Source organism: Pseudorhodobacter sp. (genome assembly GCF_034675685.1).
Classification (GTDB): domain Bacteria; phylum Pseudomonadota; class Alphaproteobacteria; order Rhodobacterales; family Rhodobacteraceae; genus Pseudorhodobacter.
Genome location: NZ_JAUCDA010000004.1, coordinates 1 through 115,044 on the forward strand (window position 1 = coordinate 1; position 115,044 = coordinate 115,044).

Here is a 115,044-nt window from a genome sequence, read left to right on the forward strand (position 1 = left end):
TCCTAAGACCTTCCTCTACGAGGCCTCGAATGCGGTCACTGATTGCCGCTGATGTGTTTGGTTCTTGGCTCATGGTTGAGAGTTATACACGCAAAGTAAGATAGATAAATCTGATTTGGACAAGTAAGACAAAAGTATCTTGACATATCAAGATTTAAGTGTCTTATTGATGCAATGGAAAATGCACCTTATCAGCACCTTATAAAACTTTCAGACGCGCTTGCTGCGCACATGAACTTGAGCCATTGGCGGTGTTAATTGCCACTGAGAATTGACCCGGCAACTGCCAAAATTGTCACTGAGAACTGACCCATGTGCAACCTTGCCCCAGCTTAAACCAGTTGGGGGCATATGGAGTGATCGAGATGGGATTTTTGAAGGTTATCAGGACATGGGCGCTGCGAGACAAGATGCCCATTCGCGAGATTGCGCGGCGCACGGGCATTTCGCGTAACACAATCAAGAAGTATTTGCGGGAGGGGATTGTTGAGCCTGCGTTTCAGACGCCGGATCGTGCGAGCAAGCTGGATCCGTATGCCAGTCAGCTGACAGGATGGCTGGTTTCGGATCAGCGCAAATCACGCAAAGAGCGCCGGACGGCGAAGCTGATGCATGCCGATTTGGTGAAGCTGGGATATGAGGGTTCCTATGAGCGAGTTGCGGCCTTCATTCGGGAATGGAAAGGCGAACGGCAGCGGGCGCATCATACGACGGATCGGGGAACTTTCGTGCCGCTGGTGTTCGCTCCGGGCGAGGCATTCCAGTTCGATTGGAGCGAGGACTGGGCCTATGTTGGCGGCGAGCGCATCAAGCTGCAGGTTGCCCACATCAAGCTGTCTCACAGCCGCGCCTTCCTTGTGCGAGCGTATCTTCTGCAGACGCATGACCCTCTCGTGACATTTCCTGCAGAAATGCACTGCCGGGCAATGGATGCTGTTCGACGCGCATTGGCATGGCTTCCGCTTCTTCGAGGGCATCCCGCGCCGCGGCATCTATGACAGTGAGGCTTGACCGCCATGGGTCCGAGGTCAGGCCGAACGAAGACCGCCGTCGACAAGGTCGGCATTGGCAAGAAGCGCGATGTGAATGCGCGGTTCACGGCGATGACCAGCCATTATGTCTTCGATCCCGAGTTCTGCAATCCGGCCGCAGGATGGGGCAAGCCATTGGTGCGCCATTGGTTCAAGCCCAATGGCGGCGGGCAAGTCGAGAAGAATGTGCGCGATGCTCGTCACCGCATGTGGCAGCTGATGCCGGCCTTTCCTGATCTGGATGCGCTGAACATCTGGTTAGAAGATCGCTGCAAACTGCTGTGGACTGAGACGGCCCATGGCAGGTTGCCTGGAAGCATCGCCGATGTGTGGGAAGCTGAGAAGCCTGCGCTGATGCCGCTCCCCACAATGTTTGATGGCTTTGTCGAGGAAAGAAAGCGCGTCTCGCCGACCCGCTGCCCGGCAGCGCATGCTTGCATGCGCGAGAGGGGGCTTGATCAACTTTGATCGCACCCGTTATTCTGTGCCCGCCAGTTTTGCGAACCGCCCCGTCAGCCTGCGCATTTACCCTGAGCGGTTGATGGTTGTGGCCGAGGGGCATGTAGTCTGCACGCATGAGCGGATTATTGATAGATCCCACCGTCAGCCGGGGCGCGTGATCTATGACTGGCACCACTATCTGGCGGTAGTGCAGCGCAAGCCCGGGGCGCTGCGCAATGGTGCCCCCTTCGTGGAAATGCCCGAACCTTTCCGCGTATTACAGGCAAAGATGCTGCGCCAACCCGGCGGGGACCGCGAAATGGTCGATATCTTGTCACTTGTCTTGCACCATGATGAGCAGGCGGTGCTCTGTGCCGTGGAAATGGCGCTCGAAGCAGGTGTGCCGACCAAAACCCATGTGCTGAACCTGCTCCACAGGCTGCTGGATGGCAAGCTGACCGACCAGCCGGATGTGAACCCTCCAGCCGCCTTGTCGCTGAGCAAGGAGCCTGAGGCCAACGTCGCGCGCTATGATGGGCTGCGCACCCAGAAAGGAACCCGTCATGCGTCATGATCCCGCGGGTGCTGCGCTGATCATCATGTTACGCAGCCTGAAGATGCCAGGCATGGCGCAGGCCGTGCAGGATCTGCATGAGCAAGGCTCGCCTGCATTTGAAGCTGCCATGCCGATCCTGTCGCAGCTGCTCAAGGCCGAAATGGCCGAGCGCGAAGTGCGCTCGATCGCGTATCACATGAAGGCCGCCCGCTTCCCGGCATACAAGGACTTGTCCGCCTTCGACTTCGCGGCCAGTGAAATGCGTGAAGCTCTGGTCCGCCAACTTCATCGATGTGAATTCCTGGATGCCGCAGAGAATGTGGTGTTGATCGGCGGCCCTGGCACAGGGAAATCCCATGTTGCGACGGCGCTCGGCATTCAGGCAATCGAGTATCACCGTAAGCGCGTGCGCTTCTTCTCAACGGTCGAATTGGTCAACGCCCTGGAGCAGGAAAAGGCACAGGGCAAGGCCGGGAAGATCGCCGAGGCGCTGGTGAAAACCGACTTGGTGGTCCTTGATGAGCTGGGATACCTGCCATTCAGCGCCTCTGGCGGTGCCTTGCTCTTCCATCTGCTGAGCAAACTCTACGAGCGCACCAGCGTCATAATCACCACCAACTTGAGCTTCGCCGAGTGGGCCACGGTCTTCGGGGACGCCAAAATGACGACGGCACTGCTCGATCGCCTAACTCATCGCTGCCATATTTTGGAGACCGGAAACGACAGCTATCGCTTCAAGGCCAGCTCCGAGACAGCGAAAAGAAAACGGAAGGAGACAGCAGCATTGACGCCAACATAAAACGCAGAACATAACAACTAGGTGGGTCAGATCTCGGTGAAAATGCCGGGTCAATTCTCAGTGGCAATTAACAGCTGGGTTCCTGACGATGCTATTGGCCCGTTCCAACTTGTGCGCGGTGCCATGATTAACCTGGGAGAAGGTGTGCTTGCCTTCCAAATCGAGTTTTCTGTTCCCGATCAGCTGAGGATTATCCCATGAACAGCTTGCCAACCGCCGGTGGCCGCTATGCCCGCGACCCCAAGACCGGGGCATTGACGCAGCTGCCCGAAGACGATGCAGCGCCAACCCTCACCGCGCCCGACACTGACGCGGATGATGCCCCGACCCCCTTAACGACACCCCTCAAGAAAGGAGGCAAGTGATGCCCCGTCTTTTCCGTAAACTTGCCGTTCTGAGCAAGATTGAGACTGGGTACGGCGTTGCAGCCGTGCCAACCGGCGCTGAGGCGATCATCGGCAAAAACGTCAGTTATATGCCTTTGGAAGCGACTGAGGTCAGCCGAGATCTGATTCTGCCGCATCTGGGCAATCAGGGCATCATTCTGACCGGCAAACATGCCAAACTGGAAATGGATGTGGAACTGGCGGGCGCAGGCGCGGCAGGGACGACCCCAAAATATGCCTCGCTACTGCGGGCTTGCGGTTTTGCCGAAACCACTGTCGCTGCGACCTCGGTGACCTATTCCATTGTCGAAGATGCCGTCAGCAGTGCCACGATCTATTTTGAGATCGACGGTGTGCGGCACGTGATGATTGGGAGTCGTGGCACCCTGACGATGACTCTGGCCCCTCTGGCGATCCCGACCTATCGGTTCTCGATGACCGGGCTGTTGGGCACGATCACAGATCAGGTGGTGCCGGCCGTCACCCTGGCTGGTTGGCAAAAGCCGCTGGAGCCGTCATCGGCCAACACGACTATGGTGTTGCATAGCTGGGCGTCGATTGCCGAGCAGTTGACCGTCACCCTTGGTAATACCGTGACGCCGCGCTTCCTGATCGGATCTGAAAGCGTGATTATTTCGGATCGCAAGGTCACCGGGGCGGCGGTTGTTGAAGCTACATCGCTGGCCACAATCAATTGGTTCGACCGCGCTATCAACAGCACGCGCGGCGCGCTCAGTCTGATCCATGGCAAGACGGCGGGCAACATCGTTGAAATTGCGGCCCCGGCCATTGAGATCGGCAAGCCCAGCCAGGGCCAGAAAGACGGCATCCTCAATTACAGCCTGCCGCTCTCGTTCTGCCCGACCACGGCACTGGACGAGCTTGTCATCATCATCCGTTAAAGGGCCTTTAAAATGCAGTTCAAGCTTTCAAAATCTTACCGTTACTGGTGGCCGGTTACGGTGCGGCTGCCAGATCCTGACAAGGCCGGCGCAATCATCGAGCAACAGTTTGATGCACAGTTTGCGCCACTGCCGCGCGAAGACATGCTGGCAGCGCAAGAGGCGTCGGCCAAGCTGACCACCCTGCGCGCTCTGACCGATCATGAGGCGGCACAGGTCGCGCGGATTGTCAAAAGCTGGCGCGGTATCGTCGATGATGCTGGCAATGATGTGCCCTTCACCCCGGAGCTTCTGCAGGCAGCGCTGCAACAGCCTTGGTTCAACAAGGCGATCAATGAGGCGTTGACCAAATCCATGAACGGCGAAGAGGCTCGAGTGGGAAACTAACCGCTGCCGCGCGGGCTTGGGCGCTCGCGCGGATCGGACGGGCTGATAGCCGCCAGCCGGTTGAGGTTGATACTGAACTGGCCGCGCAATTTGCCCGAATGGGTGTGGCGCTCGAAGTAGATGCCATCGCGTATCCCGAGGCATTTGAGGTCATGGCCCAGAATGTCGATGCCGTCAGGATTTGGCTTGCTGTTGAAACGCAATGGCGGGTGGCGGTGGGCATGGGCGGCATCGCGTGGTTGGGCCTGGATTATAACGCCGTCGACGTGGTGCTGAGGCGGGTTGGGTTGACGGTCGAGCGGGCAAATGAGGTCTTTGGCGACCTGATGGTGATGGAAGCCGCAGCCGTGGCGGCGTTTGGAGAGGCAAAACAGTGACAGCTTCAAGCCTAAATATTGCTTTGGTGCTGCGTGCAGATGTTGGCGCGGCAAAGGCTGGCCTCACGGATGTGACATCGGGTCTGAAGCAGTTGTCGTCTGAGGCTGTTGCCGCTGGGGCCGGAACGGCAAAACAGGCGGCCGAGTTGGAGCGGATGGCCTCGGCCGACCGCAAAAGCCATGGCGGCCCAGGATGGTCTAATCGTCGCTGAAAAGCGCGCGATTGAAACCAGAACGCGCGCCATGATTGGGCCGCTGGCCGACCCTTCCGGTGGCGATACCCAAATGCGCTCGGCCTTTACCGCCACCCAAACGGCGGCAGGGTCTCTGCAACGGGCCATTAATGGTCTGTCGGTGTCAATTGGTGGCTAGGCCAGCGGATATGGTTTCTGCCGCACAATCCGCGCAAATCTGGCAGGCGTCTCTGGATGACGTGCGCGCCAGCTTCAACCCGCTCTTTGCTGCATCGCGTCAATATGAGCAGCAGTTGGCCCGAATTTCCACTGCCGAAGAAATGGGCGCGATCAATGCACGTGAAGCAGCAGCGGCGCGCGTTGCGGCAGCAGGCAGTTTGGCCCCGGCTGCGTCTGGGCTGGGTGGTAAAGGCCGGTCGGCTGTTGGTAATAATTTCTACTCAGCCAATATTGCGGCACAGGGCTTTGACATCGGTGTGACCTCGGCGATGGGGATGAACCCTTTGACCATCGGCTTGCAGCAAGGCTCGCAGCTTGTTGGGGTCATGCAGCAAATGGGCGGCGGTGCAACTCGGCTATTAAGGCCATCGGCACGGGCCTTTTGTCGATCATAAGCCCGGCAAGCCTTGCCACGATTGCGTTGGTGACATTGGGCGCGGCGGGTATCCAGTGGTTGATGGGTTTGAAAAAGGAAACCAAGAGCTTTGGCGATAATGTCGATGACCTCACGGCAACGCTCGGCCGGATGAAGACCAATCTGGATTTGGTGCAGAACATTCGGCTGGGCGATGCGTTTGGCAGCCTAACTGCCGATGTAAAAGGCCTCGCCCAAGGCATGCTGGAACTGGACCGTGCGTCTGAGCTGAAGCAGTTGAATGGTGTCATCGATAGTTTTCTGAACAAGGAAGTCAAAGAAAGCTGGGGGCAACAGTTTGGCAGGTGGCATTTGCTGTTGGTGTGGTGACACCGATCCCCGGAAGACCATAGATATCTCGTGAAAACAACCCGAAGCTGGCAAAAGAGCAAACTACAACAAGCTCGGGGCAGCCAACAGCGCTGACGATGATTTTTCACACGCATCGACGAGCTGAAAAAACTGTCTGACAGTGGCGATGACATCGAAGGTGTGACCGCAAAAATATTGGCGAACTGCAAAACGCAATGTCAGGCGGCGGCTCCGTCAATGGCATGAAGGATGAGCTGACGCGCTGCTGCTCGAGATCTTGGCGAAAACTGCCATTGAAAGCGCAAAGGTCGAGGCTGCGTGGAACGGCTCGGCCAAAGACAAAGTATTAACCCGCCAAACTGACCAGATGGTGCTGGCCTATAAGCAACAGGCCGAGCTGGCAGCGACCGAAACGCAGTTTGGCAAAGCCAGTCTGCAAGTTGATCAGTTGCGCAACGTGCAGGCGCGCGAGATGCTGGATGTGCGTCTGGCTGAACAGGGCATATTGGCAGGGAGTGCGAACTGGCACCGCATCATGGCTGCTTTGGCTGCGCAAGAACTTGCGACAGCCACGCAAATTGGCGACGAAAAGCGCCGTCAAGTTGATGCTGTCGCCCTTGGATATCGTCAGGAAGCTGCGCTCTCGGCCGCCGGTCGGCAGTTTGGCCAAGACAGTTTCCAGGTTGAACGTATCCGCGCCCGCCAAGCCAAAGAGGCGCTGGATCTTCGGCTTGAGGAAATGGGGGTCATCAAAGGCAGTGTCGGATGGCAAAAGGCGCATAACGCTTTGCTGGACCAGCAATTGCAGCGTGAGTTGGATATCGTCGCGGCCAAAAAAGAGGCCGTCCGTGATCAGCTGGACCGACTGAACGGTATTCGCCGCGAGATTGCTCTGATCGGGGCCAGCAATGCTGAACAGGCTCGAGCCAATGCTCTGGCCGAAGCAGATATCGAGATCCGCAAGCGCAAATTAACCGGGCTTGAGGCCGTTCTGGAACGGATCCGCGCGATTGCCCGTGCCAATGCGGAAACTGAGCGTGATCGGCAAAAGGCGCTGGCCGATATTGCGAACCAATCGGCTGGCGATGGTTATGATGCCCAAATTGCAGCAGAGCCAAACCCGATCTTGCGGGCAACGCTTGCGGCGGAAAAGGAATATGCCCGCCAGATTGCTGATGGGGCCGATGCGTCAGTTGCAGCCGCCTCGGCTGAACGGGTCCGCGCCCGTGCGATGCAAGAGTTGACCCAGTCGCAGCAAGACTATTTGCGCGATCAGGCCACGCGGTTGCAGCAAATGCAACTGGAACTGGCCCTGATCGGCCAAACCGCTGCGGTTCGCGCACGGGTTCTGGCGCTGGTGCAGGCTGAACGCGACATCCAGCGGTTGGGGGCCACCGGTGATATCGCCCAAACAATGCGCCGCAATGCCGTCTTGGAAGCGGAGGGCACCCAATTCATTGAACGGCAGGCCGATGCCTGGAAACGGGTGCAGTCAGCGGGCGAAAGCGCCATCGACAGCGTTTTGGATAAGCTGAAGGCGGGCGATGTGGGCGGGGCGATTGCCGACCTCATCGGCGAGATCGAAAAAGGCTTCTTTGATCTTGCTGTGCGTAACCCCCTGAAGAATGCATTGTTTGGTGGCAATCTGGGCACATTGGATGATTTGGGTGGTCTGTCAGGAATATTTGATCGGCTGACAGGCAAGAAGGGCGTGGATGAGGCCGCGCTTGTGTCAACGGCCACGGCGGCTGTGCAGTCGATGGCTGTGAATGCCGCCAACGTGACGATCGGTGGTATTGGCCTGCAATCATTCCTGAGCCAGGGCGGGGCTGCAGGCGGCGCAGCCGGGTTTGGGGCTGGTAGTCTTGGCGGGTCAACGGGTGTGCAATCCCAGGTCTGGAGTTTCTTTGCGGGCAAGGGACTGAAGCCACACCAGATTGCCGGGATCATGGGGAACGTATCGGCGGAGAGCGCCTTCAACCCTTTGGCGCGGGGCGATCCTCGCAACGGCTCCCCGACATCCTTTGGTCTGTTCCAGCATCATGGAGTGCGCGCCGAGGGGCTGCTGGGGGCAGTAGGCGGAGAGGCTGGCCTTGGCAATATCGGGGCACAGCTGGAACATGTGTGGAAGGAGCTGCTGAGCAGCGAAAACGGTGTGCTGAAAAAGCTGCTGGCCTCGACCGATGTGCAGCAATCAACGTCAGCGTTCGCAGGTTTCGAGCGCCCGCAAGGGTGGACGGCCGCGAATCCTGAAGCTGCCCATAATTTCACCGGCCGGATGAGCGCGGCGAATGCCGCCCTTGCGCAGTTTGGCAATACCGCAACCACTGCGACCACCGATTTGGGCACCTTGGGCGAGGGTATGGGCGGCTTCGGCAAAGCCTTGAGCAGTGGGTTGCAAGGCCTTGCGTCTGGCGGCACGCAAGGTGGTCTGTCAGGGTTTTTTGGCACGATTGCAGGCAGCATTGCAAAGACTATGGGATTGCCGGGGTTCTCGTCTGGTGGGGAGACAGGTGGCTCATCACCTGATGAGGTGCGCGGCTTTGTCCATGGCAAGGAATTTGTGTTTGATGCCGCCGCAACCGCGCGGATTGGGGTTGCCAATCTGGAAAACCTGCGGCGCGGCACCGTAAAGGGCTATGCCTCTGGCGGCTATGTCGGGGCGGATCAAATCCTGACGTCGAACACCCCCAGCTTTCAGGCGGCGAACCAAAGTGCCGCACCAGCAACTGTGTCGATGTCTTTCGCAATCAACGACTATTCGGGCCAGAAGGTTGAGGCCACCCAAGGCACCGATGGCCGGGGGCAGCCGCAGATCACAATGACGATCGGGCAGCAGGCGGCGGCTGCGGTGTCGCAGCGCGGCAATCCGTTGCGCAGGGCCATGCAATCGGAATTTTCGCTGAGCCCTGCCGTGAGGCAGCGCGGATGATTATGGAGTGGCCCACATCTCTGCCTCGACCAGAGCGCCAGACATGGCAGCGGACCCTGCAAGACGGTCGGCGCAAAACTCAAGGCGATGCGGGACCGGCGCGCTATAGCCTTAGGCTGAGCCGTGTGGCGCAGCTGGTCACGATGTCACTGCTGTTAAATCGCGATTTAAGAGCGGTTTTTGATCGTTTTTACGATGAGGATTGCGCGGGGGGCAGCCGATTGTTTTGGATGCCAGACCCGACCACCGATGGCTGGCCGTTGTTGGGCAGTGATGGTGTGCCGCTGTTGGCTGTGGATGGCCAGCCTCTGCTGTTGTCCAAGCTCTGGCTGTGTTCCTGGGGCGATACCCCGCCGAGCGAAACGCTGGTCGGCATTGAGTGCCGAAAAACCTTTAATCTGCAAGTGATGCCATGAGACGACTGTCCCTGAATGCCCGTCAGGCCATCGATGCGGTCGGCACAGACACGCTGTTTGTTGTCTTGTTGGAAATCACCCACCCGGATTTGGAGGATGGCCCAATCCGGCTATCGACCGACAATGCCGAACGGATCTCTATCGACCCGCTAATCTATGGCACGCGGTCAGACTGGCGTGGCGCTGACCCCCAAACCCAGCCGTTCCTGTGGATACTTGCTTCGGCGCTGTTGCCGTCCGACCAAGAGGATACACCGGCGGCCGCGCAAATTGTGGTCGAAAATCTGGATAGCGAAATGGTCAGTCTGCTGCGCAGCTTTCGCACGCCAGCAACAGTGAACATGGCCGTGGTGCTGGCCGAGACGCCCGACTTGGTTGAGGCCGAATATCTCGATTTGCAGCTGCTGAGTGCGGATATTTCTGACGCAGAGATTCTGCTCTCGATCAGCCGTGATGAGATTGAGCTGGAGCCATTTCCACCGGGCCGCATGACGCGCGACCGCTTTCCGGGGCTGCACCTATGAACGCTTGGGCCAACGCTTTCGTCGGCATTCCCTACGCCGCCTTCGGGCGGGACCGTTACGGCGCGGATTGCTGGGGGTTGGCCTGCATCGTTTACCGCGAGGCGCGCGATACCCTGCTGCCCGACTACCTTGGCTATGGCAGCGTCGAAGAACATGCCGAGATTGATGCTTTGATTTCGGGGGCCGAAGGCTCGCCGCTGTGGCAACCCCGGAGCGGCCCGGCACAGGCCTTTGACATTGCGGTGTTCCGGCGCGGGCGGCTCTCAACCCATCTGGGCATCGTGATCCGGCCCGGCGTGATGTTGCACATGGTCGATGAGGACCGCGCCAAGATTGAGGCCTATAGCACTGGGCGATGGGGCAATCGTCTGGTGGGGCATTTCCATTGGCAGGGGGTGACCCCATGACTGGATTGGTCCCGGTTCTCGCCGCGCCACATTTCGACCCCGGTCAGCGTCGGATCACGCTGGCGTTCCCCGAAGGTCTGACACTTGCCGAAATGGTCCAGGCGGCCTTGCCGTGCCAGCCTGCATCCGAGCTGTCACGGGTTCGGGTGGCGCTGGTCACACCGCATGGCACGCAGGTGATTTTGCCAGAGCTGTGGGCGCGGGTGCGGCCTAAGGCAGGCGTGCATGTGGTCATTCGCTTGGTGGCCGGGAAAAGCGCGCTCAAATCGATATTGTCGATTGTCGTGGCGGTGGCCGCGATTGCCACGGGCACTTGGTTCGCAGGTTCGCTGCTGGGTTTGACTGTCGGTGCGCCGGGCTATGCGCTGGCCTTCGCCGCGGCATCACTGGCGGTCACGGCGCTTGGCCAGTTGCTGATCAATGCGCTTATCCCGCCGATCAAACCCGAAGACCGCAATGCCGCCAACCGCTATGCGATCAGCGGTTTGCGCAACCGGCTGGAGCCGAATGGCGCTGTGCCGATGTTGATGGGCAGCTTGCGCTATGCGCCACCCTATGCCGCGCTGCCCTATACCGAGATCGTGGGCGATTTTCAGTATATCCGCGCGCTGTTCTGTTTTGGTGAAGGCCGCGTGCGGCTGGAGGATATCCGCATCGGCGAGACGTCGATCAGCGAATACACCAATGTCGAAATCGAGACCCGCGAAGGCATTGATGCCGACGCACCAATCAGCCTTTATCCCCGCCAGATTGCCGAGGAAACGGTTGGGGTGGCGCTGACCAGACCCTTGCCGCGTGATGAATTGGGCGAGGTCATTTCGGGGGCCGCTACCATTGATACGCCGATTGTTCGGACCACTGGAGCTGATGCCAAAGGCGCATCCATCATCCTGGCATTCCCATCCGGGATGATCCGCTTTGATAAGGAGGGCAGATCGCATGCGGAAGGTATCACAATTCGGGTGGAATACCGTTTGGTTGATGCCGAAGACTGGGTGCTTTTGACCCATTTGGATATCGTCGCTAAAAAGCTTGAAACTTTCTACCGCCAACACAGCTGGGAGTTTCCGACCCGCTCGCGTTGGCAGGTGCGCCTGACGCTGTTGAATGATGAAACGACCGACAACACCATTCAGCGCAATGTCAGTTGGGCGGCGTTACAAACGCTGCGGCCAGAATATCCGCTGGCCTATCCACGGCCCTTGTCACTGGTGGCTGTCAGGATCAAGGCGACGCATCAGCTGTCAGGCGCACTCGATAACATCAGCGTGCTGGGAACGCGGGTGTGCCTCGACTATGATCATGTCACGGGTCTTTGGTTGGAGCGCGCCACCTCAAACCCTGCGGCTCTCTTTCGCCACGCCCTGCAAGCGCCCTGCAACCCCAAGGCGGTCAGCGATGCGGGGCTTGATCTTGCCCTTCTGGAAGATTGGCATGATTTCTGCCGAACTCTGGGCTTAAGCTTCAACAAGGTGTTTGACGAGACCGGCACCTCACTGCGCGATGTTCTGACACAGATCGCGGCGGTCGGCCGGGCAACGCCGCGCCATGACGGCACGCGCTGGGGTGTGACCATTGACCGGGCGCAAGAGCTGATCATCGATCATCTGGACGCGCAAAACAGTTCCGGTTTTCGGACCACGCGCAGCTATATCGAGCATCCACATGCGTTTCGCGTGAAGTTCAGCGACCAGACCAATGATTTCAAAGACGCCGAGCGCGTGGTGCGTTGGCCGGGTTATTCGGGCGACATCACCGTGACAGAGGCGCTGGACCTGCCGGGTATCACCGACCCAGATATAATCTGGCGCGAGGCGCGCCGCCGCCAATATGAGGCGATCTATCGCTCTGACAGCTATCAGGTCAGCCAGATCGGGCCGGTGCGGGTTGCCACGCGCGGCGACAAGGTCGTGCTGAACCACTATGTCCTCGACAACGTGCAGGCCTCGGCGCGGGTGCGCGATGTGATCGGCGCGCTGATCGAACTGGATCAGCCGGTCGAGATGATCGAAGGCCAGGCCTATGCCTTGCGGTTTCGGGTTTTTGACACCGGTTCGACCGAGCCAGACACCATCGGCACATCAATCGTCAGAACTGTGACACCCTCTGCCGGGGAAACCCAGATCCTGACACTGACCGGAACTGGACCAATGCCTCAGGCCGGTAATGTAGTGCTGTTTGGTCGTGCCTCGGCTGAAAGCCTACCGTTGATCGTGCGCGGGGTAGAGCGGGCGCAAGAGAATGACGAAATCCTGCATCTGGTCGATGAAGCCTCCATTATCGATGAGCAGCTCACCGCCGATATCATTCCTGGCTGGACCGGGCGCGCGGGTGCAGAACTGGATGACGTCATCAGCGCGCCGGACGCACCGCGGTTCGTTTCTATCACCAGCGGATTTGGCGGCACTGGTAGCGCAGACCAGATTGATTATCAGCTCGCAGCAGCGCCGGGCAGTATTGTAACTGCAAGCTTTGAAGTGGCACACCAAATGGTCGGAGCGGGCGTCTTTACCACGCTTACTCTGCCTGCGGCCAATGGCGGCGGGTCGATCATGGACTATGCCAGTGGCGACCAGGTGGTAATCCGGGCACGGGCGATCTCAGCTGCGGGTGTAAACAGCGCGTGGACCGATGATATTACACTCACAGTTGGCGCGGGCGATGCAGGTATTCCTACGGCTCTCGATACTGACGCGATCAGCGTGACGACTTTGCTGGGCGGTGCGCTCATCCAACTGGCGACAGGGGCCGATGCATCCACCACGAAGGTGCAGATCTACCGCTCGACCTCTGCCAGCCTTAACCGCGAAACCGATGCTGTTGGTGAGCCATACGCTGTGGGCCTGATGCAGAGCTATAGCTTTGCCCTCGGCGATACCACCAGATCAAACCTCTTGGTCGACAGTGGCTTTGACAATCCGGCCTCATGGACCCTCGATCCGGGTTGGGCAGTTGCAGCAAGCAAAGCCACCCACACGCCGGGCACGGCGGATGATGTCGGGCAAGCTCTTGTCGCGCAGGTCGGCAAATTCTACCGTATCGGCTTTAGTTCAGCCGATATGACCGCTGGCACCCTGACGCCTTATCTTCTTGGCGGATCGGATCGGCCCGGCTCTGCGGTCACCTCCGCCGGGCATCACAGCCAGCGCATTCAGGCAGTCAGTGGAAATGCAACCGTCGCAGTGCGCGCAAGCTCTGCCTATGATGGCACGCTCGACGGACTGATAGCCTATCTGGAAACCGAAGGCTGCCTAAGCCAGGGCACCCATTACGTTTGGCTGGAGCCGATGAACGATAATCTAATGCCAGGACCAATCTCCGGCCCGTTCACCATCATGATCATCTAAGCGCATGATCCGCACCGATATGCGGATAGCGCATAGCTCAAACGGAAGGCGAGATAGGCAAAATCCGCATAAGCATTTGATAAGTATATCGTTTATGGGGAAACTGCAGCATACTTCATTAAAATCGGTCCTTTTCGACACCATGGGCGCGGTGTTTCGGTTGAAAACTACCCGTAAGCCATTGATTTATTGTAGGTATGAAGTAGATCAGAAAAGCTTCGCCGCAGTTCATTCCTAGCGCCTGCCGAGCGCAACGATCAAAGATGCCGAAACGGCGATAATCGCCTTGTATTGCTGGGTTAAACGCACATTCAGGGCGAGAGTTTATCTGTCGGGTCAGCCGGCCAAATCTGACATCCGGAAATTATTGGCCCCTTTTTATTGGTAAATCGGTTCGGAGCAAAAATGTCTCGTCTATCCATCAGGCCATTAAGACAATCCACTTAATTCCCTTATTTCGTTGGCAAAAGACAGATGATGTCAGCTCACGACAGGTAACGACGCCTTAGCCCCGGATATACCCCCTTTGGCCCCCAGTTTGCGTCGCGTTACACCAAGTAATGCCCTGCACCTCATGCGGGCGTTTTGCTGAATAGTTGATTCACTGCGCCCTCATGCTAAAGCCGCTATGGCAGCCCCAAGCAGCAGTCGCACGACTTGCGCTGCCTGCTGTAACTGCCTGTAAACATTCGGGAAATTGGTCGGAGCGAGAGGATTCGAACCTCCGACCCCCTGCTCCCGAAGCAGGTGCGCTACCAGGCTGCGCTACGCTCCGGCCGATAGGCGGGGAAGTAAACCCATCGCTTTGGATTTGCAAGAGGACAAAACCGCCTTATCCGAAAAAAGTCCAAGGCTTATTTCGTATCTTTCTCGCGCCTTAGCATCAAACTGATACGGGGCAGGGTGCCGGTTTCGTGGCGGGTGTGTGATTCCAGAACTGGGCTGTTTTTGGAGACCTTGCCGCCGCTTTCACGCAATACGATGTAAAGCCCGCTGGCCATGATGACGCTTGCGCCGATCAGTGTCAGGCTGTCAGGTGTTTCGTTGAAAATCAGAAAGCCAAAAATCGCGGCCCAAATCATCTGACTATATTGCATCGGCGCAACGATCACCGCCTCGGCGGATCTGTAGGCGCTGATGATGAACAGGCTGGCAACCAGACCAAAGGCTGCGATGATGGCGACCATGCCCAAATGCTCTATCGGCATGGGTTTGTAGACAAAGGGCAAAGCCGCCCCAAGAACCAGGAAATTGGCCAGCATCGGAAACAGCAGCAACACAACCGAGCGTTCGTCATGCCCGATCTTGCGAACAATGACCGAGGCAAGCGATGAGCATACCGCCGCCATCAACGCGGCAGCATGGCCGAGGCCAAGCTCGGCCCCGGTAGGGCGCAGCACGATCATGACACCGGCAAGGCCGACAATAATGGCAAGGCCGCGGCGAATACCGACTTTTTCGCCAAGGATCGGAATGGCAAGCAAGGTGATCAGCAACGGGGCCGCAAACAAGATGGCATAGGTTTGGGCAAGCGGCAGCACCGAAAAGGCATAAAATGCCGAAACTCCGGTAATCAGCGCCGAAACCGTGCGCAGCATTGTCCACCACAGGTGACGTGGCCGCAGATTTCCGTCATTGCGGTCACCGATCAACATCATCGCCACCAAGGGAAAGCTGAAAATGACCGAGAAAAAGATGATCTGGATGGGCGAGTATTGCGCGCCCAGAAACTTTACAAACACATCATGGGTAGAATAGATCGCAAAGGCGATAAGCGCCATGATTGCGCCGCGCACGTTGGGTGTGATAATCGGCATCTTCACTCTCGATACGATTTGGCTGTCTCTGCTATTGCGCCTGTTAGCGCTAATGCGCAAGCTCGCCAGACGGCATCGCAGCTATTTGCGGCCTGAGCAACCTCTTCCTTGCCTGTGGTGCCAGATTGGCTGCCCCCATGCAAGAGCACCAAGGCGATACTATGGAACCCGTGACGTTGCCCTATCTGCCTGCCAAGCCATTTCTTGGCCTTTTGTCCGGTTTTATCGGCGTTGTCATTTTTGGCGCGACATTGCCGGTGACGCGGGTGGCGCTGACGGGGTTTGATCCTGCCTTTATTACTTTTGCGCGTGCGTTTCTGGCCGGGATTGCTGCGGCTGCGGTGTTGCTGGTTGCGCGCAAACGCTTTCCGCGCAAGGATTTGCGGGCTCTGGCCCTGATCGGGGCAACGCTTGTCTTTGGGTTTCCGGGCTTTGCAAATGTGGCAATGCAGACAGTTCCAGCAGCGCATGGGGGCATTGTGTTGGGGGTGTTACCCCTTCTGACGGCTGTATTCGCGGCGCTGGTCGGGGGCGAAAGGCCGGGCTTGGCGTTTTGGGTCTGGGCGGTGGTGGGGGCGCTGCTGGTGCTGGCCTTTACCCTGCGCGGCGGCGGGTTTGTGCCGGGGATAGGCCATGTCTGGCTGGGCTGTGCGGCTGTCGTGTCGGCGTTTGGCTATGTGGTTTCGGGCAAGCTGTCGCGCAAGCTGCCGGGCTGGGAGGTGATTGCCTGGGCGCTGGTGCTATGCTTGCCGCTGACGGGGCTGGGCAGTTGGCTGACGCTGCAAGTCGGGATGCCCAGACCACCCGAGGCCGCGCTGTTGGCGCTGGCCTATCTGGCCTTTGGGTCAATGTTTGCCGGGTTTTTCTTTTGGAATGCGGGAATGGCAATGGGTGGCATAGCGCGCGTGGGGCAAGTGCAACTGTTGCAAACCTTTGTAACGCTGGGGTTTTCTGCGCTGTTGTTGGGCGAGGTCGTGACCCCCGTGATGTTTGCGTTCGCTTCGGCCGTGGCGCTGGCTGTCTGGTTCGGGCGCAAGGCGCGGGTGGCGTAAAGGCGTAACCGCCCCCTACTGCCACCCGTCCTGGGTTTGCACGCGTCCCAGATCAGAAAGCGTACAAACCGCTGTCAACACATGCCGCGATTATCAAAGCGACGCGTCGAGTGCCGCCAGTATCGCATCACCCATCTGGGTGGTGCTGATTGGGGTGCCGCCGTCCTTGCCCATCAGATCGGCGGTGCGGGCACCATCGGCCAGCACCTTTTCCACAGCCTTTTCAACCCGTGTCGCCTCACCCCCCATATCAAAGGAATAGCGCAGCGCCATCGCAAAGGACAGGATGCAGGCAATCGGGTTCGCCTTGCCGGTACCCGCAATGTCGGGCGCAGAGCCGTGAACCGGTTCATACATGGCCTTTGGGCGGCCGTTTGCCTGCGGCGCCCCAAGGCTGGCCGAGGGCAGCATACCAAGCGAGCCGGTCAGCATTGCGGCGCAATCGGACAGCAGGTCACCGAACAGGTTGTCAGTGACGATCACGTCAAACTGTTTTGGCCAGCGCACAAGCTGCATCGCGCCATTATCAGCGTACATATGCGACAGTTCTACCTCGGGGTATTCGTTGTCATGCACCCATTGCACCTCTTCGCGCCACAAGATGCCGGATTCCATCACATTGGCCTTTTCCATCGAGCAGACCTTGTTGCCCCTGCGCTTGGCCAGCTCAAAGGCCGACCGCGCCACGCGGCGGATTTCATCCGTCGTATAACGCTGGGTGTTGATGCCAACGCGCCCGCCTTCATTGTCGGGGAAAATGCCGCGCGGTTCGCCGAAATAGACGCCCGAGGTCAGTTCGCGCACGATCATGATGTCCAGACCGGCGACGATTTCTTTTTTCAGGCTGGAAAAATCGGCCAGCGCATCAAAGCACTGTGCAGGGCGCAGGTTGGAAAACAGGTCCATTTCCTTGCGCAGGCGCAGCAGGCCCCGCTCTGGCTTCAGGCTGAAATCAAGGGTGTCGTATTGCGGGCCGCCCACGGCCCCCAGCAAAACGGCGTCCACCGCCAAAGCGCGGGCCATTGTGTCATCATGCAGCGGTGTGCCGTGTTTGTCATAGGCGCAGCCGCCGACCAGATCTTCGGACACATCAAAGGTGACGCCGCGTTTGGTGCCAAACCAGGCGATGATTTTCTTGACCTCGGTCATGACTTCGGGGCCGATGCCGTCACCGGCGAGGATAAGAAGGGAAGGATTGGCCAAGGAACGCTCCTGCACTCTGAGGAAAAAAAGGATTGGGGTTGGCGTATCGCTTTGGCTCGCCTTGGTCAAGACAACGGCTTCAGGGCGGGGTCTGGGGCAGGGCGGGGGCTCAAGGCAGTGCGATATCCACCCAGACCGGGCGGTGGCGCGATGCACGGGCCAGCGTTTCGGCGTTTGGGTCTGACGGGTCCGGCCAAAACACGCCGGCACCAATCACGCGAAGCTTGGCCGAGGGAAGCACGAAATCCACGCGCAACCCGCCAAAATCATAAAGCGCGGTATCCAATGCGGGATCGCCCTTTTGGCCGGGCTCGGCGCGCGTATGGGTTCCTTTTGGTGCGGGGTCTTGCAGGCGCGGATCGGATAAAATCGCGGTAATGGCACCGTTGCGGCCATCGCCATCAACCGGGTCAAGATTGGCGTCACCCAGCAGGATAAACGGGGCAGGGGGGGCAGGCATTGGCAAAGTGCCATCCAGCAGCGCCAGCCAAAAGGCGGCCTCGTCATGGTTTCGCCTGCCGTTGCGATCTTCTGGCCCGTCAAATACGGGCGGTGTGGCGTGCCAGATCAGCAAGTGCAGCGGCGTGGTATCGGGCAGGATGATCGGCAGGTCCCAATGCGCGGTGCTTGACAGGCGTTGGATCGGCTTCACATCAGCGTCGATACTGTCGCCGATCAGGTTTCCGGGCAGGTCTTGCCACAAGAAATCGCTGAAATCACGAAACCCGCCTGTGTCAATGGGCAGGCGCGACAGCACCGCCAAACCGCCCTGACCCGAATAATTGCCAAAGCCCTGCGCATCGCCCGCCCCGCCAAGCCGGCCATCGCCGTCCAGATCAAGTCCGGTTGGCATGCCGCTATTGGGGCGCTTTGCAAAACGGTGCGGATAGGGCGCGCCTGCTTTTTCCAACAGGTCTGCAAGGGCAGACAGGGCAACAAGATCATAGTCGAAATCAAAATCCGTCAGCACCAGCACATCGGCATTCAGCTTGGCCAGCACTGTAGCCACAGCCGCGATCTGTGTGTCCTTGTCTGAAAGGATGTCACGCAGCAACAGCCCCGGCCCCTTGCGGCTTAAATCGGGGTTATAGGTGGCGACCCGTATCATTCCAGAGGTCTGCGCATAGCTTGCAGGCGCCAGAAGCAAAAAAACGGCAAGGGCCAGCCGTGCGATCACGCCGGAATATACCCCGGTATGGCTTGTTCGGAATTGCGCACGCGTTTGTTGCGGATCATGCCTGCGATCCGCGTCATGGCGATGCCGCGCATGAACAAGGATGCGGGCAAAAAGGCCCAAATCGCCATGAGCCAGACCAGCGTTGGCGGGTAGCGCAAATCAATCGCGCCCAGCCCCATACCGCCCATTTTGACAATGGCGGGTATCAAGAACGGCAGCAAAAACCCCAAGGCAAGGTTGAAACGTGCGTCCCGCTCAAGCCGGGCAACCACATCGCCGCCAACGGTTGGATCAAAAGTGGGCAGGTTGGTCCAGACGTTGAAGGCGCCGTTTTTGGAAGGCCAGTCATAAATTCGCAGGGTCAGCGCAAAGATGGCCAGGGCAATCACTGAGGTCAGATAGGCAACGCCCGCAGCCGAGCGCACAGCAAGCACATGGGCGGGGGGGCTGTTTTCGGCCAAGGTAAGGGTTACAAGCCGAATGGGAGAATAGGGAAAGTCCAATGCCTGGCCAATCAAGATGCCCAACGCCTCAAACAAGCGCGCAAGCGTTGATGGGTCGGCGTGGCCACGCGCCATGACCGACAAGAAGAAAACGATGCACAGCAGCATCAAATAGCGTGTCCGGTTATAGGGGCGGGCATCCCGAAATTCGATCAGGCCGGGGTAGGTTGCATTATATTCCACAAAGGTCAAAACGCCCGCAAACAGGGCAACAAGCGCCACCATTTGCTTGCCATCCTCGGTGACGCCCGGCAACAAGACCGATGGCGTGGCGACAAGGACCATAACCAAGAAAGCACGCATAAGCGCACCTGCGAATCGTGAAAGCACTGCTGCTCTACCTTCATGCGAGGCAGGTACGATACGGCGCCGCACCTTTATCCCCGATATTTCCCGCCAATTGTGGCGGACTGCCTTAATCTTGCCCAAATTGTGCCTTCTTTCGGATTTCCTAGCAACCATTGCATTGAGGAAACCAAAAGTTTGTGGCGGAATAGCGGAAAAACTGTCGCTAGATTGCATCAAATTGTGGCTAAAAAAAGGGCCGCCCGATGGGCAGCCCCAGATGTTGTGTATGGCTCGGGCCTAGACCCAAGGGTGCAGGGTGGCTGCCTTTGCCTCATAAGCGTCGATGTTGGCTGCTCTTTCCATTGTCAGACCGATATCGTCCAAACCGTTCATCATGCAGTGCTTTTTGAATGCGTCCACCTCAAACGGAAAGCTTTGTCCGTCCGAGGCGGTGACGGTCTGGTTTTCCAGATCCACCGTGATACGGGCGTTTTCGCCGCGCCGGGCGTCTTCCATCAGGATGTTGACCACATCTTCAGGCATCACAATCGGCAAGATGCCGTTCTTGAAGCAGTTGTTGTAGAAAATGTCGGCAAAACTGGTCGCGATGACCGAACGGATGCCGAAATCCAGCAGTGCCCAAGGCGCATGTTCACGCGACGATCCGCAGCCAAAGTTCTCGCCTGCGATGATGATCTCGGCCTTGCGGTAAGCGGGTTGGTTCAGCACGAAATCAGGGATTTCTTGCCCGTCCTGCGTGAACCGCATTTCATCAAACAGGTTCGCGCCAAGGCCCGACCGCTTGATGGTTTTCAGGAATTGCTTGGGAATGATCATATCAGTGTCGATATTGACCAATGGCATCGGGGCCGCAATCCCAGTGAGTTTGTTGAATTTTTCCATTGTCCCAGCCCCTTACGCGTTCTCGGTCGCAAATGTGCGAATATCGGTCAAATGCCCTGTCACCGCCGCGGCGGCAGCCATTGCGGGCGACAACAGATGCGTGCGGCCACCGCGGCCCTGACGCCCCTCAAAGTTGCGGTTGGAGGTTGCGGCGCAACGCTCGCCCGGCGCCAATTGGTCGGGGTTCATCGCCAAGCACATCGAACAGCCGGCCAGACGCCATTCAAAGCCCGCGTCGATGAAAATCTGGGCCAAGCCCTCTTCCTCGGCTTGCGCGCGCACAAGACCCGAGCCGGGAACCACCATCGCGCGCATCCCGTCCTTGATCTTTTTGCCCTTCAGCACGGCGGCAGCGGCGCGCAAATCTTCAATCCGGCCATTGGTGCAGGACCCGATGAACACCGTATCAATCTGAATATCGGTCAGCTTCATGCCCGGTGTCAGGCCCATATAGTCCAGGCTGCGCTGCGCCGCCTCAACCTTGCCGCCTTTGAAATCAGAGGCCGCAGGCACGGTTGCGGTGATCGGCAACACATCTTCAGGCGAGGTGCCCCAGGTTACCAAAGGCGCGATATCTTCGCCTTTTAGGGTGATAACCTTGTCGAAATGTGCGCCTTCATCGGTAAACAGCGTTTTCCAATAAGTCAGGGCTGCTTCCCATGCCGCCCCTTTCGGCGCATGCGGGCGGCCCATGCAATAGGCAAAGGTTTTTTCGTCCGGCGCAATCAGGCCCGCGCGCGCGCCGCCCTCGATTGCCATGTTGCACACGGTCATCCGGCCTTCCATCGAAAGCTCACGAATGGCCTGACCGCAATATTCAATCACATAGCCAGTGCCGCCAGCGGTGCCGGTTTCACCGATCACGGCCATGGTAATATCTTTGGCGGTCACACCGGGGCGCAAGCTGCCGGTGATTTCCACCTTCATGTTCTTGCCCTTGCGCTGGATCAGCGTTTGCGTGGCCAGAACATGCTCTACCTCAGACGTGCCGATGCCGTGGGCCAATGACCCAAAGGCACCGTGGGTGGCGGTATGGCTGTCACCGCAGACAACGGTCATGCCGGGCAAGGTCCAGCCCTGTTCGGGGCCAACGATATGCACGATACCTTGGCGCACATCTGACACCGGATAGTAGTGCAGGCCAAATTCCCTGGCGTTCTTGTCCAGCGCCTCGACCTGAATACGGCTGTCTTCGGTCATGGTTTTGGCATTGGCGCGGTCAAGCGTGGTGGGCACGTTATGGTCAGGCACGGCGATGGTCTTTTCCGGCGCGCGCACAGTGCGGCCTGCCATGCGCAGGCCTTCAAACGCCTGCGGGCTGGTGACTTCATGCACCAGATGGCGGTCAATATACAGCAGGCAGGTGCCGTCTTCGGCTTGGTGGACGACATGGGCGTCCCAGATTTTATCGTACAGGGTTTGAGCGTTCATGGCTCTGATCTCTCATATAACGGGAAGGATAGGGGGGCGGGGCCGCGCAAAGCCAGTGCCTTGGGGGCGGCAGGCATTGTCTGCGGTCAAAGCCGCGCAAGCGCAGATCTGCACTGGGCGAAAAACCGCCAAGGCAAACGCGCGCGATCATCAATGTCAAAAAACCGTATCATGCCTGCTGTCATACGCTTTTCCAAGCGGCGGGGCAATAAGGTTGGTAATGCCGCAGGGCTGCCGTTAAAGTGAGGATTCAGGAAAAAATCAGGAATGGATATTGCCCGCGCATGGACCCTATTGACCAGATCAACCCCGAAATCCTTAACGCGACCCAAGGGCTGCTTGCACAGGCAGAAACCTTTATCCGCTCGCTTCTGGTGCCGTGGCGATTGTACCAGTTGGCCGGGATCCTCGCGCTTTTGGGGGCTACGTGGCTGCTGCGCGGGGTTGTATCACGGCGGTTGACGGCCTGGGCGCGGGCGCAAGAAGGCCTGCCGAAATGGCAATTGCGCATGATCGTGATTTTGGACCGTAATCTGACGCTGATGCTGTTCACCCTGTTCAGTTGGATCACTTTCTGGGTCATGCGCCAGGTCACCTGGCCATCGCGCAGCCAGTTGATCGAGGTGGCGGCAAGTATCGGCCTGGCCTTGCTGACGGTCAGCTTTGCGGGGCGTTTGATCGGCAATCGCTTTATCTCGCGCATCGTGACTTTGGGGGCAGGGATTTGGGTGGTCGCCCTTATTCTGGGCTTTGATGCCGGGGTTTTGTCGTTTCTGGACAGCCTTGCCGTTACCTTTGGCAATTTCCGGCTTTCGGCGCTGACGGTCATCAAAGCGCTGATCGTGACCGGCCTTTTGGTGGCAGGCGCGCGGCTGATGACACGCGCGGCGACAACGCGGATCAAGAAGAACCCCGATATCAGCCCCTCGATGCAGGTTTTGGCGATCAAGGCGGTCCAACTGTTCTTGTTTGGCGGGGCGATCTTTATCGGGTTGAAGGCGGTCGGGTTTGATTTGACCGGCCTTGCGGTATTGTCGGGGGCGATTGGTGTCGGCCTTGGTTTTGGCTTGCAAAAGGTGGTGTCAAATCTGGTATCCGGCATCATCATCTTGCTGGATAAATCCATCAAGCCCGGCGATGTCATCAGCCTTGGTGAGACGTTTGGCTGGATAGAACGGCTTGGCGCGCGCTATGTTTCGGTGGTTACGCGCGATGGCAAGGAATACCTTATCCCGAATGAGGATCTGATTACCGGCCAGGTGGTCAACTGGTCACATTCAAACGATTTTGTTCGGCTTGATCTGTTTTTTGGCACCGCTTACGATGATGACCCGCATCTGGTGCGCAAACTGGCGGTCGAAGCTGCCGGGCGGGTGACCCGCGTGCTGAATGATCGCCCCTCGGTTTGCCATATCATCGGCTTTGGCGATAGTTCCGTTGATTATATTCTGCGCTTCTGGATCAAGGATCCGACCGATGGGCTGACCAATATCAAGGGCAATGTCTATCTGGCGCTTTGGGATATTTTCAAGGAAAACAACATCTCTATCCCTTTCCCGCAGCGTGAGGTAAAGCTGCTTGCCCCTAGCCCGCAAGAGATGGGCAAGGCCGCAGCGTTTGACCAAGGGCAGGGTTGATTGGCGCAAATTGTCAGTATCGTGCGAACTTGCCTTGGGCAATCTCACGCTCGCGGCGTTCCAGATCATACAGGCTTACCGATTGGTTCAGGTAATCCCGCTCCATTTCCTGCCGACTGACAGGACGGGGGAAAATGCGTTTGAAAATTGACATGCCATGCTCCGCTTCAAGTCTTCTTTGTTGTTACATGTGGGACGAGGCGGGAAAGGAGTAGAGGCAAATTCGGGACCCCGCCTTGTGTGGCTTGCATGGTATGGCGCGGATGGCAGGCCCCAAAGCGGTACGCGAAAGACGTGAGACATATACCCCGAGAGCGCGTGGCGCGGCAGGGTATTGGCGTTTCAGGTTTTTTGCCGGAACGCCTTGGCGCGTGGCGTCGAAGGCCGTTCATGTTCCCGCCCCATCCAGAACAGGATTTCCGAATCGCCTTGCATCGGCCAGCCCAAAAAAGGCATTTCATACCGGGCTTTTGCGCCGATGTGGGCCAAGGCTTGTTCAAAACGTCCCTCCGAGAGGTGAAACTTGACGTTGATCAGGGCTGATGGCTTGCGCCTGCTGGCTGGCTGTGATTGAGGTTTGCGCCGCAGAGTGATACCTTTGGTTATATCGAATGTGGTATTTCTGTGTGGCATCCTGTCTTCAACACCCAGCGCCGGGGGGGTTGGCGTGATATTTCAAGGCTGGCGCGTGATATTCTGGAGGACAATGTCCTGTCTCATTCTGATCCTGCAACCGGCCTGCCGGTTGGGCCTAGGGCACCGCGTATGACGGCCCAGGCATCTGCTGAAAACCACCCCGCCCCGCAAGAGCTTTTGGCCCGCGTCATCGCCTCGCTAGAGGATGACAAGGCTGAAGAAATCGTAGAGATTGATCTGCGGGGCCGCTCTGACATGGCCGATTACATGGTTATCGCCTCGGGCCGCTCGGCGCGTCAGGTTGCGTCCATCGCCGAAAAACTTGCCGACCGGATGAAGCTTGAATTTGGTCTTGTCTGCAAGATGGAAGGCAAAGACACCGGCGATTGGGTGCTGATTGATACGGGCGATGTCATCATCCACGTCTTTCGCCCCGAAGTGCGCGAGTTTTATGACCTTGAAAAAATGTGGCAACCGGGTGGCCATATGGGCATAGGCGTACGCGAGGAAGATTGATGCGCGTGCATCTGTGCGCTGTGGGGCGGCTGCGTGCCGGTCCGGAGCGTGATTTGATTGATGATTATATAACCCGCTTCAACCGGACGGGCCGGGCCTTGGGGCTTGGCCCTTTTGCCGAATGCGAAGTCGAAGATCGCAAGGGCGGTGGGATGGAGGCAGAAGCCACCCTTCTTGCCCGCGCGGTGCCGTCGGGTGCGGTCAGCGTGGTGTTGGATGAACGTGGCCGCACGCTCAGCAGTCCGGGATTTGCCGATCAACTGGCGAAATGGCGCGATGTGGGGCGGCAGGATGTGGCTTTTTGCATTGGCGGGGCCGATGGTCTGGCCCCCGGCTTTCGCAACAGTGCCGATTTTGCGCTGTCCTTTGGTGCGATGGTCTGGCCGCATATGCTGGTGCGGGTGATGCTGGCCGAACAGTTGTATCGCGCGGCGTCGATTTTGGCGGGCAGCCCTTACCACAGGGAGTAGCGCTTGGCCCAATCGCCGCAGGTATTTTTGCCAAGATGAAATCGTAAGGGGCTGCGTGGTTGCTCTGGGCGGGCGCTGGGCGTAAAACCAAGCCAATATCCGTAAAAAGGGCCATGCCATGACTGTTCCGAAACCCGTTGTCTTGTGCATTCTTGATGGCTGGGGGCTGAACCCGGACAGCAGCGCCAACGCACCAGTTTTGGCGAATACGCCAAATTTTGACCGGCTGATGGCAACTTGCCCGCATGCGACCCTTATCACGCATGGCCTCGATGTCGGCCTGCCCCGGGGCCAGATGGGCAACTCTGAGGTGGGGCATACCAATATTGGTGCCGGTCGGGTGGTGGCGATGGATCTTGGCGCGATAGATCTGGCGATTGAGGAGGGGCGTTTTGGCCAGAACCCTCAGCTTTTGGCATTTATTGCCCGGCTCAAGGCGTCGGGCGGGGTGGCGCATCTGATGGGGGTCATCTCGGATGGGGGGGTGCATGGGCATGTGTCGCATGTGATTGCGGCGGCCAATGCGGTGGCGGCCGCGGGTGTGCCGGTGGTTATTCATGCGATCACCGACGGGCGCGACGTGGCCCCAAGTTCCGCCCCGGACCACATGGCGCGGCTGCTGGCAGGGCTTGCGCCGGGTATCCGCATCGGCACCGTGATCGGGCGCTATTGGGCGATGGACCGTGACAATCGCTGGGACCGTGTGGGCCGCGCCTTTGACGCGATGGTGGCTGCCAAAGGCGAGGCCGCCGCCGATCCGCAAGCCGCGATTGCCGCCGCCTATGCGCGGGGCGAGACGGATGAATTTATCGCGCCGAGCGTGATGGCAGGCTATGCCGGCGCAAAGGCTGGCGATGGTTTTTACTGTCTGAACTTTCGGGCTGACCGGGCGCGTGAGATTCTGGCCTCACTTGGCGATCCGTCTTTTGACGGGTTTGATGCCTCGGCCCGCCCGAAATGGGAGGCGATGCTTGGCATGGTCGATTATTCGGCGCGGCATGACGATTACATGATCACCGCTTATCCCAAGCCGGTTTTGCACAACACACTTGGCGAATGGGTATCAAAACAAGGTCGCACCCAGTTTCGTCTGGCCGAAACTGAAAAATACCCGCATGTGACGTTTTTTCTGAACGGCGGGGCCGAGGCTGCCAGCCCTGGCGAAGACCGTGCCATGCCAAAATCTCCGAATGTCGCGACCTATGATCTGCAGCCGGAAATGTCAGAGCCAGAGGTGGCATACGCATTGGTTGGCGCGATTGAGCATGGCTATGATCTGATCGTTGTGAATTTTGCCAACCCCGACATGGTTGGGCATACGGGCAATCTGCAAGCCGCGATAAAGGCCTGTGAGGCGGTGGACGACGGCCTTGGGCGCGCCCTTGCGGCGCTGGAAAAGGTGGGGGGCGCGATGATCGTGACCGCCGATCATGGCAATTGTGAAACCATGGTGGACCCGGAAACAGGCGGGCCGCATACGGCCCACACGACCAATCTTGTACCCGTTATCTTGTATGGTGGCCCTTTGGGGGCAAACCTGCGGGCTGGGCGGCTGTGTGATCTTGCACCGACGGTGTTGCAACTGATGGGCCTTGCGCAACCAGATGAGATGACCGGGAAAACCTTGATTACATGATCCGTTCCGCCGCCCTTTCAGTGCTGCTTGGCTTTGCGGGTATGGCGCAGGCGCAAACCGTGGCCGAACAGGCGGTACAGGCTGCCCAGTCGCTTGCCGCTGCGGTCACCGCGATGGAAGATGCAAAGACCGCGCGCGATCAGGTGTCTGCCCTGACCGCAACCATTCAGGCCTATGAGCAAGGTTTAAGCGCGCTGCGCGATGGCTTGCGGCAAGCAAAGGTCCGCGAAGCCGCGTTGCTGATGCAGTTTGACGCCGAACGCAACCGTGTCGGGCAATTGCTGGGCGTGCTGGGGCAGCTTGAGGCAACGCCGGGACCGCTGTTGTTGCTGCACCCTTCGGGACCGTTGGGCACTGCGCGATCGGGGATGATCCTGTCAGAAGTGACGCCTGCCCTGCAAGCTGAAGTTGCGCGCTTGCAGGCAGAGCTGACAGAGTTGCGCGACTTGCGGACCTTGCAGGTTGCAGCCGGCGGAATTCTGGAAAACGGGCTGAGTGTTGCCCAGACGGCCCGCACCACCCTTAGCCAGGCGATATCCGACCGCACGACCCTGCCGCGCCGCTTTACCGAAGACCCCAACGCCTTGCGCAGCCTTTTGGAAAGTGCCGATACTTTGGGTGCTTTTGCCGACGGGTTGGACCTGGATCTGAGCGACGGCGATGCGATGCGCAGTTTCGCCTCGGCTGAAGGCAAGCTGGCCCTGCCAACGCTTGGCAGCCTTTTGCTGCGTGCCAATGAGGCCGATGCCGCAGGGGCCCGCCGCCCCGGCATCACGCTGTCAACCCGCGCCCGCGCCTTGGTCACAGCGCCCTGGGCCGGGACGATTCGTTATCGTGGCCCGCTGCTCGACTACGGAAATGTGATTATCCTTGAGCCGGGCGGAGGCTATCTTATGGTACTTGCCGGGCTTGAAACCGTTTATGGTGAGGTTGGCGAGGTGGTGGGAATCGGTGCGCCACTGGGGCTTATGGGCGGCGGTGACCAAGACAACAGCAAAGAGTTTCTGGCAAATGCCGTCGATGTGGCTGGTATTCGCGAAACAGAAACGCTTTATATCGAGATCAGAAAAGGCACCGAGCCGGTGGATCCGGCCCCATGGTTCGCCGCAACAAAGGATTGAGACAGGCAATGAAGAAATTCGCTATGGCTGCTTTGGGTGGCACGGTTGCAGGTATATTGCTGACAACGCAGATCGCGGGCCCATTGCTTGCCCAAGAGCCAAAGAAATCGGCGACCGTCTATGAACAGCTTGATTTGTTTGGCGATATCTTTGAACGTATTCGCGGCCAATATGTCGAGGAAGTAGACACCAACAAGCTGATCGAGGCGGCCATCAACGGCATGCTGACCTCGCTTGACCCACATTCCAGTTATCTTGCCCCCAAGGATTTTGACGATATGCGCGTGCAGACGCGCGGCGAATTTGGGGGTCTTGGCATCGAGGTGACGCAAGAAGAGGGCTTTATCAAAGTCGTCTCGCCGATGGATGACACGCCGGCAGCAGCGGCAGGCATCGAGGCGGGCGATTTCATTACCCATGTGAACGGCGAGTCTGTTCTGGGCCTGACGCTGGATGCAGCGGTTGAAATGATGCGCGGGCCGGTCGGCTCTGAAATCATCATTACCGTGGTGCGTGAAGGGACGGCAGAGCCGTTTGATGTGTCGATCATCCGCGATACGATCAAATTGACGGCGGTACGGGCGCGCACTGTTGGCAACACCATCGTACTGCGCATGACAACTTTCAACGACCAGACCTATCCGGGGATGGAGGCAGGTTTGAAGGAAACCGCAGAGGAACTGGGCGGCTGGGAAAATGTAAAAGGCGTCGTTCTTGATCTGCGCAACAATCCGGGTGGCTTGCTGAATCAGGCAATACAGGTTTCGGATGGGTTCCTTGAAAAGGGCGAAATCGTTTCAACCCGAGGGCGCGAGGCCAGCGATGGCGAACGCTTCAACGCCACGCCCGGCGATCTGACCGGCGGCAAGCCTGTCGTTGTGCTGATCAATGGCGGGTCTGCCTCGGCGTCGGAAATTGTGGCAGGCGCCTTGCAAGACCACCGCCGTGCGATTGTTGTAGGGACAAAGAGTTTTGGCAAAGGCTCGGTGCAAACCATCATCCCGCTCCGGGGCGAAGGCGCCATGCGTCTGACCACCGCACGCTATTACACGCCCTCGGGCCGCTCTATCCAGGCGTTGGGTGTGGCCCCTGACATCATTGTGCAACAGCCCCCCCGCAAACCGCTTGAGGAAGAAAAAGAGCCTGCAAGTGCCGTGAAAGCCCGGACAGAAGCGTCTTTGCGCGGGGCTTTGGATAATGACTCGATGACCGAGGATGAGCGCAAGCTGCTGGAAGAAGATCGCGCCCGCGAGGAAGACACTGCCAAGCTGCGCGAAGAAGATTATCAACTGGCCTATGCGGTTGATATCCTTAAAGGGTTGTCGGCAATCGCGGTAAAGCCTTGACCTGAACTATAGTGGGGGGGGGGCGTCCCCCCCCCCCGCCATGCAGCGCCGATTTCAAGACCTGCCGCCAATTTCAAGAGCCGATTTCAAGAAGTGACCAGCGCATGACACAGCCAGCCTCTCTTCCTTACCGCCCCTGTGTTGGTGTGATGTTGATCAATGCCGCTGGCCAGATTTTTGCCGGGCAAAGGCTGGATGCGCCCGATGGCGTCGCCGCGTGGCAGATGCCGCAAGGCGGTATTGATAACGGCGAAAAAAAACCGGGCAGCGGCGCTGCGCGAGCTGTGGGAAGAAACCGGAGTCACGGCCGACCTGGTGGAGTTCATCGCCAAGACCGACGATTGGGTAACCTATGATCTGCCGCCCGACTTGCTGGGGAAGGTCTGGGGCGGCAAGTACCGGGGGCAGCGACAAAAATGGTTCCTCTACCGCTTTTTGGGCCGCGACGATCAGATCAACATCACCAGCGATCACCCCGAGTTTTCCCAATGGTGCTGGATCGGTGCTGATGAGATGATCAGCTCTATCGTGCCGTTCAAGCGCGCGGTTTACACGCAGGTGGTCGCCGCGTTTCGCAAGTATCTGGCCTAACCGTCTGTTCGAATCTGGGTTTGCATGGCGCAACACCTGACGCATCAAGGCAGGTTGTGGCACCAGCAAGCCCGCTTAGGGCATCACTTCGAACCTGTCCACATCGACCATCCCGTGATCGGTGATTTTAAGATGCGGGATCACGGGCAAACACAAAAAGGCGAGTTGCAAAAAAGGCTCTTCCAGCGTTACCCCAAGGCCATGTGCTGCCGCCCGCAAGTGAACCAGACTTTCACGGACAGTTTCGAACGGCTCAAGGCTCATCAATCCCGCGACGGGCAGCGCCAGTTCGGCTAGAATCTTGCCGCCTTCGACCACCACGAAGCCACCTTCAATCTGCCCCAATCGGGTGACGGCCAGCGCCATGTCGTCATAATTTGCCCCCACCACGGCGATATTGTGATGGTCATGGCAAACGGTCGAGGCGATGGCCCCGCGTTGCAATCCAAAGCCTTTGACAAAACCGGTGGCGCGGTTGCCGTTCTTGCCATGCCGTTCGATCACCGCGATTTTCACAAGGTCGCGCGCGATATCGGGGGCCTTGTCGCCGTCTTTTGGGGCAATATCACAGGTAAGGTGCTCGGTAATGATTTTTCCGGGGATAATTCCGATCACGGGCGTTTCCACCCGGTTGCCGCTGGTACGAAAATCCTTTGCTGCGATTGCCGGGGCATTGACCGAATGCCGCGCCACGGGGGGGATGATTTTGCGCGCGGCAAAGGCCGCGTCGTTTACCTGTACCCCCCCTGCAAACACCATCGAGGCCTTGCAGTTTTCCAGACTGTCAATCACCACAATATCGGCGCGCTTGCCTGGGGCGATCAGCCCGCGATCCTTGAGCCCGAAGGCCTCGGCAGCGGAAAGGCTGGCGGCGCGGTACACGGCCAGTGGCGGTGCCCCCAGCGCAATCGCGGTGCGGATCATGTAATCCAAATGCCCATGTTCCCCAATATCAAGCGGGTTCCGATCATCAGTGCAAAACGCGATGTAGGGGCTGTGACGTTCGGTGATCAGGCTGGCCAGAGCATGCAAATCCTTGGAGACAGAGCCTTCGCGGATCAAAAGCCGCATGCCTTTGCGCAGCTTTTCCAGCCCTTCCTCGGCGGTTGTTGCCTCGTGTTCGGTCCGAATACCTGCCGCAATATAGCCGTTCAGGGCCTTACCGCCCAGCAAAGGGCAATGGCCATCAATATGGCGCCCCTTAAACCCTTCCAGCTTTGCCATAACGCCGGGATCTTGCATCAACACGCCGGGAAAATTCATGAACTCTGCAAGGCCAAGGCTGCGGGGGTGGTCCTTGAAAGGCAAGATGTCTGCCGCTGCAAGCACGGCCCCGGCTGTTTCCATATGGGTTGAAGGCACGCAAGACGAAAGCTGCACCCGTATATCCATCAGGGTAAGCAAGGATGCTTCAAGGAAATAGCCAAGCCCCGTCAAGCCGCAGACATTTGCTATCTCATGCGGGTCGCAAATCACGGTTGTCACGCCCAAGGGGGTAACGCAGCGGTCAAATTCAAAGGGGGTCACAAGGCTGCTTTCAATATGCAGATGGGTATCAATAAACCCCGGCACAAGGATTTGTCCTGTGACATCAATTACCTGCCTGGCCTCATAGTCTTCAAACACGCCGACAATCGTATCGCCGCAGAGCGCGACATCGGTTTGCAGCAAATTGCCGGTGATCAGGTCAAGCACCCGGCCGCCCCGCAACACAAGATCAGCAGGTTCGGCACCCTGGCCTTGCGAAATCCGGGCGCTGAGGGGGGCAGCAAGCTGAGCGAAGGGCATCGAACATATCCTTTTCTTGACCATATCAAGCGGCGCGTGGCAAAATCGTGAAAGCGGGCGCTTCTATTGGTGGTGTCTGGTTTTGATATGGCCGCAATATCAGCCAATCGAAAGCCTTTGCTGGCAAAGTCCAGCAACCGCGGGCCGCTGTCAAACCCTTTTGAAACGCTACAGAGCTTTAGAGAAACGCCAGCCCTGCCAATGAGGGGGCAAGCCATGCAGAAGGCCATCGCCCTTGCATTGGTTGCAAAACGGTGGTCCACATCAAGATACCCAAGCCAAAGGCCGAACTCAATGCGCCCCATGCGCGGCATCTTTTACAAGCTTTGTTCAGTTGTGACCTTTATTGTCATGGCCGCACTGATCAAATCCACCGCAGACCAGGTGCCACCGGGGCAAGCTGTTTTCTTTCGGTCGCTGTTCGCAATGCCGGTTATTTTTGTCTGGCTGGCATGGCGGCGCGAATTGCGCACCGGGCTGCATGTCACGGCCCCGATCGGGCATTTTTGGCGTGGGGTGGTCGGCACGCTGGCAATGGGGTTCGGGTTTGCCGGGTTGGGGTATTTACCCTTGCCCGAGGTGACGGCGATTGGTTATGCCGCGCCAATATTGACGGTGGTTTTTGCCGCGATGTTTCTGGGTGAGGATGTGCGGCTGTTTCGGATATCGGCCGTTGTGCTTGGGCTGATCGGGGTTTTGGTCGTTCTTGGCCCACGCCTGACGGTGATGCCTGGAGAGGGCGATGAGGCTGCAGCGCTTGGCGCGATTTTGGTGCTTGCCGGCGCCGCCTGTGCTGCGCTTGCACAGGTTTTCGTTCGCAAGCTTGTCTTGCGGGAAAAAACCACCGCCATTGTCTTTTACTTTTCCTTGACCGCGACGGTGTTATCGCTGGCGACACTGCCCTTTGGCTGGGTTGTTCCTACGCCGAAAGATGCGACTTTTCTGGTGCTGGCTGGCCTGTTGGGTGGGGTGGGGCAGGTTTTCCTGACCTCAAGCTACCGTGAGGCGGATGCCTCGGTCGTCGCCCCGTTCGACTATGCATCCATGCTGTTCGCGCTGGCCATCGGCTATTGGATCTTTGACGAGGTGCCGACGTTCACCATGCTGGCAGGGGCCTCTATTGTGGTAACTGCGGGTGTGCTGATTATCTGGCGCGAACGTAAGCTGGGGTTGGAGCGCGCCAGACAACGCAGGGCGATGACACCGCAGGGGTGACCATAGTGTTTCGACTTTGGCCTGAAACCCAGCCCATTACATACCGCGTTGAACGCTTTGATTTCAGGCAGCGATAGCTGCGCAGGGTGCAAGCCGAAACACTTCAGGCGTAAGCCAAGCACGATAAAATGCAGAAAACGGGTTTGAAAGGCCTTCGCTCCTATCCTGAGCGGGGGCAAACCCGTGCCTTGATTTAGGGCGGCGGCTGAATCTGCAAACTGTGAAGATGGTTACTGATTGGAAAGGAATTGCGCTTAGGGTCGCTCTTGTGGGGCAGAATGCGCCTCTTGGATACGAGAAACCTATGCCAGAATGGCTTTATATCCTTCGGACCGGCCTTGGCCTGATGTGCGCAATGGCGGCTGTGCCGGGGGTGGTGCGGGCTGCGCCTGTCGTGCTTTGTGAGGAGGCAGCGCAATTCGCCGCCGAACAAACGGGCGTACCGCTGTCCATCTTGCAGGCCGTGACACTTGCCGAAACGGGGCAAACCAAGTTTGACAGGAATAAATTCGCGCCATGGCCGTGGGCTGTGCAATCCGGTGCGAAAGGCAACTGGTTTCCTGATTCGCGTTCTGCCATTGCCTTTACCCGGCAACTGACTGCGCAAGGTATAAGCAATATTGATATTGGGTGTTTTCAACTCAATCTGCGCTGGCACGCCGAAGCCTTTGAAAACCTTGAAGATATGTTTTCCCCCAAGAATAACGCACTTTATGCCGCCGCTTTCTTGCAACGTCTGTATCAGCAAACAGGCGATTGGCGTGCTGCAGTCGGGCGCTATCACTCGCGCGATGATGAGCGGGCAGAATCCTATCTGCAAAGGCTTGAGACGATTTTTGAGACTTACCTTGCAGATTCACCACCCGGCCCGGCGCAAATGCGATCCGCAGCCTTGCCACAAGCCGTATCTGCGCCGCAGAAATTCGGATTGGTATTTGCCCGTGGGCCTTTGTTGCAATCGCCCATTCATCCCCGGCCGATCATTGGAGGTTCACCTTGAGACGTTTGACCCTGAGCACGATCTTCCAGCCCACAATCTTGCTGGCCCTCGCGCTTATGGCGGTCATTGTGATGATGGTGTTGCCGGTCCCCGCCTGGATGCTCGATATCGGGCTGGCCGTGTCTTTCGCGCTTGCCATCCTGATGTTCACAGTCACGCTCTTTATTCAGCGCCCTTTGGAGTTTTCTGCGTTTCCCACGATTCTCCTGGCGTCTTTGATGCTTCGGCTTGCGCTTAACGTTTCGTCGACCAAACTTATCATTGGTCAGGGACACACCGGAACCGGGGCGGCTGGCAAGGTTATTGAAGGCTTTGCAAATTTTGTCATGAGCGGTTCGGTTTTGCTGGGCGTCGTGGTTTTCTGCGTTTTGCTGATTGTGAATTTTGTTGTCATCACTAAAGGCGCGGGCCGCATGGCCGAGGTTGGCGCGCGTTTTGCGCTTGATGGGATGCCAGGCAAGCAATTGGCGATTGACAGCGACATGTCGGCTGGCGCGATTGACCACGCAGAAGCAAAATCGCGTCGTGAAACGGAATTGGCAGAAACGAATTTCTTTGGCTCGCTGGACGGTGCGTCAAAATTTGTCAAAGGCGATGCCGTTGCAGGCCTGCTGATAACGCTTTTGAATATTGTCATGGGGTTGATCATCGGCACGGTGATTCATGGCATGCCCCTTGGGCAAGCTTTTGAAACATATGCTATTTTGACTGTCGGTGATGGATTGGTCAGCCAGATCCCCGCGGTTATCATCTCTATCGCCGCCGCTCTTCTTTTGGCGCGGGGGGGGCAGACCGGCGCTGCCGATGTGTCGTTCTTTGCGCAACTGGGGCGCTATCCGGGGGCATTGGCAACCGTTGCCTTCCTGATGGCGCTTTTTGCCCTGGTTCCGGGGCTTCCCTTTATCCCGTTCATTCTGGGGGCGATCGTTTTGGGGGGGGCAGCCTATTGGGTCTCGGGTGAGGCGGCAAAACCCAAATCAGAGGCGCTGGAAGGCGCGGCGCCGGTGGCCGAGCGTCGCCTTGGTGATGTCCTTGATTTTGATGATATTCATATAGAGTTTGCGCCCGATCTTGTCGCGATGGTCTTGGATCCCGCAACCGGGCTTGATACCCGCATAGCCAATATGCGCAATCATATCGCCAGCACCTTTGGTCTGATTTTGCCCGAAATTCGGTTGACCGATGAAGCCGCTTTGCCAGCAGGAACCTATCGCATTCGTCTGCAGGGGGTTGAGCAGGTGCGGGATCGGTTGCTGCCTGACCGGGTCCTGGCTTTGTTGTCGGATGGCTTGCCCGCGCCGGAAGGCATGGATGTGCGCGAACCTGTCTATGGCGCCCCGGCGCGGTGGATACCGCCTGATGCGCAGGAAGAGGCCTCGATTCGAGGGTTTACAGTGGTTTCCCCGACAGAGGTGCTGGCAACCCATTTGCTTGAGGTCTTGAAAAACAACCTCTCCCGCCTGTTGTCTTTGCGTGGGTTGCGACGATTGCTGGATGAATTCACCAATCTGTCCGACCCGGTGCGCGCCGAGGCAAATAAACGCCTGCTGGATGAGCTTGTTCCCGACAAGGTTCCGGTTGATCTGCTTTTGGCTGTACTTCGTCTGCTCTTGGAGGAGCGGGTCTCGATCCGCAACCTTCCGCTTATCCTTGAAAGCATTGCCGAGGCGCGCGGAATGGGGGCGCCCGAGGTGATTTGTGAACATGTCCGTCAACGGCTTGGCTTTCAGCTTGTCGCTGGTTTGCGTCGTGACGATGGCACGATCCCGCTGTTACAGCTTGCGCCCGAATGGGAAAAAACATTTGCAACCTACCAGATCGAAGGAGAAAAAGGACAAAGAGATGTCGCCCTTCCGCCCGATCAGTTCAGCAGGCTGGCCAATAACATGGCAGAAAAGTTGAACAAAGCGGCTGAAAGCGGTCTGCAACCTGCAATTGTCACCTCCACGCTCCGCCGCCGTTTTCTGCGTACAGTCCTGGGCACGCGGGGCCTGACAACACCTGTCCTTTCCTATGAGGAGATCGGGCTTGAGGCGCGCCCGGCAATGCTGGGGCAGATACCCGCATGATCCCCCTTATCGACATGCTCACGGATGCCACAAACCTTGCTCAGGGCTGGCTTTGGGCGGCTTTTCTGGTGTTTTTGCGTGTGGGGGCGGCAATGGCGCTTTTGCCCGCTTTTGGAGAGCACTCTGTGCCACAGCGCATTCGTCTGGCCCTTGGCGTCTGTTACACACTGGTGATATTGCCTGCTGTGCTTGACCGCACGCCCCCCCCCCCAAGGCACGCTTCCGTTTGCGACCGAGGTTATTGCCGGGCTGGTGATCGGTATTGGGCTTCGGCTGTTCGTATTTGCGCTACAGATTGCGGGCACTTTGGCTGCGCAATCAACCTCGCTTTCGCAACTCTTTGGGGGGCAGGGCAACGAGCCTCAGCCCACAATGTCACATATTTTCGTTATGGCGGGCCTGGCTTTGGCGGTTATGGCGGGTCTGCATGTTCGTATCGCGGAACTTTTCATCTATTCTTATGATGTCATGCCGTTCGGTGCCTTTCCGCGTGGCGCTGATGTTGCGAATTGGGGGGTTTTTCGCATCAGCGCGGCGTTTTCCCTGGCTTTTTCGATGGCAGCCCCCTTTATTGCGGCCGCATTGATTTACAATATCGCACTTGGTGTGATCAATCGCGCGATGCCGCAATTGATGGTGATTTTTGTTGGTGCGCCGGCCCTTACACTTGGCGGCCTGGTTTTGCTTGCGGTTGCCTCGCCCCTGCTTCTTCGCCTTTGGCTCAACACCTTGAACGCGTATATTGACAACCCATTCGCAGGTGTGCCGTGAGCGATGACCAAAACGCATCCGAGAAAGAGCATGACGCCTCGCAGAAAAAGCTTGATGATGCGCGTGAGAAAGGGGAAATCCCACGATCAAATGATCTTATCACCGCCGGCAGTTATGCGGGGTTCGTCTTGGCTGGCTTCGCCTTCGGAGGGGGCGCGCTGATAAATGCCGGAGAGACTGCAAGCGTTTTATTGGGCCAGGCAGATCAGTTATCCGGCGTATTGACGAAAGGGGCTGGTGGCAGTGTCATTGGCATTTTGAACGGGGTGGTCGGATCTCTTGCCGTATTTTTTCTGGTTCCATTTGTGGTTGCGACGCTGATGATAATCGTCCAGCGGGCACTGATTTTCACACCGTCCAAGCTCGCACCGAAACTGGACAGGATTTCTCCGATATCGGGCGCCAAGAATAAATTCGGACGAAAGGGGTTGTTCGAATTTTTCAAGAACTTTGTAAAACTCTTGGTTATTTCTGCGCTGCTTTTTTGGTTCTTGATCTATCAAGCCAATGATTTCTTGCAGATGATTTACCTGTCGCCGGCGCTTTCAACCGCGATGCTGCTTGAGAAGGTCATCCGCTTTCTGACAATCGTGACGGCGATTACGCTTTTGATCGGTGGCATTGATTATTTCTGGCAGCGTGCTGAACATTTTCGTTCCAACAGAATGTCTCGCAAGGAAGTGACGGATGAGCAAAGAAATGCCGAGGGCGACCCACATTTGAAAGCAAAGCGGCGACAGAAAGGGCAAGAGATCGCGACAAACCGGATGCTTTCCCATGTCGGGAAAGCCGATGTTGTAATCGTCAACCCAACGCATTTCGCCGTGGCGCTTCAATGGGATAAATCTTCGGGGCGTGCGCCGGTCTGTGTTGCGAAGGGGGTTGATGAAATTGCGGCCCGAATCCGGGAAAGGGCGGCAGAGGCCGGGGTTCCCCTACACTCTGATCCGCCCACCGCACGCATGCTTTATTCGCATCTTGATGTGGGCCAGGAAGTTCACCCCGATCACTATCGCGCCGTTGCGGCCGCCATTCGCTTTTCGGAAGCGATGCGCAAGAAAATGCAGGGGCAGCCAAGGAGAAATCCGTGAAAAACAAGAAAGCCCTTGATCGCCTGTCAGCCCTTTCTGACCTGATTTTGGACAATAAGCTGGCAAAGCTGCAAGCCTGCGCGTTGCAACGGAATGCAAGCCTTCAGCGATTGCAGGATCTGGCCGCCAAAGACGGGGATCAGCTTGGCCCGATCGCGCTGGCAACAGCGGCGTTGCGATACGAGGCTTGGGCTGATGCGCGGCGGTCAGAAATCAACCTTGCCCTTGCGCGCCAAACTGCAGCTTGGATGGAAGCACGCAAGAGCGCTGAAATTGCCTTGGGCCGCGCCGAGGTTTTGAGCCGGCTTAAGAAAAACCGCCCCGGCCGCAGTTGAGCAAGATATTGCACCAAGCAAAACCGCCCAGGCAATGCGGGTTCTTCAAGCCGTGGCACACACCGCGTTGAAATCTTTGATTTCAGACAGTGATATCGGTGTTGGATTCAAGGCGAAAGACTTTGGTCTTGAACCATGGCACCGCAGGCAGGTGAAGATGAGCCGGCACAGGTTGAAAGTCAGGGAGCTGACGTTTCAACCCATCATTGCCAAGCCCCCCCGAGGTTACAGCCGTACCACCATCTTGCCAAAGTTGCGCCCTTCCAACAGGTCGTAAAGGGCAGAGGGGGCATTTTCCAAGCCGTCGATTACCTGTTCCGTGTAGTGAATTTTGCCCTGGCCCAGCCACATGGCCATGTCACGGGTAAATTCGGCGTAGAGACTGCGGGGAAAGCTGTCAAAGATGATGAAGCCTTGCATTTTTACCTTCATCCGCAAAATGGTGCCCATGATCACAGGCCCCATATCCGGCCCTTCGGGAAGGCCTGGCAGGTTGTACCATGATACCATGCCGCAGACGGGTATCCGGGCAAAAGGGTTAAGCAAGGGCAGCACGGCATAAAGCACCTTGCCGCCGACATTCTCGAAATAGACGTCGATGCCTTGGGGGCAGGCGGCCTTTAAGTGCTCGGCAAAATCCGGCGCCTTGTGATCAATACAGATGTCAAATCCCAGTACATCAACCACATGCGCACATTTTTCGGCCCCACCGGCGATGCCCACCACACGGCAGCCCTTGAGCTTGGCAATCTGCCCCACTGTCGCCCCGACCGGGCCAGAGGCCGCCGCGACGACCACAGTTTCCCCCGGCTTTGGTTCGCCAATCTGCAATAACCCCGCATAGGCTGTATAGCCCGGCATACCCATGATCCCAAGCGACCAGGACGGGTTGGCAGGCGCAGGACCAAGGTTAAGCACCTCGGCCCCGTCAGAAAGCGCGTAATCTTGCCAGCCGCTGCCCGCCAAGACGAAATCACCGGGGGCAAAGGCATCAAGGTTCGAGATCATCACCTCGGCCACCACTTGCCCGCTCATCACCCCGCTAATCGCAACGGGTGTCGCATAGGATTTCGCGTCATTCATCCGCCCGCGCATATAGGGATCAAGCGACAGATAGACCGAGCGCAGCAGCATTTGCCCCGGCCCCGGTGAGGGTATCGCGGCTTCCTCCAGGCGCAGGGTATCGGCATCGGGGGCCCCTTTGGGGCGCTGCGCAAGAACGATCCGGCGGTTGATCTGTGCGGATTGGGGCATGGTCTGGGGCATGGCATTTCCTTTGCTTACCGCGCCAGTGTAACGGCTTTGGGGCCAAGGATACAGGGGGGGTGGCATGCCGTGTTGGCCGGACAGAAAGAAAGTGATTCAGCTTTCTGATTTTTCACGCTAACCTTGCCCAAAGATAGGAGGGGGATCTATGAACCTTGGTGAAGTGAACACGCGCGGCCTGGTGCTTTTGGGGTGTGGCAAAATGGGGTCTGCCATGCTGCAAGGCTGGTTGGTGCAGGGGGTCAAGGCGGGGTCGGTCTGGGTCAACGACCCCTTTCCGAGCGATTGGTTGCAGGCTACGGGCGTGCATTTGAACGAAAGCCTGCCCCCAGACCCGGCGATTGTGCTGATTGCGGTAAAGCCGCAGATGATGGCGCAGGCGCTGCCATCGCTAACGGCGCTTGGCAATGGAACCACGCTGTTTGTGTCGGTCGCTGCGGGCACCACGATTGCCTATTACGAAAAGGTTCTGGGGGCGCAAACCCCGATTATCCGCGCCATGCCCAACACCCCCGCCGCCGTCTCGCGCGGGATCACCGCGATGTGCGGCAATGCACAGGCAAGCGAGGGCCACATGGCTTTGGCAGAGGCGCTGCTGCGTGCGGTGGGGCAGGTGGTGCGGCTGGAAGGTGAGCATCAGATAGATGCGGTCACCGGGCTTTCCGGCTCTGGTCCTGCCTATGTTTTCCATATGATCGAGGCAATGGCGCAAGCGGGTGAGGCCGTGGGGCTGGCGCCGGATCTGGCAATGCAGCTTGCACGGGCCACGGTGTGCGGGGCGGGTGAATTGGCGCATCAGGCCGAAGAAAGTGCGGCGCAGTTGCGTATCAACGTCACCTCTCCGGCAGGCACGACGGCGGCGGGGCTTGCCGTTTTGATGGCGGAATTGCCTGATCTGATGGCCCGCACCGTGGCGGCCGCCACCAATCGCGGCAAGGAATTGGGCGAATGATCAGCTATGAGGCGTTTGCCGCGGTCGATATCCGCGTTGGCACCGTCACCCGCGCCGAGCCCTATCCCGAAGCGCGCAAACCTGCGATCAAGCTGTGGGTCGATTTTGGCGCCGAGATTGGCGAGAAGCGCTCATCAGCCCAGATCACCGCGCATTACACCGCCGACAGTTTGATTGGCCGACAAGTGCTGGCGGTGGTGAATTTTCCACCCCGCCAGATTGGCAAAGTGATGTCCGAGGTTCTGGTGCTTGGCGTGCCGGATGCCGCGGGCGAGGTTGTGTTGATCGGCCCCGGCCATGATGTGCCGAATGGAGGAAAACTGTTTTGAAACCCGAAGTCTTCATCACCCGCCCGATGCCCGGCAAAGTCATTGCCGAGGCGATCCGCCATTTCTCGCTGACCATCCGCGAAGATACCACGCCCTTGACGCAGCAGGCCTGTATTGACAGCCTGCATCAATATGATGCGATTTTGCCGACCTTGGGCGACCCGTTCAGCGCCGGGGTCTTTGCCGAAAACCACGCCCCGCGCTGCCGTCTTCTGGCGAATTTCGGGGTGGGCTATAACCATATTGATGTTGCTGCCGCCAAAGCTGCGGGCGTTATCGTTAGCAATACGCCGGGTGCTGTGACGGATGCGACTGCCGATATTGCGCTGACGCTGATGCTGATGACTGCCCGGCGTGTGGGTGAAGGTGAACGCATGCTGCGGGCCGGCGAATGGGGCGGTTGGCATCCAACCCAGTTGCTGGGCACGCATATGTCCGGCAAAAGCCTTGGCATCATCGGCATGGGGCGTATCGGCAAAGCCATCGCCAAACGGGCGCATTACGGCTTTGGCATGGAGGTGCGTTTCTTTAACCGCAATCCCGTGGCCAATCCCGGTTTGCCATCCGAGCAGGTCGAGATGGCCAAGGCACTGGCCGCAGATTTCGTGGTTATCGCGGTTCCCGGTGGCCCTGCCACGCACCACCTGATTGATGCCGAAGCCCTGGCGCAGATGCGCCCCCATGCGTTTTTGATCAATATCGCACGCGGGGATATCGTCGAGGAACAAGCCCTGATCGACGCCCTGCAAAATGAGATCATCGCAGGGGCCGGGCTTGATGTCTATGAACATGAACCCAATGTGGCCCCCGCCCTGATGTTGATGGAAAACGTGACCCTCCTGCCGCATCTTGGCACAGCGGCGACCGAGGTGCGCGAAGCCATGGGCCTGATGGCCGTTGAAAACCTTGTCGCCTTTTTTGACGGCAAGCCCTTACCCAACCTCGTCTGATCCGTGGCTTTCTGTTCGGCACAAATATCCTCGCCGAAGGCTCTTGCTGTGGCGCTGCGCCAGCGTATCAAGGCTTGGTGCCAAGGCCGCCCTTGGGGGCTCGATGCCCCCAAGGGCGGCTCCTCCGTGCCATGATCCTCTCGTGGGGGCGCAACTATGTCTTTGTACATATCCCCAAAACCGGCGGTACGGCGTTGGCGTTGGCGCTGGAGGCGCGGGCACTGAAAGATGATATCCTGATCGGTGACACGCCCAAGGCGCGGGCGCGCAAGGGGCGGGTGAAAGGGCTTTCGGCTGCGGGGCGGCTGTGGAAACATGCCAGGCTTTGCGATATTGACGGGCTGGTGACCACGGATGAACTAGCCCAAATGTTCACGCTGACGCTGGTGCGCAACCCGTGGGACCGGGCTGTCAGCTATTACCATTGGCTACGCAGCCAAAGCTTCGCCCATCCGGCAGTGGCGCTGTCGAGGCATTTGAGTTTCAGCGAGTTCCTCAACCATCCGCAAACCCAGGCCGGCTTTCGCGATTGGCCGGCCAGCGCCTATATGCGCGATGCTGTGGGAAGGGAAACCTGTTCGCTTTATCTGCGGCTGGAGCATCTGAACCAGGATATCGCCCCTTTTGAAGCGCATCTGGGCTTTCAAGTGACGCCCTTGTCGCGTGCCAATGCGTCCAACCGCAAAACTGATTGGCGTGGGTATTATTCTGACGCGGACGCCGGCCTTTTGGCCGTGCTTTGCGCCGAAGATATTGCGCGGTTTGGCTATGGTTTCGATGACTTTGGAAAGGGCGGCACCCGATAAGGTGCCGCCCCGATTTTTCTACGAAAAATCCGCCTGGAGCCGATTTTTCGCCTTGGCCACACTCAGGCCGCCTGTTTTTTTGGCGCAAAGCGGCTGTAAAAGCCGTCGCCTTTGGCAGCCATGTCGCGCAACAAGGTTGGCGCTTTGAAACGGTCACCAAATTCCGCGGTCAGCCGGTCACAAATCTCGACCGCACGCGCGGCGCCGATCATATCCAGCCATGACAGCGGCCCGCCCGACCAGGGCGCAAAGCCCCAGCCCAGAATTGCGCCAACATCACCTTCGCGGATGTCCATCAACACGCCATCTTCCAGCGCCCGTACCGCCTCCAGCACTTGGGCCATCAGCAGGCGGTGCTGCACCTCGGTCAGCTCTGGCTGGGTCCCGGCTACCGGATAGGCAGCTTCCAACCCATCCCACAGCCCCAGACGCTTGCCCTTTTCGTCATAGCTGTAAAAGCCTGCGCCAGCCTTTTTACCCAAACGCCCCTGATCGGCCATGGCAAACAGCACCGTATCAACCGCCCCATCCGGATAGGCATCGCCCATCGCCAACCGTGTCGCCTTGGCAATCTTCACGCCAAGATCAATCGAGGTTTCATCGACCAGTTGCAACGGCCCCAATGGCATGCCGACCAGCTTGGCGGCATTTTCTATCAACACCGGCTCTACCCCTTCGGCAAGCATCCGGATGCCTTCGTTGATATAGGGAATGATGCAGCGGTTGGCATAAAAGAAGCGGGCATCATTGACCACAATCGGGGTCTTGCGAATTTGGCGCACAAAATCAAGCGCTTTTGCAACCGCCCGATCGCCTGTGGCCTTGCCACGAATGATCTCGACCAGCAGCATCTTGTCTACAGGGCTGAAGAAGTGGATGCCGATGAATTGGTCTGGCCGGGCGCTGGCCTTTGCCAGATCGGTGATCGGCAAGGTAGAGGTGTTGGTCGCAAAGATGCAATCCGGCCCCACAACCGCCTCGACTTTCCGGGTCACTTCGGCCTTGATCTCCATATCTTCGAACACCGCTTCCACGATCAGATCACAGCCCGCAAGGGCGGCGTAATCGGTGGTGGCGGTGATGCGGCCCAGAACCTCGGCTTTTTTCTGCTCGGTCACCTTCTTGCGGCTGATACCCTTGTCAAGGATGGCTTCGGAATAGGATTTTCCGTGATCCGCGGCCTCTTGTTTGGCGTCAATCAGTACCACCTCAATCCCGGCATTGGCTGATACATAGGCAATGCCCGCCCCCATCATGCCCGCGCCGATGATGCCCAGTTTCTTCACGGTCTGATCTGGTTGCGCCGGGCGTACAGCGCCCTTTTCAAGCGCCTCTTTGTTGATGAACAGGCTGCGGATCATCGCGCTGGAAGACGGATTCATCAGAACCGAAGTAAACCAGCGCGCTTCAATTTTCAGCGCGGTATCAAAGGGCACCAATGCCCCTTCATAGACAGCCGACAGCAAAGCCTTGGCCGCAGGGTAAACCCCCATCGTCTTGGCATGCACCATTGCAGAGGCACCGACAAAAGTCATGAAGCCGGCCGGATGATAGGGGGCCCCGCCGGGCATCTTGTAGCCCTTGGCATCCCATGGCTTCACCAGATCGGCGTCTTTCGCACCCAAGACCCATTCCTTGGCACGGGCCAGCAATTCGTCGGGGGCGACCACCTCATCAATCAGCCCGGCGGCTTTGGCGGATTTCGGATCCGACAGCTTGCCTTCCAGCAAGAAGGGGGCCGCCATCATCGCGCCCATCTTGCGCACAAGGCGGGTCGTGCCACCCGCGCCGGGGAAAATACCGACCATGATTTCGGGCAGGCCAATCTTGGCCTTTGGATTGTCAGCGGCGATGATACGGTGACAGGACAGCGGAATTTCCAGACCGATCCCAAGCGCGGTGCCGGGCAATGCCGCGACAATCGGCTTGCCGCCTTTCAGGGTTTTGGGGTCCATTCCGGCGCGTTCAATCTTGCGCAAAATGGCGTGCATGTTCATCACGCCGTCAAAAATGCCCTTTGCTCCGCCATCCTCGCGCATTTTGGCGATGACATTCAGGTCCATCCCGCCGGCGAAATCCTTTTTCGCCGATGTGATGATGATGCCTTTGACCGCCGTGTCGGCCAACGCCGTGTCAATCAGGCTGTCAAGCAAGGCAAAGCCTGCCAGCGACATCACGTTCATGGATTTGTCAGCCACATTCCAGGTGATTGTGGCGACCCCATCGGCGTCTGTTTTCAGTTCAAAATCAGTCATTTGGTTGGTTCCTCCGGGAATTTGACATGCCAGCGGTGAGTGTTTCAATGCAAAAAGCGGCCATGGTGTTACACCCGCTCAATAATCGTGGCGGCCCCCATGCCGGACGCGATGCACAGCGTGGCAAGACCGACCTGCTTGTCCTGGCGCTCCAGCTCATCCAGCAGGGTGCCGATGATGATGGCCCCTGTGGCGCCCAGCGGGTGGCCCATCGCGATAGAACCGCCGTTGACGTTGACCAAAGCCGGGTCCACGTTGAACGCCTGCTGAAACCGCAACACGACCGAGGCAAAGGCCTCATTCACCTCGAACAGGTCAATGTCGCTGATGGTCATACCATGATCGGCCAGAATTTTTTGCGTGACAGGAACCGGGCCGGTCAGCATGATTGTCGGGTCGGTGCCGATTTTCGCTGTTGCGCGGATGCGGGCGCGGGGCTTCAGGCCGTAACGCTCGCCAAATTCCTTGTTGCCGATCAGCACCGCGGCGGCACCGTCCACGATACCGCTGGAATTTCCGGCGTGGTGGATGTGGTTGATCTGCGCCAAATGTGGGTATTTCATCATGGCGATTTTATCGAAACCGGGCATCACCTCGCCCATATCCTTGAACGCGGGCCTTAGCGCCCCAAGGCTTTGCATATCGGTGCCGGGGCGCAGATATTCATCGCGGTCCAGAATGGTCAGGCCGTTCTGATCCTTGATTTCAATCACCGAATTGGCAAAGCGATTTCCGGCCCAGGCAGCGGCGGCGCGCCTTTGGCTTTCAACCGCCAAGGCATCGGCCATTTCACGGGTAAACCCGTATTCGGTGGCGATGATATCGGCTGAAATGCCTTGCGGAACGAAATAGGTTTTCATCGCAAGGCTTGGGTCAACCGCAATGGCCGCCCCATCTGACCCCATCGCCACGCGGCCCATCATTTCGACGCCACCGGCGATATAGCCCATGCCTGCGCCGCCGCGTATCTGGTTGGCGGCAAGGTTCACCGCCTCCATCCCGCTGGCACAAAAGCGGTTGATCGCAAGGCCGGGGATGCTTTCATCAAGGTCCGAGGCAAGAACGGCAGAGCGGGCAAGGCAGCCGCCCTGTTCGCCCACTTGGGTCACGTTGCCCCAGATCACATCTTCAACCGCGTGGCCTTCCAGGCCATTGCGCGCCTTTACCGCGTTCAGCACTTTTGCTGACAGCGCAACCGAGGTCAGTTCATGCAAGCTGCCATCGGGGCGGCCTTTGCCGCGCGGCGAGCGGATGGCGTCATAGATATAAGCTTCGGTCATTTGTGTTTCTCCGGGTCTTTAGAGGTTGGAAGGTTGCCGCAAGCGGCGTTCGGGGGGGCAACGGACGCAGGCACGGGCCAAATGGACGTGGCGGGGCCGGGGGGGGGGGGCGCCGTGCCAAGACCGGGCATTTTCAGGCCCGATCCGACGGGTTGCCGGGCATCATGTCATAGGGCGCTTTCCAGCCGGGCAGGGCTGCGATCTGATCCAGCCAGCGGTTGATATGGGGCCAATCGGCGCGATCAAAGCCAAAGGGCTCGGGGTAAAACAGATATCCACAGCAGGATAAATCGGCGATGCTGACCTGATCGCCCACGATCCAATCGGATTTCGCAAGGTGGTCGTTCAATATGGTGTACGAGGCCTTCAGCCGCGCCTGATTGAACGCAATCACCGCCTCGGGGCGCTTTTCCGGTGGCAGAAAATTCATCAGATACCGCGTCGTTCCGGCCAGGCCCGACAGCTTGTGATTGTCCCAGAACAACCAGCGCAAAACCTCGCGCCGCTCGGCCGCAGACCGCCCACCCAGCTTGCCGGTTTTGGAACTGATATAGTCAAGGATAACGCCCGATTGGGTCAGGGTCGTATCGCCATCGACCAAGACGGGCACCTCGCCCATGGCGTTCATCTCGCGGAAGGCGGGGCTGCGCAACTCACCGTTGAAGAAATCCACAAAGACGGGGTCCCAATCCATTTCGGCAAAGGTCAGGGCCAGGGCTGCCTTGTAGGCATTGCCGCTTTCGCCAAAGCAATAAAGTTTCGCGGTCATCAGATCGGTCTCCTTTTTATGGGCCGGGCGGGGGGGCAGGCCCCCGCGCCGGCTGGTTCTTGAACCAGTGGCGCATGAGCCGTCGCCCCCGTGAAGTATGTGAGCCAAGACGAGCAAGGGTTTGTTAACCATGCTTATCCAGCGGTGCAGTTGCGGTATTGGCCAAGGGGCCAATGACCGCCCAGGGTGAAGTCGCCCCGGTCTTGATGTGAAACTCTCACATGGGATACGGTCTTATTTCTTTCGCGCCTCCAGTTCCGAATTGAACAGCCGCAAACGATGCGTCAGGGTGTCTTGGTCGATCACGGAGCTGAAGTTCTCAAACAGAAACGACAGCGCCTCGCCTTCATCCAGGCCGGCCTCGGCCGCGAACCGTTTAAGGCGGCGATAGCCATCTTCGGTCATCGCTACAGGAAAACGGCGGGTCAGGCGAAAGCGTTTTGGCATGGCATACTCCGCAATCAACAGGGGTAGGGGGTGGGTGTGTTGGCCCAGCTTACCTCAGAACGCCTCTGCCGCCAGTGCCATTACAGGCGCGGCCCCGCTTTCGATACGGGCCAAGTGCAAGCCTGTCGCAGGCAGTTGCCGGGCCATATAATAGCGGCCCGTAGCGATTTTGGCGGCAAGAAACGCCGTGTCACCAGTTCCGGCATCCTGCGCCGCAAAGGCGGCTTTTGCCATCCGTGCCCACATGAAGCCCAAGCAGACATGCCCCATCAAATGCATGAAATCGTAAGAGCCGGACAGCGCATTGTTCGGGTTTTTCATGCCATTTTGCATGAAATACATCGCGGCGGCCTGCAGGTCCTTGGACCCAGCCTTCAGCGCGTCGGTGAACGGCTTCATCCGCTCATCATCCTGATTTTCCTTGATGAAACCTTTTATCATCTCAAAGAAAGCCATCACATGCTTGCCGCCATCCTGCGCCAGTTTGCGGCCCACAAGGTCAAGCGATTGGATGCCGTTTGCGCCCTCATAAATCTGGGCAATGCGGGCATCGCGGACAAACTGGCTCATGCCGTTTTCTTCGATATAGCCGTGGCCACCCCAGACCTGTTGTGCCTGCACCGCCATTTCAAACCCTTTGTCGGTTTGAAAGCCCTTGATCACCGGCGTCAGCAGCGAAATCAGCCCTTCGGCCTCGGCGTCGCCCATCCGGACAGAGCGGTCGATCAGATGCGCGCCCCAATAGGTAAAGGCGCGTGCACCTTCGACAAAGCTTTTCTGATCCATCAGGCTGCGGCGAATATCGGGGTGTACGATCAGCGGGTCGGCGGGGCCGTCGGGGTTTTCAGCGCCGGTCACGGCGCGGCCCTGAAGCCGCTCGCGGGCATAGAGCACCGCATTTTGATAGGCGGCCTCGGCCACGGCATAGCCTTGCAGGCCCACGCCCAGACGCGCCTCGTTCATCATGGTGAACATGGCTTTCATGCCCTTGTGCAGATCGCCCAACAGCCAGCCCTTGGCACCATCATAGTTCATCACGCAGGTCGAATTGGCGTGGATGCCCATCTTGTGCTCGATCGAGCCGACGGTGACGCCGTTGCGGTCCCCGAGTGAGCCATCGTCATTGACCAAAAACTTTGGCACGATGAACAGCGACACGCCCTTGATGCCATCCGGCCCACCCGCAGCCTTGGCCAGAACCAGATGGATGATGTTCTCGGCCAGATCATGTTCACCCGCCGAGATGAAAATCTTTTGACCGGTGATCGCGTAAGAGCCATCGTCTTGCGGGTCGGCCTTGGTGCGCATCAAGCCCAGATCGGTGCCGCAATGCGGTTCGGTCAGGTTCATTGTGCCGGTCCACTCGCATGATACCATTTTGGGCAGATATTTGGTCTTTTGTGCATCCGTGCCGTGGGTATGGATTGCCGAATAGGCACCATGGGTCAGGCCCTGGTACATGTTGAACGCCATATTGGCGGATACAAAAATCTCACCCACTGCCGAACCCATGATATAGGGCAGGCCCTGGCCACCATATTTGGGGTCGCAATCAAGGGCGGTCCAGCCGCCCTCTTTCATCGCAGCGAAGGCCTTGTCAAAGCCCTTTGGTGTGCGCACTGCGCCGTTTTCCAGTACGCAGCCTTCCTGATCGCCGGTTGCATTCAGCGGGGCCAGCACATCGCGCGCGACTTTGCCCGCCTCTTCCAGAACCGCGCTGGTGAAATCAGCTTCCAGATCTTCATAACCCGGCACGCCGGTTTCAGTTACTTTCAGCACGTCTTGCAACAAGAACTGAATATCTTTGACGGGGGCATTATAGATGGGCATTGGAGTCTCCCTAAATCTGGTCTGGCTAAGTTTGGCGGGGTGCGGCCGGTTCAGGCTGCGGATTTGTTAAGGGGGTCGAATTGGGGTTCGGGCGCCTGTGTGGGCATGGTGGAATAGGCTTGAAACATCTTTGCGCCATCCGCCAATTCACTTTTCAGCTCGGCAATCGCCTCGATCAGTTCATCACGCTGCTGTTCCATTTGCGCCAAGCGGTCCTGGGCCAGGGAATAGGTGCGGAGGTATTGCGTCTGCTCTGATCCTTCGAGGTCGTACATATCCAGCAACTGCCGGATATCTTCGAGGCTGAAGCCAAAGCGCTTGCCACGCAAGATCAGCTTTAGCCGCGCGCGATCCCGGCGGGTGAACAGGCGTTTGGTCCCTTCACGCTTCGGAAATATCAGTTCTTTCGCCTCATAAAAGCGAAGGGTGCGCGGGGTCACGTCAAACGCGTCACACATTTCACGGATCGTCAAAAGGTCATCATTCGTCATCACATGTCTCACAGGTTACCAAGGCAGGAGTTTGCTTTCCTCTAGGTCACATGGGGTCGGTGATCTGTGCTTACCAGAGTAATTGACGTTAACGTCAGCGTAACGTCACGTCAGATCGGAGGTGACGCGATGTCAGCCAGGTTTTTCAGGCCCCGCGATCAGATTTCTTTGGCTGCGGTGTCGCGCAAGGCCCGCAAATCGGCAATGGTTGTATCCAATTCGCTGCGTTGGCGATCAAGTTCGGCCAATTGTCGGTCTGCAAGTTCCAACCAGGCTTGCAACTGCGGTTTGTTGCCTTTCTGGCGATAAATCAGCAACCATTGACGGATTTCCTCAAGGCTGAAGCCAAATCGCCTGCCGCGCAGAATAAGCGTCATACGCGCCACTTCGCGCGGCCCGTACCAGCGTGCGCGGCCTTCCTTTGTCGGCTCCAGCAGCTCTATATACTCATAATAGCGCAAGGTGCGCGGCGTGACGTCAAACTTGGTGCACATTTCTTTAAAGCTAAGCCGCGTGTCGGTCATATCGGTATCCCCCTGTTTGAAGATTAGGCCGATGCGGCCCGTTGTGCAATCACTGGCAGGTCAAACCCACGCAGGGCTTGCAGCCTGGCCGCCAATGGGGAACATATGCGACAGCAAAAGGTGGACCAAAGATGACCGACAGCAAGAAATTCGTGCGCCAATTCATGGAAGCGCTGCCACATTCCCAGGCCTTGGGTATGGTTCTGGAGACGCTGAAAGACGGCGTTGCCGTTGTCTCCATGCCCTATGACCCGCGCTTTGTCGGCGATCCAGTGACGGGGGTTATTCATGGCGGCGCGGTTTCGGCGCTGATGGATACGGCCTCGGGCGCATCGGTGATGTGCCACCCCTCAGAGCCCGTCTCAACCGCGACGATTGATCTGCGCATTGATTACATGCGCCCTGCCACGCCGGGGCAACGAATCACCGCGCGGGCCGAATGTTATCATGTGACCCGTTCGGTCGCTTTCGTCCGGGTCATCACCACGGATGAAGATAGCGAACGCCCCGTAGCGACCGCAACCGGGGCCTTTACGATTGAACGCGCAAAAGGAGCCGTGACATGACAGGCGAAATCAGGCAGCGCCCGCGCCCCGAGCCGGTTCAGGTCATCAAGCAGCGCCGTGATGCGGCCCTGCGCCGGTTGGTTGACGGCGTGCCCTATATCCAGTTTCTGGGCATCAAATTCGACCGGCGCGGGGATGAGCTGACCGCCGTGCTGCCTTTTGATGAAAAGCTGATCGGCAACCCGATGCTGCCCGCCCTTCACGGCGGGGTGACGGCGGCCTTTCTGGAAGTGACAGCGATCATCGAGTTAAGCTGGTCGATGCTGTGGGAGGATATGGAGCAAGGGCGGCTGGACCCGGCAAGGGCCGCAGTGCCAGAGCAGATGCGCCTGCCAAAAACCATTGATTTCACCGTGGATTATCTGCGCTCTGGCTTGCCGCGGGATGCTTATGCGCGTGCGCGGATCAACCGGTCGGGGCGGCGCTATGCAAGCGTACATGTTGAAGCGTGGCAAGACAATCGCAGCCGCCTGTTCGCACAGGCGACCGGCCACTTTCTGATGCCCCTACGCGACGAAGACGCCGCAACACCGGGCCTTTTGTCGACATGAGCCGAAATGATTGAGATTACCCACGCCCGGGTGATGCGCGTGGCGATTCCCATCGTTTTGGCGAATGTCACCGTGCCTTTGCTGGGGGCGGTCGATACGGCCGTTGTTGGCCAGATCGGCTTGCCTGCGCCCATTGGTGCGGTGGGGCTGGGGGCGATTATCCTGTCGTCGGTCTATTGGATTTTCGGCTTTTTGCGGATGGGCACCACGGGCCTTACATCGCAAGCGCTGGGGGCAGGCAATCAGGCCGAGGTGACGGCGATCTTGTTGCGGGCCTTGCTGATCGGCGGGGCGGCGGGGCTATTTTTCACCGTGATACAAGCGCCGCTGTTTTGGGGCGCGCTGTGGCTGGCACCCGGCAGCGATGAGGTTGAAGGGCTGGCCCATGCTTATTTGCGGCTGCGTATCTGGGGGGCACCTGCGACGATCGCGCTTTATGCCGTGACCGGTTGGCTGATTGCCACGGAACGCACGCGCGCGGTGCTGGTCTTGCAGCTTTGGATCAACGGGGTGAATATCGCGCTGGATCTGTGGTTTGTGCTTGGTCTTGGCTGGGGCGTCGAAGGGGTGGCGATTGCCACACTGATCGCTGAATGGACCGGGTTGATATTTGGCCTGTGGCTGTGCCGCGCGGCCTTTGGGGCAGCACTTGCCCCGGGTATGGCGCGGCTGCGCGATGGGGTGGCGCTGCGGCATATGGCGGTGGTGAACGGCGATATCATGATCCGGTCCATTCTGCTGCAGATCAGCTTTACCAGCTTTTTGTTTCTGGGGGCGGGGCAGGGTGATGTGACCTTGGCGGCCAATCAGGTGTTGATGCAGTTTCTGACCATCGCGGCATTTTTTCTGGATGGCTTTGCCTTTGCCGCCGAGGCGCTGGTGGGGCAAGCCGTTGGTGCGCGGTCGGTTGCGGGCGCGCGGCGGGCCTCTTTGGTCAGTACGCAATGGGCTGTGGGGGCGGTTTTGTGCCTGTCGCTGATTTATCTTGCCGCCGGGCCCGCGCTGATTGACCTGATGACCACGGCCCCCAATGTTCGCCTTGTCGCGCGTGAGTATCTGCCCTGGTTGGTTGCCGCCCCGATCATCGGGGTCTGGGCTTGGATGCTGGATGGTATTTTTATCGGGGCCACCCTGACCCGCGAAATGCGGCAAACGATGCTTGTCTCGGCGCTGGCGTATGGTGTGGCGGTGTTGGTATTGGTGCCGATTTGGGGCAATCACGGGCTTTGGGCTGCGCTGATGGTGCTGAATATCACGCGCGCAATCGCCATGGGGCGCAAATGGCCACGCGTCGAAGAAAAAGCCGCGAGGTGTTGACCCAGGATCAATCGCAGGCAGGTCACTGCCAGGCCAAAACCGGCTTTCAGTGATTGCCGCGCCAAAACTGGCATCCTTTGCGCGCGTCAGCGGCGCATCAACCCAAAGGCCGCCGAGGCCCCCCAACCGGCCACAACAGCCAAGACCAGCGACATCAGCCCGTAAAGCAATGATTGCTCATGCGCGAGGTTGAAAATCCAGCGTTCCAGCCAATCCTTGTGGACTGTGATGATCTCTTCTCTCTTGTCGACGACGATGCCGTTCCGGGTGATGAAAAGCCGTACTTTATACTCTCCCTCTGTCAGATTTGCGGGCAGGGCGATATCGGCACGAAACAGCGTGGATTCTACCAGGTTCACGACATCTTCGGCCGAGGAATAATCGCCTTGTTCGCGGCGCAGCCGGATAAGCGCATCCAGAAACGCGGGCGCATCTGCCGCCTCGGCTGCAATGCCAACGGCCCGGATTGCACTTGGTATTGTCACCTCATGGCGCAGGTTTTCGGTTTCCGACAAAGCCTGATCCAGCGGCACCGATGAGGCGATGGCATAGAAACTTGGCGCGCGGCTGATGGTGACGGCATCGACATTCATCCAAACGCCAAACCGCCGTTCCTTGCGCCGCACCGTCAGCGGGCCAGAGGGGCCCTGAACCGTCACCACCACCTCTAGCGGGGCACCAGCGGGAATAGGCTGCTCGCGTTTGACCGCGCCATAGATCAAAATCTCGGAACCCGAGAAATTGGTGGTGATGGACACAAGGTTTTGGCTTAACCCCGCCACAATGGTTTCCCCGGTCGGGTTCATTGGTTCTTCTTGCGCCTGGGCGGGTAAGGCCAACGCCAAAAGGCACAACAACAGGCGGATCATTTCAACCCCCCCACCGTGATCGAATACACCTCGGCCGGGGTCAGCAGCAACCCAAGCGCGATGCGCAGACACACCGCAAGCACCATCAGTGCCAGCAAAATCCGCAACTGTTCCGCCCGCAGCATCAATCCGATCTTTGATCCGACCTGCGCGCCGATCACGCCACCGATAATCAGCAACAGCGCCAGCACCATATCGACAGTCTGGCTGGCCACCGCATGCATGACGGTGGTGAAGGCAGTCACGAAGATGATCTGGAACAGCGAGGTGCCCACCACAACCTTGGTCGGCATGCCCAAAAGATAGATCATCGCAGGCACCATGATGAACCCGCCACCTACCCCCATGATCGCCGACAAAAAACCCACGGCAGCCCCGGCCAGCACAGGCGGAATCACCGAGATATACAGGCCCGAAGCCCGGAATTTCATTTTTAACGGCAGCTTGTGAACCGAGTAATGCACATGGGCCCGCCGGACTGGCGCGCCGGCTTTGCGCGCTCGCAACAAGGCGCCAAGGCTTTCCTTGAACATCATCGCGCCAACCAGCCCCAAAAACAGCACATAGCAAAGCTGCACGAACAGGTCGATTTGCCCCAATGTGGTCAGCCAGGAAAACACCCAAATGCCCAGCGCCGACCCGATAAGGCCGCCTGCCAGCAGCACCAGCCCCATGCGAAAATCCACCGCCTTGCGTTTCAGCTGTGCCAACACACCCGAGACCGAGGAGGCAACGACAAGATTGGCACCCGTAGCCACAGCAACCGCCGGCGGTATGCCCATGAAAAACAGCAAGGGCGTAATGATGAACCCGCCGCCAACGCCGAACATACCCGACAGAATACCCACAATCCCCCCCAGGCCCAGCAGGGCGAAGGCGTTGACGGAAAGTTCAGCTATGGGCAGGTAAATCTGCATGTCTGGGCAATCAATACAGTGTTTCAAGGCAGTGCTTGCGCTGCGTGCAGGACGCGTTGCAAGGGATCAGGGGCGGGGTGGCACCCCAAGAATTGCGTGCCTTGGGGGCATTGTCAAACCTTGTTGGGGCGGCGGCTTATCTGGCCTGCGCCGCGGCGGTTGGTGCTACGCCAGATCCGGGAACACGCCATCAGCCAGCACCCGGATTGGCCCAAGCCTCAGCGCTCTTTGACATAGGGTTCCCCCCCGGCGGCCGGTGGTCTGGCCTTGCCGATAAAGCCCGCAAGAATCACGACTGTAATGATATAGGGCAGCGCCTGCACGAATTGGGACGGGATGGCAAAGACCCCAAGGTCGATACTGGGAAACCGGTTGCCCACGGCCTCCAGAAACCCGAACAGCATCGTCGCCCCCAAGGCATACCAAGGCCGCCATTTCGCAAAGATCAGCGCGGCCAGCGCAATAAACCCGCGCCCCGCCGTCATCTCTTTGCCAAAGCCCGCAGCAAGCCCAAGCGCAAGGTAAGCCCCGGCCAATCCGCAAAGCACGCCGCAAATCGCCACCGCCGCAAAGCGGATGCCGATAACCGAAACCCCTGCCGTATCCACCGCAGCCGGGTTTTCACCCACGGCACGCAAGCGCAAGCCAAAGCGGGTCCGATACAGCAACCAGGCCGCAGCCGGTACGCAGGCAATCCCCAGATAAACCAGCGCCGAATGGCCAGAAATCAGCTCGGCATAGATCGGGCCAATGATGGGCAGGGGGGCAATGCTATCGGCAAAGGGCAGGGTGATCGCCTCAAACCGGCCATCGCCCGACAGCGACGGGGTGCGCCCGCCCAGCCCGAACCATTTTTGCCCCAACAGCACTGTCAGCCCCGAGGCCAGAAAGTTGATCGCGACGCCCGAAATCAACTGATTGCCCCGGAAGGTGATAGACGCAAGCCCATGAATACCCGACAGCAGCAACGAGGCAAATATGCCCGCCAGCACGCCCAGCCAAACCGAGCCGGTTACGGCAGCCACCGAGGCCGATAAAAATGCCGCTGCCAGCATCTTGCCTTCCAGCCCGATATCAAAAATACCTGCGCGTTCTGAGAACAGGCCAGCAAGACAGGCAAACAGCAGCGGCGTCGCCAGCCGCACCGTACTGTCCAGAATTTGGATCAGGGTCGCGAAATCCATCACATTTTCCCCTTTCGCAGCATCAGGAACAGGTTTTCAACCGGCTTGCGAACCATATTGTCCATCGCCCCTGTGAACAGGATCACCAGCGCCTGAATCACGATAATCAATTCACGCGGGATCGTTGTCCACAGTGCCAATTCCGCCCCGCCCTGGTACAAGAACCCAAACAGCAAAGCCGCCAGCAACACCCCAACCGGGTGGTTGCGCCCCATCAAGGCAACCGCGATGCCGATAAACCCGGCACCTTCAACCGAGTTCAGCAGCAGCCTGTTCGCCTCACCCATCACGGTATTGATCGCCATCATCCCCGATAACCCGCCCGAAATCAGCATGGCATACATTGTGATCCGCACCGGGTTTATCCCCGCATAAACGCTGGCCTTTTCCGATTTGCCAAAGGCGCGCAGCTGATAGCCAAGCCGCGTGCGCCACATAAGTACCCAAACGCCAACACAGGCCGCCAGCGCGATCAGCAGGCTGATATTCGCCGGGTTGCGGTTGTTGAACGGAATGCCGACCAGCCCCAGAATATCGCCGAGACGCGGCAGTTTGAACGCCGGGTCAAACCGCGCCGAGGCCGTATCCAGCGCGCCTACCGGCCGCAACACCGTGACCAGAATATAGATCATCAGCGCGGCCGCGATATAGTTGAACATGATCGTGGTAATCACCACATGGCTGCCGCGTTTGGCCTGCAAATAGGCCGGTATCACCGCCCAGGCCGCGCCAAACAGGGCCGCCATGGTCGCGGCCCCGATCAGCGCCAGCGACCAATGCGGCCACGGCACGAACAGGCAGGCTAAGGCCACGCCCAAACCGCCAAGGCTTGCTTGCCCTTCACCGCCAATGTTGAACAGCCCGGCCTGAAACGCGATCGACACCGCAAGCCCGGTAAAGATGAAATTGGTGGAATAATACAGCGTATAGCCCCAGCCATAGGTCGAGCCGAGCGCACCTGTTATCATCAGCTTCATCGCCGCAACCGGGTCTTCGCCAATCGCCAGAATGACAAGGCCCGAGATCACAAAGGCAATCAGCAAGCTGATCAATGGGACCAGAACCGCATCGGCCCATTTTGGCATTGTGGTCATCGCACCACCCCCGCCATCATCAGGCCCAATTCGCGCTCATCCGTGGTGGCCGGGTCGCGCTCGCCCATGATCTGGCCGTCAAACATCACCGCAATGCGGTCCGACAGGCTCATGATCTCATCCAGTTCAACCGATACCAGCAGCACCGCCTTGCCTGCATCGCGCAGGGCGACGATCTGCTTGTGAATAAATTCAATCGCACCAATATCGACGCCGCGCGTTGGCTGACCAACCAGCAAAAGGTCGGGGTTGCGGTCCATCTCGCGGGCAACGACAATTTTTTGCTGGTTGCCGCCGGAAAAGCTTTTGGCGGCCAGTGTCGGAATCGGCGGGCGCACGTCATAACGCTCCATCTTGGAAATGGTATCGGCGCGGATTGCGTCATTATCCATCAGCAAGGCCGATTTTTGGTATTCTGGCGCGTGGTGATAGCCAAAGGCGACGTTTTCCCAGGCGCTGAAATCCATGATCAGGCCCAGATGCTGCCGGTCTTCGGGCACATGGGCGATGCCGCGCGCGCGCCGGCTTTGCCCATCGGCAGCAGCGGTCAGGGCAATGTCCTGCCCGTTCAGCCGCACGGTGCCGGTGCCGCGCGCAATGCCGCCCAGCACCTCCAGCAATTGCGATTGGCCGTTGCCGACCACACCGGCAATTCCCAGAATTTCCCCGGCGCGGATGGTCAGCGACACACCTTTCAGACGCTCCACTCCGCTCTCATCGCGCACCCGCAGGTTTTCGACCTCCAACACCAGATTACCGGGCGTTGCGGGTTTTTTTTCAACCGACAGCAACACCTTGCGGCCCACCATCAACTCGGCCAGTTGCTCGGGGCTGGTGTCTTTGGTTTTCACCGTTGCTGTCATCTCGCCGCGCCGCATGACTGATACGGTGTCGGTGATCTCCATGATCTCACGCAGCTTGTGGGTGATCAGGATCACGGTCTTGCCCTGATCTTTCAACCCGTTGAGAATGCGGAACAACTGGTCAGCCTCGGCGGGGGTCAGCACCCCCGTCGGCTCATCCAGGATCAGAATATCGGCGTGGCGATACAGCGCCTTCAAAATCTCGACGCGCTGCTGATGCCCGACAGACAGGTCTTCGATCAGCGCATCCGGGTCCACATCCAGCTCATATTCGCGGGCAAGCTCGGTCAGCGATTGCCGCGCTTTGGCCATTGCCCCGCGCAGCATGGCACCGCCTTCGGCCCCAAGGATCACGTTTTCCAGAACGGTAAAGTTCTGCACCAGCTTGAAATGCTGAAACACCATCCCGATTCCGGCCTGAATGGCACTTTGGCTGTCTGGAATCTGGGTCAGTTTTCCACTGATGTAAATCTCGCCTGCATCTGCTTTGTAAAACCCATAAAGGATTGACATCAAAGTAGATTTGCCAGCGCCATTTTCCCCGATAATCCCGTGGATAGAGCCTTTGGCGACCTGGATTGAAATGTTCTTGTTGGCCTGCACCGGGCCAAACGCTTTGGATATTCCGCGCAGCTCAATAGCCAGCGGAGCGGAGGAGAGGACGGCAGTTGCCTGCCGCCCCGAGATTTGCTGTGCCGCCATTCTTAGAATGTAACGGCAGGACAGGTGTTGTCCGAGTGATAGTCGTGGATTTGCAATTCACCCGATGCGATCTTGGCAGCGGCGGCGTCAACCTTGGCCTTCATCTCATCGGTGATCAGGTCTTTGTTGTTCTCATCCACGGCATAACCGACGCCTTCCAGCGTAAGGTTCATGTTCACCATACCCGGTTCCAGCGCTTCGCCCGCCTTGAACGACTCATACACCGCGTTATCCACACGCTTGAGCATCGAGGTCAGAACCTTGCCGGGGTGCAGATAGTTCTGGTTGCTGTCAACGCCGATCGACAAAATGCCGCCATCCGCTGCCGCCTGCAACACGCCAAGGCCGGTGCCGCCAGCCGCAGCAAAGATCACGTCTGCGCCCTGGCTGATCTGTGATTTCGCCAATTCGCCGCCCTTTACCGGGTCATTCCAGGCCGCGCCGGTGCTGCCGGTCATGTTGGTCAAAACGGTTGCATCTGGCGATACCGCCTTCACGCCCTGCGCATAGCCGCAGCCAAACTGACGGATCAGCGGGATGTCCATGCCGCCGATAAAGCCCACAGTGCCCGATTTGCTGGACATCGCAGCCAGCATCCCGACAAGATAGGACCCTTCATGTTCGGCAAACACGATCGAGCGGACGTTGGGCTGATCAACAACGCCGTCAATCAACACAAACTTTGTATCAGGAAAATCCGGGGCGACGATGTTCAGCGTCTCGATATTAGAGAAGGACATCACGATAATCGGATTCGCGCCACTTTCCGCAAGGCGACGGACTGCCTGTTCGCGCTGTGCTTCGGACTGGATTTCCAGCTCTTTATACGAGCCACCGGTTTCTTTGGCCCAACGCTGCGCACCTTCATAGGCGGATTCGTTGAAGGATTTGTCGAACTTGCCGCCAAGGTCAAAGATCAGCGCAGGGTCGGCCGCGGCCATGCCAGCGGTCAGCGCGATCATCGCCGTCGCAGCGAAGAAGTGTTTCATGAGGCTCATTATGCAGTCTCCCGATTTGTTTTTGCCACCGCAAGAATCCCCCGTCGGGGGGGGGGCGTGGGGCGTGTGCAATTTAGGGCGGGTTTGGCGGTAAGGGTCAATAGATATTTGACAAACTTTGCCGGAGTTTCGGCCATTTGGTCAAGATCACGGCGCGGCTTTGGCGGTTAGCCGGTCTTGACAAGCGCTTTGGTCATTACGATGGCATCCCGGCGCGGGCCCTGTCGTGGGTCCTGTGGCGGCGCAAAATACCCGCGCCGACGCCCAGCCTCGGTATACCCCAAGGAAAGATAGAGGTGAATGGCCGCGCTGTTGTCTTCGGCAACCTCCAGAAATGCAGTTTCGGCGTGTTTTTCAAGCGCGTTATTTTCGAAACGCGCCATCAATCCGCGCGCTACACCCTGGCGGCGGGCTTCGGGGGCTACGGCAAGCGTCAAAACCTCGGCCTCTCCGGCAATCGCCCGGCCCATCACAAAACCGAGCGGATCGCCCAGGACATACACACCCGGCCCGCCCATAAGCGCTGCAAATTCAGCCGCTGACCAAGGCCGGGGCGTGGTGAACACGCGGGCATGCAGGGCGGCGAGCGCCGCAGGGGTCACGGCCCGTCCTCGTCCAAGATGACCGGGGGCGGATCGCTGGGCGGGGCCGCATCTGGTGCGCGCAAATAAAAGGGGGCGGGCAGGGGCGCGCCTGTGTGGGCGCGTTTTGCGCCGATATGTGCCAGGGCGCGCAGCCGCGCCATCGCATCCGGGCGCAGGATGCAACGGGTTTGATCCGCCGCTGTTTCGGGCCAATCACCGAGCAAGGCGCAGTCGGTTCCGGGCCAGAAATCCGGATCATCCGGGCGGGCCTCAGACACGGCAGATAGCGCGATGTCGGCATTAAAATCTTGCACATACAAGGCATTGCGCGCCGCAGGTGTTGCCGCGCGCATCTGCCCCAAGCCAACAGCACTGCCGCAAAATGCCAAGGCTTCCAGCCCGGTCACACCAACCGCCGGCACGCCAAGCCCAAGCGCCAATCCGCGCGCCGCCGCGACTGAAATTCGAATGCCGGTAAAATTCCCCGGCCCGACGCCCACAGCAAGCGCGCCCAGATCCCGCCAATGATAGCCCGCGCCGGCAAGCATGGCCTCGATCATCGGCATCAGCCGTTCGGCCTGACCTTTGGCCATTTCCTCACGCGTTTCGGCGATGATGTCACCTTGCAACAGCAAAGCGGCCGCGCAATGCGCGGCCGACGTGTCAAAGGCCAGCAGGGGTTTGTCAGACGGCAACAGGCCGAACCTCCAGCACCTCGGGGATGTAGTGCCGCAGCAGGTTCTCAATCCCCATTTTCAGCGTCAGCGTAGACGAGGGGCAACCGGCACAAGCGCCTTGCATATGCAGGTAAACCACGCCGCGATCAAAGCCGTGAAAGGTAATGTCGCCGCCATCCTGCGCGACTGCAGGGCGCACGCGCGTATCCAGCAACTCTTTGATTTGTGCAACAATATCACCATGTTCGCCGGTATGTTCAGCATGGCCCGAAGCGGCCTGTTCGCCCTCGATCACGGCAGCGCCCGATTGGTAATGTTCCATGATCGCGCCCAGGATTGCGGGCTTTATATGGTCCCATTCTGCGCCGTCAGATTTGGTGACGGTCACAAAATCATTGCCAAAGAACACCCCCGCCACATCACCCACCGCAAAGATGCGCTTGGCCAGCGGCGATTTGGCTGCCGCCTCGATATTCGGGAAATCAGCGGTTCCCATGTCCAATACCGCCTGGCCCGGCAAGAATTTCAGCGTGGCGGGGTTCGGCGTGGATTCGGTCTGAATAAACATTTTCTATCTCCGACGGTTCTAGTCAGATATGCGCTGCAAGTCCCGACAAGTCAAGGTTTGCAAACGGGTCCGGCCCGCGCCCCGATGCCGCGCCCGCGGGTGCGACAAGAAGGCTCGGCAAGTTTCAGGGTTGCTTGGCGATCATCGCCCCCAAATTGGCGGCAACCTGCTTGGCATCCGCACTCTCGGCCCCTTGTGCTTTGGTCAGCACCGCCAGCGCCTCGCGAAACAGGCCCTCAGCCTCGGGTTTGCGATCACCGCTGGCCAAAAGCTGCGCCAGGTTGTTCAAGGCGCGGGCATAATCGGCGCTGTCTTTGCCCAGTGCGCCTTGGGTCAGCTCTATCAACTCGCGGTACAGCCGCTCGGCCTCGGGGTCTTTGCCAATGCTGCGCAGCGCGCCTGCAATCCGGTCAAGGCGCGCCCGAAATTCCGGATGTTCGGGGGTCAGCGATACGCGGCTTACCTCAACCGCCTCCAGATACAGCGGCAGCGCCTCTTCAGTCTTGCCAAGACCACGGCGCAGATCCGCCAAGGCTGCGATGCGCAGGGCAAGCTCGGGGTTGGTCGGGCCCTGGGCCTGACGGGTGGCCTTTATTGCCGACTCGTACAGCCCTTCGGCCTCGGCGGCGCGCCCTGTCGCCACCAGCAATTCAGCCAGATTGGCAAGCCGCGTCGCGGTTTCCGGGTAGACCCCGTCTGGTGCGTCGCGGTCAATCGCGATCGCCTGACGGTAAAAAGGTTCGGCCGCCTCGGCATATCCGGCAGAGCGCAGCACTGCCGCCAGATTGTTCAACCGCTGCGCCTGTGCTTCATCCTTGCCGCCCGTGGCCTTTTCGCCAACAGCCAGGGCCTCGCGCAGCAGTTTTTCAGCATCGGCAGGTTTTTGCGCGATCAACAAGACCTGTGCAACCTGCGCCAGCGCCTCGGCGCGTTCGGCGCTGATCTCGCCAAACTCGGTCAGCGCGGTTTGCAAAACCGGGTTTGACAGCGCCAAGGCCGCCTCGGTATTGCCAAGCTGCAGCGCTGTCGCTTGCGCCGCCTTTACATAGGCGTAGCGGGCGTCAAGGTCTGCGGCCCGGCGAAAAAAGCCTGACGCGTTGGCAATATCCCCCTGCGCCATCGCTATGCGCCCCAGCGCGAAGGCTGCCATCGCGGCCCGGCGAATATCGGCCTCGGCTTGCGCCCGGATGGCGCTGAAGGCGGGGGCTGACTCTGGCAATATTGCCAGCGGCCAGGGCGGCGGCGGCATCCTCAGCCCCTTCGGGGGGCGGCAGCGCAAACGCGCCCATGACTTCGGTCAGCAAGCTGCGATCTTCGGTTGCCTGTTTTGCGCCCGCCGCAGGGGTCGCCAAAACACGAGACACAAAGTCAAATTCACGTATCAAGGCCGCCTGCATTTGCGGGGTTTCGGCCTTGGCCATCGCGGATTTTACCCGTTCCAGCCGGGCGCGCAGCTGCTCTGTGATCTGCGCCTCGGTAATCGGGGCAAGGGGGGGCGTCTGGGCAGCGGCCTGGGGGACCAGGGCAGGCAGCGGGTTTTCCTTGATCTGGGGCCAGCCTGATACCGCAGCAAGCGCAATGCCCGAAACCAGCAGGACAGAAACAAGGTGTTTGGGTGCCATGTGGGCCGTCCTTGAAAACAATAGCTGAAAATCATCTGACTTAGCCTAGTGTATGAAGACGTAGGGGGGCAAGACAAGAATGGGCCAAGGTGCCACACCCGCCGGATGGGTGCAGCGCCCGACGCAGGGGCGCAAGGGCCCGCTGCGCAAGGCGCAATGCGACCTGCTTCAGGCCCAGATGCGCAGGGTATAAATGGCAAGAATACCGGCAAGCATGGTCAGCGGCAGGCTGCGACTGATAATTGCAACGCCCAGGGCAACGGCCCCCGCCGCCCATTCATTCGGCCCCCCTTGCATCAGTTGCAGGGTGACAAGGGCGGTGATCAGCGTGCCGGGCAGCGCCTTCAGCCCGCGTGCCCATGGCCCGGTTTGGGGCAGGGCGGCGCCAAGATAGTAACCGCCCAGGCGGATTATCAGGTTGGCGGCGGCAAGCGCTGCGATAACGGCGGTGAAAGGCAGCGGCTCAGGCATGTTTGCCCCCGATTGCAGCGACCATCGCCCCCAGAATACCGCCGACAACCAGCGCCCAGGACGGCTCTAACGGTGTCAGCGTGTTAAGGCCGGCAACGGTTGCGGCACTGATGCCCCACGGCAACAAGTCGCGCCTGCCCGCCCACATCCCGCGCAAGATGGCGATGAACGCGGCAGTAAAGGCAAAGTCTATCCCCAGCGCACGCGGCTCGGGCAAAGCGGCCGCAAAGCTGACCCCGGCAAGGGTAGAGATCAGCCAGAACACCCACATCCCCAGGCCTGCGCCCACCAGATACCAATAGCTCGCCTGCCCGCCCTTGGCGCGGGTGGCGTGAAGCAGCGCCCAGCTTTCATCGGTGGTCAGATGTACCCCAAGGATCTTTTGCCACAGCGGGCGGTGCGCCAGCACATCCCGCAGCGAGGCGGTCATCAGCAAAATACGCAGGTTCAGCGCGATACCGGCAATCAGCGCGGTTATCGCCCCTGCGCCGGCGGCAAGCCGTTCGACCGCGATGAATTGCGCCGACCCCGAGAAGACCAACCCGCCCATCAGCCCGGTTTGCAAGCTGCTCATCCCGGCCTGGGCAGCCAGCAGGCCAAAAGCAAGCCCGTAAAGGGCTGCGCCAAACGCAAGGGGCAGAATATCGCGAAGGCCCTTGGTAAGGTCGGGCATTGTGCTGGGCTTTCTGATCACACTGGGCTTCCTTGGCGAATGATGTTTGCTATTATGAACCGGCGGTGCATTGGTCAAGTCGAACCCATGGCGGGCATGGTGCCCAGCGCAAGGTGGCAATGGCCCCGGATGATCTTGTTGCCGTGGTCTTTCACACCTCGCCCCTAACACTGGCCCCTAACTCTGGCCCTTAACTCTGGCCCTTGGCGCGGGCATGGGGTAAATGAGCCCCGGACCAATCCGAAAAGGGCGCCCCTATGGCCAGACATCTTATCACCTCCGCGATTCCCTACATCAACGGGATCAAACATCTGGGCAATCTGGTGGGCAGCCAATTGCCCGCCGATCTTTACGCCCGCTATTTGCGCGCGCGGGGGCATGAGGTGCTGTTTCTGTGTGCTACCGATGAACACGGCACACCCGCCGAACTTGCCGCTGCCAAGACGGGCAAGCCGGTGGCCGATTATTGCGCCGAGATGTATGCCGTACAGGCCGGAATTGCGCAGGGGTTCCATCTGTCATTTGACCATTTCGGCCGCTCCTCCAGCCCGCAAAACCGGGTGTTGACGCAACATTTTGCCAAGCGCCTGGCCGAGCAGGATCTGATCCGCGAAGTGACCGAAAAGCAGATGTATTCCGTTGCCGATGGCCGTTTCTTGCCCGACCGTTATATTGAAGGCACTTGCCCGAACTGCGGCTTTGAATCGGCGCGCGGCGACCAATGCGACAATTGCACCAAGCAGCTAGACCCTGTCGATCTGATCAACCCGCGCTCGACTGTTTCGGGGTCAACCGAATTGGAACTGCGCGAAACCAAGCACCTGTATCTGCGCCAATCGGAAATGAAAGGCGCGTTGTCAGAGTGGATCGAAAGCAAGCATGACTGGCCGATCCTGACGACCTCGATTGCGAAAAAATGGTTGAATGACGGCGATGGGCTGCAAGACCGGGGCATCACCCGCGATTTGACCTGGGGCGTGCCGGCGCAGTTTGACGGCGCCCCCTGGACGGGGATGGAGGGCAAGGTTTTCTATGTCTGGTTCGATGCCCCGATCGAATATATCGCCTGCGGGCAGGAATGGGCGGCGGCCACGGGCGGCGACTGGGAACGCTGGTGGCGCACCGACAAGGGCGCGGATGATGTGACCTATACCCAATTCATGGGCAAGGATAACGTGCCGTTTCATACGCTTAGCTTTCCCGCCACGATATTGGGTTCGGCCGAGCCGTGGAAGCTGGTCGATTATATCAAGTCGTTCAACTATCTGAATTATGATGGCGGCCAGTTTTCCACCTCACGCGGGCGTGGGGTGTTCATGGATCAGGCGCTGTCGCTTTTGCCCGCCGATTACTGGCGCTGGTGGCTGCTGAGTTCACGCCCCGGAATCCTCGGATGCCGAATTCACATGGGAGAATTTTCAGCAGTCGGTGAACAAGGATCTGGCCGATGTGCTGGGAAATCTGGTGAGCCGGGTCACCAAATTCTGCCGTTCGAAATTCAGCGAGGCGGTGCCGGAAGGTGGCACTTGGGGCGCGGCTGAGGAGACGCTGATCACAGAGCTGCAAACCCGTCTGCGCGCCTATGAAAGCTATATGGAAGCGATGGAGGTTCGCAAAGCCGCGATTGAACTGCGCAGCCTTTGGGTGGCGGGCAATGAATACCTGCAAGCGAGCGCGCCCTGGAGCGTGGTGAAAACCGACCCGGCACAGGCCGCCGCCCAGATCCGCCTCGCGCTTAACCTGATCCGGATTTACGCGGTGATTTCGCAGCCTTTCATCCCTGCTGCCGCCGCGTCGATGATGGCTGACATGAGGTCAGAGGATTGGTCTTGGCCAACCGATATGCGCAATGCGCTGGGCGCATTGCCCGTCGGCCATGCGTTTGACGTGCCAGAGGTCTTGTTCCGCAAGATCACCGATGATGAGCGGGCCGAGTGGCAGCAACGCTTTGCCGGGGTGCGGGATTAGGGTTGAACCGGCTGTTTGCGAAAGGCAAACTCTGCTGGTGACCGTTTGCGAAAAGCAAACTCTAGTGGCGGCTGTGGCAAGGTTGGGCCGCGTAAAGCGGCCCGTCACAGGCCGGTAGAAAGCCGTTCCGCCAACCGATCTGCCAGCCGTTCCAGCGCCGCCGCGTCCAGACTGTCGGTCACAACGCCCTCCACCCCATGCTCTAGCCGGGCGCGGTGGCGGGCATAGCGCGGGTCGTAGTGCTGGGCCATCAGGCTGGCCGCCAGCGCCTCGAACGCGCACTCTCTGGCCATGGCTTGCCATGCAGCTACCTGCTCGGTTGAATGGGTGCCGCGCAGCCGGTCTATTACCGCGGCAAGCCGGGCGCTGTCGTTGACCAGGTCGGCATAGGCCGTGACCAGATAGCGCGCGCGGGCAGCCACCGGCGCGACCACCTCCAGCCGTGGGGCTGCGGTCATTGCCTTCCACAGCCCCGGCGGCAGGCGGCAATTGCCCACCTTTGAACTTTCGGCCTCGACCACCACGACACGGGCCGGGTCCAGGCGGCTGATCGCTTGCGCCAAAGCAGAGTCGAACGCCTTTTGGCTTGGCTGCCCCCCCGGCATCGCGCCAAACAGGCTGCCGCGATGATGCGCCAAGCCCTCAAGATCCAGCACCTGCACATCGCGCGCCGCCAGCCGGTGCAAAAGCGCGGTTTTCGCCGTTCCGGTGTTGCCCCCCAGCAGAACCACGGGGCAGGGGAAAGGCGCATCATAAAGCGCCGCAACGACCAGAGAGCGATAGGCCTTATAGCCGCCTGCCACCAGATCAACCCGCCAGCCAACCTGGCTCAGGATTGACGCGAACGAGCCTGAGCGCTGGCCCCCACGCCAGCAATAGATCAAAGCCTGCCACCCGCCCGGCTTATCGGCCAATGGCCCCTGCAAGTGCCGCGCTGCATTGGCCGCCACAAGCGCCGCGCCCGTTTTTCGGGCACGAAACGGGCTGTCTTGCTTGTAAATCGTACCCACCTTGGCCCGTTCTGCATCCCCCAGAACGGGCAGGTTTATCGCACCGGGAATATGATCTTCGGCAAATTCGGCAGGGCTGCGAACATCAATTATGTCGTCAACGCCAAGCGTGGCCAGTTGGGAAAGGGAGGTAAGGGTCAATGCCATGCCAAAGCCATAGCGCAATGCAGCGCAGGCGAAAAGCCACGTTCTGCACCGCTGCGTCGGATTGCCCGCACCCATGCCGCTGGCGTGGGCAAGGCCCGGATTTCATACCGGCCCGAATTGCGATCCGGCATCGGCCAGACGCCCCGTTGAAATCGGCTAAAACCCGGCTTCACACCGCGCCAGCAACGCCGCCAGCATGGCTTCACAGCGTTCCAGTTGCGCGATTTCCACAAACTCATCCGGGGTATGACCCTGCGCCATCGCACCCGGCCCACAAATCACGGTGGGCAGCCCAAGCCGCTGTGCATACATGCCGCCTTCAGTGCCGTAAGCCACTTTCAGATGGGTGTTGCCGCCGGTAAGCCCTTTGACAAAGCTGACCACATCGGCATCGGGGGCAGTGCCAAGGCCGGGATATGCCCACAGCCGTTCAATCTCTATCGCAGCCTCGGGGAATGTGCCGCGCAGCGGGGCCACGATTGCCTCGGCGGCCGCCTCCAGCTTTGCGATAAGCAGCGCGGGGTCATCATTCGCAAGTGTGCGGATTTCCATATCAATCACGCAAGATTGGGCGACGATATTCACCTGCACCCCGCCGTTGATCTTGCCCAGATGCAGCGTTGAATAGGGCACGTCATAATCGGCATCAAACGGGCCGCCCGCCGCCACCTGTTCTTGCAAGCTGCGCACCGCCGCGCCGAAATCCATTGCCAGATGGATCGCATTCAGCGCATGCGGCGCGTTTGACGAATGCCCGCCTTGGCCGGTGCAACTGACCCGCAGGGCCACCTTGCCCTTATGGCCAATAGCTGCCTCCATATTGGTCGGCTCGCCCACAATGCACAGGCGCGGCGGCACGGGCCATTCGGCCATCGCCTCAATCATCGAACCGACACCGCGACAGCCGATTTCCTCATCATGGCTTAGCGCAAGGATCAGCGGCACTTTCAGATCACGCTTGGCGGCTTGCAACATGAGGGCAATGGCGCAGGCGTCAAAGCCCTTCATATCGGTGGTGCCGCGCCCGTAAAACCGGCTGCCCTCTTGCGTCAGCTTGAACGCAGGCCGCGTCCAGTCCTGCCCTTCAACCGGGACGACATCGACATGGCCGGATAAAATTACCCCTGGCACATCGCGCGGGCCAACCTGCGCGTAAAGATTGGCCTTCTCGCCGGTGTCATCAAAAATCAGCGTGCTGGCTATGCCGGCTTCGGCCAGCAGCCCTTCAACATAGCGCATCAGTGGCACGTTGGTCATATGGCTGACCGTTTCAAAACCGATCAGACGCTCTAAGATGCTACGCATATCCATGGGCAAACTCCGCTTTCTTTGGCCCGGTTATAGCGCAGCGCGGGGGGCATTGGCACCCCCCACATTCATTCTTGCCCGCGCAAAACCTGCGCAGGCCGCGCCGCCAAGGGCCGCCAGACAAAGGCCAACCCCGCCAGCAACGTGGCCAGCACCCCGCCGATCACAATGGCGAGCGCCGAGACGGGTTCAAACACAAAGGCGGTATCCATCACAAAATGCATCACGGCCCAGGCGGCAAGGCCACCCGCAGCAATCGCCACCACGCCCGCCGCAGCCCCGGTCAGGCCCGCGCGCAAGGCAAAACTGCCCATGATCTGCGCGCGGCTTGCGCCCAGGGTTTTCAAAATCGCCGCCTCATAGATGCGCGAGCGTTCACCGGCCGCCGCTGCCCCGATCAGCACCACAAAGCCGGTCAGCAAGGTTGCCCCTGCCGCCCAGGCAGTTGCCGTGGCGATGGCGGTCAGGGCATCAGACACCCGGTTGATCGCATCACGCACGCGCACGGCGGTGATGTTGGGGTAGGCCCCCGCGACATCGCGCAAAAGCCGCGCCTCGGATGCTTCATCGGCGTAGACCGTGGCAATATGGGTATGGGGCGCGCCTGCCACCGCCGCCGGGTTCAGCATCATCACAAAGCCCATGCCGCCGGTCGAAAAATCGACTGCGCGAAAGCTGGTGATCGTCGCCTCGATATCGCGGCCAAGGATGTTGATTGTGACCTTATCACCCAGCTTCAGCCCGATTTCATCGGCCTCGGCCTGCGCAAAGGAAAGCTGGGGCGGGCCGGTGTAATCGGCCGGCCAGAAGGTGCCGCCGGTCAATTCACTGCCTTGGGGCAGGGTGGCGGCATAGGTCACGCCGCGATCGCCGCGCACCACCCAATGTTCGCCCGCCACCTGCCGTGCATCAACCCCGTTGATCTGGGTGACCACGCCGCGCAGCATTGGCGCGCTTTCGACGCGGGTCACACCGGGGTCTTTGGTGGTGCGGGCCAAAAAGCCATCAATCTGATCATTCTGGATATCGACAAAGAAATATGAGGGCGCGATAGCGGGCAAATCGCGGTCAATCGCGGCGCGCAGGTTGGCGTCAATCTGCCCCACGGCGGCCAGCACCGTCAGCCCAAGGCCAAGCGAGAGGATGACCGAAGCCGCCTCATCCCTTGGGCCGCCAATCGCGGCCAGCGCGGCACGCAGGCCGACGCGGCCACGGGCAAGGCCGGAACGCGCAAGCGCGCGGGCGCCAAAACGCAGCCCGATTGCGGTGAGCCAAAGGATACCGAGCGCGGCGACGATGCCCGCCGCCGACCACAGCGCCAGAAACGCAAGGCCCGAAAGCCATGCAGCGCCGCCGATCAGCAGGGCGACCAGCACGATCAGCGCCAGCCAATGCACCCAGTTCGGCCATGCCACTTTGCCAGCACCGCCACGATAAAGCACCGCAGCCCGCACATTTTGCACCCGTGCCAGCGGCCAAAGCGTGAACAACAGCGCGGTGATCACGCCGTAAAACGCGGCCTCCAGCAATGGTGCGGGGTAAAGCCCAAAGGCGACGGGGAAGGGCAGCGAGGCCTTGATAAGGGGCGACAGCGCGAGCGGGGCCCCTGCGCCCAGGATCAGGCCAAGGGTGACGCCCAGAACGGTCAAGGCACCGATTTGCAGAAGATAGGTTTAAAAGATCATCCGCCCGCTTGCCCCAAGGGTTTTAAGCGTGGCGATGGTGGCAATCTTGCCCTCAAGATAGGCGCGAACTGCGGCAGAAACCCCCACACCGCCGACGGCAAGGCCAGCCAACCCGACCAGCACCAGAAACGAGCCGATGCGTTCGACAAACCGTGCCACGCCGGGGGTTGCACGGCGGCTGTCGGACCAGCGCAGGCCCTTGTCACGAAAGGCAGCTTCGGCGCTTGTCTTGGCGGTCGCAAGGTCGGTATCGGGGGGCAACAACAGGCGATATTGCGATTTCAAACAAGCTGCCGGGACCGATAAGGCCGGAACTGCCAAGGCTTTCGGTCAGGACAATCGTGCGCGGGCCAAGCCCGAAACCGCCGGTGGCGCTGTCGGGCTCCTTGACCAAAACGGCTGTCAGCCGAAATGTCTGGGTGCCCATCTTGAAACTGTCGCCAAGGGCAAGGCCCAAGCGGTCTACCAACACCCGGTCCATTACCGCGCCGGGCAGGTCGTTTTGGGGGGCCAAGGCTGCGGCCAGCGGGATTTCGGGGTCAAGCTCCACCGCGCCGACCAAAGGATAGGCACTGTCGACCGCCTTTACCTGCGTCAGCGCGCGGTCATCGCCGACCACGGCCATGGAGCGAAAATCAATCACCTCGGACGTGGCAACCGCCATGGCGTCCATGAAGGCGCGCTCATCTGCTGTGGCTTTGCGATAGGTGAATTCCATCTGTGCGTCACCGCCCAGCAGCGCTGCACCTTGTTCGGCCAGCCCGCCCTCTATCGCCGCCCGCACCATGCCGACGGCGGCAATGGCAGCGACGCCAAGCGCAAGACAGGCAAGGAATATGCGAAACCCGCGCAAGCCGCCGCGCAATTCGCGCCGGGCCAGTTTGGCGGCAAGTTTAAGGCTCATGCTGCACCTGCTTTGGCGGAAACCTTTGGCGTGCCGATCTCTTGTGCGCCAATCTCTTGCGCCTCGGTATCAATCATGCCGTCCTTCAGCCGGATGATGCGCGAACAGCGCGCCGCCAGCTCGGGGGCGTGGGTGACCATGATCAGGGTCGCATCATGTTTGTCGCGCAGACCAAACAGCAGGTCCATGATTGCCTCGCCGTTCTTGCCATCCAGATTGCCGGTGGGTTCATCTGCCAGCAAGATCGCAGGGCGGGGGGCCGCGGCGCGGGCAAGGGCCACGCGCTGCTGCTCGCCGCCCGAAAGCTGGCTGGGGTAATGAGCCATCCGCGTACCAAGGCCAACGGTTTCCAATTCCGCCTGCGCGCGGGCAAAGGCATCCTGCACACCGCCCAGTTCCAGCGGCAAGGCCACGTTTTCCAAGGCGGTCATTGTGGGAATAAGGTGGAAAGATTGGAACACCACCCCCATATGATCCCTGCGAAACCGCGCAAGCTGGTCTTCATCCATGCCCGTCAGGTCATGGCCAAGGGCCTGCACGCTGCCCGATGTGGCCCGTTCCAGCCCGCCCATGATCATGAGGAGTGACGATTTGCCCGACCCCGATGGCCCAACCAGCCCCAAAGTCTCACCGCGCTGGACCTTGAGCGTAATGCCGCGCAAAATGGTTACGGGGCCTGCATTGCCCGCAAGCGTAAGCGCTGCGTCGTTCAGCGCCAGAATAGGTGTCGTCATGAAATCTGCCCTTCGGTCTTGCCTTACCCATGGATATGGGGCTGCGCGGGGAATCCGCAACATTGTTTATACGGTTGTTTTTGGGATTTCCGTCGGAACCATCGGTCCGGGGGCCGCAATGGCCGCCGATTTGCCCCGCGTTCTGGCGCTGGGTGACAGTTTGACGGCGGGCTACGGCCTGCCGCGTGAAGATGGGTTTGTGCCGCAACTGACCGCCTGGCTTGCCACGCAGGGCAGGCAGGCCGAGGTGGTGAATGCAGGGGTTTCGGGCGATACCACGGCGGGCGGCGCGGCGCGGCTGGAATGGTCGCTGGCATCGGGCGCGGATGCGCTGATCGTCAATCTTGGCGGCAACGACATGCTGCGGGGGCTGGCGCCGGCGCAGGCGCGCGCCAATCTGACGCTGATCATGGACGCGGCGCAGGCCAAGGGCTTGCCCGTGTTGCTGGTCGGCATGCAGGCCCCCGGCAATTTCGGGGCAGATTACAAGACCGAGTTTGATGCGATTTACCCCGATCTTGCGGCCCAATACGGGGCGCTGCTGCTGCCCGTTTATTTCGCACCGATTGCAACGGCGGAAGGTGCGCTTGACCCGGCATTCATGCAGCCCGACGGCATCCACCCCAACCGCGAAGGGGTGGCACGGATTGTTGAGGCGATGGGGCCGAAAGTGCTGACGCTGCTGGCGCAGATCAAGCCCTGATCTGCTTGCGCTGGCACGGGCGTTGCGCAACAAAGGTGCGAAAGCCAAGAGGAGCCGCCGCATGAATTTGATCGCAGACCTGACAGAGGCCCTGGGGGCCGCGCATGTGCTGACGGGGGCAGACCGCGCCGGTCATACCGGCGACTGGACCGGCGACTATACCGCCGACCCTGTGGCTGTGGTGCGCCCGGCCAATACGGATGAGGTTGCGGCTTGTCTTCGGCTTGCCGCCAGACATGGCGTGCCCGTGGTGCCTGTTTCGGGGCGCACCGGGCTTGTCGGTGGGGCGATGACGCGCGGCGGGTTGATGATTTCGGTTGAACGGATGAACCGTATTCGCGAAATTCGCCCCGAGGCGCGGATTGCAGTGGTGGAGGCGGGCGTGATCCTGGATCGCTTGCATGCCGCGGCCGAGGCCGAAGGGCTGTACTTTCCGCTGTGGTTTGGCGCGCGCGGGTCGGCGATGATCGGCGGGGTTCTATCGACGAACGCTGGTGGGTCCAATGTTTTGCGCTATGGCTCTACCCGTGCGCTCTGTCTGGGGCTGGAGGTGGTCTTGGCCGATGGGCGGGTGTTGAACCTGATGTCGGAACTGCACAAGGACAATTCGGGCTATGACCTGCGCAATCTGTTCATCGGGGCCGAAGGCACGCTGGGCATCATCACGGCGGCGGTGATGAAACTGGTGCCGCGCCCCAAGGCCTATGCAACCGCCACGCTGGCGGCGCGGTCTTTGCCTGATGCGCTGGTGTTGCTGAACACCTTGCGCGAGGCAACAGGCGGCGCGGTAGAGGCGTTTGAATATATGCCCGAAAGCTATATGCGAAGGCTGGCAGAGGCGCGGCCCGATATTCGCCAGCCGTTTGCGCCCCGCCAAGCCGTGAACATTCTGGTTGAACTGGGCGCCACTGCCCCGCGTGATGCCACCCCCAATGACGCGGGCGAGGTGCCGGTGACCCTGCTTTTGCAAGAGGTGCTGGCCGGAATGATGGAGACAGGCATGGTGCTGGACGCCGAGATCGCCCAGAATGAGGCGCAGCGCCGCGCAATGTGGGAGCGCCGGGAACTGGCGGCTGAGGTAACCTTTGCCCGCAAGCCCGCGATTGATACCGATATCGCGGTGCCGCTGGATAAGGTGGATGTGTTCTTGCAACGCATGGCGGCGCGTTTGCCTGCCTTGGATGCCGGGGCCGAAGATATGTGCGTCGCCCATCTGGGCGATGGCAATGTGCATTACTCTGTATTCCCCAGCAGCGATGACCCGGCGCTTCATGACCGCGTGGTTGAGGCGGTCGAGGACGAAGTGCAGGCCCTGCGCGGCAGCTTTTCGGCGGAACACGGGGTCGGGTTGTCCAAACGCCCCTCTATGGCGCGGCGCAAAGACCCGGTGGCGCTGGCGGTGATGCGCAGCGTCAAGGCCGCGCTGGACCCTGACAACCGCATGAACCCCGGCAAGGTTATCCCTGATCTGGCCTGAACAGCGCCAAGGTGGGGGCCAGCGCCTGCCATTCGCGCGACCGCGGATTCAGCCGGGCAATTGCGGGCAACCAGCGCAACCATGCCGCTGTGGTTTGCGCCTGCGCCCAGATGCCCGGCGCATCGGCGCGGTAGGCAGCAATGGCGGCGGCTTGCAAAGCTGCGGCGCTGCCAGTGGCGGCCTTGTCGCCATCGACCACAAGGCTGTGCACAAAGATCAGCAGGTCAATCGCCAAGCCGCGCGGGTCGGATTTGATCGGGGAGAACCGTTCCAGATCAATGAAATGCACGGCCTGCCCATTCCAGCAGAAATCACGGATTGCAGGGCGGCCATGGCGAAAGCTTGCCAGATGCAGCCGCGCAAGCGCGGTGCCCGCGGCGGCAAACACCGGGGGCAGATCACCCTGCGCCTGCCACATCAGGCTGCGCAGGGTTGGCCCCAGATCGGGGGTGACAAACCAATCCGGCCCGGCCGCCAGTATCGGCGCTGCGGGCAGGCCAAGGCTGCCCAGCAGGTGCAGGCCCGCATATTCGCGCGCAAAGGCTTTGGCACCGCTGCCCTTTTGCAACCGCATCCGGCCTGTCAGACGTTCGGCCCGCTTCAGCCAAACCCTGCGGCCATCCGGCAACTCCAGGGGCATGATGCGCTGGTATGGCCCGGCCAAGGCCGCTTCAATCGCGGCCTTCAGCGGGGCGTCAATGCCAGTCAAAGAAGCCCTTTGGCGCACGGCCCAGCAAGCGTTGTGCCAGCGTGCGGCCCATATCCGGGCCATCGGCAATCGGGCCGCGAATATCATCGGCCAGCGATTCCGTTCCATCGGGGCGCAGCACCTCGCCGCGCAGCCACAGCTCTCCGCCATTCAGCAGGGCAAGTGATGCAATCGGGGTTTCGCAAGAGCCGTCAAGTTCGGCCAGAAATGCGCGCTCGGCGGTGACGCGCTGCCCGGTGGGGGTGCAATGAATTGCCGCCAGCAAGGCAATCACAATCGCATCACCGTCGCGCCGTTCCACGCCAATCGCGCCCTGGGCCACGGCGGGCAGCATTTCCTCGGGCTCGATCGCGGATTTTGCCACATGCGCCATGCCAAGACGGTTGAGCCCGGCCATCGCCAGAAAGGTCGCTACCGCAACGCCGTCTTCCAGCTTTTTCATTCGGGTTTGCACGTTGCCGCGAAACTCGACCAGTTTCAGATCAGGCCGCCGCAGGGCAAGCTGCGAACGCCGCCGCAGGCTGCTTGACCCGACAACCGAACCCGCAGGCAAGTCCGAGATTGAGTTGAATTGATGCGAGACGAAGGAATCGCGCACGTCTTCGCGGGGCAAATAGCAATCAAGCACCAAGCCGGGGGGCTGCTGGGTCGGCATGTCTTTCATCGAATGGACGGCGATGTCGATGGAACCATCAAGCAGCGCCTCTTCGATCTCGCGCGTGAACAGGCCCTTGCCGCCGATATCTTTCAGCGCGCGGTCCTGAATCTGGTCACCAGTGACCTTGATCACCACAATCTCAAAGGCGGTTTCGGGCAAATCATGCGCGACCATCAGGCTGCGCCGCACCTCATGCGCCTGCCAAAGGGCAAGCACAGAGCCACGGGTGCCAATACGCAAGGGTTGGGCGGGGGAGGGGGCTACGTTTTTCATGGCTCTGTCTTAGCGCCACCGCGATTGACTGACAACGGGGGATGATGTGTCATATTGACAAGTGCGGCCTATCTTGGAAGGCAGGGGGCAAGTTGAAATGGAGAACCCGATGTCTGATAAAACCATTCTGCGTGCCTTGCGCGGCGAAGCCCTGCCCACGCCCCCCATCTGGATGATGCGTCAGGCCGGGCGCTATCTGCCCGAATATCGCGCCACGCGCGAGCAGGCCGGCGATTTCTTGAAGCTGTGCTATAACCCCGAGCTGGCAGCCGAGGTGACGTTGCAACCGATCCGCCGCTTTGGCTTTGATGCTGCGATTCTGTTTGCCGATATTTTGCTGCTGCCGCAGGCGCTGGGCGCCGATTTGTGGTTTGTGACGGGCGAAGGCCCGCGGCTGTCAACCATCGGTGATATGGCGGGGGTTACGGCGCTGCGGCCCACGGCGGATATTCACGAAACCCTGTCGCCGATTTATGAGACGGTAAAGATTCTGGCCCGCGAATTGCCGCCCGAGACAACGCTGATCGGCTTTGCCGGTGCGCCCTGGACGGTGGCAACCTATATGACGGCTGGGCGCGGCACCCCCGATCAGGCCCCGGCGCATAAGATGAAAGACACCGAGCGCGCGGCCTTTGTGGCGCTGATTGACCGGATCACCGACGGCACGATTGAATATCTTGATGCGCAGGTGCAGGCCGGGGCCGAGGTTGTGAAGCTGTTCGACAGCTGGGCGGGCAGCCTGAAGGGGCAGGATTTCGTCGATTTCGCGGTGTTGCCCACCAAACGGATCATTGCGGAACTGAAAGCCCGCCACCCCAACCTGCCGATCATCGCCTTCCCGCGTGAGGCGGGCGACGGCTATATCGGCTTTGCGCGTGCGACCGGCGCGGATTGCGTGGCGCTGGACAATTCGGTGACGCCGGAATGGGCGGCAAAGCATGTGCAGGTGGATGGCTGTGTGCAAGGCAACCTTGCCTCACATCACATGGTCACAGGCGGGCAAGCGCTGGTGGATGAGACGCGCCGGATTGTGAAGGCGTTTTCGGGTGGGCCCCATATTTTCAACCTTGGGCATGGCATCACACCCGATGCCGACCCCGACAATGTGTCGCGGATGATCGAGGCTGTGCGCGGCGGCTGAGGGCAGAAGCCAGGCATTTGGACCAAGATGAAAGCGGGCGGCCCTTGGCCGCCCCTTTTGGGTTTGGGTAAAGCCGACAAGGTGGGTCGGCAGGCATGACCGGCAGCGGCAAGGGGGGGCCAAGCGTTTAGCCTTGAACCTGCCTTGCCCGTCGCGGCCTGAAATCAAAAAAATCAATGTGTTATGTGATGGGCCTTGCACCAGGCCAAAGGCGAAACGCTATGGAAAGCAAAGGCGAGGCAAAGCCGGGCGGTTCCCTATGTTGCACTTTCGGCTGGCTGTGGCGACAGTGCAACATCATGCGTTTGCCTCAAAATGCCGCTGCATACTGGGGGCCAGCCGCGCTTGCCTGACAAAAACCCTTGACGCGGCGGTTCTTGACCGGCCCGGTTGCGGTAATCGCGTGTGCGGATCACGGTGCTGCCGGGGCGGTCTGATTATGCATCCCGGTTTGAACAGAAAAAGTACCATTTGGCGCAAGGGGTTGTTACGGTTGGCTGTGTCGCGCCGCGGCGGCATGTTCTGGGCATAGGGTGGAGGTGCGTTCATGCGTTGGGTTGTGCGGATAGTCTCGGGTTTGATCATGCTGGCGGTGGTGATGCTGGGGGTGGTGCTTTTGATCCCCTCGCGGCAGGTGGCCGAGGTGGCTGCAGCGCAGTTTTACAAGGCAACCGGGCGGAGCCTGACAATCGAGGGCGATGCCAGCCCGACCATCTGGCCAGTGCTGGGGGTCAAGACCGGGAGGGTCACGATTTCCAATGCAGACTGGGCGCGCGAAGGGCCGATGCTGGAGGCGCAAGGGCTGGCGATCGGGGTGGACATGGCGTCCCTGTTCGGCGGCGATCTGAAGATCACAAAAATTGAGGCGATCCAGCCCACGATCATCCTTGAACGTCGCAAAGATGGCGTTGGAAATTGGGAACTTGCGGTCGGGGCAGGCCCGGAACCGCAAGGAAACGCCGCAGCGGCAGGCCCTGATGTGCGCGCCCGCCAGATCACCCTGGATTATGGGATGATAAAGGACGGAACGGTTCTCTTTCTGGATCACGCGACAGGCCGGCGCGTCACCCTGCGCAACATCGCCGCAGAGGCGCGCATGTCCGATTTTACCGGCCCGGCGGTGCTGAGCCTGTCGGCAGTCAATGCGGGCGTAAAGCTGCAGTTGGACGGGCAAGTGGCGCAGTTTGATGCCTTCGTTGCGGGGCGGATCAGCGATCTTGCCTTGGCCGCAGTGATCGGTGGATCATCGTTCAGGTTTGATGGCCGACTGGGCACGGCGCCTTTGGTGGCCGAAGGCGCGCTAACCGCCGATCTGGCAGATCTTGCCGCGGTTGCGGCGCTGACCGGGCAAGCGGTGCCCGCGTTGCCGCAAGGGCTGGGGGCGGCAACGCGGCAGGTGGCAGGGCAAATCACCCTGACACAGTCCGGTTCGATACATCTGCGCGGCGCGACCATCACGTTGGATAGCAACCGCCTTGCAGGGGATATGGACCTGACATTCGGCGGCGCGCGCCCCCTTCTTACGGCAAAGATTGCGGCGGGGGCCTTGAACCTTGCAGCCCTGGCGGGGGGGCCTGCGACCCCTTCTGGGGCTGGGGGGGCTGCCAGCCAGGGCGCGGCCCCCGTGGCCGGATGGTCACGCGCCCCGATTGACGTAAGCGGGCTTGCCGTGATGGATGCGGGGGTGACCCTGTCGGCGGATAGCGTAGACTTGGGCGGCGCGCGGCTGGGGCGGACGCGGCTGTTGCTGTCGCTTGAAAGGGCGCGGCTGGTTATTGAATCGCGGGAATTGCGGGCCTATGGCGGCACTGTGGCTGGAAATTTCGTGATCAACGGGCGGGGTGGGCTTTCGGTTGGCGGTGATCTGAAGATCAGCGGCGTGGCGATGCAGCCTTTGTTGCAGGACGTTGCCAGCTTTGATCGCCTGATCGGCACGGGTGATATCATCGTCAGGTTTCTGGGCGTGGGCAACACTATGGCCGCGATCATGACGTCGCTGTCAGGTGCGGGCAGCTTGCACTTTGGCAGGGGAGAGTTGCGGGGGCTTGATCTGCTGGGGATGCTGCGGACCCTTGATCTGGGCTATGTTGGTGACGGTCAAAAAACGATTTTCGATGCCATCACCGGAACCTTTACCCTGAAGGATGGCGTGTTGCGCAATGATGACCTGCAATTGGGCGCGCCCTATGTCAGCGCGACCGGGGCGGGGCGCGTGGGGATTGGCGCGCGCGATCTCGATTACCGGGTGGTCGCATCGGCCCTGACCAAGGCCGATGGCAGCGGCGGCGTGACCGTACCTTTGCTGATCACAGGGCCTTGGGCGCAGCCACGGTTCCGACTGGATATGAAATCCTTTCTCGATCAGAATTTGGCGGATGAAAAGGCATTGCTGCAAGAAAAAGCCGATGCGGAACAGGCGCGGATCAAAGCCAAGCTGGAAAAAGAGTTGGGTATTCAGCAGCAGGAAGGCGAAGATCTGGAGGCTGCCGCCAAGCGCCGGGTGCAAGAGGCATTGGAGGCCGAGGCGGCCCGCGCCTTGCGCCGGTTGTTGGGCGGAAACTGACGGCGCGGGTAACCTGGCCGCATTGGAAGAAAACGCGAAAAAGCTGGCGCATCTGATGTGCCATGTTCAGCGCCCGCGCCTGATCGTTTTACGGATCAGGTTCAGTGCTTACCATGGGGCCCTTGCTGCAATTGGTGCCAAGACGGCGGCCCAGTTGCCTGAATGGCGCAGGCCGGGCACGATCTGAACGCTGTTTTTTGGCAAGATCATGCCTGTGCGGTGCAGCATTGCGGGGGGGACGACGCTGTCGCGCGCGCCAAACAGGTACAGGGTGGGAATTTGCAGGCGGGCCAGATCATGCAGCCGCCGGGCTGAGCCGCGCGCCGTGACCACTGCCGGTACGCCGTGATGCGTGGTCCAGGCGTCAAGATCAAGGGGGGCTGCCAAGGTAATCAGGCCCGCCACATTCTTGTACGAGAGCGCCAGTTCGGCGGCCAAGACGCCACCACCGGAAAAACCGACCAAAATCACCGGATGGTCAAAGGCGTATTGGGCGACCACCGCCCGATACGCGGCGAGGACGGGCGCGGAAAACCTGGCACTTGTCCAATAGTGCCTGTCGCAAGCGGCCAGTGCGGCAGGCGTCAGGTAGTGACACGGGCGCGCAAGGTAAAGGCGTGCGTCGTTTGCGGGCAAAACCGCGATCAGGCCGGGGCCTGCGGGGTGGCGCGGGGTTGGATCCTGGGGGGGCAGCCCTTGGGGCCATGCCGCGCCATCGCCCTCGATCACGACCCAAAGACGCCGCGCCACAGCGCCATCCGCTGGCGGATGGTAGCGCCCCCGGATGGCAAGGCCGGGGGCATCAAAGACAACAGCCTGCCCGGTTTGGGGCATGGCGCGCGGCGCAGGGCCCACACAGCCAGCGGCCAACAGCCCGCCCAAACCCAGCAAAAGCGTGCGGCGGGTGCAGGGCGCTTGCATCGGCAATTCTCAGAACGCCAATCGCAGGTTCAGGCTGACATTGGTGGCCTTTTTGTCGCTGCGGTTGAACGAATGGCTTACCGCAAAGCCGCCTGACAGGTTCTTGTTTGCGCCAGTGCCATAGATGTGGCTGCCCAAGGTGACGCGAAACTCGTCGCGGTCATTGGGGGCGCCGGGCAAAAGCGAGCGTTCCTGTTTCAGGTCATAGATATATTCGACCGACAGATAGGGCAGCATCGGTTCCATGTAATAGCCGATCGTGCCGCCGATCCGCGCCTGCAGTTGCTGGCTTTTGGAGGACAGGTTTACCGTGCCATCGCTTTCGGTAAAGCTGCCGCGCCGGGTCGAACTGCCGCTTAGCCCGACCACGCCAGACAGCAGCGTCGCGCCGTGCCATTTGGAGGCCGTCAGGTTCGCCGCCCCGAACAGGCTGTGGCTGCTGTGGCTGCCTGTGACCGGCGTACCCAGAAAATCGCGCTTCTGGTTTGTATCGGTATGCCCATAGCCCAGCGTCACATCCGCACTTAGCCAATCGTTCAGTTTGAAACTGGCATAGGGCGCGAGATAGACCGAGTTTGCGCTGCGGGTTCCTGTGCCAAACGCGGTATCGGCCCCCTCATGCGTGAAGGTCAATGAGACACCCATGGTCGTCGTCTCGCTGATGGGGCGATCAGCGCCGGTGGACAGGGTCCAGACCGTGCCCTTTTGCTGTTCCGGGGCAAAGCTGTTCTGTGTGGAACCGCCGACGACGCTACCCCAGAGCGACCACCCCTTGAGCACGGCCATATCGCCGCCCGCAAGCCCTTGGGCGGCACCCTCGCCCAGCCCTTCAGTCCGGCGCGGCGCGCCCGGCAGGGCAAACGCATTTCCGACGGGTGAAAACCGCTGCAAAATCTGCGAAGCGGTTGCCGCGCCAGCGCGCGCCTGGGTCGAATCCGCAGCTGTCAGTTGTGCCTCAGGTCCTTCGTGGTCGATAGGCAGGGCAAAAGCAGGGGCCGAAAGCCCAAGGGCCAAAAGCGCAGCAACAGACGGAAGGCGCGCGGAGAGAGAGGCGATCATGCTGGGGAACTCCTGAATATTTTTGAGGATTTGGGGAGCGTAAAACAAATTGCAAGAAATGAATTTAATCCAGATCAATTCAGAAAGGCAAAAGAGCAATAAGGCAGATATGTTGCAAATATGGCCATCGACAGCGCCGGCCAGCGCAGCAGCGGGAATGGGCCATTGATGAACAATGGGCGGCGCAGGCAGGGCAGTTTTGCCAGTGCTGCGAAAAGGCAGGCGCGTGCCGGGGCCGCTTTGAACCTTTGCCGGGGGAACCGCTTAATCGAACTTGAGCAATACTTCTACCTGCCCGCCCAGCGTTTCCAGAGTCCTGGACAGGGTTGTTCCTGTTTGCTCCAGCAAAAGCCGATTTGCGACGGCGGGGTCATGGATACCTTTGGCAAGGCCGCCGATGATGCGTAGCTGTTTTTGGGTGTTGTCCGACAAAACCACATCGGGGCGCGCGCGCATGGCCTTTCCTGCAAGATCTTTTATCAATTCGCGCGCGGCCACTTTGGCCTCGGTTGCTGCGTGTTCCAGGCCGATGCCAGACAGGCTGCTGGCAGGGGGGCTGTTGCCAAGGCCCATGGCATCGGCAGCTTTTATCCCCTCACGGATTTTCGTCTGGGTCACTGCGGCGGTTTGTTCGGCCCAGCCCGCGCTGCCGCCTTGGCCCAGCAACAATTCTACATCGGCATAGGCCTCTAGGTTGGTTGAGGTTGTCATGTTTATCCGTGCTTCTGCTGCCGAGTAGCCAACTGTGTCAAGGTAGGCCTTGTCCATCGCGGCCTTTGCATCTGCCTCCCACTGCACAAGGGAACCAGACTTGCCATTTTGGGTGAACCCGGCCTTGAATTCTGCCTTGGCGGCCAGAAGGTCCGGGTCTTGTGGCCCGGTCCAGCGCAATGTCTTCTGGTCATCCAGCATGTCCAGAACAGACGGCTCCAGCAGGCGGATATCATCATCAAGGCCCACCGTGCCCGCCGATGACGCGTTGCGAATGGACCCGGTCTTGATGGCCTCATCGCTCCAGCCCAATGCGCGCATGTTTGCCTCAAAGGCCAGCTTTGCCGGGTCTTTGATAATCTCGGCCTGATCGGTGATGAACTGATATTGCAACTTGGGGTCACGCGCCTTCAGCGCCAGCTTTGCCTCATCGCTGCGATCAATCGCCTTGACCAGCCGTTGCAGGCTGGCCTCGGCGGCCTCATCGGCAAGGCCCGTGGCCCGTGCTTGTTGCACTGTCCATTTTGTCTGCTGATAGCTGCCGATAAGGTCGTCGGCCTTGTCCACCGCCTGTCTGGCCGCCTGTGATACGGCCTGTTCGGCGGGGGTCAACGCTTGGCGGGTAACGGCGGCCTGAGCGGCGGTGGCCTTGTCCAGATAGGTCTGCGCTGCCTTGTAGCCGGTAAACAGAACGGCTGCATCGGCCAGGATGCCAAGGGCGACTGTGCCCGCACCTTCATCCCGCGAAAGGGAAAGGGCAGTATTTATCGGCAGATAGTATTTGCCAGCCTCGGCCCCGCCTTTCGTCACCCCCTCAAGAATACCGCCTGTGCTATAGCCCTCAATCGCGCCCGTCGCCCCTTCCATACTGGCCAGAACGCCCTGTGCGGCAGCGGCCTGCGCCGCAGTTACCCCGCCCACGCCAAATGTCGCCCCACCGGCAGCCCCCATAAGCAACAGCAGGTTGGCATTTTTTGAAGTTTGCAAGATGCTTTGCGTATAGGCAAGGTTGCTTTCAGCGGCGAGCACCGCATCTTCGGCCATGGCGGCCAGATATTCCAATTCCCCCTGTTCGCGCGTCAGGCGGATGTTGGTGGCGTAACTGTGCAAATCTTCGGCCAGGGTATTGATGTCATCGGCGTTCTTTGCCAAGCGCTCGGAAAGCGTGGTTACGCGGTCTTGCAATGTGATCGCATCCAGCCCTTCGGCGGTGTCGCGGATGGTCTCCCGCGCCAGGGCCAGCTCTTCGTAAAAGCGTTCAGACGCTTTTTGGTGTTCAGCACTGCGGGCAAGTTCGATATCCGTTTCGGTAAGCTTGTAGGGATCAAACCCCGAAACGTCTTTTCTGTCTGTGGCATCATAGCTGCCCCCCAGCGCGGCAAGCGTTGCCTGATCGCTTTTGGCAAAGCCTTCCAATGCGGCGATACGGGCCTTTAACCCCTCTATGATTTGGGCTTTTTCCTCGGCGGCTATGTCCGTGCGCTTGGCGATTGATTCCATCTCGGCGCGGGCGCGGTCGATGCTCTCATAGGTTTGGGTGATTTCGGATTGCTTGCGCGCCAGCAAGGAGTCGCGATCTGCATTCGGGTCATCGGCATTTGCAAGATATTCCTCGGGGGCAGGCCCGGGGTCATCAGGGTTGGTATCGGGGCCGGGGGGTGTTTCGGGGGTGGGCTTTGCAATTTCCACCGGTTCTTCAAGTTCGGTCAATGTGTTCAGGACATCCTCGACAGGGTCTTGCATGGTGTCGCGCAGATCGCCTTGAAGCTTGGCAATATCTTCCTCGGTCTGGCCACCAGATACCACGGTGTTGCGAAATGTCAGCACGTCATCTTGAAGGGCTTCCACCCGCAGCTTCCAATCCTCAAGCGCCTGGCGTTCATTTTGCAGGTTGGTAAAATGCGTTTCTATGTCGGCCAGAAAGCGGTCGCTTTCCTTGTTTATCAACTCACCGTCAGCGTTGAACCTTGGGGCACCACCGAATGAATAGGGCGTCCCCCCATACTCTATCGACGTGGTTGCAAGCGTCTGGTTGAAATACTCGGTCGACCGCTGGCGCAGAATCTGAGCGGGAAGCCTTTCAGTTATGTTTCGTTGATTGAATTCTACGCTGCTTCGTTTCAGATTGGTCCAGCTTTCGCTATAGCCTTTTGTGATCGCTTCGGTAAGCGCGGCTACAAGTTGGGGCTGGCGGCTTTTACTGTCAGCAAGCAGGGCTTCGCTATTTTTGACCGCTTTCGCGACTCGCTCATTGGCTTGGGTGAAACTGCGGTCTGCGACGATCTGTTCATTGCCAAGCGCGATATAGTAATTCGCGCGGGCCTCCTCTAGCCGGGCCATCTGGTCACTGTATTCAAAGCTTTCCAGCAGGCGATCCCGTTCTTGTTCAAGCGCTTTTTTGCGGTCGTAAAAGCTGTTGTAGCCGCCGTAACCTTCAGCAAGCCTGACGGTCAGGTCTGCGTCCAATATTGCGGTTGTGGGCTCGTCCAGCGTCAGCATGGCAACCCCTTGAACCTCTTTGGCCAAGGCTTCAGGGCTCATCTGTTTTGCCTGCTCATCATAGCGCGCCAATAGCCGCACAAGATCGGCGTCGGGCTGCAGTTTTGGGGCCTTGCGGTTCAACATCCCCTCGTCGCTTTCGGCCGGCAGCCCGCCGCCGTCCCCGCCGCCGTCCCCGCCGCCGTCCCCACCGGTGCCACTTCCAGCCCCGCTGCTGCCCGAAGGGCCGCCTGATGCGGGTGCGGCCAGTTGCAGCGTTTCGACAACAACGGGGGAAAGGGGGGGATTGCTGATCAGAGCTGCGAGGGCCGCGAAATCTTCGGCCTGCAACGCCGCGCGGGCTTTGTCGGCATGGGTTTCGTCTTCAAGGCTGCCGATCCATTCGTCCAAGGCGCTTCGGGTTCGGTTGCCGATCAGGCCATCCGCCGGCCCCGGATCAAACCCGGCGGCTGCCAAAGACTGCTGCAAACCGCGCAGGGCGATCCGTTCGGGGCTGTCGGGTTGCGGTGCGGCGGCGGGGCTCGCCGGTTTTGTGCTTGGCGCGGCTTTGGGTTGGGGTGCTTGTACCGCTGGGGCGGGCGTTTTGGGGGCGGGCGCGCTGGGCAGTTTTGGCGGGGCGTAGACGCTGGGCGGGGTGATTGTTGGCGGTTTCGGCGGCGCGGGCATGAAATCATGCTGGGCCAGGGCCATAGGGGCCATCGTCAGCACCCATAGGGCTGTCCCGGCCAGAAAACGGAATTTGCGGGTTTGACGATACGAAATGGTCATTTCATTTCCTTGGCGCGGGTCGAGCGCAACGGCTGACCCAGAGATTTCATAGCCAGACAGTTCCAGTTGCAGAAAAAAGGGTAGGGCTGGGGGCGGATTTGTTGCCGCCGCTTTGCGCGACGGGCCTTGACGCCATGCAGCCTGACGTGGATGGTGCGCGACCACCGACTTTCGTCGCTTTGCTACAAGCTGCCAAGGTGTTGCGCGCCCAGCCAACACGTTTCGGAAAATACTTGATACATCGTTGATCGCCAACACCCTGCCGCGCTACGCGTTCTGGGGATATTGGCCGTTCGGGATTTTCCCGTACCGCGGCAAGGCCGCCGATTGGCGGCCTTGCCAGGGTTGGCGGGACTGGTCGCTGCGGCATATCAGGAAAATCGTCCCCATGCCCGCTTCATCGCATCGCCCATTTCATCCCATGCGGCCTCAACGCCGGATTTCAAATCTTTCCACGCCTCACCTTGGGCGTTTTGCAAAGCCTCCAGACGTGCTTCAGCCTTTTTCTGCTGGGCGCGCAGGTCATCAACCTCTTCCATATATTTCAACCGCGCCTCGGCCTGCGCCTTTTCGGCTTTTGCGCGCAGCTTGGCGATATCGGCTTTCCATTCGTCAAGCTGCGCCTGCAACTTGGCCTGATAGGCATCTTTACGATCCATTTCGATTTACTCCTTTGGCAGAGCCTGGACGGGATTGCTCAGACGGTGGGGGCTTTGTTTGCCTTTGTTGCCTGAGTCGGGGTTTGGGGCGGTGCCTGAGTTGGGGCGCTTTGATCTTCGGCTGCGGTTTCGGCTGCGGTTTGCACAGCGCCCGGCGCACAGCGGCGCATCATTTCGGTGCAGTCCTTGGCATCTTCGACAAGACGCGCCATTGCGCCGGTTTGCCAGGTGATGATCTCTTTCATCGCGCTGGCGGGGTCGGGGCGCCCCTCTGCTGACAGGCGCCTGCCAACTTCAATCAGGGATTTTGTCGCCTCTTGCCGCCGATGAAACCAGGCGGATGAGAATTTCTCGATCCCCGCAAAAAACTGTTCTTGCGCTTCAAGAAACTGCTTTGTCTGCGGCGCCATAAATGTAGGGTTCGCGGTGAATACTGCCTGCGCGGCGTTCAGGGCATTTTCGATTTCGGCTGTGGTGTTTGCACGATTTGCCATGATGATATCCTTTTATGCGGGGGTGAGGGTTACAAGAGATATGGGGTCTTGCTGACTAAAATTGCAGCCTTGCCGGCCAATATATTTCAGTGTTTTGCGCGGGTGGTCATTGGCCCCTTGGCCTTGTCTTCTTCCACGATGACCCATTCGTAACCTGTGGTCATCGCCTTCAGATAGGCGGTCGGGGTGTCACCCGTGGTTGCCATATAGACGTGGATCACCACGAAAATTGCCATGGCATAGGCCGAGATCACATGCAGCCATGCCACCGTCTGCAGGTCCAATCCGGTCAGATTGATGGTCAGATACAATACACCCGTCGCCCAGATCGCCGGATTGATCACCAGCTTCAGGAACAGATAGCTAAGCCGTTGCAACGGGTTGTGCTTGCGGTGAAGGGTCGGCTTGGCCGGATGCGCCGCGCCGCGAAAGATACCATAAGCATAGTAACCGATCACCGGGATCAGATTGCGCAAGGTCGGGATGTAATGCTGCCAGGCACCTGTGGTCAGATGCCAGAAGATCGCAAAGACCCACAGCACGATGATAAGCCCTGCCGCGACCAGATGCAGCGCGAAGGCGGCTGACCAGTCTACACCGCCGATCAGCCCGTGCAACCGTGCGCCAGTGAACAGCAGCGCCAAAACCAGCGCCGCCTGCGCCCAATGCCAGAACCGTTCGAAGCGGCTGAATATCTTGAGATATTGACGATCAGCCATGGCCTAGCCCTCCTTGCCATTACGGCGGCGCAGCACAATTCGCGCAGTCGCGTGCAAAACGACCCCCGCCAGCGCCAATGCCAGCAGCCACAAACCAACCCGGTCGGTTATGGCAAAGCCGTCGCGGCCCGGCAGGTAAAACCCGGCCAGATTGTCCAGCCTGCCATCTTTGGCGTGACATTCCGCGCATTGCAGGGCCTCATTCGCGGGGGCGACCATATGGGTGGTGGGCCACCACATTTCGGTTTCGACAAAGCCGAACTTGCCGGAATAGGGCACATCGCTGCCCGCCATACCTGCCGCCAGCGCCTTGCCCCAGTCATAATTGGTCCAGAAGGCGCTATCACCTTCGGGGCCGTAGACGTTGCTTTGGATCAGATATTGGTTGATTTCATCATAGGCCTGCTTGCCCAGCATCCGCTTGAACGGAAAGATCATTGATCCCGGCTGTTCTGCGCTGCCGCCAATCCGGTTGATGCCGACAATGGCTGTCGGGTCAATCTTGTCGCCCAGCAAGGTATATTCGACGATACCGTCCCAGAACGCATAATCCGGCACAACATCGGTACCCCAGCGAAAATCGCCCTTGATGGTCAGATAGCTGTCAAGCCCGTTTTCATCCTTTTCCACATAGGGTTTACCGTCTTTCAGCTTGCCTGCGGTTGACCAGTCCCACCAGGTTTTGGTGGCAATGCCGCCCTTGGCGTATTCCGGGATATGGCAGGTCTGGCAGGCCACACGATCAGTGTGATCATTCAGCTTGTTGCCCTTCAGCGACAGCGCCTTATGCGGTTTTGCGGTATGGCACGAATTGCAGGCAAGAATATCGGTGTTGCGCATCCCCGGCCGCTGTTCTGACGTGTCAGTGATGGTGCCATGATAGCGCGAACCGGGCCAAGTGTGGCCATCACCCACATGGCAATCCACGCAAACCATATTGGCCCCTTGCGGCGACATATGCACATCGACTTGGGGGCTTGGGGCCAGCAGCGCCGATGACAGATCGCCATGCTTCACATTATCACCGCCCCCGCCGTAAAAATGGCAATTGCCGCAGTTTTCGCGTGTTGGTCGGCCAACATTGGTGGCGACCTTGGCCAGATCAGGCGGCAGGTGGGTCACTTTTCCATCCGGTTCCTGCACGATCAACGATTGCGGGTAGGGCACGTTGCGGCTGGCCTGCGTGCGCGGGGCATAAAGCGGGTTACCCGCCTCGGTTGGCCATTTCACATAGTCGCCGGTGGTGTCGTGGCAGGCAAGGCAATCCACCTTGCTTTCATCGGCAAAGTCGTAACTGGCAGTCTCTTTCCAGTCATAACCGGCATGACAAGAGGTGCAGCGCGGCTCATTGCTGGCAAGGTTGCCGCAAAACGAATTCAGCACGGTTTTCTTGCCAAGGGTTTGCCCGGTTGCGGGGTTAAGGGTTTCCCATGTCCAATGCAGCGATTGCGTGACTTGCTTGCCCGCCTCGGTGTGGCAGCTCAGGCAAGCTTTGGTAACGTCTGATCCGGTGGCGAAAGGCCCTTGCAGCTTTTTGAATTTTGCATGGTCTGCGGTCAGTTTTGGCCCGGAATTTTCTGGTTTTGTAAGGTTTTGGTCACTTTGTGCGGCGGTTTCGCTGACGGGCCCGCTGGGCGGTCCAGCATCTTGGGCATGGACAGCCGAGGCAAGGAAAAGCACGCAAGCTGTCTGTAATATGATCCGCAACATGACCAATACCCCAATGGTTTTGCTGAACTTCGACGTTACTGCCGCCCCCGATTGTGGTGTACCAAACATCCCTAGATTGAAACGCTAGGGCCTCGACCTGTCCGTGTCATTGATGTGCGTCAAGTGTCGCCCTCTTGGCCGGGCGATTGTAAAACGCTGGTCGGCTGGTCCGGGGGGCAGGTCTGGGCAGGGCCAAAGGGGGGGCGGCGCTTGGGGTGCCTGCGGGTTTGGTGGCACCGGATGGCCGGATCGGGCGCGGGTGATCTTGCGCAAGCGGGCAGGAAGCTGCAGTGTATGCCTATGCCCATTCAGATAGGACGTTCAAAATGGCTGATATGATGGATACCTTGCAACGCAGTTGGTGGATTTTCTTGCTGCGCGGCGTTTCGGCCATTGTGTTTGGCATCATGGCCTTTGCCTGGCCGACGCTGACCCTGTCTGCGTTGGTCATGTTGTTCGGGGCCTATGTGCTGGTTGACGGCATCGTCGGCTTGATCGACGCCGCGCGCAATCGCGACCGAATGACGCGGGTTTGGCCACTGGTGTTCGAAGCTGCCTTCGGGATTGTCGTCGGGTTGCTGACTTTGCTTTTGCCGGGGCTGACGTTGCTTGTGCTTTTGATGGTCATCGCCGCTTGGGCCGTTGTTGGTGGCATGCTGCGGATCGTGCTTGCGTTCAAGATCCGTCACGAGATCACAGGCGAATGGTTCTTGATCGTCGGGGGGATGGTATCAATCTTGTTCGGTGTATTGTTAAGCGCCTTGCCGCAGGTCGGATTGGTCACGCTGGCTTGGGTGATCGGCATCTTTGCGATGGCGGTTGGCACCTTGTTTCTGGCGTTGGCACTGCGGCTGCGCAACCTGTAGGTGTGGCGCTTCTGGCTTGCGGCTGAATTTGTAGCCATGGGCGCGCTGCGGGGGGCGCGGCATCACGCGCGCTTGACCATCTTGGCAAAACTGCGGATGGTGCGGCCGTGGTGATGGTTCTGGCCCCGGACAGGGCCGGTTTCAGCGCCCGCGTGCAAGATCTTGTTGATGATGGTATGGCCGCTTGCCGACTGCCGCACAAAGAGAGGCCGAAAGATGACTACCCACGCAGATGAGGCCGTCGGCAGCAAACCCAGGGGTTCTGTTGTCGCTATTCGCAGCGGTGTTGTGGATGTTGCCTTTGCAACTGCCCCGCCGCGCATCACCACCTTGCTATACGCGGGCGATATCGCGTTAGAGGTGGCATTGCTGGTTGGCGGGGGTGTTGTGCGCTGTATCGCCCTTGGATCGGTGCGCGGGCTGGCGCTTGGTGCGGCGGTCACCTCTAGCGGGGCCCCGATTGCCGTTCCGGTGGGTGAGGCGGTGCTGGGCCGGATGCTGAATGTCTTTGGCGCGCCGCTGGACGGATTGCCGCCACCGCAAACCGAAACACACCGGGCAATTCACCAACCACCGCCCCCCTTGTCAGACCGCGTGCTGCGCGCCGAAGTTCTGGAAACCGGGATCAAGGCGATTGACCTGTTGTCACCGATCGAGCGCGGCGGCAAAACCGGGTTGTTCGGTGGTGCGGGCGTCGGCAAGACGGTGCTGCTGAGCGAACTTATCCACAACACGGTGGAACATCACCACGGGGTCAGCCTGTTTTGCGGTATCGGTGAGCGTTCGCGTGAGGCCGAGGAGCTGTGGCGCGAGATGGGCGAGGCCGGCGTGCGCGACAAGATGGTCATGCTGTTTGGCCAGATGAACGAGGCCCCCGGCGTGCGTTTTTTGATCGGCAAGTCGGCCCTGACGATGGCGGAATATTTCCGTGATGATCGCGGGCAGGATGTTTTGCTGCTGATCGACAATATCTTTCGCTTTGTGCAGGCCGGGTCCGAGGTGTCGGGCCTGTTGGGCCGGATGCCCAGCCGTGTCGGCTATCAGCCCACTCTGGCAACCGAACTTGCGACACTGGAGGAACGTATCGCCTCAACCCGCAAAGGGTCGATCACGTCAATTCAGGCCGTCTATGTGCCCGCCGATGATTTCACCGACCCGGCGGCGGCGCATATCTTTTCGCATCTGTCGGCTTCGGTGGTGTTGTCGCGCAAACGTGCCAGCGAGGGGCTTTATCCGGCGGTTGATCCGCTGGCCTCGACCTCGGTGATGCTGACGCCCGCGGTCGTTGGCCAGCGCCATTATGATATTGCCCGCGCCGTGCGCCGTACCCTCGCGGAATATGAGGGGCTGCGCGACATCATCGCCATGCTGGGGATTGAGGAGCTTTCAGCCCATGATCGCGCCGTGGTTGCCCGCGCCCGCAGGTTGGAGCGGTTTTTGACCCAGCCGTTTTTCACCGTTGACGCGATGGCGGGCACGGCGGGCAAACTGGTCACGATTTCGGAAACGCTGGACGGGTGTGAGGCGATCTTGTCGCAGACCACCTTTGATCTGCCCGAAAGCGCCTATTACATGATCGGCGCGCTGTCTGATCTGCAGGCGGATGCGGCATGAGCATGGCCAGTGAAATGCAGGTCTGTCTGCGGTTGCCGTCCAAAGTGTTGTTCGATGGGCCTGCTGCCTGCCTGCGCGCCGAGGCTGCGGATGGTGGTTTTGGCATCCTGCCCAACCATGTCGATTTCGTCACAGCCCTTGTGCCCTCGGTTCTGCTGATCACCCAAGCCGATGGCTGCGAGCGGATTTACGGCATTGACGAGGGGCTTTTGGTCAAGAAAGGCCACCGGGTAGAGGTGGCTGTGCGTCGTGCGGTGGAAAGTGACAGCCTTGAGGCCCTGCGCGAAACCGTAGGCAGCAGTTTTGCAGGTCTGGAAGACGAAGAGCGGGTTGCCCGTGCCGCCCTGTCGCGGCTGGAGGCCGATATGGTGCGCCGCTTTGCCAGCCTGAGGGAGCCGCACCCGTGACCGAAAAGCCGGATAAATCCGCCCAAGATATCGGCCAGCGCGCCCGGCGCATCAAGGCGGCGCGTGACAATCCGGGGCCAAGCCCGCTGCGCGGTATCGGCACCTTTGGCATGATCGGCTGGGCAATTGCCGTGCCAACCGTAGGCGGTGCGTTTCTGGGCCTCTGGCTGGACCGGGTTGCGCCGCAAGCGTTTTCATGGGTTGTGGCGCTGCTGTTGGGCGGCGTGGTGTTGGGCGGCTTCATCGCCTGGGGCTGGATTGACAAGGAAGGAGACGGGAAATGATGGCTTTTGACTGGCTGAACCTTGACTGGGCAAACCTTGGCTTTGGCGCAGCGCTGGGCGCGGTTGCGGCTGGGCTATTCTTTGCCGGCCTTGCCTGGAGCATGCGTCTGGCGTTGCGCGCGGCGCGCCCGATGCCCGTGCTGCTGATCAGCGCAGCCCTGCGGATTGCCGCACTGCTGGCCGTAGGCTGGCTGGTGGCAGGGCAGGGCGTCTGGGCGTTTCTGGGCTTTGCGCTTGCCTTCTTTCTGATCCGCCTGGGCGCGATAAGCCTTGCACGCTTGCCGGGTGATCAGGGGGCAAAACCATGCAGATGACCCCTGATGACAGCCTGCTGTTCACCGCCTTCGGCCTTCCGGTCAACGCCACAATCTTTAACACCTGGGTCATCATGGCCCTGCTCACGGGCGTATCGGCGCTGATCACCCGCAACCTGCGCCCGGATGTGCCGCCAAACCGCTGGCGCACCGCGCTGGAGGTGGTTGTGAACGGCATCGTCGGGCAGATTGCCGAAATCACCGGGCGGCGTGACCCGCGCGTGCTGTATTTTTCGGGCACGCTGTTCTTGTTTATCGTGATGGCCAACCTTGCAACCGTCATTCCGGGGTTTGCGACGCCCACCGCGTCGCTGTCCACCACGGCGGCGCTGGCGCTGTCGGTGCTGATCGCGGTGCCGCTGTTCGGCATCGGCAGCCGGGGCCTTGGCGGTTATCTGAAAACCTATATCGAGCCGTCGGTTGTAATGCTGCCCTTCAACATCATCGGCGAGGCATCGCGCGGCATATCGCTGGCGATACGCCTGTATGGCAACATCATGAGCGGGGCCATCATCGCCGTCATCCTGCTGGGCGTGGCGCCGTTTTTCTTTCCGGTGCTGATGGATATGCTGGGCCTGCTGACGGGCGTTATCCAGGCCTATATCTTTGCCATCCTTGCCACCGTTTATATTTCAAGCGCGACCGCCCCTTCCCCTTCCCCTGCCGCCGACATGACCGAAACGACAAAGGAAACCAAATGACCGATCTTGCCATCATCGCCGCCATTTCCATCTTTACCGCCGGGTTTACCGTGTCTTTCGGCGCGATCGGCCCGGCCTTGGGTGAAGGCAAGGCGGCCTCGACCGCGCTGAGCGCCATCGCGCAACAACCCGATGCGGCCGCAACCTTGTCGCGCACCTTGTTTGTCAGCCTTGCGATGATCGAATCCACCGCGATCTATTGCTTTGTCGTTGCGATGATCCTGCTTTTTGCCAATCCGTTCTGGGATGCGGCCCTTGCGGCGTCGCAGGCGGCCGGGGGCTAAGGCCATGTCGATAGACTGGATCACGGTCGGGGCGCAGATCCTGAATTTTCTGGTGCTGATCTGGCTTCTCAAACGGTTTTTGTATCGCCCCATCCTTGACGGGATCGACGCGCGCGAGGCCGAGATTGCCACCCGCATGGGCGAGGCCGCCGCCATTTGTGGCCGCGCCGAGGCCAAAGAGGCCGAATACAGGGCGCAGATCACCGACCTGTCTGCCAGCCGGGCCGAGATGTTGGAAAAGGCGCAGCATGATGCAAAAATGGCGCGCGATGCACTGTTGACCGAGGCGCGGCACCGTCTGGAACAAGAGCAATCCGAACGCGAGGCGCTGCGCGCCAACGAGGCCCGCCAATATACCTCAGACCTGCATCTTGGCGGTGCAAAGGCGCTGCTGGCGCTGACCCGCAAGGCCCTGTCCGATTTGGCGGATGAGACGCTGGAACAGCGCATCGCCCTGCATGCCACAGGCCAGCTCAGGGCCATGGCAGGCGCGCTGCGCGATGCCGCAGGCAGCAGCCGCGAGGCGGTAGCGCTGACCCGCGATCCGCTGCCCGAGGCGGTGCAGGCAACCCTTCGCGACGAGCTTGCCAAGATTTTGCCGGGCTTCGCCCTGCGTTTCAACACCGATCCGGCGCTGTCGCCGGGCCTCAGCCTGCGGTTGGGCGGGGCGCAGGTTGGCTGGACCGTGGACAGCTATCTTGATGGGTTGGAGGCCGCGTTGGAGTCGCAGACCGGGCGACCCTTGCGAAAGCAGGTTGCCGATGCCCTCTGACGCAACCGCAGTCCAAACGACCGAAACCCTGCTGCAGGCGCTGCTGGACAGCCCGCCGCCCAAACCCGAGGTCAGTGAGGTTGGCCGCGTCGCCGAAGTGGGCGACGGCATTGCGATTGTAACCGGGCTTGCCCGCGCGCTGGCCGATGAATTGCTTGAATTCGCTTCGGGCGTCAGCGGCATCGTGTTTGACCTTGAACCCGGCAGGCTTGGCGTTGTGCTGCTTGGCCCCTCTGAGAATGTGACCATGGGCGAGGATGTGCGCCGCACGAACAAGGTGGTCAGTGTGCCGGTCGGTCTGGCGTTGCTGGGCCGGGTCGTTGATGCCTTGGGGCGCCCCCGCGATGCTGGCGGGCCCGTGGACAGCGCAACGACCGCCCCGGTCGAGGCAGAGGCCCCCAGTATCTTGCACCGCCGCGCTGTGTCGCGCCCGCTGGCAACCGGGATCAAGGCGATAGATGCCGCCGTGCCTGTGGGGCTGGGGCAACGCGAGTTGATTATCGGTGACCGGCAGACCGGCAAGACCTCTATCGCGGTGGATACGATATTGAACCAGCGTCAAACCGGCGTGATCTGCATCTATTGTGCGATCGGGCAGCGTGGCGATGCGGTGGCCAAGGTGATCGGCGCAATCCAGGATGGCGATATGATGGCGCAATCGGTCATCATCGTGGCGGGGGATGAGGATGCGCCGGGGCTGGCCTATATCGCGCCCTATGCGGCGATGTCGGTCGCTGAAAGTTTCGCCGCCAAGGGCCGCGATGTGCTGGTGGTGATGGATGATCTGACGCATCACGCCCACGCCTACCGCGAATTGTCGCTGCTGCTGCGCCGCCCGCCGGGGCGTGAGGCGTTTCCGGGCGATATCTTTTATGTTCATGCCCGGCTTTTGGAGCGTGCAGGGCAGTTTGCGGCAGGCAAAGGGTCAATCACCGCCTTGCCCGTGGTGGAAACGCAGGCCGAAAACCTGTCGGCCTATATCCCGACCAACCTGATTTCGATCACGGATGGCCAGATTTATCTGTCCCCCCGATTGGTGCGCACCAATCAGTTTCCGGCGGTTGATCTGGGTGTATCGGTCAGCCGCGTTGGCGGCAAGGCGCAGGCCCGTGCCTTTCGCGCGGTGGCCGGAAACCTGCGCGTGACCCTGTCGCAATTTGAGGAGCTGGAAGAGTTCGCCCGTTTTGGCACCCGGCTGGACGAAACCACCCGCGCGCGCCTGTCGCGTGGGGCTGCAGTGCGTGCAGCCTTGCGGCAAGCCGAACGCGACCCGATGCCAGCCAATGAGCAATTGGCGGTGCTGGTCGCCGCAATGGAAGGCGCGCTTGACGGTATGGAGGAGGATCGCACGCGCGCCGCGATATTGGCTATTCGCCGCGCTATCCGGGCCGCTGATGGGGGGCTGGCTGCGGTGATTGCCGAAAACCGCAAGCTGCCTGATGAACTGCGCGGCCATATTCTTGACATAGCGCAGGCGGCGATAGCCGGGAAGGCAGCGAAGAATGGCCCAGACGCTTGAACGCCTGACCCATCGCACCCAAACGATGCGCAGCATTCGCGGCATCGTCAGCACGATGAAAACCATGTCGGCCATCAATGCGCTGCCGTATGAACAGGCGGCGCAGGCGATTGAAGCGTATCAGGACACGGTTCTGACCGGGTTTCATGCCTTTGTGCATTGCCATGGGCCGCTGCCACATGATGCCGGGCCGGCGGGGGCTGCGATTGTGATTGTCTTTGGATCGGATCACGGGCTTTGTGGCAATTACAATGAGGTGGTGGCGGTCGAGGCCCAGCGGCTTGCGGAAACCGGCCCCGCCGCGCAGGTGATTTGTGTCGGCGCGCAGATGGAGGATGCGCTGGTTGGGCAAGGCATCATGCCCGTGACCACCTTGCTGCCGCCGGCAACCGCCGATGGGCTGGGGCGGCTTGCCGGACGCCTGATCACGCTGCTGGACGGGATGCGAGGCGCGGGCAGTATCACCGTGTCGCTGGTTCATATGCAGCGCGGCGACCATGGGCAGCAACACCCGGTTGCACAGCCCTTGCTGCCGCTGGACCCGGCGCTGATCGCGGGGTTGGCGCAAAGACCTTGGGCCTCGCGCAGCCTGCCGCAGTTTCGGATGCCGCCTGACCGTCTTTTGGCAGCGCTGATCCGCAGCTATCTGTTCGCGCGGCTGTTTCGGTCAGCGGCCGAGGCGATGGTGACCGAAAACGCCGCGCGTCTGGCGCGGATGCAGCAGGCCGAACAATCCATCGACGACCAGTTGGAGGCGCTGACCAGCGAATTGCGATCAGTGCGCCAAAGTGAAATCACGACCGAACTTCTGGATGTCATCATCGGGTTTGAGGCCTTGAAGCGGCGCAAGAAACGCCCGCCAGCGGTGAAAGGCCCGCAGGGCTGATCCGGCAGGTTTCCGCTTGGCATGACCTAGATCAAGACGGCGCTGGTGCCGATGATGTAGCGTTAGGGCGCTTCCTGGCAATCGGCACTCTGGCTGGTTGGTAATACGATCTGCAAGAAAGAAAAGACATGCTTTATATTGACCTTCCGACGTTGCGCGAAATCGGTGATCTGGATTTGTTGCGCTCGGACGCTTGCGTCTCGATCTATCTGGCAACCACGCCCCTTACCCACGAAATTGGCCAAAGCCGCACAAGGTTGCGGCAACTGGCCAAGGACGCCATCCATGAACTGGAAGCCGCCGGTATCGAAAAGCGGCGCATCTGGCCGCTGCAAGAACATTTTGATACAGTTCTTGAAGATGATGAGTTTTGGGAGCATCAGGCCCACAGCCTTGCCATTCTGGCAACGCCCGAAAAGCTATTGACCTATCGACTGGCCAATGAGCTGACAGAGTCGGTCGCCGTAGCCGACCGCTTTCACCTTAAACCGCTGTTGCGGGCCGTAACATTCCCCAACGCTGCGCATGTTCTGGCGGTGTCGGAAAATGCCGTGCGGTTGATCGAGGTGTCAAGCGACCTGCCCGCCACCGAAGTAAAGGTGCCGAAAATGCCGAAAGATGCCGCCAGCGCGGTCGGCAAGGCCACGATCAATGACAGCGGTACGGGGCGGCGCATTCAGGGCAAAGAGGGGCAAAAGATCCGGCTGGCGCAATATATCCGCAAGATCGACGCGGCCCTGCAGCCGGTTCTGGCCCATTCAGAGATTCCGGTTATTCTGGCCTCTACGATGCCGGTCGCCTCGCTGTTTCGGTCGCTGAGCCGTGTCGCGCTATTGGATGGCATGATCGAATTGGCCCCGGATCATCTGACAGAAGCCGAATTGGCCAAAGCCGCGCGGCCGGTTCTGGATGCCTATTATGCCAAGCGCATCGCAGAATTCAGAACCCATTATGATAGTCACGCCAGCCAGAACAGGGCCACCAGTGACATATCTGATGTAGCGCGGGCGGCAACCTTTGGCGGCGTTGAAACCTTGCTGATTGATATGGATGTGATCGTGCCGGGCACGGTTGATGCAACCACAGGCGCGGTTACCTTTGCCGCTGAGGCGGATGCAAGCAGCTACGGTGTGATCAATGAAATTGCGGGCCGCGCGCTGCGCACCGGCGCGCGGGTGCTGGCGGTACGCAAGCAAGACATCCCTGCAGAGGCCCCGCTTGCCGCAATCCTGCGCTACGCGCTTTGAAGGACAGCGCCGCCCCGAAAGGGCGGCGCTTTTCCCGTTTTTTCTTGGCCCCGCGCAGTCAGGCCCGATTGACCCTTGTCAATGCGCTGCGTGCCGATAGGGGCTATGCATAGGGTGTGGGTCATATGACAGCGTTTTCCCATAGGCACCGTCTTGCTGGGCGCGCTTGATCACACGGGCTGGCCGGTTTTCGCCAAATTGCAGGCGCGGCCTGAAAGATGTATATTTTGGCCTGCCCCATAGGCCCGGCCCCCCATAGGCCCGGCCCCATGAACAGCAAAGGACAGACTATGACCAAGGATTCCAAAACCACAACTGGCGCTGCACCCGATATTTTTGCCACGGGTGCGAAAAACATGGCAGCTTTCAACCCGATGTCCAGCGCCGCACTGCAGGCGTGGTCTGATATGGGGGCGCAGGTGATGCAATTCATGTCTTCGCGGATGCAGCAAGATATAGAAACCCAAAAAGCAATGCTTGGCTGCAAGAGCCTTGAGGATGTTCAAAAGCTACAGTCCGAATTTTTCAGTCAGGCGCTGAAGGATTACAACACCGAGGCCGCGCGCCTGATGGAGATCATGACCGCAGCCATGACCCAAGGCTTTGCAGGCAAAGCGCCTTCCACCAAACGCAGCTATGACGATGTGCCACTTTAACGCCAGGCGGTTTGGGCGACAGATCATCCGGGCGGCAACCGCTTGACAGTCGCCGCCCTTGCCAAGGCAAGGGGGCGGGGCCGTTGCACGCGGCATCACAACACTGCGGGCGTTCAAGGTCGCATCAGGTTTCGGGACGGCGCAGGATGCGTGGATCATGGCGCCGATCCGGGCTTTCAGCCGCCATGATGCGGTGCGTCTGACACCCAGTAAAGCCCTGCGCCACCAATCATTTCAGGATACCGACGCTATGAGCACGCACCCCGACGACCCCTACAAACTGCTTGGCGTGAAACCCAGCGCGACCGATGCAGAAATCAAAAAAGCCTACCGCGCGCTGGCCAAGAAGCTGCACCCCGATCTGCACCCCGGTGACACCAAGAACGAAGAGCGGTTCAAGGCCGTCTCTGCCGCCTATTCCCTGCTTGGCAATGCCGAACACCGCCGCCGCTTTGACGCTGGCGAGATTGACGCAACCGGCACTGAAAAGCCGCCGCGCGGGTTTTACCGGGATCAGGCGGCGGGTGGGCAGGCGAACCGGTATCAAAGCGCCGGTGATTTTGACGATTTGGGCGATATATTTTCGCGGGCTTTTGGGGCGCGTGGCGGTATGGGGGGCGGGGCCGAAGGGCAGCGCATGCAGATGCGCGGCGCAGATGCCCAATATCACCTTGAGATCAGTTTTCTGGATGCGGTGAATGGTGCAAAACGCAGCGTTACCATGCCCGATGGGCACAGTCTTGATATCAGCATCCCTGCGGGCATCGACGCGGGCAAAACGCTGCGGCTTGCCGGGCGTGGGCAGCCCGGCTTTAACGGTGGCCCGGCGGGGGATGCGCTGATCCACATCACGGTCACACCGCATCCGGTTTTTGAACGCGTCGGTGCCGATATTCTGTTGGAATTGCCGATCTCGCTGGATGAAGCTGTTTTGGGCGGCACGGTAGAGGTGCCGACCCCCTCGGGCCGTGTCAATCTGCGCATTCCGCCGGGGTCCAGCAGCGGCCGGGTGATGCGGTTGCGCGGCAAGGGCGTTGCGGCCAAAGGTCGGGCGGCAGGCGACCAGCTTGTCACCCTTAAAATCATGCTGCCCGTCAGCATCGACCCCGATCTTGCAACCGCAATCGAGGCGTGGCGCGCGGCCCATCCGCATGATGCCCGCAAGGGCTGGAAAGGAGAGCCATGATGTCGAAACCAACAGTCGTGCTGACACAAACCGAAATTCTGAAACGGGTGGACAGGCTAACGGAAAGCCGGCTTGCCCTGTGCGTTTCACAATCCTGGGTCAGGCCCCTGTCGGATGATGCGGGCCCGATTTTTGATGGGGTTGACGTGGCGCGGCTGCAATTGATCGTAGAGTTGGCCGAAGATATGGCTGTCAATGATGATGCCATGCCGATCATCTTGTCGTTGGTGGACCAATTGCACGCGCTGCGCAATCGCCTGCGCGCCCTGGATCGCGCCGTCGCCGATCAAGACGAAGCCGTCGCCCGTGCCATTGCAACCCGCTTGGCCGATCTGATGTCCGAGCTGCGCTGACAGCGGCATGCGAACCCCGGCAACCAGCGGTTGCTGTAACGTGGCCTGACCCGGCTTGCCGGGGCTGCTGCGGCATGTGCAGGCAGCAACATGCCGCAGATACGCGCCCATGTGCCGCCTGCGACTTTCCTGACCAATGGGTTTTTTCGGCCAGCAAGCCCGCGGCATCTGGCGTTCTGCGCGGCGGATGCCGTAAGAAGATGTCAGGGCGCAAGGATTGGCTTGTGCCAAGGTGAATAAAGGGTAGCGAAATATAATGGGTCCAGCACCACTGGCAGCCGCAGGCGACCGCGGGTTTATCATTCCCATTGGCGGCGGTGAGGATCGCGTCAAGGAAATGCAAATCCACCGCAGGTTTGTCGAGCTTTGTGGTGGCGCAGATGCCTCTATCGTCGTGATCCCTACCGCCTCGATGCTGGATACAACCGGCGCAGATTACCACCGCATCTTTTCGGGTCTGGGCGCGGGCAAAGTTGCCTTCCTGCCAATCACAAGCCGCGCCGATTGCGACAACCCCGAATTTTCCAGAATGTTGGACGATGCGACCGGAATTTTCATCACGGGCGGCAACCAGTTGCGCCTGTCGGCGATTCTTGGCGGCACGCATCTGGTCACCAAGATCCGGCGCAAGAATGCGCAGGGCGTGCCGGTTGCAGGCACCTCGGCGGGGGCGTCGATCATGTCGGAACATATGGTCGCGGGCGGGCAGGGCAACGAATCCCCCGCCGAAGGCACGGTAACGCTGGCCCCCGGAATCGGGCTGACCAATGCGGTCATCATCGACCAGCATTTCACCCAACGCAATCGGCTGGGGCGGTTGCTGACGGCCTCGTCCTTCAACCCGTTTCTGATCGGGCTGGGCATTGATGAGGATACGGCGGCCTTTATTGGCCCCGACAATGTGCTGGAGGTTATCGGCAGCGGCACCGTTACCGTGGTTGATGCCAGCAAGCTGACCCATTCGTCGATGTGGGATGCCAAACCGGGCGAGGCGCTTAGCCTTTTGGGGTTGCGGCTTGACGTTTTGGGCGAAGGCTGTCGATATGACCTGAAAGCACGGGTCGGCTATCCACCGGCGCAGCATCCGGCGCTTTGTACGTTGCCGGTACAAGGCATTTGAACATTCCGCAGCTTTGCGGATCATCCTGAAATAACGAGGTGGCCATTTGAAAATACTCTCAACCAATGTTTTTGTCGGGCCTAACGTCTGGGCAGGGTTTCCCGTAATTCGGCATGTAATTGATCTGGGGGTGTTGGAGGCGTGGCCGTCTGCAAAGATTGGCACGGCATTTGTTGACGGGCTGGTTGCGGCCTTGCCGGGGCTTGCGGCCCACGGCTGTTCTTATGGCGAGCCGGGGGGCTTTTTGCGCCGCTTGCATGAAGACGATGGCACATGGATGGGCCATATTCTGGAACATTGCGCGATTGAGGTGCAAAACGCGGCCGGAACCGAAGTGACCTTTGGGCGCACGCGCGGTACTGGCGTTCCGGGGCAGTATAACATGGTTTACGCCTACCGTCAGCGCGATGTCGGGCTGGCGGCGGGCGAACTGGCGTTGCGCTTGCTGATGCATCTGCTGCCACAGGCTTTGCAGGGCCAGGTTGATTTCCCGTTTGATCCGGGCTTTGACTGGCAAGCCGAGTTGCGCAGCTTTGTGCTGCATGCGCAACGCAAGGAATTTGGTCCTTCGACCGGCTCGCTGGTCAAGGCGGCGCAAGACCGCGATATTCCGTGGATCCGGCTGAACAACTCTTCATTGGTGCAGTTTGGCCATGGTAAACACCAGCGCCGGATTCAGGCCACCATCACCTCTGAAACCAAGCATATCGCGGTAGAGATTTCCTGCGACAAGGAAGACACCCATAATCTGCTCAATGATCTGGGGCTGCCGGTACCACAGCAACGCATCGTTTACAGTGCGGCGCAGGCGGTGCAGGCCGCGCATAAGATCGGGTTTCCTGTGGTCGTCAAACCTTTGAATGCCAATCACGGGCGCGGCGTGTCGATAAATCTGACCAAGGATGCCGAGGTTGAAGCCGGGTTTGCCGAGGCTGAAATTCATTCGAAAAGCGCCGCTATTCTGGTGGAAAGTTTTGTCACCGGGTTTGATCACCGGATGCTGGTCATCAACAACAAGCTGGTTGCGGTTGCCAAACGCGTGCCGGGCCATGTGATCGGCGATGGCAGGCATAGCATTGCCGAGCTTGTGGATATCGTGAATCTTGATCCGCGCCGGGGCATTGGCCACCAAAAGGTGCTGACAATGCTGGAAATCGACAATCAGGCAAAGCGGCTGATTGCGGCTGCCGGGCATAGCGTTGACACCGTTTTGCCGCCGGGTGAGGTGTTTTACCTGCGCTCTACCGCCAATCTTTCGACGGGCGGCACCGCGATTGACCTGACCGATATCGTCCATCCCGATAACCGCGATATGGCCGAACGCGCAATCATGGCCGTGGGGCTGGATGTTGGCGGGGTTGATTTTCTGATCGACGACATCACCAAATCCTACAAGGATATCGGCGGCGCGATTGTAGAGGTAAACGCCGCCCCCGGCTTTCGCATGCATGTCGCCCCGTCCGAGGGCAAACCCCGCGATGTTGCGGGCAAGGTGATTGACATGCTGTTCCCACTGGGCCAGCAAAGCCGGATTCCGATTGCGGCGATTACCGGCACCAACGGCAAAACCACCACATCGCGCATGCTGGGCCATATCATGAAGGCCAGCGGCAAGATTGTCGGCATGACCTCGACCGATGGGGTCTATGTGGATGGCAAGCTGTCGGTGAAGGGCGATATGACCGGGCCGAAATCGGCGCAAATGGTGTTGCGTGACCCGACGGTTGATTTTGCGGTGATGGAAACCGCGCGCGGCGGGCTTGTGCGCAGCGGTCTGGGCTATCAACATTGCGATGTGGCTGCCTGCCTGAATGTGTCTGCCGACCATCTTGGCCTTGCCGGGATTGATACGGTTGAGCAGCTTGCTGTCGTCAAGCGCGTGGTGATTGAAAGCGCCACGCAAACCGCCGTGCTGAACGCCGATGATATCAATTGCCTGAAAATGGCCGATTACGCCAATGTGGATTCGATCTTTTATGTCACGCTCAACCCCGGTCATTCGCTGGTGAAAGAGCATATCAAGGCCGGCGGCAAAGCCATCGTGCTGGAGCCGGGCATGAGCGGCGAGATGCTGACGATCTATGACAACGGGCTGCACATGCCGATATTGTGGTCGCATCTGATCCCGGCAACGCTGGAAGGCAAGGCGGTGCACAACGTACAAAACGCCATGTTCGCGGCGGCAATGGCCTATAGTTTCGGCGTTGATCTTGATAATATCCGCCACGGGCTGCGCACCTTTGACACCAGCTATTTTCAGGCGCCGGGCCGCATGAACGTGTTTGATGAACACCCGTTCAAGGTGATCCTTGACTATGGCCACAACCCGGCAGCTTTGGGCGCGATGGCCGATCTTGCCGATCGTCTTGATGTCAAGGGCCGCCGCATTGTGGTGCTGTCGATGCCCGGTGATCGCCGCGATCAGGATGTCGCCGAGGCCGCACGCATCCTTGCGGGCCATTTCGACCACTATATCTGCAAGGCCGATGACAATCGGCGCAACCGTGGTCCTGATGAAATACCGCAGCTTTTCCGTGCCGCGTTTCTGAAAAACGACATTTCCGAGGATCAGATCTCCGTCATTCCGAATGAGGAAGACGCGGTTGCCGCAAGCCTGAACATGGCGCAGCCGGGTGATCTTGTGATTGTTTTTGGTGATAACAGCCCGCGATGCTGGAAGCAGATCATTTATTTCAACGCGTCCGATCACAAAACCAGCAGCACGCAGGCGCAGGGCGGCGGTCAGGCCTCGGTGCCATTCGAAGACATGATGGACGGTGATCAAAGCATGGTGCGAGACGCGCGCGGGGTTCGCTTGGCGCGCGGCGATGTTGACGACGGCGATTGAACAGGGCGCAAAGATGAACCGTATCGAACAGCTTGAGGCTGCACTGACCATCGACGCCGCACAGGCCGACCATATCCACGTTTCGCCCGCCCGCCGCCTTACCGGGCCGGGTATCATCTGGGCCCATCCCGGCGCGATCATGGATATCGAGGCGGCAGATACCGAAATTCTGGCAGGCCTTTGGGGCAAACATGCACGGCGTGTGCTGGATGCCGTTGGCTGGCACGCCCAGCATGTCACCCATCGGCGCTTTCAGGGCGGCATCAGTCTGGCCCTTTCGGCGCCGCTGGATCAGCTTTATTCGGCGGTTTATGTGGCGCAGGCGGCGTGGCAGTATTGCGCCGCCGAATTGCTGGCCGCCGAGCCGCTGGCCGCCGAACCGCTGGCCTTTGACATGCTGATCGGTGATCTGCAAGCGGTGATGGCACAAGAGGCGAACCCCGCGCTGATGGCCCTGATGGATGCAGCGGCGGCGCAAGATGTGGATATTCTATGCGATGATGACGCGGTTTCGATTGGCCACGGCGCAGGCAGCAAAACATGGCCCGCGGGGGCTTTGCCCGGGCCGCAAGATGTTGATTGGCCGGCCCTGCATGACATTCCGCTGGCGCTGATTACCGGAACCAACGGCAAGACCACGACCACCCGCCTTTGTGCCGCAATCGCCCGCGTTGCCGGTAAAACCGTTGGGCTGACATCAACCGATGCAGTGCAGGTTGCGGATGAGATTCTGGAACGGGGCGATTTCTCCGGCCCCGGCGGCGCGCGGATGGTGTTGCGCGACCCTCGGGTTGAAATCGCTGTGCTGGAAGTCGCGCGCGGGGGCATTTTGCGCCGGGGTCTGGCGACCCGCCGCGCCCGTGTGGCCGTGGTGACCAATGTCGCCAGGGATCACTTGGGCGAATACGGCGTGATGACCCTGCCCGAACTGGCACAGGCCAAATTTGCCGTTGCGCGCGCGCTGGGGCCGGGCGGCGTTCTGGTTCTGAACGCCGATGATCCGCATGTGGTGGAGGCCGCCGCCAGTGTTGACAAAACGATCTGCTGGTTCTCGCTTGATCGGGGCGCGCCCATGATCAGACAGGCGCGCGCGCTTGGCCAGCCCTGCGCCTTTGTCAGCCAAGGTGAGATGGTCTTTCTCGACGGCAGTGGTGATGGTTTTTCCATCGCGCTGCGGGATGTGCCGATAACCCATTCCGGCATGGCCGAACACAATACGCAAAATGCCCTTGCCGCCTTATGTGCCTGCATGGCCCTGGAAATTTCGCATCACGCTATCCGCACCGGGCTTTGTGGCTTTGTCTCTGATACCAAAGGCAACCCTGGCCGCCTGAATGAGTTTGCCTATAATGGCGCGCGGGTCTTTGTTGATTTCGCCCATAATACCCATTCGGTCGCAGCCGTATGCAGAAGTTTGGCCGCCATTCCGTCAAAGCGGCGGTTCTTGATGCTTAGCCAGCCCGGCGACCATTCGGACGAAGATATAGGCGAAGTGACGAGAACCGCGATCCGGTTTCAGCCCGACCGCATCGTCATCGCGGAAATTGCAGATTATCTGCGGGGGCGCGTCTTGGGCGAAACGCCCGATTTATTGACACGTTCGGCCATTTCAGCGGGTATCCGGCCAGAGCATATCGGGCAGGCCTGCGCCCCGTCGGTGGGGGCCGAACATATCCTTGATCAGCTGGAGCCGGGGGATCTTGCGCTTTTGCTGGTGCTTTCGGATCGTGAAAATGTGTTCGCCCTGCTGGCCAATCCCTGATCTGCGCTGGATGGCGCAGCACGCGTCAATGTGGCATGTTGGGGTCTTCTTTCAGGGTCAGATCATCGCGCAAGGGCACAGTCTGGCGTTCGATCATCCGGTGAACCACCGGGCCCGTTGCGCCACGGTGCAGTTTTCGTAACTGCTCGGTTGGCCCGGTGTCTGATTGGGTGCGGCGTTCATTGTGGCGGATATATTCGGCCCATGTCGGCACATGATAGCTTTCGCTCCAATGTTCCGGGTTTTCAAGATCCCGAAGCAAGACCCATTGCTTTGCCCCATCCCTGATGCGAATCCGCCGCCGCTGGTTCATCGCAGCCAAAAACGCGGGCACGTCTTGCTGTGCGATTTCATAATCGACCATGATCATGACGGGGCCGCTGCGATATTTGATATCAAACGGCAGTTTGGGTTCCTTGAACCGGTTCAGGGGGTCAAGGTTCAGGCCCCCAAACTCTGGCAGCGGCAGCCGAAGCCCGATCAGCGCGCCAGTCACCAGCACGGCTGCAGCCCACATCAACGCCGATGACGCATTGTCCCATTCCGCCAGCGCGCCCCAGACCCAGCTACCCAGCGCCATGCCGCCAAACACGCCGGTCTGATACAGCGCCAGCGCCCGCCCAACCACCCAGCGCGGCGTTGACAGTTGCACCGTCACGTTGAACATCGACAGCGCGATAACCCAGCACGCCCCGGCAAGCGCAAGGGCGGCGCCGCCGAGTATCGTATATTGGCTGGTCGCCAACGCAAAACAACTGATCGCAAAGCCAATGAAAGCGCCGCGCGCAATCCGCTCATTCCTGAAACGCGCGCGCAATCGCGCATTTATCAGCGCGCCGCCAACGGCGCCCATCCCGAAACACCCCAGCATGACGCCATAGACAAAGGCGGTGCCATGCAATTCCTCGCGGACCACCACGGGCAACAGCGCCAAAATCGCAATCGCCGCAACGCCAAACCAGAACCCGCGCAAGATGACCCGCATCAGATTGGGCGACATGGAAACATAGCGAAAACCGGCGGAAAATGCGCTGCCCATCGGCTCTCGTGGCAAGTGCAGGTCGCGTATCGGGGCCTTCCAGCGATACAGCGCAAAGATGATGGCGATATAGCTGAGCGCGTTTACCGCAAAGGCCGCCGCCGCCCCGGCAAGGGCGACAATGGTGCCGCCAATCGCCGGGCCAATGCTGCGCATCAGATTGAAGCCCATGGAGTTAAGCGAAACCGCCGTCGGCAATTCCTGGCGTGAGACAATATCACCCATGGTTGCCTGCCAGGACGGGTTGTGCAGCGCTGTGCCGCAGCCAATCAGGAAGGTGAACCCCAAAAGCGTCCAGGGCGTAAGCCAGCCTTTCAACGCCATGATCGTCAGAACAACCGACACCAGGAACATGAAGGTTTGCGCGATCAGCATCACGCGACGGCGGTCGAAATTATCGGCAAACACCCCCGCCAGCAAGGAAAACACCATGATTGGCAGCGCGACAGAGCCCTGAACAAGCGCCACCATACTTTGCGAATCCGACAGGGCGGTCATCATCCATGCGGCGCCAACCGCCTGCACCAAACCGCCAAAATTTGACGCCAACGCTGCTATCCAAAGCGACCGAAACGTCTGATTGCGAAACAAGGCAAGGGTAGAGGGTCTGTCAGACACGTTCGCTCTTTCACTATCAGTGCCGCCGCAGGGCGACAAAAACCTCTGTCGTGGCCCCGAAGTTTGGCCCGCCGGGGGCGTTGCCAAAGGGCGGCGATAGGCGCATTTGGCTATAACCACCCGCATCTTGCGGGCCCGTTCGCCAAGCAAAGCCTAGCGTGGCCGAATGTATAGCGCAATGTCTTCGGGCAGGGGCGCGACCCTCAAAGCGGCCCAAAAAAGGCAAGGCCAAAAGCGGCATTTGTGACAGGGCCGGTTCTGTCGGGGCAAGGGCGCGCGCATGCGGGATCGTGGGGGGGCAAATGCGCGGAACGGGGGCGATCTGCGCGGTTCAGATCAGGTGCGGCGGCGCGCGGCCTGACAATGGCCTTTAGGGCACGCAAGAACTGTTTACGACAGCCACTCTGGACTGTTTGCTGTGTTCGTGACAGCTTTACGCAACAGAATCCAATGCAGCTCGACAGGCGCGCGCCTCCGGGCTGTTTCACTTTGACATTTCGGGGGCTTTCGATGCGCTCAACCTATCTCCAGAAACGCTACAGCCTGCTGGGTGTGGCATTTGTCGCGGCCCTGGTTTTTGCCGTGGCCGCCGCCGCCACGCTGTCTGGCTGGATGGTCTTGCTGTTTGCAGTTTTTGCGGCGCTGTTTGCCTTGGGGGTTTATGATGTTATTCAGGCGCGGCACGCGGTTTTGCGCAATTATCCGATTATCGGGCATATCCGCTATCTGATGGAATCGATCCGCCCCGAGATCCGGCAATATCTGTTGGAAAGCGACCGCGACGAAGAACCTTTCAGCCGCGAAACCCGCAGTCTGGTCTATCAGCGCGCCAAAGGCGTCGAGGATAAGAAACCCTTTGGAACCTCTGAACGGGTTTACGATTCCGGCTATGCCTGGGTTACCCATTCGATCAACCCCAAGCACATAACCAACAGTGATTTCCGGGTGCGGATTGGCGGCAAGAACTGTCTGCAACCCTATGACGCCTCAATCTACAATATCTCTGCGATGAGCTTTGGCGCGCTTTCTGCCAATGCCATCAAGGCTTTGAATGCGGGCGCCAAAATAGGTGGCTTTGCGCATGATACGGGCGAAGGCGGCATCAGCATCCATCACCGTCAGGGCGGCGCGTTGATTTATCAGGTTGCTTCGGGCTATTTTGGCTGCCGTAACGACAAGGGCGGGTTTGATCCGCAGAAATTCGCGGCACAGGCCGCTGATCCGCAAATCAAGATGATCGAGATCAAGCTGAGTCAGGGCGCGAAACCCGGCCATGGCGGCATGCTGCCCGCATCCAAGATCACCCCCGAAATTGCCGCCGCGCGCGGCATCCCGATGGGCATTGATTGCGTATCCCCTGCCGCGCATAGCGAGTTTTCGACCCCGTTGGAATTGATGGACTTTGTGGCGCGCTTGCGTGATCTGTCGGGTGGCAAACCTGTCGGCCTGAAGTTGTGTATCGGGCATCGCCGTGAATTCATGTGCATGGTCAAGGCCATGCTGCAAACGGGTATTTCCCCCGATTTCATTGTCGTTGACGGCAAGGAAGGTGGCACCGGCTCTGCCCCGCTTGAATTTGCCAACCGCGTCGGCATGCCGATGCTGGAGGGCCTGCATTTCGTTCACAACACCTTGCGCGGCGCGGGTTTGCGCGAAGAAATCCGTATTGGCGCGGCTGGCAAGATTGTTACCGCCTTTGATATCGCGCGGGCCTTGGCGCTTGGTGCAGATTGGTGCAACTCGGCGCGTGGTTTCATGTTTGCGATCGGGTGTATTCAGGCGCAGGCCTGCCATACCAACAAATGCCCGGTTGGCATTGCCACCCAAGATACGCTGCGCCAGCGTGCGCTTGACCCCGACGACAAAAGCACCCGCGTCGCCCGTTTTCACAGCAATACCCTAAAGGCTTTGGGTGAGATCGCAGGCGCGGCCGGGCTGGATTGCCCGAATGATTTCCTGCCGTATCATCTGATGTTTCGGCAAACGGATAACGCATTTCGTGACGGAAACGAGGTCTATGCCTATCTGCCCGAGGGCTTTTTGCTGAGCAAAGACCCGCATCCAGACCTGCGCGAGTGGCAAAGCCGCTGGGGCCGCGCTGCCGCTGACAGCTTTGCGCCCAAGGAAATTCCGCATGGCCCCTTCAGCATCGCTGCGCAATAAGGCCCGCATGATTTGCGTTTGATCGGCGGTTTTGCGGCTGAGGTGGACGGTATTGCCCTGATGCCCTTGCTTGCACGCGAAGATATGGGGTTGGCCGTTCTGCCCGAAAGCCGTTATGTCGTTATGATCAAACGCAAATTCCCCAATGCCTTGCGTGCCGGGCTGTTGTCGGCCGCGGTGCCAGTGTGAATTCTGGCCAGGAAATCTGATTGCGGGGTTATCTTCACGCCCTCTTCACATCCGGGTGGATTCTCGTTATCTTGACCTTGCTTTGGTTTGGGTGGTTCAGCCGCCCAATTAAAAGGGAACGCGGTGCGGTGCAACTTTCAGGCACCAATACCGTGACTGCCCCCGCAACTGTAAGCGGAGAGCGAAGCCGGGATTGACCACTGTGGCGCAATGCGCTGCGGGAAGGGCCGGCCAAGCGATGATCTGCAAGTCAGGAGACCTGCCTGAGCATTCACCCTGTTCGACCGCGAGGGGCGTGTCGGGCTGCGGAGCTTCCGCGCGTGGTGATTTCACCGGCTGCGGGGGCACCATCCCTCCAGTACCATTTGTTTGATCTGGTGGCCGTGATTGGCCGCTACTGAGGGTTTGAAATGCTGACGTCTTCCTTGCGCACCGCCTTGTTGGCCACCGTTGCCACATCCCCATTTCTTGCGACGGCAAGTATCGCCCAAGAGGCCTTTGATCTGGGCGAGATCATCGTTTCGGGCGGGCTCAGCCCGGTTCAGGCGCGTAATTATGGTCACGCGGTCAGCATTCTGACCGAACAGGATTTGAAAGATCTGGGTGCCACCTATGTTTCTGACGCTTTGCAATCGGTTCCCAGCGTCACACTTTCCCGCACAGGCGGGGGCGGTGGCCTGACCGAAGTGCGGATGCGGGGCCATGAGGCACAACACACCTTGATACTGATTGACGGTATCGCCGTGGCGGATGTCAGCACCGGGGCCTATGATCTTGCGGGCATGTTGACGGCGGATATTGCCCGGATCGAAGTGCTGCGTGGCGTGCAATCGGCGATTTACGGGTCCGAGGCGATAGGCGGCGTTATCTCGATCACCACAAAGCGCGCCGAGGCGAACGGTGTTTCCGGCAAGGCCGGGGTTCAGTTCGGGTCGGATGGTAGCAAGGATGCAAATTTTGCCCTGCGCAGCAAAAGCGACCGGGGCGAGCTGGGCTTGTCTTTTGCCGGGCGTTCGACTGATGGCTTTGATATGTCGGGGACTGCCGGCGGGGAAAAGGATGGCAGCATAAACCGCACTGTCAATCTGAATGGCAGCTACAACCTGACCGATAGCGTTTCCATCGGCGCGACCCTGCGCCACACCAATCGCGATGCCGATGGCGATGATTTTGTCTGGGGCGCACCAAACGCGGCTGGTCTTGTCAAGGATTCCGCGGCTGACGGGTCTGTTCAGGAAACCTATGGTTCGGCCTATCTGCAGGCGGATGCGATGGGTGGTCGGCTTTCCAACCGGATCGAACTGACCTTTGGGGCGATCGACATTCAGGCGCGCAACGCTGCCCGAGTGAAAAACCTTGATACCACGGGCCATCGCCAAAAACTTGCCTATACAGCGAGTTACGCACTGGATGCCGCCAGCCTTGCCGATGCAAAGCAGATTGTGACGGTTTCGGTGCAACATGAAAAGCAGGATTACAAGCACAATGATGCGGCGGCCTTCCTGTTTGGCCCACCGCCCGCCTCGGCGCTGCAAACCACCAAGCGCGCCCAAACTTCTGCCGTGCTGGAATATCAGGGGCAGTTTGAAAATGGCCTGAGCCTGCAAGCCAGCTTGCGGCATGACAACAATGATGGGTTCAAGGATTCGACGACTTATTCGATGGGCCTGTCCTACACGCTGCCCAATGGCACGACGCGGCTACATGGATCGGCGGGAACCGGGGTGCAGAACCCGACGATCATTGAGCAATTCGGCTATTTCGCGAATTTCCGCGGCAACCCGAACCTTACACCCGAAAAAAGTCGCAGTTTCGACTTTGGGGTAGAACAGCAGATCATGGATGGGCGGGGCAGCATTGACGTGACCTATTTCAATGACCGTCTGACAGATGAAATTGGCGCGGATTATACGGTGACACCGAACGTAGCGATCAATAAAACCGGGAAAAGCAAGCGTCGGGGGGTAGAGGTTGGCGCCAACCTGAACCTGACCGACCGTGTAAATGTCGTGGCCGCATATACCTGGACCGATGCCCGCAATCCTGACGGCTCGGTAGAGGTGCGCCGCCCCAAGCATGATGCCTCTGTTCGCGTCAACTATACCCTGGCAGATGCGCGCACGCGCCTGAACCTTGGGCTTCGCCACGTCGCGGGCAATTATGATGTTGATTTCACCAGCCCGTCTTTTGGGGGTGGCGTCGTAAAGCTGGGCAACTATTCGCTTGTCGATTTTGGTTTTACCCATGCGCTGACCGATACGGTGACGCTGACAGGCAAGATCAACAACGTGTTCGATAAAAAATACAATGAGTTGGACGGCTACAGCACCCAAGGCAGAACGGCGTTCCTTGGCCTGTCGACCGTGTTCTAGGATGCGGTCACGGGCGCGTATCAGCCTTGTAATATTGGCCTTGGCGGCGGGGTTTTTCAGCCCTGCCGCCCTTGCTGACATCCCGCAGCGCGTGGTGTCGATGAATCTTTGCACCGATCAACTGGCGATGCTGATCGCAGCACAGGGGCAGCTTGTCTCGGTTTCGCGGCTTGCGACTGACCCGCGCAGCTCTGCCATGGTCAATGAGGCGAAGGGGTTTGTGCAAAATCAGGGGTTGGCCGAGGAAATCTATCTGATGCACCCCGACCTGATCCTTGCCGGCAGCTTTACGGCGCGGGCCTCGGTGGACATGCTGCGACGGCTTGGCCTGCGCGTCGAGACGTTTGAACCGGCCTATTCGCTTGACGATGTTGCCGACCGCATTACCCAAATGGGCGATGCTTTGGGCCGACAGGATGCGGCGGCGCAAATCGTGGCCGATTACCGCGCCGGGTTGGCGGGTTTTCAACAGCAGGCCGGCCGCCGCCCCCGCGCCGCCCTGTTTTCGGCCAATGGCTATACCGCAAATGACGATACCGTCGCAGGCCAGATCCTGATCGCGGCAGGCTTTGACAATATCGCAGCCGAGGTGGGGGTTACGGACACCGGCGTTCTGCCGCTGGAGGTTCTGGCGATGGCCGCGCCCGAGGCGGTGATTACCTCTACCCCGTATCCGGGCGCGTCACGGTCCGAAGACATCATGGATCACCCGGTGATCACGGCCTTGCGCGCCCATAGCACCAGCGGCAGCTTTAGCGATGCCGATTGGGTTTGCGGCACGCCTTTCGTCTTGCGCGCGATTGGGTCCATGGTCGAATTGCGCCATAGCATGAGGACGCCATGATGCGGCTGTTTGCGGGTCTTGCGGGTCTGGTGCTGGCGCTGTTCTGCGCCTCGCTGCTGATCGGCCCAGCGGGGATTGGCCCGGTGGAAAGCCTGCACGCGCTGATATGGGGGGGCGAGGGCCCCATGGTGTTGGTAATGCGCGAGATCCGCCTGCCGCGCGCCATTCTGGCGGTGCTGATTGGCGGAGGGCTGGGGTTGGCGGGGGCGGCGATGCAAGGGTATCTGCGCAACCCGCTGGCTGATCCGGGGTTGATCGGGGTGTCTGGATCCGCCGCGCTGGGGGCGGTTGTCGCCCTGCAAACCGGGCTGGCAGCGGTTACTGTGCTGGCGTTGCCCTTTGCGGCGCTGGCAGGGGCGGTGGTCGGGATGGTTCTGGTCTTGGCTTTGGCGGGGCCGCGCGGGTCTTCGCTGACGCTGATCCTTGCAGGTATCGCGATTTCTGCACTGGCGGGGGCGCTGACGACGCTGGCGTTGAATCTGTCGCCCAACCCCTTTGCCGCAAGCGAGATTGTGTTCTGGATGATGGGCTCGCTTGCGGATCGGTCCATGACCCATGTCTGGATCGCGCTGCCGCTGATCGTGATCGGTGCGGGCATGCTGGCAACATTGGCGCGCGGCCTTGATGCGCTGACATTGGGCGAAGATGCAGCCGAGGCGATGGGCATCAGCCTGTACCGTCTGCGTCTGACCTTGATCCTTGGGACGGCGGCGGTGGTCGGCGCATCTACAGCGGTGGCGGGGGCGATTGGTTTTGTCGGGCTGGTGGTGCCGCATATCCTGCGTGGCTTTGTTGGTGCGCGGCCGGGGGCGCTGTTGTGGGCGTCAACCCTTGGCGGGGCGCTTATGCTGCTGACGGCTGATATCGCCGTGCGGGTGCTGCTGCCCGCGCGCGACCTGAAATTGGGGGTGCTGACGGCGCTGGTCGGGGCCCCTTTGTTCTTGCATCTGATCTACCGCACCCGGAGAGAGGGGCAATGACGCTGCTTTCCACCAGCAACCTAAGTGTGACATTGCGGGGCCGTGCGGTTTTGACCGATGTGTCCCTGACCCTTGCGGCGGGCGAGGTTGTCGGCCTGATCGGCCCCAATGGTGCCGGAAAAACCAGCCTGATGCGTGCGGCCCTGGGGCTGTTGCCCCATCGCGGCGCAAGTTCGCTGGCGCGGATGTCGCCCCGCGATAGGGGGCGCGCGGTGGCCTGGATGCCGCAAACCCGTGAAATCGCCTGGCCCGTCAGTGTCGAGACGTTGGTCACTTTGGGCCGCACACCGCATCTGGCCCCCGGCCAGCGGCCCAGCGACGCTGACCGCGCTGCCGTCACCCGCGCGCTTGACCGGATGGCGCTGGGCAGCCTGCGCCATCGCACGGCGACCCGGCTGTCGGGTGGGGAACAGGCCCGCGCCCTGATTGCCCGCGCCCTGGCCCAGGAAACCCCGCTGCTGATGGCGGATGAACCGATTGCGGGCCTTGACCCCGCGCATCAGATTGCCACGATGCACTGCTTTGCCGGGCTGGCAAAGGGCGGCCATTCCGTCCTTGTCTCATTGCATGATCTTGGCCTTGCTGCGCGGTTTTGCACCCGGCTTGTGGTGCTGGACAAGGGCGTGATCGTGGCCGATGGCACAGCGCAAACCGTGCTGACCCCGCAGCTTTTGCGGGACACATTCGGCATTACAGCATGGTTTGAAACCACATCCCAAGGCCCGGTTTTTCAACCGCTGGAGGTGGTCTGATGCGATTCACCCGTCCGGTCCACTGATAAAAGGCAAAGAGCATGCAAATCAACCTTGCCACCCTGCGCGCGTTTCTTGATACCGGCGGCCCCGCGCTTTGGGCGATTGCGGGGCTATCGGTGGTTACGCTGGCGATTATCCTGTGGAAGCTGTGGGGGCTGTTGCGCCTTGGCATTTGGTCAATCGCATCGGCAGAGCGGGCATTGGCGCAGATTTGTGCCGGGCAGACGGCAGGTGCAACGGGCCGCGGCATATATGCCCGCTTTGTGGCGGATGTGGTGGCGACCCGCCGTTTGCCCGATGCCGCCGCCCGCGAGGAAACGGCGCGCTTGGCCCAGCATGTGCTGGGGCGGTTGCGCAGCGGCCTGCGCCCTTTGGAATTGATTGTTACGATTGCGCCGTTGATCGGGCTTTTGGGCACCGTGCTTGGGATGATCGAGGCGTTTCGGGTTTTACAGGAAAGCGGCGGGCAGGGCGACCCGTCGCTGCTTGCAGGGGGCATTTGGGAGGCGCTGTTGACCACGGCGGCCGGTATGGCCGTTGCTATCCCCGCTGCTGTCGCGCTGTCATGGTTTGAAAGCATCGCTGAAAGCGCACAAAACCGGTTAGAGGATATGGCGACCCGCATTTTCACCCAGTCCGCCCAGGCGGC

The 115,044-nt window shown here is 59.8% G+C and carries 103 protein-coding genes, 1 tRNA gene, 4 pseudogenes and 1 riboswitch (1 of these 109 only partly in view); of the genes and pseudogenes, 64 read left to right on the forward strand and 44 right to left on the reverse strand.

Annotation, left to right across the window (positions count from 1 at the left end):
- The first annotated feature begins 365 nt into the window (after window positions 1–365).
- The 14 genes and pseudogenes from istA (at window position 366) to VDP61_RS04155 (ending at window position 13,645) form a co-directional block, all read left to right on the forward strand.
- Window positions 366–2,046 (forward strand): annotated as a pseudogene (gene istA / locus VDP61_RS04090) (IS21 family transposase).
- Window positions 2,036–2,827 carry an IS21-like element helper ATPase IstB gene (istB, locus tag VDP61_RS04095; protein WP_323005679.1) on the forward strand — a complete coding sequence of 264 codons (792 nt, stop codon included), beginning with the start codon at window positions 2,036–2,038 and terminating at the stop codon, window positions 2,825–2,827. Before istA ends, istB begins: the two are co-directional and overlap by 11 nt.
- A 197-nt stretch (window positions 2,828–3,024) precedes the next feature.
- Window positions 3,025–3,192, forward strand: a complete 168-nt coding sequence (locus VDP61_RS04100; RefSeq protein ID WP_323005680.1) for a hypothetical protein — start codon at window positions 3,025–3,027, stop codon at window positions 3,190–3,192.
- A complete protein-coding gene (locus tag VDP61_RS04105) occupies window positions 3,192–4,115 on the forward strand; it encodes a phage tail tube protein (RefSeq protein WP_323005681.1) in 924 nt (307 codons plus the stop codon). The genes VDP61_RS04100 and VDP61_RS04105 overlap by 1 nt, the downstream gene beginning before the upstream one ends.
- A 12-nt stretch (window positions 4,116–4,127) precedes the next feature.
- A complete protein-coding gene (locus tag VDP61_RS04110) occupies window positions 4,128–4,502 on the forward strand; it encodes a hypothetical protein (RefSeq protein WP_323005682.1) in 375 nt (124 codons plus the stop codon).
- A 104-nt stretch (window positions 4,503–4,606) separates the two neighbouring features.
- Window positions 4,607–4,879 carry a DUF1799 domain-containing protein gene (locus VDP61_RS04115; protein ID WP_323005683.1) on the forward strand — a complete coding sequence of 91 codons (273 nt, stop codon included), beginning with the start codon at window positions 4,607–4,609 and terminating at the stop codon, window positions 4,877–4,879.
- Entirely contained in the window at window positions 4,876–5,091 is a 216-nt protein-coding gene (locus VDP61_RS04120; RefSeq protein WP_323005684.1) for a hypothetical protein, read from the forward strand. The genes VDP61_RS04115 and VDP61_RS04120 overlap by 4 nt, the downstream gene beginning before the upstream one ends.
- 170 nt (window positions 5,092–5,261) lie before the next feature.
- Complete coding sequence (locus VDP61_RS04125) at window positions 5,262–5,687, forward strand: hypothetical protein (RefSeq protein ID WP_323005685.1); 426 nt, start codon at window positions 5,262–5,264, stop codon at window positions 5,685–5,687.
- A gap of 68 nt (window positions 5,688–5,755) precedes the next feature.
- Window positions 5,756–6,037: a hypothetical protein gene (locus VDP61_RS04130; RefSeq protein WP_323005686.1), complete on the forward strand. Its 282-nt coding sequence runs from the start codon at window positions 5,756–5,758 to the stop codon at window positions 6,035–6,037.
- Between the two features lie 259 nt (window positions 6,038–6,296).
- Window positions 6,297–8,951 carry a phage tail tip lysozyme gene (locus VDP61_RS04135; protein WP_323005687.1) on the forward strand — a complete coding sequence of 885 codons (2,655 nt, stop codon included), beginning with the start codon at window positions 6,297–6,299 and terminating at the stop codon, window positions 8,949–8,951.
- 143 nt (window positions 8,952–9,094) lie between these two features.
- Window positions 9,095–9,367 (forward strand): hypothetical protein, encoded by a 273-nt coding sequence (locus VDP61_RS04140; protein WP_323005688.1) that lies wholly within the window; start codon window positions 9,095–9,097, stop codon window positions 9,365–9,367.
- A complete protein-coding gene (locus VDP61_RS04145) occupies window positions 9,364–9,891 on the forward strand; it encodes a hypothetical protein (protein ID WP_323005689.1) in 528 nt (175 codons plus the stop codon). Before VDP61_RS04140 ends, VDP61_RS04145 begins: the two co-directional genes overlap by 4 nt.
- Window positions 9,888–10,298 carry an NlpC/P60 family protein gene (locus tag VDP61_RS04150; protein WP_323005690.1) on the forward strand — a complete coding sequence of 137 codons (411 nt, stop codon included), beginning with the start codon at window positions 9,888–9,890 and terminating at the stop codon, window positions 10,296–10,298. Before VDP61_RS04145 ends, VDP61_RS04150 begins: the two co-directional genes overlap by 4 nt.
- A complete protein-coding gene (locus VDP61_RS04155) occupies window positions 10,295–13,645 on the forward strand; it encodes a phage tail protein (protein ID WP_323005691.1) in 3,351 nt (1,116 codons plus the stop codon). Before VDP61_RS04150 ends, VDP61_RS04155 begins: the two co-directional genes overlap by 4 nt.
- 698 nt (window positions 13,646–14,343) lie before the next feature.
- Here the strand turns inward: VDP61_RS04155 and VDP61_RS04160 are convergent.
- Window positions 14,344–14,420: transfer RNA gene (locus tag VDP61_RS04160), tRNA-Pro, on the reverse strand.
- A 79-nt stretch (window positions 14,421–14,499) separates the two neighbouring features.
- Window positions 14,500–15,462: a DMT family transporter gene (locus VDP61_RS04165; RefSeq protein WP_323005692.1), complete on the reverse strand. Its 963-nt coding sequence runs from the start codon at window positions 15,460–15,462 to the stop codon at window positions 14,500–14,502.
- A 161-nt stretch (window positions 15,463–15,623) separates the two neighbouring features.
- Here VDP61_RS04165 and VDP61_RS04170 point away from each other — a divergent pair, with 161 nt between their 5' ends.
- The gene (locus tag VDP61_RS04170) at window positions 15,624–16,514 is read left to right on the forward strand and encodes a DMT family transporter (RefSeq protein ID WP_323005693.1); all 891 of its coding nucleotides are present in this window, start codon (window positions 15,624–15,626) and stop codon (window positions 16,512–16,514) included.
- Window positions 16,515–16,607: 93 nt separating this feature from the next.
- Here VDP61_RS04170 and leuB read toward each other — a convergent pair whose 3' ends face one another.
- From leuB to leuC, 5 genes are all read right to left on the reverse strand, one after another.
- Window positions 16,608–17,717, reverse strand: coding sequence for a 3-isopropylmalate dehydrogenase (leuB, locus tag VDP61_RS04175; protein ID WP_323005694.1), 1,110 nt, complete (start codon window positions 17,715–17,717; stop codon window positions 16,608–16,610).
- Window positions 17,718–17,826: 109 nt separating this feature from the next.
- A complete protein-coding gene (locus VDP61_RS04180) occupies window positions 17,827–18,825 on the reverse strand; it encodes an endonuclease/exonuclease/phosphatase family protein (protein WP_323005695.1) in 999 nt (332 codons plus the stop codon).
- Between the two features lie 65 nt (window positions 18,826–18,890).
- Complete coding sequence (locus tag VDP61_RS04185) at window positions 18,891–19,700, reverse strand: hypothetical protein (protein WP_323005696.1); 810 nt, start codon at window positions 19,698–19,700, stop codon at window positions 18,891–18,893.
- Between the two features lie 282 nt (window positions 19,701–19,982).
- Window positions 19,983–20,588, reverse strand: coding sequence for a 3-isopropylmalate dehydratase small subunit (gene leuD / locus VDP61_RS04190; protein WP_323005697.1), 606 nt, complete (start codon window positions 20,586–20,588; stop codon window positions 19,983–19,985).
- 12 nt (window positions 20,589–20,600) lie between these two features.
- On the reverse strand, window positions 20,601–22,019 hold the full coding sequence (gene leuC / locus VDP61_RS04195; RefSeq protein ID WP_323005698.1) for a 3-isopropylmalate dehydratase large subunit: 1,419 nt from the start codon (window positions 22,017–22,019) through the stop codon (window positions 20,601–20,603).
- Between the two features lie 284 nt (window positions 22,020–22,303).
- Between leuC and VDP61_RS04200 the strand changes: the two genes are divergently transcribed.
- A complete protein-coding gene (locus VDP61_RS04200; protein WP_323005699.1) occupies window positions 22,304–23,656 on the forward strand; it encodes a mechanosensitive ion channel family protein in 1,353 nt (450 codons plus the stop codon).
- Window positions 23,657–23,669: 13 nt separating this feature from the next.
- Here the strand turns inward: VDP61_RS04200 and VDP61_RS04205 are convergent, their stop codons facing one another.
- Complete coding sequence (locus tag VDP61_RS04205; protein ID WP_323005700.1) at window positions 23,670–23,810, reverse strand: hypothetical protein; 141 nt, start codon at window positions 23,808–23,810, stop codon at window positions 23,670–23,672.
- 611 nt (window positions 23,811–24,421) lie between these two features.
- Between VDP61_RS04205 and rsfS the strand changes: the two genes are divergently transcribed.
- The 6 genes and pseudogenes from rsfS to VDP61_RS04235 all read left to right on the forward strand — a co-directional run bounded on the left by rsfS (window position 24,422) and on the right by VDP61_RS04235 (window position 29,972).
- Window positions 24,422–24,808, forward strand: a complete 387-nt coding sequence (rsfS, locus tag VDP61_RS04210) for a ribosome silencing factor (protein WP_323005701.1) — start codon at window positions 24,422–24,424, stop codon at window positions 24,806–24,808.
- Window positions 24,808–25,278, forward strand: a complete 471-nt coding sequence (gene rlmH, locus VDP61_RS04215) for a 23S rRNA (pseudouridine(1915)-N(3))-methyltransferase RlmH (RefSeq protein WP_323005702.1) — start codon at window positions 24,808–24,810, stop codon at window positions 25,276–25,278. Before rsfS ends, rlmH begins: the two co-directional genes overlap by 1 nt.
- Window positions 25,279–25,396: 118 nt before the next feature.
- Window positions 25,397–26,914 carry a 2,3-bisphosphoglycerate-independent phosphoglycerate mutase gene (gpmI, locus tag VDP61_RS04220; protein ID WP_323005703.1) on the forward strand — a complete coding sequence of 506 codons (1,518 nt, stop codon included), beginning with the start codon at window positions 25,397–25,399 and terminating at the stop codon, window positions 26,912–26,914.
- Window positions 26,911–28,035, forward strand: a complete 1,125-nt coding sequence (locus VDP61_RS04225) for a murein hydrolase activator EnvC family protein (RefSeq protein ID WP_323005704.1) — start codon at window positions 26,911–26,913, stop codon at window positions 28,033–28,035. Before gpmI ends, VDP61_RS04225 begins: the two co-directional genes overlap by 4 nt.
- 8 nt (window positions 28,036–28,043) lie before the next feature.
- Window positions 28,044–29,381: a S41 family peptidase gene (locus VDP61_RS04230; protein WP_323005705.1), complete on the forward strand. Its 1,338-nt coding sequence runs from the start codon at window positions 28,044–28,046 to the stop codon at window positions 29,379–29,381.
- A 104-nt stretch (window positions 29,382–29,485) separates the two neighbouring features.
- Window positions 29,486–29,972 (forward strand): annotated as a pseudogene (locus VDP61_RS04235) (RNA pyrophosphohydrolase).
- Window positions 29,973–30,047: 75 nt separating this feature from the next.
- Here VDP61_RS04235 and ade read toward each other — a convergent pair.
- Window positions 30,048–31,760, reverse strand: coding sequence for an adenine deaminase (gene ade / locus VDP61_RS04240; RefSeq protein ID WP_323005706.1), 1,713 nt, complete (start codon window positions 31,758–31,760; stop codon window positions 30,048–30,050).
- A gap of 294 nt (window positions 31,761–32,054) precedes the next feature.
- On the opposite strand from ade, the gene VDP61_RS04245 reads away from it, so the two are divergent.
- The 6 genes from VDP61_RS04245 (at window position 32,055) to VDP61_RS04270 (ending at window position 38,241) form a co-directional block, all read left to right on the forward strand.
- On the forward strand, window positions 32,055–32,975 hold the full coding sequence (locus VDP61_RS04245; RefSeq protein ID WP_323005707.1) for a DMT family transporter: 921 nt from the start codon (window positions 32,055–32,057) through the stop codon (window positions 32,973–32,975).
- A 304-nt stretch (window positions 32,976–33,279) separates the two neighbouring features.
- Window positions 33,280–33,975, forward strand: a complete 696-nt coding sequence (locus VDP61_RS04250; RefSeq protein ID WP_323005708.1) for a lytic transglycosylase domain-containing protein — start codon at window positions 33,280–33,282, stop codon at window positions 33,973–33,975.
- Between the two features lie 56 nt (window positions 33,976–34,031).
- On the forward strand, window positions 34,032–36,044 hold the full coding sequence (flhA, locus tag VDP61_RS04255; protein ID WP_416236492.1) for a flagellar biosynthesis protein FlhA: 2,013 nt from the start codon (window positions 34,032–34,034) through the stop codon (window positions 36,042–36,044).
- 189 nt (window positions 36,045–36,233) lie between these two features.
- Window positions 36,234–36,815: a flagellar biosynthetic protein FliR gene (locus tag VDP61_RS04260; protein ID WP_323005710.1), complete on the forward strand. Its 582-nt coding sequence runs from the start codon at window positions 36,234–36,236 to the stop codon at window positions 36,813–36,815.
- On the forward strand, window positions 36,812–37,906 hold the full coding sequence (locus VDP61_RS04265; RefSeq protein ID WP_323005711.1) for a flagellar type III secretion system protein FlhB: 1,095 nt from the start codon (window positions 36,812–36,814) through the stop codon (window positions 37,904–37,906). Before VDP61_RS04260 ends, VDP61_RS04265 begins: the two co-directional genes overlap by 4 nt.
- Window positions 37,903–38,241: a hypothetical protein gene (locus VDP61_RS04270; RefSeq protein ID WP_323005712.1), complete on the forward strand. Its 339-nt coding sequence runs from the start codon at window positions 37,903–37,905 to the stop codon at window positions 38,239–38,241. Before VDP61_RS04265 ends, VDP61_RS04270 begins: the two co-directional genes overlap by 4 nt.
- A gap of 225 nt (window positions 38,242–38,466) precedes the next feature.
- Here the strand turns inward: VDP61_RS04270 and VDP61_RS04275 are convergent, their stop codons facing one another.
- Window positions 38,467–39,495 (reverse strand): NADP-dependent oxidoreductase, encoded by a 1,029-nt coding sequence (locus VDP61_RS04275; protein ID WP_323006029.1) that lies wholly within the window; start codon window positions 39,493–39,495, stop codon window positions 38,467–38,469.
- Between the two features lie 160 nt (window positions 39,496–39,655).
- Here VDP61_RS04275 and proC point away from each other — a divergent pair, with 160 nt between their 5' ends.
- The 4 genes from proC (at window position 39,656) to VDP61_RS04295 (ending at window position 42,544) form a co-directional block, all read left to right on the forward strand.
- The gene (gene proC / locus VDP61_RS04280; protein ID WP_323005713.1) at window positions 39,656–40,459 is read left to right on the forward strand and encodes a pyrroline-5-carboxylate reductase; all 804 of its coding nucleotides are present in this window, start codon (window positions 39,656–39,658) and stop codon (window positions 40,457–40,459) included.
- Entirely contained in the window at window positions 40,456–40,788 is a 333-nt protein-coding gene (locus VDP61_RS04285; RefSeq protein WP_323005714.1) for a tRNA-binding protein, read from the forward strand. The genes proC and VDP61_RS04285 overlap by 4 nt, the downstream gene beginning before the upstream one ends.
- A 26-nt stretch (window positions 40,789–40,814) precedes the next feature.
- Complete coding sequence (locus tag VDP61_RS04290) at window positions 40,815–41,738, forward strand: D-glycerate dehydrogenase (protein WP_323006030.1); 924 nt, start codon at window positions 40,815–40,817, stop codon at window positions 41,736–41,738.
- Between the two features lie 131 nt (window positions 41,739–41,869).
- Entirely contained in the window at window positions 41,870–42,544 is a 675-nt protein-coding gene (locus VDP61_RS04295; protein ID WP_323005715.1) for a sulfotransferase family 2 domain-containing protein, read from the forward strand.
- A gap of 62 nt (window positions 42,545–42,606) precedes the next feature.
- On the opposite strand, the gene VDP61_RS04300 is transcribed toward VDP61_RS04295, so the two are convergent.
- The 7 genes from VDP61_RS04300 to VDP61_RS04330 all read right to left on the reverse strand — a co-directional run bounded on the left by VDP61_RS04300 (window position 42,607) and on the right by VDP61_RS04330 (window position 50,140).
- Window positions 42,607–44,799: a 3-hydroxyacyl-CoA dehydrogenase NAD-binding domain-containing protein gene (locus tag VDP61_RS04300; RefSeq protein ID WP_323005716.1), complete on the reverse strand. Its 2,193-nt coding sequence runs from the start codon at window positions 44,797–44,799 to the stop codon at window positions 42,607–42,609.
- A 68-nt stretch (window positions 44,800–44,867) separates the two neighbouring features.
- Window positions 44,868–46,079, reverse strand: a complete 1,212-nt coding sequence (locus tag VDP61_RS04305; protein ID WP_323005717.1) for an acetyl-CoA C-acetyltransferase — start codon at window positions 46,077–46,079, stop codon at window positions 44,868–44,870.
- Window positions 46,080–46,212: 133 nt separating this feature from the next.
- Window positions 46,213–46,848, reverse strand: a complete 636-nt coding sequence (locus VDP61_RS04310; RefSeq protein WP_323005718.1) for a glutathione S-transferase family protein — start codon at window positions 46,846–46,848, stop codon at window positions 46,213–46,215.
- Between the two features lie 234 nt (window positions 46,849–47,082).
- Window positions 47,083–47,295, reverse strand: a complete 213-nt coding sequence (locus VDP61_RS04315) for a hypothetical protein (protein ID WP_323005719.1) — start codon at window positions 47,293–47,295, stop codon at window positions 47,083–47,085.
- 54 nt (window positions 47,296–47,349) lie between these two features.
- Window positions 47,350–49,125 (reverse strand): acyl-CoA dehydrogenase C-terminal domain-containing protein, encoded by a 1,776-nt coding sequence (locus tag VDP61_RS04320; protein WP_323005720.1) that lies wholly within the window; start codon window positions 49,123–49,125, stop codon window positions 47,350–47,352.
- A 50-nt stretch (window positions 49,126–49,175) separates the two neighbouring features.
- On the reverse strand, window positions 49,176–49,616 hold the full coding sequence (locus VDP61_RS04325) for a MerR family DNA-binding transcriptional regulator (RefSeq protein WP_323005721.1): 441 nt from the start codon (window positions 49,614–49,616) through the stop codon (window positions 49,176–49,178).
- 158 nt (window positions 49,617–49,774) lie between these two features.
- Complete coding sequence (locus VDP61_RS04330) at window positions 49,775–50,140, reverse strand: MerR family DNA-binding transcriptional regulator (protein ID WP_323005722.1); 366 nt, start codon at window positions 50,138–50,140, stop codon at window positions 49,775–49,777.
- A 131-nt stretch (window positions 50,141–50,271) separates the two neighbouring features.
- Between VDP61_RS04330 and VDP61_RS04335 the strand changes: the two genes are divergently transcribed.
- The 3 genes from VDP61_RS04335 to VDP61_RS04345 are packed head-to-tail and all read left to right on the forward strand — an operon-like array spanning window position 50,272 to window position 52,574.
- Complete coding sequence (locus tag VDP61_RS04335) at window positions 50,272–50,706, forward strand: PaaI family thioesterase (protein WP_323005723.1); 435 nt, start codon at window positions 50,272–50,274, stop codon at window positions 50,704–50,706.
- Window positions 50,703–51,257, forward strand: a complete 555-nt coding sequence (locus VDP61_RS04340; RefSeq protein WP_323005724.1) for a PaaI family thioesterase — start codon at window positions 50,703–50,705, stop codon at window positions 51,255–51,257. Before VDP61_RS04335 ends, VDP61_RS04340 begins: the two co-directional genes overlap by 4 nt.
- 6 nt (window positions 51,258–51,263) lie before the next feature.
- Complete coding sequence (locus VDP61_RS04345; RefSeq protein WP_323005725.1) at window positions 51,264–52,574, forward strand: MATE family efflux transporter; 1,311 nt, start codon at window positions 51,264–51,266, stop codon at window positions 52,572–52,574.
- A gap of 86 nt (window positions 52,575–52,660) precedes the next feature.
- On the opposite strand, the gene VDP61_RS04350 is transcribed toward VDP61_RS04345, so the two are convergent.
- The 13 genes from VDP61_RS04350 to VDP61_RS04410 form a co-directional block, all read right to left on the reverse strand.
- Window positions 52,661–53,443, reverse strand: a complete 783-nt coding sequence (locus VDP61_RS04350) for a TIGR02186 family protein (protein ID WP_323005726.1) — start codon at window positions 53,441–53,443, stop codon at window positions 52,661–52,663.
- Window positions 53,440–54,360: a sulfite exporter TauE/SafE family protein gene (locus VDP61_RS04355; RefSeq protein ID WP_323005727.1), complete on the reverse strand. Its 921-nt coding sequence runs from the start codon at window positions 54,358–54,360 to the stop codon at window positions 53,440–53,442. The genes VDP61_RS04350 and VDP61_RS04355 overlap by 4 nt, the downstream gene beginning before the upstream one ends.
- Before the next feature lie 218 nt (window positions 54,361–54,578).
- Window positions 54,579–55,544: an ABC transporter permease gene (locus VDP61_RS04360; protein WP_323005728.1), complete on the reverse strand. Its 966-nt coding sequence runs from the start codon at window positions 55,542–55,544 to the stop codon at window positions 54,579–54,581.
- Window positions 55,544–56,638 carry an ABC transporter permease gene (locus VDP61_RS04365; RefSeq protein ID WP_323005729.1) on the reverse strand — a complete coding sequence of 365 codons (1,095 nt, stop codon included), beginning with the start codon at window positions 56,636–56,638 and terminating at the stop codon, window positions 55,544–55,546. Before VDP61_RS04365 ends, VDP61_RS04360 begins: the two co-directional genes overlap by 1 nt.
- Window positions 56,635–58,203 carry an ABC transporter ATP-binding protein gene (locus VDP61_RS04370; protein ID WP_323005730.1) on the reverse strand — a complete coding sequence of 523 codons (1,569 nt, stop codon included), beginning with the start codon at window positions 58,201–58,203 and terminating at the stop codon, window positions 56,635–56,637. The genes VDP61_RS04365 and VDP61_RS04370 overlap by 4 nt, the downstream gene beginning before the upstream one ends.
- Window positions 58,204–58,205: 2 nt before the next feature.
- Window positions 58,206–59,201 (reverse strand): BMP family ABC transporter substrate-binding protein, encoded by a 996-nt coding sequence (locus VDP61_RS04375; RefSeq protein WP_323005731.1) that lies wholly within the window; start codon window positions 59,199–59,201, stop codon window positions 58,206–58,208.
- A 167-nt stretch (window positions 59,202–59,368) separates the two neighbouring features.
- On the reverse strand, window positions 59,369–59,803 hold the full coding sequence (locus VDP61_RS04380; protein ID WP_323005732.1) for an N-acetyltransferase: 435 nt from the start codon (window positions 59,801–59,803) through the stop codon (window positions 59,369–59,371).
- Window positions 59,800–60,480: a tRNA (adenosine(37)-N6)-threonylcarbamoyltransferase complex dimerization subunit type 1 TsaB gene (tsaB, locus tag VDP61_RS04385; protein WP_323005733.1), complete on the reverse strand. Its 681-nt coding sequence runs from the start codon at window positions 60,478–60,480 to the stop codon at window positions 59,800–59,802. Before tsaB ends, VDP61_RS04380 begins: the two co-directional genes overlap by 4 nt.
- Complete coding sequence (locus VDP61_RS04390; RefSeq protein ID WP_323005734.1) at window positions 60,470–61,030, reverse strand: NifU family protein; 561 nt, start codon at window positions 61,028–61,030, stop codon at window positions 60,470–60,472. Before VDP61_RS04390 ends, tsaB begins: the two co-directional genes overlap by 11 nt.
- A 124-nt stretch (window positions 61,031–61,154) precedes the next feature.
- A complete protein-coding gene (locus VDP61_RS04395; RefSeq protein ID WP_323005735.1) occupies window positions 61,155–62,150 on the reverse strand; it encodes a tetratricopeptide repeat protein in 996 nt (331 codons plus the stop codon).
- The gene (locus VDP61_RS04400; protein ID WP_323005736.1) at window positions 62,092–62,652 is read right to left on the reverse strand and encodes a hypothetical protein; all 561 of its coding nucleotides are present in this window, start codon (window positions 62,650–62,652) and stop codon (window positions 62,092–62,094) included. Before VDP61_RS04400 ends, VDP61_RS04395 begins: the two co-directional genes overlap by 59 nt.
- Window positions 62,653–62,820: 168 nt before the next feature.
- On the reverse strand, window positions 62,821–63,123 hold the full coding sequence (locus VDP61_RS04405) for an AzlD family protein (protein ID WP_323005737.1): 303 nt from the start codon (window positions 63,121–63,123) through the stop codon (window positions 62,821–62,823).
- Window positions 63,116–63,796: an AzlC family ABC transporter permease gene (locus tag VDP61_RS04410; RefSeq protein WP_323005738.1), complete on the reverse strand. Its 681-nt coding sequence runs from the start codon at window positions 63,794–63,796 to the stop codon at window positions 63,116–63,118. Before VDP61_RS04410 ends, VDP61_RS04405 begins: the two co-directional genes overlap by 8 nt.
- 257 nt (window positions 63,797–64,053) lie before the next feature.
- Between VDP61_RS04410 and metG the strand changes: the two are divergent.
- Window positions 64,054–65,764: pseudogene (metG, locus tag VDP61_RS04415) on the forward strand (methionine--tRNA ligase).
- Between the two features lie 104 nt (window positions 65,765–65,868).
- Here the strand turns inward: metG and mnmH are convergent.
- From mnmH to VDP61_RS04435, 4 genes and pseudogenes are all read right to left on the reverse strand, one after another.
- Complete coding sequence (mnmH, locus tag VDP61_RS04420) at window positions 65,869–66,921, reverse strand: tRNA 2-selenouridine(34) synthase MnmH (RefSeq protein ID WP_323005739.1); 1,053 nt, start codon at window positions 66,919–66,921, stop codon at window positions 65,869–65,871.
- 156 nt (window positions 66,922–67,077) lie between these two features.
- The gene (gene argE, locus VDP61_RS04425; RefSeq protein ID WP_323005740.1) at window positions 67,078–68,232 is read right to left on the reverse strand and encodes an acetylornithine deacetylase; all 1,155 of its coding nucleotides are present in this window, start codon (window positions 68,230–68,232) and stop codon (window positions 67,078–67,080) included.
- Window positions 68,233–68,297: 65 nt separating this feature from the next.
- Window positions 68,298–70,818 (reverse strand): annotated as a pseudogene (locus VDP61_RS04430) (ABC transporter permease).
- Window positions 70,815–71,552 (reverse strand): ABC transporter ATP-binding protein, encoded by a 738-nt coding sequence (locus VDP61_RS04435; protein ID WP_323005741.1) that lies wholly within the window; start codon window positions 71,550–71,552, stop codon window positions 70,815–70,817. The pseudogene VDP61_RS04430 and the gene VDP61_RS04435 overlap by 4 nt, the downstream one beginning before the upstream one ends.
- Between VDP61_RS04435 and VDP61_RS04440 the strand changes: the two genes are divergently transcribed.
- Together VDP61_RS04440 and VDP61_RS04445 are read left to right on the forward strand one after the other, a co-directional pair.
- The gene (locus VDP61_RS04440) at window positions 71,551–72,255 is read left to right on the forward strand and encodes an arylesterase (RefSeq protein ID WP_323005742.1); all 705 of its coding nucleotides are present in this window, start codon (window positions 71,551–71,553) and stop codon (window positions 72,253–72,255) included. The genes VDP61_RS04435 and VDP61_RS04440 overlap by 2 nt on opposite strands.
- 61 nt (window positions 72,256–72,316) lie before the next feature.
- Window positions 72,317–73,732, forward strand: coding sequence for an FAD-binding oxidoreductase (locus VDP61_RS04445; RefSeq protein ID WP_323005743.1), 1,416 nt, complete (start codon window positions 72,317–72,319; stop codon window positions 73,730–73,732).
- Here the strand turns inward: VDP61_RS04445 and VDP61_RS04450 are convergent.
- Entirely contained in the window at window positions 73,713–74,441 is a 729-nt protein-coding gene (locus tag VDP61_RS04450; protein ID WP_323005744.1) for a hypothetical protein, read from the reverse strand. The two genes, VDP61_RS04445 and VDP61_RS04450, sit on opposite strands and share 20 nt — an antisense overlap.
- Window positions 74,428–75,372, reverse strand: a complete 945-nt coding sequence (gene hemC / locus VDP61_RS04455; protein WP_323005745.1) for a hydroxymethylbilane synthase — start codon at window positions 75,370–75,372, stop codon at window positions 74,428–74,430. The genes VDP61_RS04450 and hemC overlap by 14 nt, the downstream gene beginning before the upstream one ends.
- Window positions 75,373–75,481: 109 nt before the next feature.
- On the opposite strand from hemC, the gene hemE reads away from it, so the two are divergent.
- A complete protein-coding gene (gene hemE, locus VDP61_RS04460) occupies window positions 75,482–76,513 on the forward strand; it encodes a uroporphyrinogen decarboxylase (protein WP_323005746.1) in 1,032 nt (343 codons plus the stop codon).
- A gap of 547 nt (window positions 76,514–77,060) precedes the next feature.
- Complete coding sequence (locus VDP61_RS04465) at window positions 77,061–79,076, forward strand: AsmA family protein (RefSeq protein WP_323005747.1); 2,016 nt, start codon at window positions 77,061–77,063, stop codon at window positions 79,074–79,076.
- A 108-nt stretch (window positions 79,077–79,184) separates the two neighbouring features.
- On the opposite strand, the gene VDP61_RS04470 is transcribed toward VDP61_RS04465, so the two are convergent.
- From VDP61_RS04470 to VDP61_RS04500, 7 genes are all read right to left on the reverse strand, one after another.
- Entirely contained in the window at window positions 79,185–79,997 is an 813-nt protein-coding gene (locus tag VDP61_RS04470) for a hypothetical protein (RefSeq protein ID WP_323005748.1), read from the reverse strand.
- A gap of 9 nt (window positions 79,998–80,006) precedes the next feature.
- Window positions 80,007–81,056, reverse strand: coding sequence for an autotransporter outer membrane beta-barrel domain-containing protein (locus VDP61_RS04475; RefSeq protein ID WP_323005749.1), 1,050 nt, complete (start codon window positions 81,054–81,056; stop codon window positions 80,007–80,009).
- 264 nt (window positions 81,057–81,320) lie between these two features.
- Window positions 81,321–85,034, reverse strand: coding sequence for a hypothetical protein (locus VDP61_RS04480; protein ID WP_323005750.1), 3,714 nt, complete (start codon window positions 85,032–85,034; stop codon window positions 81,321–81,323).
- Between the two features lie 371 nt (window positions 85,035–85,405).
- Complete coding sequence (locus VDP61_RS04485; RefSeq protein ID WP_323005751.1) at window positions 85,406–85,693, reverse strand: coiled coil domain-containing protein; 288 nt, start codon at window positions 85,691–85,693, stop codon at window positions 85,406–85,408.
- A 38-nt stretch (window positions 85,694–85,731) separates the two neighbouring features.
- Complete coding sequence (locus VDP61_RS04490; protein WP_323005752.1) at window positions 85,732–86,187, reverse strand: hypothetical protein; 456 nt, start codon at window positions 86,185–86,187, stop codon at window positions 85,732–85,734.
- An 86-nt stretch (window positions 86,188–86,273) separates the two neighbouring features.
- Window positions 86,274–86,906 (reverse strand): cytochrome b/b6 domain-containing protein, encoded by a 633-nt coding sequence (locus tag VDP61_RS04495; RefSeq protein ID WP_323005753.1) that lies wholly within the window; start codon window positions 86,904–86,906, stop codon window positions 86,274–86,276.
- A 3-nt stretch (window positions 86,907–86,909) separates the two neighbouring features.
- Complete coding sequence (locus tag VDP61_RS04500; protein WP_323005754.1) at window positions 86,910–88,586, reverse strand: tetrathionate reductase family octaheme c-type cytochrome; 1,677 nt, start codon at window positions 88,584–88,586, stop codon at window positions 86,910–86,912.
- Window positions 88,587–88,942: 356 nt separating this feature from the next.
- Here VDP61_RS04500 and VDP61_RS04505 point away from each other — a divergent pair, with 356 nt between their 5' ends.
- From VDP61_RS04505 to VDP61_RS04585, 17 genes are all read left to right on the forward strand, one after another.
- Window positions 88,943–89,482 carry an HdeD family acid-resistance protein gene (locus tag VDP61_RS04505; protein WP_323005755.1) on the forward strand — a complete coding sequence of 180 codons (540 nt, stop codon included), beginning with the start codon at window positions 88,943–88,945 and terminating at the stop codon, window positions 89,480–89,482.
- A gap of 216 nt (window positions 89,483–89,698) precedes the next feature.
- Complete coding sequence (atpD, locus tag VDP61_RS04510; RefSeq protein WP_323005756.1) at window positions 89,699–91,096, forward strand: F0F1 ATP synthase subunit beta; 1,398 nt, start codon at window positions 89,699–89,701, stop codon at window positions 91,094–91,096.
- Window positions 91,093–91,503 carry an ATPase gene (locus VDP61_RS04515; RefSeq protein ID WP_323005757.1) on the forward strand — a complete coding sequence of 137 codons (411 nt, stop codon included), beginning with the start codon at window positions 91,093–91,095 and terminating at the stop codon, window positions 91,501–91,503. Before atpD ends, VDP61_RS04515 begins: the two co-directional genes overlap by 4 nt.
- Entirely contained in the window at window positions 91,500–91,787 is a 288-nt protein-coding gene (locus VDP61_RS04520; protein WP_323005758.1) for an AtpZ/AtpI family protein, read from the forward strand. The genes VDP61_RS04515 and VDP61_RS04520 overlap by 4 nt, the downstream gene beginning before the upstream one ends.
- On the forward strand, window positions 91,784–92,101 hold the full coding sequence (locus VDP61_RS04525; RefSeq protein WP_323005759.1) for an ATP synthase subunit I: 318 nt from the start codon (window positions 91,784–91,786) through the stop codon (window positions 92,099–92,101). Before VDP61_RS04520 ends, VDP61_RS04525 begins: the two co-directional genes overlap by 4 nt.
- Window positions 92,092–92,802 (forward strand): F0F1 ATP synthase subunit A, encoded by a 711-nt coding sequence (locus VDP61_RS04530; RefSeq protein ID WP_323005760.1) that lies wholly within the window; start codon window positions 92,092–92,094, stop codon window positions 92,800–92,802. The genes VDP61_RS04525 and VDP61_RS04530 overlap by 10 nt, the downstream gene beginning before the upstream one ends.
- Window positions 92,799–93,086 (forward strand): F0F1 ATP synthase subunit C, encoded by a 288-nt coding sequence (locus tag VDP61_RS04535; protein ID WP_323005761.1) that lies wholly within the window; start codon window positions 92,799–92,801, stop codon window positions 93,084–93,086. The genes VDP61_RS04530 and VDP61_RS04535 overlap by 4 nt, the downstream gene beginning before the upstream one ends.
- 4 nt (window positions 93,087–93,090) lie before the next feature.
- Window positions 93,091–93,858, forward strand: coding sequence for a F0F1 ATP synthase subunit B (locus VDP61_RS04540; protein WP_323005762.1), 768 nt, complete (start codon window positions 93,091–93,093; stop codon window positions 93,856–93,858).
- Window positions 93,848–95,377, forward strand: a complete 1,530-nt coding sequence (locus VDP61_RS04545; protein ID WP_323005763.1) for a F0F1 ATP synthase subunit alpha — start codon at window positions 93,848–93,850, stop codon at window positions 95,375–95,377. The genes VDP61_RS04540 and VDP61_RS04545 overlap by 11 nt, the downstream gene beginning before the upstream one ends.
- The gene (locus VDP61_RS04550; RefSeq protein ID WP_323005764.1) at window positions 95,361–96,263 is read left to right on the forward strand and encodes a FoF1 ATP synthase subunit gamma; all 903 of its coding nucleotides are present in this window, start codon (window positions 95,361–95,363) and stop codon (window positions 96,261–96,263) included. The genes VDP61_RS04545 and VDP61_RS04550 overlap by 17 nt, the downstream gene beginning before the upstream one ends.
- A gap of 128 nt (window positions 96,264–96,391) precedes the next feature.
- Window positions 96,392–97,510 (forward strand): hypothetical protein, encoded by a 1,119-nt coding sequence (locus VDP61_RS04555; RefSeq protein ID WP_323005765.1) that lies wholly within the window; start codon window positions 96,392–96,394, stop codon window positions 97,508–97,510.
- A gap of 290 nt (window positions 97,511–97,800) precedes the next feature.
- Window positions 97,801–98,166, forward strand: coding sequence for a phasin family protein (locus tag VDP61_RS04560; protein WP_323005766.1), 366 nt, complete (start codon window positions 97,801–97,803; stop codon window positions 98,164–98,166).
- A gap of 250 nt (window positions 98,167–98,416) precedes the next feature.
- A complete protein-coding gene (locus tag VDP61_RS04565; RefSeq protein WP_323005767.1) occupies window positions 98,417–99,352 on the forward strand; it encodes a DnaJ C-terminal domain-containing protein in 936 nt (311 codons plus the stop codon).
- A complete protein-coding gene (locus VDP61_RS04570) occupies window positions 99,352–99,705 on the forward strand; it encodes a chaperone modulator CbpM (protein ID WP_323005768.1) in 354 nt (117 codons plus the stop codon). Before VDP61_RS04565 ends, VDP61_RS04570 begins: the two co-directional genes overlap by 1 nt.
- Before the next feature lie 256 nt (window positions 99,706–99,961).
- Window positions 99,962–100,825 (forward strand): cyanophycinase, encoded by an 864-nt coding sequence (locus tag VDP61_RS04575; protein WP_323005769.1) that lies wholly within the window; start codon window positions 99,962–99,964, stop codon window positions 100,823–100,825.
- 46 nt (window positions 100,826–100,871) lie between these two features.
- Window positions 100,872–103,673: a cyanophycin synthetase gene (gene cphA, locus VDP61_RS04580; RefSeq protein WP_323005770.1), complete on the forward strand. Its 2,802-nt coding sequence runs from the start codon at window positions 100,872–100,874 to the stop codon at window positions 103,671–103,673.
- Window positions 103,674–103,686: 13 nt separating this feature from the next.
- On the forward strand, window positions 103,687–105,435 hold the full coding sequence (locus VDP61_RS04585; RefSeq protein ID WP_323005771.1) for a Mur ligase family protein: 1,749 nt from the start codon (window positions 103,687–103,689) through the stop codon (window positions 105,433–105,435).
- A gap of 25 nt (window positions 105,436–105,460) precedes the next feature.
- Here the strand turns inward: VDP61_RS04585 and VDP61_RS04590 are convergent, their stop codons facing one another.
- Window positions 105,461–107,092 (reverse strand): MFS transporter, encoded by a 1,632-nt coding sequence (locus VDP61_RS04590; protein WP_323005772.1) that lies wholly within the window; start codon window positions 107,090–107,092, stop codon window positions 105,461–105,463.
- Between the two features lie 510 nt (window positions 107,093–107,602).
- Between VDP61_RS04590 and VDP61_RS04595 the strand changes: the two genes are divergently transcribed.
- From VDP61_RS04595 to VDP61_RS04625, 7 genes are all read left to right on the forward strand, one after another.
- Complete coding sequence (locus VDP61_RS04595; RefSeq protein ID WP_323005773.1) at window positions 107,603–109,255, forward strand: FMN-binding glutamate synthase family protein; 1,653 nt, start codon at window positions 107,603–107,605, stop codon at window positions 109,253–109,255.
- A gap of 12 nt (window positions 109,256–109,267) precedes the next feature.
- Window positions 109,268–109,444 (forward strand): hypothetical protein, encoded by a 177-nt coding sequence (locus tag VDP61_RS04600; RefSeq protein WP_323005774.1) that lies wholly within the window; start codon window positions 109,268–109,270, stop codon window positions 109,442–109,444.
- Between the two features lie 66 nt (window positions 109,445–109,510).
- A riboswitch (cobalamin riboswitch) is annotated at window positions 109,511–109,726 on the forward strand.
- A gap of 128 nt (window positions 109,727–109,854) precedes the next feature.
- Entirely contained in the window at window positions 109,855–111,816 is a 1,962-nt protein-coding gene (locus tag VDP61_RS04605) for a TonB-dependent receptor plug domain-containing protein (protein WP_323005775.1), read from the forward strand.
- A gap of 1 nt (window position 111,817) precedes the next feature.
- Complete coding sequence (locus VDP61_RS04610) at window positions 111,818–112,660, forward strand: ABC transporter substrate-binding protein (protein WP_323005776.1); 843 nt, start codon at window positions 111,818–111,820, stop codon at window positions 112,658–112,660.
- Window positions 112,657–113,640, forward strand: a complete 984-nt coding sequence (locus tag VDP61_RS04615; protein WP_323005777.1) for an iron ABC transporter permease — start codon at window positions 112,657–112,659, stop codon at window positions 113,638–113,640. The genes VDP61_RS04610 and VDP61_RS04615 overlap by 4 nt, the downstream gene beginning before the upstream one ends.
- The gene (locus tag VDP61_RS04620) at window positions 113,637–114,392 is read left to right on the forward strand and encodes an ABC transporter ATP-binding protein (protein ID WP_323005778.1); all 756 of its coding nucleotides are present in this window, start codon (window positions 113,637–113,639) and stop codon (window positions 114,390–114,392) included. The genes VDP61_RS04615 and VDP61_RS04620 overlap by 4 nt, the downstream gene beginning before the upstream one ends.
- A gap of 41 nt (window positions 114,393–114,433) precedes the next feature.
- Window positions 114,434–115,044: the 5' portion of a MotA/TolQ/ExbB proton channel family protein gene (locus VDP61_RS04625; protein WP_323005779.1), read on the forward strand. It continues 34 nt past the right edge of the window; 611 of the gene's 645 nt are visible here — the first part of the coding sequence; it begins with the start codon at window positions 114,434–114,436; its stop codon lies beyond the right edge, outside the window.

Bases quoted from the DNA above. Each gene is read 5' to 3' on its own strand.
- istB (WP_323005679.1), top strand. From the start codon at position 2,036: ATGCGTCATGATCCCGCGGGTGCTGCGCTGATCATCATGTTACGCAGC.
- VDP61_RS04100 (WP_323005680.1), top strand. From the start codon at position 3,025: ATGAACAGCTTGCCAACCGCCGGTGGCCGCTATGCCCGCGACCCCAAG.
- VDP61_RS04105 (WP_323005681.1), top strand. From the start codon at position 3,192: ATGCCCCGTCTTTTCCGTAAACTTGCCGTTCTGAGCAAGATTGAGACT.
- VDP61_RS04110 (WP_323005682.1), top strand. From the start codon at position 4,128: ATGCAGTTCAAGCTTTCAAAATCTTACCGTTACTGGTGGCCGGTTACG.
- VDP61_RS04125 (WP_323005685.1), top strand. From the start codon at position 5,262: ATGGTTTCTGCCGCACAATCCGCGCAAATCTGGCAGGCGTCTCTGGAT.
- VDP61_RS04140 (WP_323005688.1), top strand. From the start codon at position 9,095: ATGTCACTGCTGTTAAATCGCGATTTAAGAGCGGTTTTTGATCGTTTT.
- VDP61_RS04145 (WP_323005689.1), top strand. From the start codon at position 9,364: ATGAGACGACTGTCCCTGAATGCCCGTCAGGCCATCGATGCGGTCGGC.
- VDP61_RS04150 (WP_323005690.1), top strand. From the start codon at position 9,888: ATGAACGCTTGGGCCAACGCTTTCGTCGGCATTCCCTACGCCGCCTTC.
- VDP61_RS04155 (WP_323005691.1), top strand. From the start codon at position 10,295: ATGACTGGATTGGTCCCGGTTCTCGCCGCGCCACATTTCGACCCCGGT.
- VDP61_RS04165 (WP_323005692.1), bottom strand. From the start codon at position 15,462: ATGCCGATTATCACACCCAACGTGCGCGGCGCAATCATGGCGCTTATC.
- VDP61_RS04170 (WP_323005693.1), top strand. From the start codon at position 15,624: ATGGAACCCGTGACGTTGCCCTATCTGCCTGCCAAGCCATTTCTTGGC.
- VDP61_RS04180 (WP_323005695.1), bottom strand. From the start codon at position 18,825: ATGATACGGGTCGCCACCTATAACCCCGATTTAAGCCGCAAGGGGCCG.
- VDP61_RS04185 (WP_323005696.1), bottom strand. From the start codon at position 19,700: ATGCGTGCTTTCTTGGTTATGGTCCTTGTCGCCACGCCATCGGTCTTG.
- leuD (WP_323005697.1), bottom strand. From the start codon at position 20,588: ATGGAAAAATTCAACAAACTCACTGGGATTGCGGCCCCGATGCCATTG.
- leuC (WP_323005698.1), bottom strand. From the start codon at position 22,019: ATGAACGCTCAAACCCTGTACGATAAAATCTGGGACGCCCATGTCGTC.
- VDP61_RS04200 (WP_323005699.1), top strand. From the start codon at position 22,304: ATGGACCCTATTGACCAGATCAACCCCGAAATCCTTAACGCGACCCAA.
- VDP61_RS04205 (WP_323005700.1), bottom strand. From the start codon at position 23,810: ATGTCAATTTTCAAACGCATTTTCCCCCGTCCTGTCAGTCGGCAGGAA.
- rsfS (WP_323005701.1), top strand. From the start codon at position 24,422: ATGACGGCCCAGGCATCTGCTGAAAACCACCCCGCCCCGCAAGAGCTT.
- rlmH (WP_323005702.1), top strand. From the start codon at position 24,808: ATGCGCGTGCATCTGTGCGCTGTGGGGCGGCTGCGTGCCGGTCCGGAG.
- gpmI (WP_323005703.1), top strand. From the start codon at position 25,397: ATGACTGTTCCGAAACCCGTTGTCTTGTGCATTCTTGATGGCTGGGGG.
- VDP61_RS04225 (WP_323005704.1), top strand. From the start codon at position 26,911: ATGATCCGTTCCGCCGCCCTTTCAGTGCTGCTTGGCTTTGCGGGTATG.
- VDP61_RS04230 (WP_323005705.1), top strand. From the start codon at position 28,044: ATGAAGAAATTCGCTATGGCTGCTTTGGGTGGCACGGTTGCAGGTATA.
- ade (WP_323005706.1), bottom strand. From the start codon at position 31,760: ATGCCCTTCGCTCAGCTTGCTGCCCCCCTCAGCGCCCGGATTTCGCAA.
- VDP61_RS04245 (WP_323005707.1), top strand. From the start codon at position 32,055: ATGCGCCCCATGCGCGGCATCTTTTACAAGCTTTGTTCAGTTGTGACC.
- VDP61_RS04250 (WP_323005708.1), top strand. From the start codon at position 33,280: ATGCCAGAATGGCTTTATATCCTTCGGACCGGCCTTGGCCTGATGTGC.
- flhA (WP_416236492.1), top strand. From the start codon at position 34,032: ATGGCGGTCATTGTGATGATGGTGTTGCCGGTCCCCGCCTGGATGCTC.
- VDP61_RS04275 (WP_323006029.1), bottom strand. From the start codon at position 39,495: ATGCCCCAATCCGCACAGATCAACCGCCGGATCGTTCTTGCGCAGCGC.
- proC (WP_323005713.1), top strand. From the start codon at position 39,656: ATGAACCTTGGTGAAGTGAACACGCGCGGCCTGGTGCTTTTGGGGTGT.
- VDP61_RS04285 (WP_323005714.1), top strand. From the start codon at position 40,456: ATGATCAGCTATGAGGCGTTTGCCGCGGTCGATATCCGCGTTGGCACC.
- VDP61_RS04290 (WP_323006030.1), top strand. From the start codon at position 40,815: ATGCCCGGCAAAGTCATTGCCGAGGCGATCCGCCATTTCTCGCTGACC.
- VDP61_RS04295 (WP_323005715.1), top strand. From the start codon at position 41,870: ATGATCCTCTCGTGGGGGCGCAACTATGTCTTTGTACATATCCCCAAA.
- VDP61_RS04300 (WP_323005716.1), bottom strand. From the start codon at position 44,799: ATGACTGATTTTGAACTGAAAACAGACGCCGATGGGGTCGCCACAATC.
- VDP61_RS04305 (WP_323005717.1), bottom strand. From the start codon at position 46,079: ATGACCGAAGCTTATATCTATGACGCCATCCGCTCGCCGCGCGGCAAA.
- VDP61_RS04310 (WP_323005718.1), bottom strand. From the start codon at position 46,848: ATGACCGCGAAACTTTATTGCTTTGGCGAAAGCGGCAATGCCTACAAG.
- VDP61_RS04315 (WP_323005719.1), bottom strand. From the start codon at position 47,295: ATGCCAAAACGCTTTCGCCTGACCCGCCGTTTTCCTGTAGCGATGACC.
- VDP61_RS04320 (WP_323005720.1), bottom strand. From the start codon at position 49,125: ATGCCCATCTATAATGCCCCCGTCAAAGATATTCAGTTCTTGTTGCAA.
- VDP61_RS04325 (WP_323005721.1), bottom strand. From the start codon at position 49,616: ATGACGAATGATGACCTTTTGACGATCCGTGAAATGTGTGACGCGTTT.
- VDP61_RS04330 (WP_323005722.1), bottom strand. From the start codon at position 50,140: ATGACCGACACGCGGCTTAGCTTTAAAGAAATGTGCACCAAGTTTGAC.
- VDP61_RS04335 (WP_323005723.1), top strand. From the start codon at position 50,272: ATGACCGACAGCAAGAAATTCGTGCGCCAATTCATGGAAGCGCTGCCA.
- VDP61_RS04340 (WP_323005724.1), top strand. From the start codon at position 50,703: ATGACAGGCGAAATCAGGCAGCGCCCGCGCCCCGAGCCGGTTCAGGTC.
- VDP61_RS04345 (WP_323005725.1), top strand. From the start codon at position 51,264: ATGATTGAGATTACCCACGCCCGGGTGATGCGCGTGGCGATTCCCATC.
- VDP61_RS04350 (WP_323005726.1), bottom strand. From the start codon at position 53,443: ATGATCCGCCTGTTGTTGTGCCTTTTGGCGTTGGCCTTACCCGCCCAG.
- VDP61_RS04355 (WP_323005727.1), bottom strand. From the start codon at position 54,360: ATGCAGATTTACCTGCCCATAGCTGAACTTTCCGTCAACGCCTTCGCC.
- VDP61_RS04360 (WP_323005728.1), bottom strand. From the start codon at position 55,544: ATGGATTTCGCGACCCTGATCCAAATTCTGGACAGTACGGTGCGGCTG.
- VDP61_RS04365 (WP_323005729.1), bottom strand. From the start codon at position 56,638: ATGACCACAATGCCAAAATGGGCCGATGCGGTTCTGGTCCCATTGATC.
- VDP61_RS04370 (WP_323005730.1), bottom strand. From the start codon at position 58,203: ATGGCGGCACAGCAAATCTCGGGGCGGCAGGCAACTGCCGTCCTCTCC.
- VDP61_RS04375 (WP_323005731.1), bottom strand. From the start codon at position 59,201: ATGAGCCTCATGAAACACTTCTTCGCTGCGACGGCGATGATCGCGCTG.
- VDP61_RS04390 (WP_323005734.1), bottom strand. From the start codon at position 61,030: ATGTTTATTCAGACCGAATCCACGCCGAACCCCGCCACGCTGAAATTC.
- VDP61_RS04395 (WP_323005735.1), bottom strand. From the start codon at position 62,150: ATGGCGCAGGGGGATATTGCCAACGCGTCAGGCTTTTTTCGCCGGGCC.
- VDP61_RS04400 (WP_323005736.1), bottom strand. From the start codon at position 62,652: ATGGCACCCAAACACCTTGTTTCTGTCCTGCTGGTTTCGGGCATTGCG.
- VDP61_RS04405 (WP_323005737.1), bottom strand. From the start codon at position 63,123: ATGCCTGAGCCGCTGCCTTTCACCGCCGTTATCGCAGCGCTTGCCGCC.
- VDP61_RS04410 (WP_323005738.1), bottom strand. From the start codon at position 63,796: ATGCCCGACCTTACCAAGGGCCTTCGCGATATTCTGCCCCTTGCGTTT.
- mnmH (WP_323005739.1), bottom strand. From the start codon at position 66,921: ATGGCATTGACCCTTACCTCCCTTTCCCAACTGGCCACGCTTGGCGTT.
- argE (WP_323005740.1), bottom strand. From the start codon at position 68,232: ATGGATATGCGTAGCATCTTAGAGCGTCTGATCGGTTTTGAAACGGTC.
- VDP61_RS04440 (WP_323005742.1), top strand. From the start codon at position 71,551: ATGAAATCTGCCCTTCGGTCTTGCCTTACCCATGGATATGGGGCTGCG.
- VDP61_RS04435 (WP_323005741.1), bottom strand. From the start codon at position 71,552: ATGACGACACCTATTCTGGCGCTGAACGACGCAGCGCTTACGCTTGCG.
- VDP61_RS04445 (WP_323005743.1), top strand. From the start codon at position 72,317: ATGAATTTGATCGCAGACCTGACAGAGGCCCTGGGGGCCGCGCATGTG.
- hemC (WP_323005745.1), bottom strand. From the start codon at position 75,372: ATGAAAAACGTAGCCCCCTCCCCCGCCCAACCCTTGCGTATTGGCACC.
- hemE (WP_323005746.1), top strand. From the start codon at position 75,482: ATGTCTGATAAAACCATTCTGCGTGCCTTGCGCGGCGAAGCCCTGCCC.
- VDP61_RS04465 (WP_323005747.1), top strand. From the start codon at position 77,061: ATGCGTTGGGTTGTGCGGATAGTCTCGGGTTTGATCATGCTGGCGGTG.
- VDP61_RS04470 (WP_323005748.1), bottom strand. From the start codon at position 79,997: ATGCAAGCGCCCTGCACCCGCCGCACGCTTTTGCTGGGTTTGGGCGGG.
- VDP61_RS04475 (WP_323005749.1), bottom strand. From the start codon at position 81,056: ATGATCGCCTCTCTCTCCGCGCGCCTTCCGTCTGTTGCTGCGCTTTTG.
- VDP61_RS04480 (WP_323005750.1), bottom strand. From the start codon at position 85,034: ATGACCATTTCGTATCGTCAAACCCGCAAATTCCGTTTTCTGGCCGGG.
- VDP61_RS04485 (WP_323005751.1), bottom strand. From the start codon at position 85,693: ATGGATCGTAAAGATGCCTATCAGGCCAAGTTGCAGGCGCAGCTTGAC.
- VDP61_RS04490 (WP_323005752.1), bottom strand. From the start codon at position 86,187: ATGGCAAATCGTGCAAACACCACAGCCGAAATCGAAAATGCCCTGAAC.
- VDP61_RS04495 (WP_323005753.1), bottom strand. From the start codon at position 86,906: ATGGCTGATCGTCAATATCTCAAGATATTCAGCCGCTTCGAACGGTTC.
- VDP61_RS04505 (WP_323005755.1), top strand. From the start codon at position 88,943: ATGGCTGATATGATGGATACCTTGCAACGCAGTTGGTGGATTTTCTTG.
- atpD (WP_323005756.1), top strand. From the start codon at position 89,699: ATGACTACCCACGCAGATGAGGCCGTCGGCAGCAAACCCAGGGGTTCT.
- VDP61_RS04515 (WP_323005757.1), top strand. From the start codon at position 91,093: ATGAGCATGGCCAGTGAAATGCAGGTCTGTCTGCGGTTGCCGTCCAAA.
- VDP61_RS04525 (WP_323005759.1), top strand. From the start codon at position 91,784: ATGATGGCTTTTGACTGGCTGAACCTTGACTGGGCAAACCTTGGCTTT.
- VDP61_RS04530 (WP_323005760.1), top strand. From the start codon at position 92,092: ATGCAGATGACCCCTGATGACAGCCTGCTGTTCACCGCCTTCGGCCTT.
- VDP61_RS04535 (WP_323005761.1), top strand. From the start codon at position 92,799: ATGACCGATCTTGCCATCATCGCCGCCATTTCCATCTTTACCGCCGGG.
- VDP61_RS04540 (WP_323005762.1), top strand. From the start codon at position 93,091: ATGTCGATAGACTGGATCACGGTCGGGGCGCAGATCCTGAATTTTCTG.
- VDP61_RS04545 (WP_323005763.1), top strand. From the start codon at position 93,848: ATGCCCTCTGACGCAACCGCAGTCCAAACGACCGAAACCCTGCTGCAG.
- VDP61_RS04550 (WP_323005764.1), top strand. From the start codon at position 95,361: ATGGCCCAGACGCTTGAACGCCTGACCCATCGCACCCAAACGATGCGC.
- VDP61_RS04555 (WP_323005765.1), top strand. From the start codon at position 96,392: ATGCTTTATATTGACCTTCCGACGTTGCGCGAAATCGGTGATCTGGAT.
- VDP61_RS04560 (WP_323005766.1), top strand. From the start codon at position 97,801: ATGACCAAGGATTCCAAAACCACAACTGGCGCTGCACCCGATATTTTT.
- VDP61_RS04565 (WP_323005767.1), top strand. From the start codon at position 98,417: ATGAGCACGCACCCCGACGACCCCTACAAACTGCTTGGCGTGAAACCC.
- VDP61_RS04570 (WP_323005768.1), top strand. From the start codon at position 99,352: ATGTCGAAACCAACAGTCGTGCTGACACAAACCGAAATTCTGAAACGG.
- VDP61_RS04575 (WP_323005769.1), top strand. From the start codon at position 99,962: ATGGGTCCAGCACCACTGGCAGCCGCAGGCGACCGCGGGTTTATCATT.
- VDP61_RS04585 (WP_323005771.1), top strand. From the start codon at position 103,687: ATGAACCGTATCGAACAGCTTGAGGCTGCACTGACCATCGACGCCGCA.
- VDP61_RS04595 (WP_323005773.1), top strand. From the start codon at position 107,603: ATGCGCTCAACCTATCTCCAGAAACGCTACAGCCTGCTGGGTGTGGCA.
- VDP61_RS04605 (WP_323005775.1), top strand. From the start codon at position 109,855: ATGCTGACGTCTTCCTTGCGCACCGCCTTGTTGGCCACCGTTGCCACA.
- VDP61_RS04610 (WP_323005776.1), top strand. From the start codon at position 111,818: ATGCGGTCACGGGCGCGTATCAGCCTTGTAATATTGGCCTTGGCGGCG.
- VDP61_RS04615 (WP_323005777.1), top strand. From the start codon at position 112,657: ATGATGCGGCTGTTTGCGGGTCTTGCGGGTCTGGTGCTGGCGCTGTTC.
- VDP61_RS04620 (WP_323005778.1), top strand. From the start codon at position 113,637: ATGACGCTGCTTTCCACCAGCAACCTAAGTGTGACATTGCGGGGCCGT.